The following is a 114,147-nucleotide window of genomic DNA, read 5'->3' on the forward strand; positions in this document are numbered from 1 at the left end:
GCCCGGACCCACCGCGGCCGCGCCAGGGCCGGCTGGCGCCGCCTCGAACGCGAGCCGGGTTTCCGCGCCCCGCACAGCTGGCGCTGACCTCACACGCGAAGAGGCCCCTCCTTCCTCAAGAAGGAGGGGCCTCTTCGCGTGGCACCACCGGGACAGCCGACTGTGCGGGGCACGGCACACAACAGCCCCCGGCAGCCCAGTGGCCGCAGGGGGCAGTGCGCAACCCGGCGCTGAGTGGCTACCGCAGCCGCGCCATCAGCGCGTGCTCGACCAGGGTGATCAGCGCGCTCTTGGCGTCCGAGCGGTGCCGGGCGTCGGTGGTGATGATCGGGGCGTCGGGACCGATCTGCAGCGCCTCCCGCACCTCGTCCGGGTTGTACGGCTGGTTGCCGTCGAAGCCGTTCAGCGCGATGACGAACGGCAGGCCGCTGTTCTCGAAGTAGTCGACCGCGGGGAAGCAGTCGGCGAGCCTCCGCGTGTCGACGAGAACGATCGCGCCGATCGCGCCGCGGACGAGGTCGTCCCACATGAACCAGAAGCGGTCCTGGCCGGGTGTACCGAAGAGGTACAGGATCAGGTCCTGGTCCAGGGTGATGCGGCCGAAGTCCATGGCCACCGTGGTGGTGGTCTTGTCCCCGGTGTGGGTCAGGTCGTCGATGCCCGCCGAAGCAGACGTCATGACGGCCTCGGTGCGCAGGGGATTGATCTCCGAGACAGCGCCGACGAACGTGGTCTTGCCCACGCCGAAACCGCCCGCCACCACGATCTTCGCGGAAGTGGTGGAGCGGGAAGGACCGCCGCTAGAGCTTGCGAAGTCCACTGAGCACCCTTTCGAGCAGTGTCACGTCTGGCTGGCCGCCGGCGCTCTCGTCGCCGCCGGGCTGATGGATGGCGACCAGTCCTGCCTCCGCCAAGTCGGCGACGAGAATCCTGGCCACACCGAGAGGGATGGTCAGCAGGGCCGAGATCTCGGCCACCGACTTGATCTCCCGGCAGAGGTGGCAGATCCGCTGATGCTCGGGCAGCTGGCCCTGCATCTGGTGCGGCTGCGCGGTGGTGTGCACCAGCGCCTCGATGGCGAGCTGGTACCGCGGCCTGGTGCGGCCGCCCGTCATCGCGTACGGGCGCACCAGGGGATTGTTCGACGCCCCGGAGGGCGTCGGCTCGGGGGCACGGCGCTGCGGCTGCACGGGCTGGATGTGCGGCGCGTGCGGCTGGTCGTACGGCGAAGGGCCGGGGCCCTGCGGCGCGTACGGCTGCCGGTGGTCCGGTGGGGAGGGGTAGCCGTACCGGTTCTGGGAACCGTCGTTGTGACCCTGCGCAGGGTCGTACGACCAGTTGCCCGAAGACGATCCGTCTGGTGGTGTTACCACTTTCTCCTCCTCCGACTGTGCCTGGCACCCATCGTGTGGTAGCCGCGTCCCGAAACCTTATGGCCACGGGACGCCAAACCGCACCGTCCGTCCGTCAGTTGAGCAGGCTCCCTTGGAGCTCCGCACGAAGGTCCGGAGTCAGGACCGTACCGGCTCGGTCGACCAGAAGGGCCATCTCGTACCCGATGAGACCGATGTCCGCATCGGGATGTGCGAGAACCGCGAGGGAGGAACCATCGGAAATGGACATGATGAACAGGAATCCCCGCTCCATCTCCACAACCGTCTGGTTCACGCTGCCACCCTCGAAGATGCGGGAGGCGCCTGCCGTCAGCGACGTCAGCCCGGAGGCCACGGCCGCGAGCTGGTCCGCGCGGTCGCGGGGGAATCCTTCGGACATCGCCAGAAGGAGGCCGTCGGCGGAGACCACCACCGTGTGGGACACCCCCGGGGTGTTGTCCACGAAGTTGGTGATCAACCAGTTCAGGTTCTGTGCCGCCTGGCTCATCGGGCTCACACTAACGCTCCTGGTTGTAGGTGCTGTCAGGACCACTGCGGTGATTCCCAGTGGCCTGGCCGTTCGTTTCACTGCCTGCGTTGCGGCCTTGCTGGACGCCGCGCCGCAGGTTGCTCAGCCTGCCCCGGATGTCTTCCGGGGCGCGGGAGACCTGGGGGCCTCCCTGAGGGGTGGTCTCGGCGGCGCCCTCGACCAGGTTGGCCTTGGGCACCCGCCGCGGCAGACCGGATGAGGTCACCCCGCCCGCCTTGGGCTTCCGCAGCGAGGACGCCTGCTGCCAGCGCTCGTCGTTCGCCGAACGCCAGTTGTCGCCGTCGCCCTGCGGAGCCGCAGCGGAAGCCGGTGCCGGGAGCGTCGGCTCCTGGTTCGCCCGCCGCGCTCCGCCGGTGCCGCTCGCGGTGGACCCGCGGCGCGGAAGTCCGGCGTCGGTGAGTTCGTGGGCGGCGGAGGGGGCCGGTCCCGGACGGTCGAAGCCTACGCTGTCCTGCGTGCTCGCGTCAGCGGCCGGGGAGGGCTCCGGCTCCGGGGCGATCGCGGGGTACTGCGCCGGGTAGCCGTTCTGGTAACCGTCCTGCTGCGGCCAGTCGTCCTGGGCCGGCTCGGCGTAGGAGGGGTCCGGGTAGCCACCGTTCGGCTGGTAGTACGACTCGTCGTACGCCGGCTGCTGCTGTCCCTCGTACGCGGACTGCTGCCCGTCGCCGTACGCCTGCTGGTCGTATCCGGCGGGCTGCCGCTGGTCCGGGTAACCGGCCGGACCGCCGTCGAAGCCCTGTCCGTCGCCGTCGTACCCCTGGCCGTTGTCGTAGCCCTGCGGGGCGGGGAACTCGTCGGTGCCGGGCTGCTCCGGTCCGGACAGCGCGGGCTGCGGGCCCTGCGGCTCCAGGGCCGCCCGCCGCTCCTCGCGCATCCGGGAACGGCCGACCGGGTCCAGGCCGCGGATGTCGTCCGGGACCTCGTAGCGGCTGTCGTCGAAGCCGAGTTCCGCCGCGGTGCGCATCGGCTGCTGCTGGCTGAAGTCCTCGCCCGGGTAGTTCTGCTCCGGGATGATCTGGGAGACGGTGAACTCGTCGGGGCCGGTCTGCGCCTCGCCACCACCACCGTGGGTGATCGCGTCCGGCAGCATGACCAGCGAGGTCGTACCGGCCTGCTCGCCCGAGGGGCGCAGCTGGACGCGGATGCCGTGCCGGTCGGACAGCCGGCCGACCACGAACAGCCCCATGCGCTGCGAGATCGCGGCGTCCACGGTCGGCGGGTTGGCCAGCTTGTGGTTGATGTCCGCGAAGTCCTCGGCGGTCAGGCCGATGCCCTTGTCGTGGATCTCGATCATCACGCGGCCGTCGGGGAGACGGGTCGCGGTGACACGGACCTTGGTCTGCGGGGAGGAGAACGTCGTGGCGTTCTCCAGGAGCTCGGCCAGCAGGTGCACGAGGTCGGTCACCGCGCGGCCGTGGATCTCGGCCTCGGGGACACCGGACAGCTCGACCCGCTCGTACTGCTCCACCTCGGAGGAGGCGGCGCGGATCACGTCGACCAGCGGCACCGGCTGGTCCCAGCGGCGGCCGGGCTCCTCGCCGGCGAGGACGAGGAGGTTCTCGCCGTTGCGGCGCATACGGGTGGCCAGGTGGTCCAGCTTGAAGAGGTTCTCCAGCTGGTCCGGGTCGGCCTCGTTGTTCTCCAGGCCGGTGAGCAGGGTCAGCTGACCCTCGATCAGCGACTGGTTGCGGCGCGAGAGGTTGGTGAAGATCGCGTTGATGTTGCCCCGCAGCAGCGCCTGCTCGGCGGCGAGCCGGACGGCCTCGCGGTGGACCTGGTCGAAGGCGCGGGCGACCTCGCCGATCTCGTCCGTGGAGGTGATCGGGATCGGGGCGACCCGGGTGTCGACCCGGCCGGGGTCGGTGCGGGAGAGCTGGTCGACCAGCGTCGGCAGCCGCTGCTCGGCGATGCCGAAGGCTGCGTGGCGCAGCTTGCGCATGGAGCGGCTCATCTGGCGGGCCACCATGCCGGCCAGGATGAACGCGGCGAGCAGGGCGACCACGACGACGCTGCCGGTGACGAAGGCGTCGCGCTGCGCGTCGCCGGCGATGGTGGCCGCCTCGTCCACCGCGGTCTCGGCGAGGTCCGACTCGATCTGGCGGTAGCCGTCGAACTTGAGGGTGTTGAGCGCCCACCAGTTCTCGGCGGTGATGCCGCGGCCGGCTATCTCGGCGCGGGCGGCCGGGTCGGTGGAGTCGAGGCGTGCGACCTCGGCGACCATCGTGGGCGCGTCGGAGGGCGGCGGGACGTAGTCCGGATCCTGGGCCGCGGCCTCCTTGGCCTGCTCCGCCCCGTCCGCCTTGATCTCCTGCTCGAGCTGGGTCAGCTTGGTCTTGTCGGACTCGGTGCCACCGCCGATGTACTCCTGGACGGCGATGCCCTCGAGGTAGGCGTAGGAGGAGAGCGCGACGCGCTGGCTGGCGAGCTGGCTGTCGGTGGGTCCGGGCTTCACCAGCAGGTGCGTACCGATGGACCGCTGCAGCGACACCGCCGCCTTGGTCAGTGAGATCGCGTAGACCGTACGGCCGTAGCTGGTGATGTTGCCGGTGCCCAGACCGAGTTCGTTGGCGAACTGCATCAGAGGGTTGGCCACCTGGACGTAGCCCTCTTCGGTCTCCACGCCCTTGAGCTTGGAGGTGTACGCGGCGGCGCGCAGCGCCGTGAGCTTGGGCTCGGCCTCGCGCAGCACGTCCAGCCGGCGCTGCAGGCCCGGCTTGGACGGCATGTTCTGCGCGGCCGCGTCGAACGCGTCGGCCGCCTCGTCCGTGGCGGCACGGGCCTTGACGACGACCGGGTCGTCCTCGCCCTTGCCCTGCAGCAACGGGGCCGCGGTGAGGTCCCGCTCGCGGTAGAGGGCGTCGGCGTAGGTGAGGGAGGCCTGCACCAGACGCGCGGTGTTCTCCGCGTCCTCGGCCTCCTGCCAGGTGTCGATCGAGCCCTTCACCTGGAAGCCGCCCATGACCAGGCCGACCAGCACGGGTACGAGCAGGATCGCGTTCAGTCTGGTCGCCACCCGCCAGTTGCGCGGGGAGAAGCGGCCGCCGCTCGGAGCGGGCGGGGCAGTCGGTTCCGCGTCGTGCACGGGGGTGGGCGCCGCTGCGCGCGGCGGCGGGGTGAAGTTGCCCCGGGCCGATGGCTCGGGACTGCTCGTGCTTCGCCTCACTCGACCAACAACCTCTCGGCGGTCGGCACCAACGTTGTGCCGCAGTGTCTCAGAGCCCAGCATGCCAACGACTACTGAGTGCGTCTTTGACCAATGGGCAGTTCAGGCATTCCAGCATGCCGACCAGTGCTCCTCCAAACAGCGGACGGAGGGGTTCCGGCGTGATGCAAGCCGCAGATAAAACGGTCAAACGGAGCGAGCCCCGCCAAAAGGCGGGGCCTTCGTGCGCATAGGGGAACGGGCCGAACGCGTCGAGTGTCGGCATGACCCGATTCCTCTGCCGAAACGTTATGAACACCGGGGCCGGCCGTGTCCAAGGACACAGCCGGCGCCGGAACGTCTACGGCAACTGCCGTATGTAGTTGTGGCGTTGACTATCGGAGACGCGCCATGAGGGCGTGCTCGACCAGGGTGATCAGCGCGCTCTTGGCGTCCGAGCGGTGCCGGGCGTCGGTGGTGATGATCGGGGTGTCGGGACCGATCTGCAGCGCTTCGCGTACTTCCTCCGGCTGGTACGGCTGCTGTCCGTCGAAGCCGTTGAGGGCGACCACGAACGGCAGGCCGCTGTTCTCGAAGTAGTCGACCGCGGGGAAGCAGTCGGCCAGCCGGCGGGTGTCCACCAGCACGACCGCGCCGATGGCGCCGCGGACGAGGTCGTCCCACATGAACCAGAAGCGGTCCTGGCCGGGTGTGCCGAAGAGGTACAGGATCAGGTCCTGGTCCAGGGTGATGCGGCCGAAGTCCATGGCCACCGTGGTGGTGGTCTTGTCCCCGGTGTGGGTCAGGTCGTCGATGCCCGCCGAAGCGGACGTCATGACGGCCTCGGTGCGCAGCGGGTTGATCTCCGAGACGGCGCCGACGAACGTGGTCTTGCCCACGCCGAAACCGCCCGCCACCACGATCTTCGCGGAAGTGGTGGCGCGGCTCTCGGAGACCGCCTCGCCGCTAGAGGTTGCGAAGTCCACTGAGCACCCTTTCGAGCAGTGTCACGTCCGGTGCGCCGGTGTTCTCGTCGCCGCCCGGCTGGTGGACGGCGACGAGACCCGCCTCCGCGAGGTCCGCCACCAGGATCCGGGCCACGCCCAGCGGCATGTTCAAAAGCGCCGACACCTCGGCGACCGACTTCACCTCACGGCACAGATGGCAGATGCGCTGGTGCTCCGGGAGGAGCCCCATGAGCGCTGCCGGGTCGGCCGTCGTACTGATCAGTGCCTCGATGGCCAGCTGATAGCGGGGCCTGGTCCGGCCACCGGTCATCGCATACGGACGTACCAGTGGCTGGTCGCCCTCGTCCTCGTACGGCTCCGCGTACGGATCATGAGAGGCGGTGGGCGGGGTCATGGGTCCTCCGGACGGGACAGCAAGTCGGTCAGTCAAGCCGTCTGACGAGGCCGGTGGGGGGATTGTGGCGGCCGGACGGTGATTTGGTGAGACGGGTGGTGTCGGGGCCGGTCAGTGGAGCAGACTTCCCTGTAGTTCGGCGCGCAGGTCCGGGGTGAGGACCGCTCCCGCACGGTCGACCAGGAGCGCCATCTCGTAGCCGACGAGGCCGATGTCGCACTCGGGGTGCGCGAGGACGGCCAGCGACGAGCCGTCCGAGACGGACATGAGGAAGAGGAAGCCCCGCTCCATCTCGACGACCGTCTGTGCGATGTTGCCGCCTTCGAAGATGCGGGAGGCGCCGGCCGTCAGGGAGGTCAGTCCCGAGGCCACGGCCGCGAGCTGGTCCGCGCGATCGCGCGGGAAGCCCTCGGAGAGCGCCAGGAGGAGGCCGTCGGCGGACACGACGACGGTGTGGGACACCCCGGGGGTGTTGTCCACGAAGTTGGTGATCAACCAGTTGAGGTTCTGTGCCGCCTGGCTCATCGGGCTCAACTAACGCTCCTGCTGGTGAGTGGGTCGAGGGAAGCTGCCGGTCTGGGTGGAGCCGGCCTGACGACCCTGTGCGATACCCCGACGGAGATTGGTCAGCCGTCCACGCACGTCGTCGGGCGCGCGTGAGACCTGCGGACCACTCTGGTGGGTCTGCTCCTGAGCCGTGCCCGGGACGAGGTTCGCCTTGGGCACCCGGCGCGGAAGGCCGGAGGTGGTGACGCCGCCCGCGGCCGGTTGCCGGACGCGTTCGGCCTGCCGGACCAGCTCGTCGTTGGGCGAGCTGCGCCAGGTGGAGGTGACGGCCCGCTGCGGGCCGGTGGGCCCCTGCGGCTGCTGAGGTTGCTGCTGCGGCTGCTGCTGTTGCGGCCGCTGGGCCGGAGCCGGGGGATTGCCCTGCTCCTGTTCCCGGGCACCGTGGAACCAGTTGGTCTCCAGGGTGTCGTAGAGGGGGGTGCGTCCGTCACCGGGGCCGGACGCCGGCGGCAGTGCCCAGGCGTCGCCCGGCGCGCGGCCGTCGCCGGGCCGCTGAGGGCCGGGTCGCTGCGGCGCGGGCCCGCGGCCCGGCTGCTGCTGCGGAGCCGCGGGACGCTGGGCGCCGAAGTCGGGGCCCACCCCTCCACGCGGTCCGTTCGGCTGCGGACGCTCGAACTGGCCGGTGGAGGCCGGGTCCGCGAGGTTCGGGCGCTCCGGGAGAGCGTGCCGCGCGGGAGCGCCGCCGTTCCGCTCCGGAGCCGGGTACCGGTCGGCGGAGCCGTTGTCGTAGCCCTGCGGGGCGGCGAACTGGCCGGTGTCGGACGGGTTCTGTCCGTTGTACCGGTCCGAGGGAGCGCCGTAGATGTCGCCGCGGACGAACTGGGCGTTGTTCGCGTCGGGCCGGCCGTACTGGCCGGTGTTCTGCGGAGCGCCGGCACCGGAGGCGCCGTAGGAGGCGGGGGAGCCGGGGTTCTGCCGGTCGTCGAAGCGGGGCATCTCGGCCGTCGCGCCGGGGCCCTGGCGGTCGTCGAACCGCGGCATGGAGCTCGTCCGGGAGACGTCCGGCTCCTCGTGCCCGCGCGGGGCGTCCAGCGGGGCCCGGGGCACCGGCGGCTGGGCGTTCTCGTCGCTCCAGCTGGGCACCCGCGGCTGCTGGTCGCCGCCGGGCAGCTCGGCGCGCGGACCACCACGCGGCGGCAGCTGCGGACGACGGCCGCGCTCGGCGTTGCCGGTGCCCCGCTGCGGCGGCACGGAACCCCGGCCGCCGAACAGGTCCTGGCCCTGCGATCCGCCTTGACCCTGTGCTCCGCCCTGCCCCGGGGACTGCAGCCCCTGCGGGGCGCCCGGAGCCTGACCGCCGTAGCCGGCACCCGCGCCTGCGGGGGCCGGACGGCCCTGGCCCTGCGCGGAGGGAGGACCGCCCTGCTCGAACAGCGACGGCGCCGAAGACCTGCCCGGCTGACCCTGCGGGCCACGTGCCCCGCCCGGGGCACCCGGCCGGCCCTGGCCGTCCCGTCCGGGCAGCGCGGCCCGCGGACCCTGGCCGGCGGCGAGCCTGCCACCACCGGGCGCGCCGCCACCGAGGGCACCGGCGCCGGACTGACCGCCACCGGCGGACCGCCGCGCCGCCGCCGCACCGGCCGCGGCCTGCGCGGCGGCGGGACCGCCGGCACCCGGCTGACCGGGCTTGCCCTGGGGCTTCTTGCCCCCCTGGGCGACATCGACGGGCAGCATGACCAGCGCGGTCGTACCACCGGAGTCGGACGGGCGCAGCTGGATGCGGATGCCGTGCCGCTGCGACAGCCGGCCGACCACGAACAGACCCATGCGGCGGGAGACGGAGACGTCCACGGTGGGCGGCGAGGCGAGCCGCTCGTTGATCGCCGCCAGGTCCTCCGGCGACAGACCGATACCGGTGTCGTGGATCTCGATCAGCACCCGGCCGTCGGGCAGCGCGTGACCGGTGACCTTGACCTTGGTCTGCGGGGAGGAGAACGAGGTCGCGTTCTCCAGCAGCTCGGCGAGCAGGTGCACGAGGTCGTTGACGACGCGGCCGGCCACTTCGGTGGTCGGCACGGCGGTCAGCTCGATGCGCTCGTACTGCTCCACCTCGGACGCGGCGGCACGCAGCACGTCGACCAGCGGGACCGGGCGGGTCCACCGGCGGCCGGGCTCCTCGCCGGCGAGGACGAGCAGGTTCTCACCGTTCCGGCGCATACGCGTGGCCAGGTGGTCCAGCTTGAACAGCGAGGACAGCTGGTCCGGGTCGGCCTCGCGGGACTCCAGTTCGGAGATCAGCGACAGCTGGCGCTGGATCAGGCCCTGGGAGCGGCGCGAGAGGTTGGTGAACATCGCGTTGACGTTGCCCCGCAGCAGGGCCTGCTCGGCGGCGAGTCGGACCGCCTCGCGGTGCACGTCGTCGAAGGCCGCGGCCACCCGGCCGATCTCGTCCCGGGAGTGCACACCGACCGACTCCACGAACGTGTCGACGTCCTGCGGGTCGGACTCGGACAGCTGCTTGACCAGCTCGGGCAGGCGTTCCTGGGCGACCTTGGTCGCGGTGTCCTCGAGCCGGCGCAGCGAGCGGATCATGGAGCGGGCCACGACGAAGGCGCCGACCAGCGACACACCGAGCACGATCAGGATCAGCGCACCGGAGATGATCGCGTCGCGCTCGGTGGCGCTGCGCAGCTCACGGGCCTTCTGTTCCATCTCCTCGAGCAGCGTGTGCTCGACGTTCTTCATCTGCTGGATCTTGGTGGAGCTGTCGTCCAGCCAGTCCCGGTAGGACCGCTTGGCCATCGACTCCAGGCCGTCGGCCGACACCAGGGCACGGCCCGCGTACTTGTCGGTGGCCTTGATGGTGGCGTTGCCGTCCTCGATGGGCAGCAGCAGCTCGGTGGCCTTGTCCTCGCCGTAGATGCTCTTGAAGCTGCGCAGCTCGGACTTCTGGCTCTCCAGCGCCGACTCGGCGTAGAGCCGGTCGTTCTCGGAGAGCTTGCCGAAGGTGGTGTTGCCGGCGGGCAGCGCCGCGGCGAGGACCGCGCGCTGGATCGACGCGTACTCCTTGGCGGCGGAGAAGGAGGCCAGGGCGCGGGTGCGCTGGATCATCTCGGGGTTGCTGGTCGCCTCGGCCATGTCCTGGGAGAGGTCGATCAGGTTCTCGATCAGACGGTGGTACCCCTCGACGGTCTGGGTGGAGTTGTCCTCCGACACATAGGCCGTGTTGCGGATCTTCTCGAGGTCGCCCAGGTCGCCGGCGAGCTGGACCAGGTTGTCGCGGATGCCCTTGAGGCTGCCGTCCCGGCTGGCGTTGTTGATCTCCTCGGAACTGTCGAGGAAGTTCTTCCGAGCGCGGTCGGTCTTCTCGCGGTGGCCCTTGACCCCGAAGTCGGTGGCCTTGCCGCCGTGCGCCAGCGGGCCGGCCGACTGGTCGCGCTCCTCCTGGAGCGCGGCGGCGAGCTCGGTGGCCTCCTGGGTGATGTCCGTCAGCAGCTTCATGTTGTCGAGCTGCTGGATGTCGTCCATCGACTGGTTGATGCGCAGGGCGCCCAGCGAGGTGGCCGCGACCACCGGGAGTGCGAGCAGTGACACCAGACGGGTGGAGATGCGCCAGTTGCGCAGGGCCACGCGCGGTCCCGGGCCGTCGGGCCCCTTCGGGGGCTTCGGCGGGACGAGGGGAGTGCCCGCCGGTCCCGCGGGTGTGGCTCCGGGGCGGCCGGGTCGTTCGCCGCCTTCACCGTTCGCGGCCTGGCTCTGGTTCTGGGCGTGCTGGGGCGAGGAGCCGACGGCCCTGGGACCAGTCCCGCCGTGCTGCTCCGGCTCCGCCGAAGCGCTGCCATCCCTCTTGAAACGTCCCTGCACTAGCGTCGCAACCTCTGGACCAGGCGCCCCTCCGCGCGAACGGCGGGACACGGTGTCGGCGTCATAGGGGCGCCCTGAATGCGCCCCCGTGGTGGTCGTGAGTGACCGGCGTGGGTTCCCCTTGCTCACCGCCACAATGGCGCGTTTGTGCGCCCCCTGTGCGCCGGATCGATAACTGCGGCGGTCCGGGGAATTCCAGCACAGTGCGGGATGCCCCAACAAGGCCCGCGGGTCATGCCGCGACTTGTGTGACGCCGTGTGAGGGGCGGGTCACCGGGTGTAGAAAGTGATCTCACGCAAAGGGGGTGAATGGGGTTGATTCGAGGGAGTCGGGAGGGTGTCCCAGTCGCGATGATCAGGAGCGGAATGGTGCATTCAGGGGGTCAATGTCCGTTTCGACGGAGCGGTGCGCCGGTCCGGATTGACCCATTTGGCTGTCGATTCGTGAGCAAACTCACACGGTGATCGTGGCCCCTCGCGACGGTCGGCGGGGAATCAGATGTTTAGCCTGACGCTTTACAGGGATGGCAAAACAGACAACCCGCGTCCGACGGACGGTCCCCGGACCCCGTCGGACGCCCCGTGAACAGGACAGGTTCGAGTAAACAGTGAAGACGACGACGATGTTCCACAAGATCGCCAATCCGCGACGCACGACGCTGGCGCACCTCGACGGCGCCGCCGAGCTGCAGACGCCGGTCCACCAGGAGCACACCGTCGAACTCCCGGCCCAGACCGCCAACCCCAGGCGTACCATCCTCATGGAGATCCCGGTCGCGGCCGCCGTCGCGAACTAGCACTTTCCTCAGCCTTTCCCGGTACCGCCACCGACCAGTACGCGCGTCGGCCCCGGAACGCTCAGGGCGCACGGGCCCCGGCCGGTCCTGTGCCGGCCCACGCTCACAGGCGGCGCCCCCCTCTTCCAGGGGGGCGCCGCCTGTCATGCGCGAGGCGTGAGCGGCCTGCCGCGTTAGCCTGGAGCGTCAGACTCCAGCCAGCTCAGTCAAGGTCAAGGGGCCAAGAATCCCGTGCGCATCGCCAGATTCTCCATCGACGGGAACGTCGCCTTCGGCGCGGTCGAGGGCGACCAGCAGGACGAGCTCGTCCTGGACATCATCAAGGGCATCCCGTTCACGGACTTCGAACTCTCCGGCACCAAGGTCCCGGTGAACAAGGTCAGGCTGCTGCCCCCGGTGCTCCCCAACAAGGTGGTGGCCTTCGGCCGCAACTACGCCGAACACGCGAGGGAGATGGGCAACGAGGTGCCCGACGCCCCGTTCGCCTTCTTCAAGCCCGCCACCTCGGTGATCGGCCCCGGCGACGACATCCAGTACCCCTCCTTCTCCCAGGAGGTGCACCACGAGGCCGAACTGGCCGTGGTGATCGGCAGGATGTGCCGTGAGGTCCCGCGCGACCGGGTCAAGGACGTGATCTTCGGCTACACCTGCGCCAACGACGTCACCGCCCGCGACGTCCAGCGGCGGGAGAAGCAGTGGGCGCGGGCCAAGGGCTTCGACACCTCCTGCCCGCTCGGCCCCTGGGTGGAGACGGACCTGGACATCGCCGCCGCCGGCGACCTCACCGTCCAGCTCACGGTCAACGGAGAGCAGCGCCAACTCGCCCGTACCAGCGAGATGATCCACTCCATCGAGGACCTGATCGTCAACATCTCCGAGGCGATGACGCTGCTCCCCGGCGACGTGATCCTCACGGGCACCCCGGCCGGCGTCGGCCCCCTCAACGTCGGCGACGAGGTCGCCGTCACCATCGAAGGCATCGGCACTCTCACCAACAAGGTTGTCAAGCGTGGCTAGCGCAGCAGGTTCCCCAGTACGCGTCCGTTTCTGTCCGTCGCCCACCGGCAACCCCCACGTGGGCCTGGTCCGCACCGCCCTGTTCAACTGGGCGTTCGCCAAGCACCACCAGGGCACGCTGGTCTTCCGCATCGAGGACACCGACGCGGCCCGCGACTCCGAGGAGTCCTACGCCCAGCTCCTCGACTCGATGCGCTGGCTCGGCTTCGACTGGGACGAGGGCCCCGAGATCGGCGGCCCCCACGCCCCCTACCGCCAGTCGCAGCGCATGGACGTCTACGCCGACGTCGCCGCCAAGCTCCTCGAGGCCGGCCACGCCTACCGCTGCTACTGCTCCCAGGAGGAGCTGGACACCCGCCGCGAGGCCGCCCGCGCCGCCGGCAGGCCCTCCGGCTACGACGGCCACTGCCGCGACCTCACCGACGCCCGGGTCGAGGAGTACAAGGCCCAGGGCCGCGAGCCGATCGTCCGCTTCCGCATGCCCGACGAGACGATCACCTTCACCGACCTGGTCCGCGGCGAGCTGACCTTCACCCCGGAGAACGTCCCGGACTACGGCATCGTCCGCGCCAACGGCGCCCCGCTGTACACGCTGGTCAACCCGGTCGACGACGCCCTGATGGAGATCACCCACGTCCTGCGCGGCGAGGACCTGCTCTCCTCCACCCCGCGCCAGATCGCCCTGTACAAGGCGCTGACCGAACTCGGCATCGCGAAGCAGATCCCGGCCTTCGGCCACCTGCCCTACGTGATGGGCGAGGGCAACAAGAAGCTCTCCAAGCGCGACCCCCAGTCCTCGCTCAACCTCTACCGCGAGCGCGGCTTCCTCCCCGAGGGACTGCTCAACTACCTCTCCCTGCTGGGCTGGTCGCTCTCCGCGGACCAGGACATCTTCACGATGGAGGAGATGGTCGCGGCCTTCGACGTCGCGGACGTGCAGCCGAACCCGGCCCGCTTCGACCTGAAGAAGTGCGAGGCGATCAACGCCGACCACATCCGCCTGCTGGAGGTGAAGGACTTCACCGAGCGCTGCCGCCCCTGGCTGAAGGCGCCCGTCGCCCCCTGGGCCCCGGAGGCCTTCGACGAGGCCAAGTGGCAGGCCATCGCCCCGCACGCGCAGACCCGCCTGAAGGTGCTGTCGGAGATCACCGACAACGTCGACTTCCTGTTCCTGCCGGAGCCGGTCTTCGACGAGGCCTCCTGGACCAAGGCGATGAAGGAGGGCTCCGACGCCCTGCTGCGCACCGCCCGCGAGAAGCTGGACGCGGCCGACTGGACCTCCCCCGAGTCCCTGAAGGAGGCCGTCCTGGCCGCCGGCGAGGCCCACGGCCTCAAGCTCGGCAAGGCCCAGGCCCCGGTCCGCGTCGCCGTCACCGGCCGTACGGTCGGCCTGCCCCTCTTCGAGTCCCTCGAGGTCCTGGGCAAGGAGCAGACCCTGACCCGCATCGACGCGGCCCTGGCGAAGCTCGCCGGGTAGCCCGGTCCGACCGCGGGTGAGGGGCGGCGTCCGGAGCATCCGGGCGCCGCCCCTCACCGTTCTTGGGTACGGTCGGTCCCATGGCGATCCGAGCCGTCGTCTGGGACGTGGACGACACACTCTTCGACTACACCTCCGCCGACCGCGAGGGGATGCGGGCACACCTGCTGGCCGAGGAGCTGCTGGCCGGGTACGCCTCCGTGGAGGAGGCGCTGGCGCGGTGGCGGGAGGTGACCGATCTCCAGTGGGCCCGGTTCGCCGCCGGCGAGGTCGACTTCGAGACGCAGCGGCGCGACCGCACCCGGGTCTTCCTGGGGCGTGAGCTGACCGACGACGAGGCCGATGACTGGTTCGGGCGCTACGTCGTGCACTACGAGGCGGCCTGGGCCCTGTTCCCGGACGTCCTGCCGGTCCTCGACGCGCTCGCCGCCAGCCACCGGCACGCGGTGCTGTCCAACTCCAGCCTCCACGTCCAGGACCGCAAGCTGCGCGTCCTCGGTGTCCACGACCGCTTCGAGGCCGTCCTGTGCGCCGCCGAGCTGGGCGTCTCCAAACCCGAGCCCCGCGCCTTCCTGGCGGCCTGCGAGGCCCTGGCACTGCCTCCCGACCAGGTCGCGTACGTGGGCGACCACCCGGAGATCGACGGCCGGGGCGCGGCGGAGGCCGGTCTGCTGTCGGTGTGGATCGACCGGGGCGGTGCGTACGCGGCCCTGGAGCCGCCCGTCGGGCCGCGCAGGATCGCCTCCCTCGACGAACTCCCCGCGCTCCTCGGCACGGATACTCGTTTTGGAGCCGGGTCCGGCATCGGGTAATGTTCTTCCTGCGCCGCGGGGGACCGGGCCGGAAGGCCACCAACCTCAAGCGCACTGCTAGAACGAGAACCCTCCGGGGCTTGCGTTCCAGTGGCCTATGGTGTAATTGGCAGCACGACTGATTCTGGTTCAGTTAGTCTTGGTTCGAGTCCAGGTAGGCCAGCTCGCAGAGCTCATCTGCACCTGCGGATCTCATCCGCGAAGCCCCCGTTGTGTAGCGGCCTAGCACGCTGCCCTCTCAAGGCAGTAGCGCCGGTTCGAATCCGGTCGGGGGTACAGATCCATCCCGCGAGGGCGGCCGGGTAGCGCCCACTGTCCTCACGGTGAAACCATCCGGCTCCGGCCGGGTGAGGATCGCCAGGGCCCCCGTTGTGTAGCGGCCTAGCACGCCGCCCTCTCAAGGCGGTAGCGCCGGTTCGAATCCGGTCGGGGGTACTGAACTGGTCTAAACCATCATTGGTCTATGGTGTAATTGGCAGCACGACTGATTCTGGTTCAGTTAGTCTTGGTTCGAGTCCAGGTAGACCAGCTCGGACCTGCGGAAACGCAGAGTCCACGCCCCCGTTGTGTAGCGGCCTAGCACGCCGCCCTCTCAAGGCGGTAGCGCCGGTTCGAATCCGGTCGGGGGTACACGGGAAGACAGAAGGAAAGCCCTCCACCTCGGTGGGGGGCTTCTTCGTGTCCGCGTACCGAGGTGCGGCGGGACACGAGCCCGGGGGAGGGCCTGCCGCGGCGTTGAGGCGGGCCCGTTCCCGAGGGGGCGGGTGGGGTCAGGAGCGGCGCAGCGCCTCGGAGAGGCGGGCCGCGGAGTCGATGACGGCCTGGGCGTGCATACGGCCCGGGTGGCGGGTCAGGCGCTCGATGGGTCCCGACACCGAGACGGCGGCCACCACGCGGTTCGAGGGGCCGCGCACCGGCGCGGAGACGGAGGCGACGCCGGGCTCCCGCTCCCCGATCGACTGCGCCCAGCCGCGGCGCCTGACGCCCGACAGGGCCGTCGCCGTGAAGCGGGCGCCCTGCAGGCCGCGGTGCAGGCGCTCCGGCTCCTCCCAGGCCATCAGGATCTGTGCGGAGGAGCCGGCCTTCATCGTGAGCGTGGAACCCACCGGGACCGTGTCCCGCAGGCCCGACAGGCGCTCCGCCGCGGCGACGCAGATGCGCATGTCGCCCTGCCGGCGATAGAGCTGGGCGCTCTCGCCGGTCACGTCGCGGAGATGGGTGAGCACCGGCCCCGCCGTGGCGAGCAGCCGGTCCTCGCCCGCCGCCGCGGCCAGTTCGGCCATGCGCGGGCCGAGGATGAACCGGCCCTGCATGTCGCGCGCCACCAGGCGGTGGTGTTCCAGTGCCACGGCCAGGCGGTGGGCCGTGGGTCGTGCCAGTCCGGTCGCACCGACCAACCCCGCGAGGGTGGCCGGGCCGGACTCCAGAGCGCTCAGGACGAGGGCCGCCTTGTCCAGAACGCCGACGCCGCTACTGTTGTCCATGCAACGATACTTGCGTCTCACTCTGTGAAACGCAAGTTCAATTTTCGGTGGAACGCGCCACTCTTGACGTACGAGGCAATCGGCACGACGCATTCCGCACGACGCGATCGGTGCTGTGCGCCGATCAGCAGGAAGCACCGTGGCCCGTGGATCACCGGGCCTGGCGGCGACGCCCGGGACCAGGGGCGGGGGCGCCGTCTCCTCACAGATCTCTAGTTGGGCCGGCGCGTGTGTGCCGGCCGGAGGGAAAGCGATGGGTAGGACACTCGCGGAGAAGGTCTGGGACGACCATGTCGTCCGGCGCGCCGAGGGCGAGCCCGACCTCCTCTTCATCGATCTGCACCTGCTGCACGAGGTGACCAGCCCGCAGGCCTTCGACGGTCTCCGTAAGAGCGGCCGCGGGGTGCGCCGGCTCGATCTGACCATCGCGACCGAGGACCACAACACCCCGACCCTGGACATCGACAAGCCCATCGCCGACCCGGTCTCCCGCGTCCAGCTGGAGACGCTGCGGGCGAACTGCGCGGAGTTCGGTGTCCGGCTGCACTCGCTGGGCGACGTGGAGCAGGGCGTCGTGCACGTGGTGGGGCCGCAGCTGGGACTGACCCAGCCCGGCATGACCGTGGTCTGCGGGGACTCGCACACCTCCACGCACGGCGCGTTCGGCGGCCTGGCCTTCGGCATCGGCACCTCCCAGGTCGAGCACGTGCTGGCCACCCAGACCCTGCCGATGACCCGCCCCAAGACCATGGCGATCACCGTCGAGGGCGAACTGCCCGACGGGGTCACGGCCAAGGACCTGATCCTGGCGGTCATCGCGCGGATCGGCACCGGCGGCGGCCAGGGCTACGTCCTGGAGTACCGCGGCGAGGCCATCGAGAAGCTCTCGATGGAGGCCCGGATGACCATCTGCAACATGTCGATCGAGGCCGGCGCCCGCGCGGGCATGATCGCCCCCGACGAGACCACGTTCGCCTACCTCGAGGGCCGTCCGCACGCCCCCCGGGGCGAGGACTGGGACGCGGCCGTGGCCTACTGGAAGACGCTGCGCACCGACCAGGACGCCGAGTTCGACGCCGAGGTCGTCATCGACGCCGCCGAACTGTCGCCGTTCGTCACCTGGGGCACCAACCCCGGCCAGGGCGCGCCGCTGTCGGCCGCCGTGCCCGACCCCGCCTCGTACGAAGACGCCTCGGAGCGCCTGGCCGCCGAAAAGGCCCTGGAATACATGGGGTTGACAGCCGGCCAGCCGCTGCGTTCCATCAACGTGGACACCGTCTTCGTAGGCTCCTGCACCAACGGCCGGATCGAGGACCTGCGCGCCGCCGCCGACATCGTCAGGGGCCGCAAAGTCGCCGACGGCGTACGGATGCTGGTCGTCCCCGGCTCCGCCCGGGTGGGCCTGCAGGCCGTCTCCGAGGGCCTGGACGTGGTCTTCAAGGAGGCGGGCGCCGAATGGCGGCACGCGGGCTGTTCGATGTGCCTGGGCATGAACCCCGACCAGCTCGCCCCCGGTGAGCGCTCCGCCTCCACCTCCAACCGCAACTTCGAGGGCCGGCAGGGCAAGGGCGGCCGCACCCACCTGGTCTCCCCCCAGGTCGCCGCCGCCACCGCGGTCCTCGGCCACCTGGCCTCCCCCGCCGACCTCGCCGCCGACACCCCCGCGCCCGCTGGAGTCTGATCAGTCATGGAAGCCTTCACCACCCACACCGGCCGGGCCGTCCCGCTGCGTCGCAGCAACGTCGACACCGACCAGATCATCCCCGCCCACTGGCTCAAGAAGGTGACCCGGGACGGGTTCGAGGACGGGCTGTTCGAGGCCTGGCGCAAGGACCCCGAGTTCGTCCTCAACAGCCCCGAGCGCCAGGGCGCCACCGTGCTGGTCGCCGGCCCCGACTTCGGCACCGGCTCCTCCCGCGAGCACGCGGTCTGGGCCCTGCAGAACTACGGCTTCAAAACCGTGATCTCCTCCCGCTTCGCCGACATCTTCCGCGGCAACTCGCTGAAGAACGGCCTGCTCACCGTGGTCCTGGACCAGCAGACCGTGGACGCGCTGTGGGAGCTGACGGAAGCGGACCCCACCGCCGAGATCACCGTCGACCTCCGGGCCCGCGAGGTGCGCGCCGAGGGCGTCACCGCCGCCTTCGAGCTCGACGAGAACTCCCGCTGGCGGCTGCTGAACGGGCTCGACGACATCTCCATCACGCTGCAGAGCGAGGCGGACATCGCCGCGTACGAGGCGAAGCGCCCGGCGCACAAGCCGCAGACGATCACGTCGCCGGCCGCCTGACGCGAAGTCCTCGCGGCAGGTCGACTTTCGGCCACCCCAACCCCCCTCCGTACCCCCGATCGGACCGATCGGGGGTACGGCCGTGTCTGCACCCGTTCGGACCCGCGCGTCCTCTTGAGGCCTTGCAACTTCCCACGTTATGAAGGTGGTTGCCGGGGTACACGTGTCACGTGTGCGTGATCTCCGAGCGTGCTCGGACTGCCGTCCGAGGCGGCAGTTGCCCCCTGCGCAGGCGACAACTCGCCCCAGATGGCACAATCTGTGCATGGAACGCGACGGCCAACTCGAGCTCTACACGCTGGTCGCGGCCCGGCTCAAAGAAGCGCATGCAAGAGTGCGCGCACTGCAAGTACCGGAGGGCGTACGGATGGCGCTGACCCGGAAGCTGCTGGTCATTACGGCCGCGGCCAAGCACGATCTCGCCAACGCGGCAAGGCGGCTGGAACTGTTCATCACGGACCTCGACGAGGGTCGATTCCCCGAAGAGGAACGCTGAATCAGTCAAGGCAGCCGAGTTCATTGCGGCACAAGGGTGATAAGCCCGTTTCGTGTTTGATTTGCGGTATATATCTGCCTAACGTGCGAAAACGCTTGAACGGATTCGTTCGGGCGATGTCTCCGAAGGGGAAGACGTGAACAAGGCGCAGCTCGTAGAAGCGATTGCCGACAAGATGGGCGGTCGACAGCAGGCCGCCGACGCCGTCGACGCGGTCCTCGATGCCATCGTCCGCGCCGTGGTCGCGGGGGACCGGGTATCCGTCACCGGTTTCGGTTCGTTCGAGAAGGTCGACCGTCCGGCCCGCTACGCCCGCAACCCCCAGACCGGCGAGCGGGTCCGGGTCAAGAAGACGTCGGTGCCGCGCTTCCGCGCGGGACAGGGGTTCAAGGACCTGGTGAGCGGCTCGAAGAAGCTGCCGCGCGGTGGCGAGGTCGCCGTCAAGAAGGCGCCCAAGGGCAGCCTGTCCGGCGGGGCTTCGGCGACGGTGAAGAAGGCCGCCGCCAAGAAGACCGCGAAGACGGCCGCCGCGAAGAAGGCCGCCGTCAAGAAGACGACGGCGAAGGAGACGGCAGCCAAGAAGGCTCCGGCGAAGAAGACCACCACCAAGCAGGCCGCGCCGGCCGCCAAGACCGCCGCGGCGAAGAAGACGGCAGCCAAGAAGGCCCCGGCGAAGAAGGCCACGGCCACCAAGGCGCCCGCCAAGAAGTCGACCGCACGCAAGACCACCGCCAAGAAGACCACCGCCCGCAAGAAGTAACGGCGGCCGAGCGGTACTCACGCGCCGGGCCGGACTCCGTCACGGAGCCCGGCCCGCGGTGTGTCCGGCATCCCGCCGTACGCCGCGGCGGGTCAGAACGTGTGGAGCGTCACCAGCGTGATCCGCCGGGCCCCGCCCTCGCCCTCGGTCTCGACGCGCACCCGCTGCCCGGGTCGCAGCAGCCTGAGGCCCCCGGCGTCGAAGGCCCGCGCGTCGAAGGGCACCGGTGTGCCGTCGTCCAGCAGCACCTGGCCGCTGCGGCTTTCCGGATCGTAGGTGTACGCGGTCGCCTGCATGTCGGCAGCCTACTGCTCCGCGACCAGCAACCGTGCGGTGGCGGCCGCCGTGCGCGGCCCCACGCCCAGCGCCAGCGCCGCCCGCAGATCGTCGCCCGTGTCCACGTCCTGCCGTACGGAATCCACCGCGTCGAGGCAGAGTTCGACGGCTCCGAACGCCCGGTGCCGGGCCCGGGAACCGGGGCCGAAGGAGGGACTCAATTCCTCGTTCGGTGCCGCGGAGAGCAGCGTGGTGCCGACGGCCGCGGCATCGGAGAGGAATGCGCGCGGGAAGGCGGCGGCCCGGTCGAGGACGCGGGCCAATTCGGCCGGGCGCAGCGCCGGGAGATCGGCGTTGAGGGCCGCCACGGGCCCCGCGTCCCGGAAGGCGCGCACGGCGACGGCCGCGTGCGCGAGTGCCGCGTTCAGGCCGCCGCCCGGTTCGTCGGAGACGATGTGGGCGCCGAGCGCGGCCAGCTCACGGCCGGCCAGGGCGTCGCCCGTGACGACCACCACTTCGCGCACGGCGCGGCAGGCCAGCGCGGCCGCGACCGTGTCCTGAGCGAAGGCCAGGGCCAGCCCCGGACGCACCGCGTCGTCCGCGGTGTCCGCGAGCCTGCTCTTGGCCTCGGCCAGTGGTTTCAGGGGTACCACCAAGGTCCACTGCACGCGTGTTACGTCCCTCTCTCGTCGTCGCCATTGTCCCCCGTGGCACCCGGTGGCCAGGGGGTCGGGGCGTACGGTGTTCTCGACAGACCGGCGGCCCGGGGCGACACTTGTGCGGCCCGCCTGGCCCCCGGTTCCAGGACTTAGAGGAAGGTGTCCCTGTGCCGCGCCGCAGAATCGGCTTTTGGTACCGCTTCGCCGCGGTTCTCTGTAAACCGCCGCTGGTGGTTCTGCTCAAGCGGGACTGGCGCGGAATGGAGAACATTCCGGCTGAGGACGGATTTATCACCGCGGTAAACCACAATTCGCACATCGATCCCTTCGCCTATGCGCACTTCCAGTACAACACCGGGCGCGTTCCGCGATTCCTGGCGAAGAGCGGTCTTTTCAAGAAGGGATTCGTCGGTGCCGCAATGCGGGGCACCGGGCAGATTCCCGTCTACCGGGAAAGCACGGACGCGCTCAGCGCCTTCCGGGCCGCGATCGACGCCGTGGAGCGCGGTGAGTGCGTCGCCTTCTACCCCGAGGGCACCCTCACCCGTGATCCGCACGGCTGGCCCATGACCGGCAAGACCGGTGCCGCGCGGGTGGCCCTGCAGACCAAGTGCCCCGTCATCCCGGTCGCGCAGTGGGGCGCCAACGAGGTGCTGCCGCCGTACGCCACCAAGCCCCGCTTCTTCCCGCGCAAGACCCACCGCGTGCTGGCCGGACCGCCCGTGGACCTGGACCGCTTCTACGACCGGGAGATGACTCCGGAGCTGCTCAAGGAGGCAACCGAGGCCATCATGGCGGCGGTGACCCGTCTGCTGGAGGAGATCCGCGGGGAGAAGGCCCCCGAGGTGCCCTACGACCCGCGCCGCGAGCGCTCGGAGCAGGGTCGCAAGACCCGGGCCCAGACCCGGCCGAGGCGGCAGGAGGGGGCGCCTGAGCACGGATCGCCGGAGGACCGGCGGCAGGAGGAGCACAGGCCCGGAGAACGGGCCGTCGCGCGGGAAGAGGGGCTGGGCAAGTGAGCAAACCGGTCAAGGCCGCCGTGTTCGGCACCGGATCGTGGGGCACGGCCTTCGGCATGGTGCTCGCCGACGCGGGATGCGACGTCGTGCTGTGGGCACGGCGTCCCGAACTCGTGGAAGCGGTCAACTCCACCCGCACCAACCCCGACTACCTGCCCGGTGTCGAACTCCCGGAGAACCTGCGGGCCACCACCGACGCCGCCGAGGCCGCGCGCGACGCCGACTTCACCGTTCTCGCGGTCCCCTCGCAGACGCTGCGCGGCAACCTCACCGGATGGAAACCGCTGCTCGCCCCGGACACGGTCCTGGTGTCGCTGATGAAGGGCGTCGAACTCGGCTCCGCCATGCGGATGAGCGAGGTGATCGAGGACGTCGCCGGAGCCGGCGCCGACCGGATCGCCGTGGTCACCGGACCCAACCTCGCCCGTGAGATCGCCGCCCGGATGCCGGCCGCCGCAGTCGTCGCCTGCACCGACGGGGCCGTGGCCCAGCGGCTCCAGGCCGCCTGCCACACGCCGTACTTCCGCCCGTACACCAACACCGACGTCGTCGGCTGCGAACTGGGCGGCGCGGTGAAGAACGTGATCGGGCTGGCCGTCGGCATCGCGGACGGCATGGGGCTCGGCGACAACGCCAAGGGCTCGCTCATCACCCGCGGGCTCGCCGAGACCACCCGGCTCGGCGTGGCGCTCGGCGCGGACCCGCTGACCTTCGCCGGACTCGCCGGCCTGGGCGACCTGGTGGCCACCTGCTCCTCACCGCTCTCGCGCAACCACACCTTCGGCACCAACCTCGGCAAGGGCATGACCCTCGAGGAGACCGTCGCGGTCACCAAGCAGACCGCCGAGGGCGTCAAGTCCTGCGAGTCGGTGCTGGACCTGGCCCGCCGGCACGGCGTCGACATGCCGCTCACCGAGACGGTCGTCGGCATCGTGCACGAGGGCAAGTCGCCGGTGGTCGCCCTCAAGGAGCTGATGTCGCGCAGCGCGAAACCCGAGCGACGCTGAGCGACGCCGAGCGGCGCCGAGCGACCACGGGCGGCGTCCGTACGACGGCGGCGCGGGCGACCCTCCGTTTGCCACGTCGCGGGCGCTTCATCGTGGCTGTACCACCGGGTACTCTCATCGCCATATGAGCACCGAGAACCTTCCCCAGAGCCCCGAGCAGCCGCCTCGCAAGCCGCGTGTGGCCGTTGTGTTCGGCGGGCGCAGCTCCGAGCACGGGATCTCCGTGGTCACCGCCGGCGCCGTCCTCAAGGCCATCGACCGGACCAAGTACGAGGTCCTGCCGATCGGCATCACCCAGGACGGCCGGTGGGCGCTCACCGCCGACGAGCCGGACCGCATGGCCATCGTCGACCGGCGGCAGCCCAGCGTGGACCAGCTCGCCGACTCGACCGAGGGCGCGGTGGTGCTCCCCCTCGATCCCGGCAACCGTGAAGTCGTCTACAACGAGCCCGGTTCGGTGCCCAAGGCGCTCGGCGAGGTCGACGTCGTCTTCCCGGTGCTGCACGGCCCCTACGGGGAGGACGGCACCCTGCAGGGACTCCTGGAGCTCTCCGGCGTCCCCTACGTGGGCTCCGGGGTGCTCGCCTCGGCCGTCGGCCAGGACAAGGAGTACATGAAGCGGGTGTTCACCTCCTTCGGGCTGAGGGTCGGCCCGTACGTGGTGATCCGGCCGCGCGAATGGGAGCGCGACGAGTCCGCCGCCCGCAAGAAGATCATCGATTTCGCCGGCGAGCACGGCTGGCCGCTGTTCGTGAAGCCCGCACGGGCGGGCTCCTCGATCGGCATCACCAAGGTCGACGACCTCTCCGGCCTGGACGAGGCGATCGCCGAGGCCCAGCGGCACGACCCGAAGATCCTGGTGGAGGCGGCCCTGCGCGGCCGTGAGATCGAGTGCGGTGTGCTGGAGTTCGAGGACGGCCCGCGCGCCTCGGTCCCCGCCGAGATCCCGCCGCCGGACGCGCACGCCTACTACGACTTCGACGCCAAGTACATCGACTCCACGCCCGGACTGGTGCCCGCACCGCTGACCGGCGAGGAGACGGCCGAGGTACGCGGGCTGGCGGTGGAGGCGTTCGAGGCGGCCGGCTGCGAGGGGCTGGTGCGCGCGGACTTCTTCCTCACCGAGGACGGCGAGTTCGTGATCAACGAGATCAACACGATGCCCGGCTTCACGCCCATCTCGATGTACCCGAAGATGTGGCAGGCCACCGGCGTCGAATACCCGGAGCTGGTGGACCGACTGGTGCAGGCGGCGCTCCGCCGCCCGACCGGACTGCGCTGAGCCCACAGCCGGTACCCGGGCGGCGGGACAGGTTCTAGGAGGCGATCCCCTCGGGGATCGCCTCCTTGACGGCCGGGGCGAGATCGATCAGTACGCCCGTGCTGTCCCGCCTGTCGGTCACCCGCACCTCGACATAGGCTTCACGGTTGGCGGTCGTGAAGCGGTACGTCTCGTCGTCCTGCTGTTCCATCAGCCAGTCGACGCCGTTCACGCCCCCCGCCATCGCGTCCGGGTCGTTGCCGTTCGCCACCTTGGGGTCGATCATCTTCGGCGGCTGCCCGACACCGCACCGCAGTATGATCGCCACGCCGCCCCAGCCCGCGGTCAGTTCGGACGCGGGTTCGGGATCGTCGCGATTCTCACCGTCCACCGTCGCCGGCAGGGCCTTGTCCAGGTTCCGGCACAGCTCGGTGACCTTCGCGTCCGGGCTGGGAACCGCCGTCGACGTGCTGTCGTCTGCCGAGGAGCAGCCCGCGGTGGTGATCAGCACGACGGCGGCGAGTGCGGGCAGGACTGCGTGACGGTGACGGAAGGAGCTCACCGGCACAGGGTAGACGGGGGCTACAGATGGACGACCGGGCAGGTCAGGGTACGGGTGATGCCGTCCACCTGCTGGACTTTCGCGACCACCATGCGCCCCAGGTCGTCGACGGTGTCGGCTTGGGCGCGCACGATGACGTCATAGGGTCCGGTCACGTCCTCGGCCTGGACGACTCCGGGGATCTCGCCGATCAGATCGGCGACGGTCGACGCCTTGCCGACCTCCGTCTGGATCAGGATGTACGCCTGTACCACGAAACCTCCAGAGCGGACACGAGGATCATGTGGGGAAAAGGAACGCCACGGTATCGCGTCGCCGCTCTTCGCGGGGAGACCTGCGGGGCCCGGACTCCGCGCGCCGGGGTCCGGACTGGACAGAAGGTGACGGTCACTTCGACCGTAGCGAGGACACAGACGACTCGCGACCGGGAACGGGACCGGGAACGGACAGGGAAAGAAGGGGAGCTGGGGAAATGAAGGGCACTGTTGGTGAGCTCGGGGAGTTCGGGCTCATCAGGGAGCTCACCTCCCGCCTCACCACCACGCCGGCGGTCCGGGTCGGCCCCGGCGACGACGCCGCGGTGGTCGCCGCACCCGACCGCAGGGTCGTGGCCAGCACCGACATCCTGTTGGAGGGCCGTCACTTCCGCCGCGACTGGTCCACGGCCTACGACGTCGGCCGCAAGGCCGCCGCCCAGAACCTCGCCGACATCGCCGCCATGGGCGCCGTGCCGACCGCGCTGCTGCTCGGCCTGGTCGTCCCCGCGGAACTGCCGGTGACCTGGCCCTCGGAGCTGATGGACGGCCTGCGCGACGAATGCCAGGTCGCGGGTGCCGCAGTGGTCGGCGGAGACGTCGTCCGCGGTGACACGATCATGGTCTCGATCACCGCGCTCGGTGACCTGCGCAACCAGGAGGCGGTGACCCGGAGCGGCGCACAGCCCGGCGACCTCGTCGCGGTGACCGGCTGGCTCGGCTGGTCCGCGGCCGGGCACGCGGTGCTCTCGCGCGGCTTCCGCTCGCCGCGCGCCTTCGTGGAGGCGCACCGCCGCCCCGAGCCGCCGTACCACGCGGGTCCCGCGGCCGCGGGGCTGGGCGCGACGGCGATGTGCGACGTGAGCGACGGACTGATCGCCGACCTCGGTCACATCGCCGAGGCCAGCAAGGTGCGCATCGACATCCGTTCCGGAGCGATCGACATCCCCTCCCAGATGAACGACATCGGACAGGCCGTCGGTGTCGACCCCATGCAGTGGGTGCTGACCGGGGGAGAGGACCACGCGATCGTGGCCACCTTCCCGCCGGACGTGAAACTGCCCGCCCGATGGAAGGTGATAGGCGAGGTGCTCAACCCTTCGGCGCTGCCCCAGGTGACGGTCGACGGGGCCCCCTGGACCGTTCAGGCCGGGTGGGACCACTTCGGGGACATCGAGTCATGAGCGCCGGGGTCGCTCCACCGAGGGTGCTGACCGTGGCCGGCTCGGACTCCGGCGGGGGCGCGGGAATCCAGGCCGACCTGAAGACGATGCTCGCGCTGGGCACGCACGGCATGAGCGTGGTCACCGCGGTGACCGCGCAGAACTCCCTGGGTGTGCAGGGCGCCTGGCCGCTGCCGGTGGAGGCGGTACGGGCCCAGTACCGCAGCGTCGTCGACGACATCGGCGTCCAGGCGGTCAAGACCGGCATGCTGGCCTCCGCCGAACTCGTCGAGGCGGTGGCCGATCTGATCTCCGGGACCCGGGCGCCGGTGGTCGTCGACCCGGTCGGAGTCTCCAAGCACGGGGACGCGCTGCTGGCGTCCTCCGCGCTGGACTCCGTACGGACGAAGCTGCTGCCGGTCGCGACCGTGGCCACGCCGAACCTGGACGAAGTGGCACAACTCACCGGTGTGCGGGTGGAGTCGGAGAAGGGCTTCCGCCGGGCCGCGGAGGCGCTGCTGGAGTTCGGGCCGCGGTGGGTCGTGATCAAGGGCGGTCACCTCGCCGGGGACACGAGCGAGGCCGTCGACCTGCTGACGGACGGTTCACAGGAACACTGGCTGCGCGCTCCGAGGTACGACAACCGGCACACCCACGGCACGGGCTGCACCCTCGCCTCGGCGATCGCCGCGCACCTGGCGAAGGGCCGGCCGGTGCCGGCGGCGGTGACGGCCGCCAAGGAGTACGTCACGGGGGCGATCGCGGCCGGATTCGCGCTGGGTGGCGGAATCGGGCCGGTGGATCACGGATGGGCGCTGACGGGAGCCGACACGGGCTGAGAGCGCCCGCCCGGCAGACGTACGTACGGGAGCCGACCCGTGCGGGCACGGCAAAAAGCCGGTCCACTTCGGGTGGACCGGCTCAGTGCGGTGGACCAGCTGTGGCCGCGCGCTCAGTGAGAGCGTCAGCGCGAGACCTTGCCGGCCTTGATGCACGAGGTGCAAGCGTTCACGCGCTTCGGCGTCCCGCCCACCACGGTACGCACGCGCTGGATGTTCGGGTTCCAGCGACGGGGCGTACGGCGGTGCGAGTGCGAGATGTTGTTGCCGAAGCCCGGCCCCTTGCCGCAGACGTCGCAGTTGGCAGCCACGGGTCACTCCAAAGACTTCAGATGCACTTACGGTTGATCCCGGCACGGCCGGGATCAGGATGCCGGAGCTCCAGGAGCCCTTGGGAATCTGAGTGGCTTTGCCAGGGAGAGGCCCGATTCGGATCGGGCAACCGGAGCAGCATACAACGGCTGCACCAGTAGAACGAAACTACCATGGCAGCTCAGGGGCCCGTCCCGGCCCGCTTCCGCCGCCCGGCACCCCAAGGTCTACGCTGCGAGCCACGGCCGGCAGCTCAGGGAGGCGCAGGTGGCGCAGGTGCCGCAGACATTCTTCGATGCTCTCGCGGTGCGTGCCTGGTGCGGACTCGCGCTCGACGCCCTCGGCCGGGCGCGTGAGGAGATCGACGCGATCAACGTCTACCCCGTGGCGGACGGCGACACCGGTACGAATCTCTACCTGACGGTCGAGTCCGCCGCCACGGCGGTCGAGGCGGTGTTCGCGGGGCACGAGGCCGAGCGGACCGACCGGGCTCATGACCCCGACGGGCCCGAGGGGCCCACGCTGGCCGAGGCGGCGCGGGCGATGGCGCACGGTGCGTTGATCGGTGCCCGCGGGAACTCCGGGACGATCCTGGCCCAGTTGCTGCGGGGGATGGCACAGGTGCTGGCCGGGTACGAGACGGAGACCCACGCCGACGGGCAGGGGCTGCGGCAGGCCCTGCGCAACGCGGCCGACTCCGCGCGCCAGGCCGTGGCCCACCCCGTCGAGGGCACCGTGCTCACCGTCGCCTCGGCCGCCGCCGACGCGGCCGGCGGAGCGGAGGGCGACTGCGGGGCGGTCGCGCGGGCGGCCTACGAGGGAGCCGGCGCGGCCCTCGCCGCGACACCGGGCCAGCTGGCCGTGCTCCAGCGGGCGGGAGTGGTGGACGCGGGCGGCAGGGGGCTGGTGGCGGTGCTCGGGGCGCTGGTGGAGACGTTCACGGGGGAGACACCGAGAAGCCCGGCGCCCGATTCCGTGCGCCACGCGCGCGTGGCGCACGGCGCGTCCGCCGGGTCCGCGCAGTGCGCCGACGGTGAGGGGGCGACGGGGCTCACCGGGCCCGCCTTCGAGGTGATCTACCTCCTGGAGGCCTCGGACGCGGCCGTGGAGCGGCTGCGGCAGCGGCTCGACGGTCTCGGGGACTCGCTCGTCGTGGTCGGCGGCGACGGACTGTGGAACGTCCACGTCCACGTCGACGACGCCGGCGCCGCCGTGGAGGCGGGGGTCGAGGCCGGACGCCCGCACCGTATCCGGATCACGCACTTCGGCGCCGGTGACGCACACACCTCCGGTGCCGGGCGTCCGCTCCAGGAACGTGTCCAGCGGGCCGTGGTGGCCGTGGTGCCCGGAGAGGGGCTCGCCGGCCTGTACACCGAGGCCGGTGCGACCACGGTGCTCGCCCGGCCCGGTGAGCCGCCGGCGAGCGGTGAGCTCGTCGAGGCCGTGCGGCGGGCGCACGCGCGTGAGGTGGTGCTGCTGCCCAACGACGAGGAGCTGCGTCACACCGCCGCCGCGGCGGCCGAACAGGCCCGTGCCGAAGGGCTCCGGGTGGCGCTCATCCCGACCCGTTCCGCGGTCCAGGGCATCGCGGCGCTCGCGGTGCACGAGCCGGAGCGCCGCTTCGACGAGGATGTGGTGGCGATGACCTCGGCGGCCGGCGCGACCCGGTACGCCGAGGTCACCGTCGCCGAACGGCAGTCCTGGACCATGGCCGGGATCTGCCAGGCCGGCGACGTCCTCGGCCTCATCGACGGTGATGTGGCCGTGATCGGCGACGACGTCACGGCCACCGCCGCGGCCGTCCTGGACCGGATGCTCGCCGCGGGCGGGGAGATGGTCACCCTGGTCCTCGGCGACGAGACCCCGCACACCCTCGCCGCCCACCTGGAGGCCAGGGTCCGTGAGGGCTACCTGGCGGTCGACACGGTGCTCTACCACGGCGGCAGACAGGGCGCCCTGCTCCTCATCGGCGTGGAGTGAACACCGGGGCCCTCCCGTCGTGAGCGCGGTCGCTCTGGACCGGCCCGTAGGACCGGCGCGTGCCGGAGCGCGTCCTCCTGAAACCCCGGTGACTGGCCTGACCAGGGATTTCCCGAGACGTTCAGGGGCGTTCCGGCTCCCGCGTTCCCGCTTTGTCAGTGCCTTGGTGTGCAATGGATCTCGTGCCCGCACTGCGAGAACCACTGGAACAGCCACTGAAGTCGGTGCTCGGCCCTCCCACCGCGAAGGTGATGGCCGAGCACCTCGGCCTGCACACGGTCGGCGACCTCCTCCACCACTACCCCCGCAGGTACGAGGAGCGCGGTCAGCTCACGCACCTCGTCGACCTCCCCATGGACGAGCACGTCACCGTGGTCGCCCAGGTCGCCGACGCCCGCCTGCACACCTTCGCCTCCTCCAAGGCCCCGCGCGGCAAGGGCCAACGCCTGGAGGTCACCATCACGGACGGCAGCGGCCGGCTCCAACTGGTCTTCTTCGGCAACGGCGTCCACAAACCGCACAAGGAACTCCTGCCCGGCACCCGCGCGATGTTCGCCGGCAAGGTCTCCGTCTTCAATCGTCGACTCCAACTCGCCCACCCTGCTTACGAGTTGCTACGAGGTGACTCAGAGGAGAGCGTGGAGACCTGGGCCGGCGCACTGATCCCGATCTATCCCGCCACCGCCAAGCTGGAGTCCTGGAAGATCGGCAAGGCGCTCCAGACCGTCCTGCCCAGTGCCCGGGACGCCGTGGACCCCCTCCCCGGCGCACTGCGTGAGGGGCGCGGCATGGTCCCGCTGCCCGAGGCCCTGCTGAAGATCCACCGCCCGCAGACCAGGGCCGACATCGAGGACGCCCGCGCCCGCCTCAAATGGGACGAGGCCTTCGTCCTCCAGGTCGCCCTCGCCCGCCGCCGCCATGCCGACGCCCTGCTTCCCGCCGTCGCCCGCAGACCGAGGCCGGACGGCCTGCTCGCGGCCTTCGACGACCGCCTCCCCTTCACGCTCACCGAGGGCCAGCAGAAGGTCTCGAAGGAGATCTTCGACGACCTGGCGACGGAGCACCCGATGCACCGGCTGCTCCAGGGCGAGGTGGGCAGCGGAAAGACCCTGGTCGCCCTGCGCGCCATGCTCGCCGTCGTCGACGCAGGGGGACAGGCGGCCATGCTCGCGCCCACCGAGGTGCTCGCCCAGCAGCACCACCGGTCGGTCACCGAGATGATGGGCGAGCTGGCCGAGGGAGGAATGCTGGGCGGGGCGGAGAACGCCACCAAAGTGGTGCTGCTCACCGGCTCCATGGGCGCGGCGGCCCGCCGCCAGGCCCTGCTCGACCTGGCCACCGGTGAGGCCGGCGTCGTGATCGGCACCCACGCGCTGATCGAGGACAAGGTCCAGTTCCACGACCTGGGCCTGGTCGTCGTCGACGAGCAGCATCGGTTCGGCGTGGAACAGCGCGACGCCCTGCGCGGCAAGGGCAAGCAGCCCCCGCACCTGCTCGTCATGACCGCCACCCCCATTCCGCGCACGGTCGCGATGACCGTCTTCGGTGACCTGGAGACCTCCGTCCTAGACCAGCTCCCGGCCGGCCGCTCGCCCATCGCCAGCCATGTCGTCCCCGCCGCCGACAAGCCCCACTTCCTGGCCCGCGCCTGGGAGCGGGTGCGCGAGGAGGTCGAGGGCGGCCATCAGGCGTACGTGGTCTGCCCGCGCATCGGCGACGAGGAGGACGAGCCGAAGGCAGGGAAGAAGAAACCCCCCGCGGCCGCGGGGGAGACCGATGCCGAGAGGCGTCCGCCGCTCGCCGTCCTCGACGTCGCCGACCACCTTGCGAAGGGGCCGCTGCAGGGTCTCCGCGTGGAGGTCCTGCACGGCAGGATGCAGCCCGACGACAAGGACGCCGTCATGCGCCGCTTCGCCGCGGGCGAGACCGACGTCCTGGTCGCCACCACCGTCATCGAGGTCGGGGTCAACGTCCCCAACGCGACCGCGATGGTGATCATGGACGCGGACCGCTTCGGCGTCTCCCAGCTCCACCAGCTGCGCGGCCGGGTCGGACGCGGCTCGGCCCCCGGCCTGTGCCTGCTGGTCACCGAGATGCCCGAGGCGAGCCCGGCCCGGCAGCGGCTGGGCGCGGTCGCCGCCACCCTCGACGGCTTCGAGCTCTCCCGCATCGACCTCGAACAGCGCCGCGAGGGCGACGTCCTGGGCCAGGCCCAGTCCGGCACCCGCTCCAGCCTGCGCATGCTCGCCGTCATCGACGACGAGGAGATCATCGTCGAGGCCCGTGAGGAGGCGGCCGCGGTCGTCGCCGCAGACCCCGACCTGGAGCGTCTGCCGGGGCTGCGCACGGCACTGGCCGCCCTGCTGGACGACGAGCGGGAGCAGTACCTGGAGAAGGGCTGACAGACTGGAACCATCCTTCGGGCCCGCGGCACCCAGCCACGTACGCGAACGCATCCCGAACGCACCGACACGCATCCCGAACACATTCCGAGCGCACCGACAAGGACGAGGACCAGGACATGACCCGCGTGATCGCCGGCCGGGCCGGCGGGCGCCGCCTGGGCGTACCGCCGGGCAACGGCACCCGACCCACCTCCGACCGTGCGCGCGAAGGCCTGTTCTCCACCTGGCAGGCCCTCCTCGGCGGCCCGCTGGAGGGCGAGCGCGTCCTCGACCTGTACGCCGGCTCCGGCGCCGTGGGCCTGGAGGCCCTGTCCCGGGGAGCGGGGCACACCCTCCTCGTCGAGGCCGACGCCAGGGCCGTCCGCACGGTCCGGGACAACATCAGGGCGCTGGGACTGCCCGGCGCCGAAGTCAGACCGGGCAAGGCGGAACAGGTCATCCGCACGCCCCCGCCGACGGCCGGGCCGTACGACATCGTCTTCCTCGACCCCCCGTACAGCGTCTCCGACGACGATCTTCGCGAGATCTTGCTCACACTCCGTTCCGGGGGGTGGCTCGCCGAGGAAGCCGTCGTCACCGTGGAGCGCAGCACCAGAGGCGGAGAGTTCGGGTGGCCGCCCGGTTTCGACGCGATCAGGGCCCGTCGCTACGGCGAGGGAACGTTTTGGTACGGTCGCGCCGCCTCTACGTGCGAAGACGCACGATGACCGGACCGGAGAGCGAGGGATCGCAAGTGCGCCGCGCCGTATGCCCCGGGTCGTTCGACCCGATCACCAACGGACATCTCGACATCATCGGCCGCGCCTCCAGCCTCTACGACGAGGTCTACGTCGCGGTGATGATCAACCAGTCCAAGAAGGGCCTGTTCGAGGTCGAGGAACGCATCGACCTGATCGGCCGGGTCACCGCCGAGTACGGAAACGTACGGGTCGAAGCCTTCCACGGTCTCCTCGTCGACTTCTGCAAGCAGCGCGACATCCCCGCGATCGTCAAGGGCCTGCGCGCGGTCAGCGACTTCGACTACGAGCTGCAGATGGCCCAGATGAACAACGGCCTCTCGGGTGTGGAGACCCTCTTCATCCCCACCAACCCCACCTACAGCTTCCTGTCGTCCTCCCTGGTCAAAGAGGTCGCCACCTGGGGCGGCGACGTCTCGCACCTGGTGCCCCCGGAAGTCCTCTCCGCTCTCTCCGAGCGGCTGCGCAGGGACTGAGCGCCGCCGGGGCGGCCGCCCGGGGCGGCGGGGCCCCGGCAATCCGACGGCCGGTGTTCCCCGCCAGGCCCGGGGCCGTACAGTCGTTGCGTCCGTCTCCAACACAGCTGTAGAGAGTGGCGAGCACACGGTGGACGTGCAGAAGAAGCTGGACGAGATCGTCGCCGCGGTCTCCGGTGCCCGGTCGATGCCCATGTCGGCCTCGTGCGTGGTCAACCGCGCAGAGCTGCTCTCGATGCTCGAAGAGGTGCGCGCGGCGCTGCCCGACTCCCTCGCCCAGGCCCAGGAACTCATCGGCGACCGCGAGCAGATGGTCGAGCAGGCCCGCCAGGAGGCCGAGCGGATCATCGAGGGCGCGCACGCCGAGCGCGGCTCCCTGATCTCCGGCACGGAGGTCGCCCGCCGCTCCCAGTCCGAGGCCGACCGGATCCTCGCCGAGGCCCGCAGGGAGGCCGAAGAGGTCCGCGCGGAGGCCGACGACTACGTCGACTCCAAGCTCGCCAACTTCGAGGTCGTCCTCACCAAGACACTCGGCTCCGTCGGCCGCGGCCGCGAGAAGCTGCTCGGCACCGGACCCGGTCTCGACGAGCAGGGCTATGTGGACCCCGAGGAAGACGACGCCCCCGAGCGCAGTCACGACCCGGAGACCCTGCGCCGCAGCGCCGACGAGTACGTCGACGTCAAGCTCGGTGCCTTCGAGGCGGTCCTCGCCAAGACCCTGGAGGCGGTGGGCCGGGGCCGTCAGACCCTGCACGGCCGGATCGCCAGCGACGACCTCGGTGCCCTCGCCGAGGACTCCACCACGATCCAGCACTCCAGCGACGCCGACTACCTCGCCGACCTCGCGGCCATGCCGGACATCCCGGCCCAGCGGGCCCCGCAGCAGCCGCAGGAAGCGCCGCAGGCACCCCAGCAGGCGCCGCACATCCCCCAGCAGGACCCGCAGCAGCAGGACTACGCCCAGCAGCAGGCGGCGTACGACTACCAGCAGCCCGACCCGTACGGCGGCTACCAGCAGCAGTACGGCGGCGGGCAGGATCCGTACGGCTACCAGCAGCAGGCCGCCCAGCAGGACCCGTACGCCGCCTACCAGGGCTACGAGACCCCGCAGCAGCCGGCGTACGACCCGGGCCAGGCCCAGCAGGGCTACGTCCCGCAGCAGCAACAGACCCCGGCCGTCCTCGACGAGACCAGCCTCTTCGACACCAGCATGATCAGTGCCGAACAGCTGCGGGCCTACGAACAGGGCCGCGGCAACGGCTGACCGGCCCGTCGCCGGTTGCCACGGGGCCGGATTGGGCGGAGAGCCGAAGGTCCAGTATCCTGGCTCCTCGGTCGTGTGCACATCCGCGATCCACGCTGCCCGGGAACCCCACGGGTCGGCGTTCCCCAAGCTCGAAGATCGAAAGCAGGAATGGCTCTGAACGCCCGCCTCGACCACCGTAATCCCCTCGTGTTCGACACGCACGAGCTGGGACGGAGGCCGGGCGCGCTGCAGCGGCTGACCCGCTCGGTCGAGGCGCCCAGGGACTTCGGTATCCAGGGAGTCGTCGGAGTGCCGGAAGGCGCCCCGGTGGAGCTTGAACTCCGGCTCGAGTCGGTCATGGAAGGGGTGCTCGTCACGGGCACCGCCCGTGCGACGGCCGAGGGGGAGTGCGTAAGGTGTCTGGAGCCGCTCGAGCTGGAGCTCGTGGCGGATTTCCAGGAGATGTTCTCGTACCCTGACGCCGACGACCGGGGCCGTGCGATCGCGGAGCCGGGCGACGACGCCGAGGACGACGAGGACAGGCTCTTCCTCGAGGACGGCATGCTCGACCTCGAGACCGTGCTGCGTGACGCGGTGGTGCTCGCACTGCCGATGCAGCCGGTGTGCCAGGACGACTGCCCCGGCCTGTGCTCCGAATGCGGAGCCCGGCTCGCGGACGACCCGGACCACCACCACGACGCCGTCGACATCCGTTGGGCGGCACTGCAGGGACTCGCCGGTTCACTCGAAGATGGCGAGAAGGACGAGATGAGCGGCGACGGGCCAGGATCCGCGGACGCCGCCGAGAAGCAGGAGAAGTAGCCGTGGCTGTTCCGAAGCGGAAGATGTCGCGCAGCAACACGCGCCACCGCCGGTCGCAGTGGAAGGCTGCGGTCCCCACCCTGGTTGCGTGCGAGCGCTGCCACGAGCCCAAGCAGCAGCACATCGCGTGCCCGTCTTGCGGCACCTACAACAAGCGCCAGGTCCTCGAGGTCTGAGCGGCTGGTGAGAGGCACTGTGTCCACGTCCAAGAAGCAGGCGTCCCGCGTGAGCGGGAGCGGATCGGCGGACGACAACCAGGCCTCGTCCCACACGCTTCTGGAAGGGCGGCTCGGCTACCGGCTCGAGTCCGCCCTTCTGGTGCGTGCGCTGACCCACCGCTCCTACGCGTACGAGAACGGCGGCCTGCCGACGAACGAGCGGCTGGAGTTCCTCGGGGACTCCGTGCTCGGCCTCGTCGTCACGGACACGCTGTACCGCACCCACCCCGACCTGCCCGAGGGCCAGCTGGCCAAGTTGCGGGCCGCGGTGGTCAACTCGCGTGCGCTGGCGGAGGTGGGCCGCGGGCTCGATCTCGGTTCCTTCATCCGGCTCGGCCGCGGTGAAGAGGGCACAGGTGGCCGGGACAAGGCGTCCATCCTCGCCGACACCCTCGAAGCGGTGATCGGCGCGGTCTATCTCGACCAGGGCCTTGAGGCGGCCTCCGAACTGGTGCACCGCCTGTTCGATCCGCTGATCGAGAAGTCCTCGAACCTCGGTGCCGGCCTGGACTGGAAGACCAGTCTCCAGGAGCTCACCGCGACCGAAGGGCTCGGCGTGCCCGAGTACCTGGTCACGGAGACCGGCCCCGACCATGAGAAGACCTTCACTGCTGCCGCCCGCGTCGGAGGCGTCTCGTACGGCACCGGCACCGGCCGCAGCAAGAAGGAGGCGGAGCAGCAGGCCGCCGAGTCCGCCTGGCGGTCCATCCGGACCGCGGCCGACGAGCGTGCCGCGGCGGCCGCCAGGGCCGAGACGGACGAGCCGGCCGCCGACGTCGACGCGGGTGCCGAACCGGCCGCCGGCGCACCGTCGGCCTCCGCCTGACACCACACACGCCGAGCGCGCCCCGAGCGCCCGCCCTGACGGGGCGGGCGCTCGGGGCGCGCTCGTGGACCGATCCTCGAAGGGGGAACGATGCCCGAGTTGCCCGAGGTCGAGGTCGTACGGCGGGGACTGGAGCGGTGGGTCGCCCACCGGACCGTCGCCGAGGCCGAGGTGCTGCACCCGCGTGCGGTACGCCGCCACGTCGCCGGCGCCGAGGACTTCACGCACCGTCTGAAGGGGCGTCGTGTCGGTGTCCCCAGCCGCCGCGGCAAGTACCTGTGGCTGCCCCTGGAGGGCACGGGCCAGTCCGTCCTGGCCCACCTCGGCATGAGCGGCCAGCTGCTGGTCCAGCCGCACACGGCGGTGGACGAGAAGCATCTGCGGGTCCGGGTCCGCTTCACGGACGCGCTGGACACCGAACTCCGCTTCGTCGACCAACGCACCTTCGGCGGGCTGTCGTTGCACGAGAACACTCCCGAGGGCCTGCCCGACGTCATCGCGCACATCGCCCGCGACCCGCTCGACCCGCTCTTCGACGACGACGCCTTCCACCGGGCACTGCGCCGCAAGCGCACCACCATCAAACGGGCCCTGCTGGACCAGTCGCTGATCAGCGGCGTCGGCAACATCTACGCGGACGAGGCGCTGTGGCGGGCCCGCATCCACTACGAGCGTCCGACGGAGACCTTCACCCGCCCGCGCTCCCAGCTCCTCCTGGGCCATGTGCGGGACGTGATGAACGCCGCCCTCGCGGTGGGCGGCACCAGCTTCGACAGCCTCTACGTCGACGTCAACGGCGAGTCGGGCTACTTCGACCGGTCCCTCGATGCCTACGGGCGGGAGGACCTGCCCTGCCGTCGCTGCGGTACGCCGATACGCCGACGGCCCTGGATGAACCGGTCCAGCTACTTCTGCCCGAGGTGTCAGCGGGCTCCGCGCGCGTCGTAACTCTCCCGCGCCAGGAGCACGTCGTCCATGCTGTCTTCCAGGAAGTGGATGAGGGACAGCACGCGTCGCGCGGCCTCGTGGCCCAGCGGGGTGAGTTCGTAGTCCACCCGGGGCGGGTTGGTCGGCTGTGCCTCGCGGTGCACCAGGCCGTCGCGTTCCAGCGCGTGCAGCGTCTGGGACAGCATCTTCTCGCTCACACCGTCCACGCGGCGGCGCAGCTCGTTGAAGCGCAGCGAGCCCTCGGACAGCGCCCCGAGCGTCAGCGCGCCCCAGCGCCCCGTCACGTGTTCCAGCGTGCCGCGTGAGGGGCACTCCTTGGCGAACGCGTTGTAGGGGAGCCCCGGACCCCCCGGGTACCGCCGCGTGGTCGTCATGCGATCAGCGTACTTCAGCGCAGCGCTTACCAGCAGAATGCACTAACTGGGAGTCAGTACCGAGAAACACGGGCGGCGGCCCGGGAAGCCCCGAACCGCCGTCCGCGCACCACGCGTACCGCTGATGTCCGGCTAGTAGCCGAAGTTCTGGGTCCACCACGGGCCGCCCGACCCGAAGTGCACGCCCACGCCCAGCGTCTTGAAGTCGCAGTTCAGTATGTTCGCCTTGTGGCCGGGGCTGTCCATCCAGGCTTCCATCACGGCCGCGGCGGTCGCCTGGCCGCGGGCTATGTTCTCCCCGCCGAGGTCGGCTATCCCGGCCGCCTTCGCCCTGTCCCACGGGGTGTCGCCGTCGGGGTCGGTGTGGTCGAAGAAGCCGCGCTCGGCCATGTCCTGGCTGAACGCCGTGGCCAGGCCCGTCAGCGCGCTGTTCGCGGCGACCGGGCTGCAGCCCACCTTGGCCCGCTCCTGGTTGACCAGCTGGAGCACCTGGGCTCCGGCGGCGGCCTCCTCGGAGACGGTCACCGGGCTGCTCGGCGCCTGCTTCTCCGGCTCCGGAGTGGCCTTGCGAGGCGGCGTCGTCTCGGGCTTCTCGCTCGGCGTCACCGCCGGCTTCTGCTGCTCCGGAGCCTTCTCCGGTGCCTTCGTCTCCGGCGTCCTCGACTGCTCGGCCGAGGGGGCCGACGGCGAGGGCTTCGGCGAGGCGGAGCGCTCGGAGTCACGGCTGGCGGGGGTGCCGGCCTCCCGGCTCGGACTCTCGAGACTGCCCGAGGTGCCGCCCTGCTCGCCGGGTGTGTTGGTCGGGGTGCCCGCGGCTTCCACCGTCTCGCCGGGGGAGCTGTCGCCGCCGAGCTTGTAGTTCTCGAGGCCCGGCACCGCGCCCGTGGCCACCGCGACCGTGCCGAGGGCCACCGCGGCGGAGACCCCGAGCAGTCCGGTGCGCACCGGCGTCGCGGCCTTCTTCTTCCGGCGCCGCCCGCCCGAGCCGCCCGAGTGCCGGTCGCCGTCGCCGGGCGTGAAACCGTCGTCGGGGAAACCGCCCCGCGGGGCGTCCCCGGGCGGGAGGCCGTCGCTCGCGAAGACAGCCGTCTCGGCGGCGGCCGCGGAACGGTCGGGCCTGACCGGGAAGCCGCCCGGGTGGTCGTTCCCGTGGTCTGCCTGGAAGGAGGTTCCGGAGCGGTCGCCGTACGCGAAGCCGTTCTGCGCGAAGCCGCCGGCGGCGTGACCGTCGCCGGGGCCGTCCTCCGTCGCGAAGAGGTAGGCCTCGCTCCTCGCGGACGTCTCGGCGTACGCCTCCGGATTCAGGTAGGGGGCGATGCCCATCGTCGGGGCGTCCGCCGCGTGTGCGCTCAGCGGGTCGTGGCTCCCGTCGTACCGGCCGTCGTGCTGAGTGACCTCCGTAGCGGCGCGGCCCGTGGCGGCGCGGCCGGCGGCGGAGCGTCGGTGGCGTCCCATGCCCTGGCCTTCCTGGTCCTTGCGGTCGACCCGTCCTCGCGATCAACATGAAACTCACACGATCGTGTGAGTTTCATATGAGATTCGTTCGATCGGGACGGTACCGCATGGCACAAGGGGAGGGAGTGCCCCGAGTGACATTGTCCGGTTAGGTTGCAGTCATGAGCGAGGATGTGCGGCTGGTCGCCTGGGTGCGAGGACGGGTCCAAGGTGTGGGTTTCCGCTGGTTCACGCGGGCCAAGGCGCTGGAGATCGGCGGCCTGAGTGGCTTTGCTCTCAATTTGGGTGACGGACGGGTCCAAGTGGTCGCGGAGGGCTCCCGGGAGCGCTGCGAGCACCTGCTCGACTGGCTCCAGGACGGCGACACGCCCGGACATGTGGACGGAGTCACCGAGATATGGGACACACCTCGCGGCGGCTACGAGGGCTTCGCCATCCGCTGATCCCGCCATCCTCCCGGAGCCCCCGAGGTTCGGAGAGGGGGTCCCGGTCGGCCCGAAAGCGCGGAAAGTTCCTGGTGATTGCCAAGAACGCCCCTGTCGTGGGAAGCTCGCCCGCACATCCGATCCACCGCGCCCCGGGGGCCGGCACGAGCGGCGCCGCCACCGCCCGACAGCCGTGCACGCTCGGCCATCCGCCGATACGGGGCGTGATCGTGTTGACCGTCAAACTTTTTGGTGAGACGCTGAAAGCCCCGCGCACCTTAGCTGTTTGGCATGGCTGAACGGCAGCACAACTCCAGGTCTGCCAAGCACCGCGGGTGCTCATCCCTCACGACCCACACCGCACAGGTCGGTCACGCATTGTGGAGGACCATCCATCATGGCAAAGGCGCTTCTCGGTTACGTCGGCGGCTCCGACCCTCGACTCCTCGCCGAGATGCGACGGCTCCAGCGGCGCGTCCAGGACCTGGAATCCGAACTCGTACGGATCCAGGCGGAGAACGACGAGCTCGCAGCTGCCGCTTCTCGCGACAGGATCATGGAGAGCGTTGACGCACACCAGGCGGAGCCTGCGCTGACCTGATCGCTGCACCGCCCCACCCCGGCAAGGCAGCGGTCGGCTCACCCGTCACCACCGCCACGTTGTCAGAAGTGCAAGGGACGCCCCGGCGTCCCTTCTTTCCTGCCTCCGTACCCCCCAGGCGCCCCCTGCGCCGTCCGGTTTCCCCAGTTCCCCGGTTTCTTGACTCGCGCATCCTTTCACCGTCTTTAACGTTTGGTGTGCCCTGCGCGTTCACCCGTGAAACCGCCGGTTCATGGAGTGGGACATCCCGGGCGGGTAAAGTCCGGCCACGTGCACCTCAAGGCCCTGACCCTCCGAGGCTTCAAGTCGTTCGCCTCGGCGACCACGCTCCGGTTCGAACCGGGCATCACGTGCGTCGTCGGTCCGAACGGCTCGGGCAAGTCCAACGTCGTGGACGCGCTCAGCTGGGTCATGGGCGAGCAGGGCGCCAAGTCGCTGCGCGGCGGCAAGATGGAGGACGTCATCTTCGCCGGCACCACCGGCCGCCCGCCGCTCGGGCGAGCCGAGGTGTCGCTGACCATCGACAACGCCGACGGGGCCCTGCCCATCGAGTACGCCGAGGTCACCATCACGCGGATCATGTTCCGTAACGGCGGCAGCGAGTACCAGATCAACGGCGACACCTGCCGCCTCCTCGACATCCAGGAACTGCTCTCCGACTCCGGCATCGGCCGTGAGATGCACGTCATCGTCGGCCAGGGCCAACTGGACTCCGTGCTGCACGCCGACCCGATGGGCCGCCGCGCCTTCATCGAGGAGGCAGCCGGTGTCCTCAAACACCGCAAGCGCAAGGAGAAGGCGCTGCGCAAGCTGGACGCGATGCAGGCCAATCTCGCGCGCGTACAGGACCTCACCGACGAACTGCGCCGCCAGCTCAAGCCCCTCGGCCGCCAGGCCGCGGTCGCCAGAAGGGCCGCCGTCATCCAGGCAGACCTGCGCGACGTCCGCCTGCGTCTCCTCGCCGACGACCTCGTGCGGCTGCGCGACGCGGTCGCGGCGGAGATCGCCGACGAGGCCGCCCTCAAGGAGCGCAAGGACGCCGCCGAACAGGAACTGCGCAAGGCGCTCCAGCGGGAGGCGGCCCTCGAGGACGAGGTGCGCCGGCTCACTCCGCGCCTGCACAGCGCCCAGCAGACCTGGTACGAGCTCTCCCAGCTCGCCGAGCGGGTGCGCGGGACCATCTCGCTGGCCGAAGCGCGCGTGAAGAGCGCCACCTCCGAACCGCCTGAGGAGCGCCGCGGGCGCGACCCGGAGTCCCCCGAGAACATGGAGCGCGAGGCCGCCCGCATCCGCGAGCAGGAGGCCGAGCTGGAGGCCGCCCTCGAGGCCGCCGAACACGCCCTGGAGAACACGGTCGCCCACCGCACGGAGCTGGAACGTGACCTCGCCCTGGAGGAAAGGCGGCTGAAGGACGCCGCGCGCGCCCTCGCCGACCGGCGCGAGGGGCTCGCCCGGCTCACGGGCCAGGTGGGCGCGGCCCGTTCGCGTGCCGCGGCGGCCCAGGCCGAGATCGAGCGCCTGGCCGCGGCCCGCGACGAGGCTCAGCAACGGGCCGTCGCCGCCCAGGAGGAGTACGAGGCCCTGCAGGCCGAGGTCGACGGCCTCGACGCCGACGACGCGGAACTCGCCGGGCGTCACACGGAGGCCAAACAGCGGCTCGCCGAGGCCGAGGCCGCCCTCACCGCCGCCCGTGAGGCGGTCACCGCCGTCGAACGCGAGCGCGCCGCGATCCGGGCCCGCCACGAGGCCCTCGCTCTCGGCCTGCGCCGCAAGGACGGCACCGGCGCGCTGCTCGCGGCGCAGGACCGGCTGGCCGGGCTGCTCGGCCCCGCCGCCGAACTGCTCACCGTGACCCCGGGCCACGAGGTCGCCCTCGCCGCCGCCTTCGGGGCCGCCGCCGACGCCCTCGCCGTCACCGGCCCCGCCACCGCCGCCGACGCGATCCGCCTGCTGCGCAAACAGGAAGCGGGCCGCGCCACCCTGCTGCTCACCGGCGCCGTTGACGGCGGACCGCGGGAAGTGCCCGCCGACGCACCGCACGAGCCGCGCGCGGATGCTCCCGGCAGTCCCCCGTACGCCGTCGACCTGGTGCGCGGCCCTGCCGAACTCCTGCCCGCCGTAAGCCGGTTGCTGCACAGCATCGTTGTCGTCGGCACCCTGGAGGACGCCGAGGAACTGGTGTACGCGCGGCCCGAGCTGACCGCCGTGACCGCCGAGGGCGACCTGCTGGGCGCGCACTTCGCGCACGGCGGCTCGGCGGGAGCCCCGAGCCTGCTCGAGGTGCGGGCGTCCGTGGACGAGGCCGCCGCCGAGCTGGAAGAGCTCGGTGTGCGGTGCGAGGAACTGACCCTGGCACAGCACACGGCGGCCGAGGAACGCGGCCGGTGCGCGGCCCTCGTCGAGGAACTGGGGGAGCGGCGCCGGGCCGCCGACCGGGAGAAGTCCTCCGTCGCCCAGCAGTTGGGCCGGCTCGCCGGGCAGGCACGTGGTGCGGCCGGGGAGGCCGAGCGCTCCGCCGCCGCGGCCGCCAGGGCGCAGGAAGCCCTCGACAAGGCGCTCACCGATGTGGAGGAACTCGCCGAACGGCTCGCCGTCGCCGAGGAGAGCGCCCCTTTCGGGGAGGGAGAGGAGCCCGACTCCTCCGTGCGCGACCGGCTCGCCGCCGACGGGGCCAACGCCCGCCAGACCGAGATGGAGGCCCGGCTCCAGGTGCGTACGCACGAGGAACGGGTCAAGGGGCTCGCCGGGCGGGCCGACTCCCTCGACCGGGCCGCCCGAGCGGAACGCGAGGCACGCGCGCGTGCCGAGCAGCGGCGGGCCCGGCTGCGGCACGAGGCAACCGTCGCCGAGGCCGTCGCGGGCGGTGCCCGTCAGTTGCTCGCGCACATCGAGGTGTCCCTCGCGCGCGCCGGGGAGGAGCGCACCGCCGCCGAGGCCGCGAAGACCCGCAGCGAACAGGAGCTCGCCCGGGCACGCACCGAGGGACGCGATCTCAAGGCGGAACTCGACAAGTTGACGGATTCAGTTCACCGGGGCGAGGTACTCGGCGCCGAGAAGCGGCTGCGGATGGAGCAGTTGGAGACCAAGGCGCTGGAGGAACTGGGTGTCGAACCGGCCGGACTGGTGGCGGAGTACGGACCGCACCAACTGGTGCCGCCCTCGCCCCCCGCCGACGGGGAGGACCTCCCGGACGACCCCGAGCACCCGCGCAACACGCCCCGCCCCTTCGTGCGGGCGGAGCAGGAGAAGCGGATGAAGGCCGCCGAGCGGGCCTACCAGCAGCTCGGCAAGGTGAACCCGCTCGCGCTGGAGGAGTTCGCGGCTCTGGAGGAACGCCATCAGTTCCTCGGCGAGCAACTGGAGGACCTGAAGAAGACCCGTGCGGATCTGCTCCAGGTCGTCAAGGAGGTCGACGAGCGCGTCGAGCAGGTCTTCAGCGAGGCCTACCGGGACACGGCCCGGGAGTTCGAGGGCGTCTTCTCCCGGCTGTTCCCGGGCGGCGAGGGGCGGCTGGTGCTGACCGACCCCGACCACATGCTCACCACGGGCGTGGACGTCGAGGCGCGTCCGCCGGGCAAGAAGGTCAAGCGGCTGTCGCTGCTCTCGGGCGGTGAGCGGTCACTGACCGCCGTGGCGCTGCTGGTGTCGATCTTCAAGGCGCGGCCGAGTCCGTTCTACGTCATGGACGAGGTCGAGGCCGCCCTCGACGACACCAACCTCCAGCGGCTGATCCGCATCATGCAGGAGCTGCAGGAGGCCTCGCAGCTGATCGTGATCACCCACCAGAAGCGCACGATGGAGGTCGCCGACGCGCTCTACGGCGTCTCCATGCAGGGCGACGGTGTCTCCAAGGTCATCAGCCAGCGCCTCCGCCAGGTAAGCGCAGCCTGCATGCATCCATGATCACCCATCCCGCGTCTCGTACGCTTGGCTTCGACTCTTGAATCCAGCTTCGCGAGATCTTCGGGTATCCGTTCCATAACCCCCTATTGACTTCAAAACTTGAACGCATAGTCTTCGCCATGTTGCTTTCACCTTCAGGTACCTTCAGGTGGACCTCGAAGGGCTGACCCCCACCCGGCGATGTTGCCGGTGGCCCGAGGAGTTACACGTGACCAGCTCAGCGCAGGCACAGAAGTCAGGAGCCGGGACGGCTCAACCCGAGCATCTCGGGCACGTCATCTTCATCACGGCGGCAGCTGCCATGGGCGGCTTCCTCTTCGGCTACGACAGCTCCGTGATCAACGGCGCCGTCGAGGCCATCCGGGACCGCTACGACATCGGCTCGGCCGCGCTCGCCCAGGTCATCGCCGTCGCGCTGATCGGCTGCGCCCTCGGTGCCGCGACCGCCGGCCGCATAGCCGACCGCATCGGCCGCATCCGGGTCATGCAGATCGCCGCGCTCCTGTTCACCGTCAGCGCCATCGGTTCCGCCGTCCCCTTCTCCCTCTACGACCTCGCCTTCTGGCGGATCGTCGGCGGCGTCGCCATCGGCATGGCCTCGGTGATCGGCCCGGCCTACATCGCCGAGGTCGCCCCGCCCGCCTACCGCGGCCGGCTCGGCTCCTTCCAGCAGGCCGCGATCGTCGTCGGCATCGCCGTGTCGCAGCTGGTCAACTGGGGCATCCTGAACGCCGCCGGCGGCGATCAGCGCGGCACGCTGCTGGGTCTGGAGGCATGGCAGCTGATGCTCGGCGTCATGGTCGTCCCGGCCGTGCTGTACGGACTGCTCTCCTTCGCCATCCCCGAGTCCCCCCGCTACCTGATCTCCGTCGGCAAGCACGAGCGCGCCCGGAAGATCCTCGAAGAGGTCGAGGGCAAGAACGTCGACCTGGACGCCCGCGTCAGCGAGATCGAGACGGCGATGCACAGCGAGGAGAAGTCCCGCTTCAAGGACCTGCTCGGCGGCAGCTTCTTCTTCAAGCCGATCGTCTGGATCGGTATCGGCCTGTCGGTCTTCCAGCAGTTCGTCGGCATCAACGTCGCGTTCTACTACTCGGCGACGCTGTGGCAGTCGGTCGGCGTCAACCCGGCGGACTCGTTCTTCTACTCCTTCACCACGTCGATCATCAACATCGTCGGCACCGTCATCGCGATGATCTTCGTCGACCGCATCGGCCGCAGGCCGCTCGCGATCATCGGCTCCGTCGGCATGGTGATCGGCCTCGCACTGGAGGCCTGGGCGTTCTCCTTCGACCTCGTCGACGGCAAGCTGCCCGCCACCCAGGGCTGGGTCGCGCTGGTCGCCGCCCACATGTTCGTCCTCTTCTTCGCCCTGTCGTGGGGTGTGGTCGTCTGGGTCATGCTCGGCGAGATGTTCCCGAACCGGATCCGCGCCGCCGCGCTGGGCGTGGCCGCCGCCGCGCAGTGGATCGCCAACTGGGCCATCACCGCGAGCTTCCCGTCGCTGGCCGAGTGGAACCTGTCGACCACCTACGTGATCTACACGTTCTTCGCGGCGCTCTCCATCCCGTTCGTCCTGAAGTTCGTCAAGGAGACGAAGGGCAAGGCCCTGGAGGAGATGGGCTGACCGCGCCCGCGGGACCGGACGGTCCACGGACCCGTCCCGCACAAGCCCGAGGAGAGGGGTTCAAGTCCCCGCTGCCCCTCTCCTCGTACCCTGCCGCCCCGCTCCGGACACCGTCCGGGCCGGGGCGGCGGTGTGTCCGTGCCGTGTGCCGCACGTCCTGCCCCGTGCGTCGTCGGCCGCCGGCCACCAGGTCGCCGGCCCGGGACGGCACGGGCCGTTCCACGGGGGCCGACCTCGGCTCGACCGGGCCGCCCATGGCTGATACTGGACCCGTTATGGACATCGTCATCCTTGCTGTAGTCATCGCCGTGGTCGTGTTCGGTGTGCTCGGCGGGCTCATCGTCGGCAGCCGCCGCAAGAAGCAGCCGCCCCCGCCGCCGCCCGCCGCGCCCGACATCACCGCCCCTCCGGCCGAGCCGCACGTCGGCGACGAGGCCGAGACGCCGCGGGAGGAACCGCGGCGCACCATCGAGGAGGTTGATCTTCCGGACGGCTCCGCCCCGGTCGTCGTCGAGGAGCCGCCCGCCGAGGCTCCCGCGATCGAGATCCCGGAGCCCACCGCCGGCCGGCTCGTCCGGCTGCGAACCCGTCTCTCCCGTTCACAGAACGCCCTGGGCAAGGGCCTGCTCATCCTGCTCTCCCGCGAGCACCTCGACGAGGACACCTGGGAGGAGGTCGAGGACACCCTGCTCACCGCCGATGTCGGCGTGCAGCCCACCCAGGAACTGGTCGAGCGGCTGCGCGAGCGCGTGAAGGTGCTCGGCACCCGCACCCCCGCCGAACTGCGCGGGCTGCTCCGCGAGGAGCTGATCACCCTGGTCGATCCCACGATGGACCGCACCGTGCGCACCGAGACCGGGACCGGTGGTCCGGGCGTCGTGATGGTCGTGGGGGTCAACGGCACGGGCAAGACCACCACCACCGGCAAGCTCGCCCGGGTCCTGGTAGCTGACGGCAACACCGTCGTCCTCGGCGCCGCCGACACGTTCCGCGCCGCCGCCGCCGACCAGCTCCAGACCTGGGGCGAGCGCGTCGGTGCCCACACCGTGCGCGGTCCGGAGGGCGGCGACCCGGCCTCCGTCGCGTTCGACGCGGTCAAGGAGGGCAAGGAGATGAGCGCGGGCGTCGTGCTCATCGACACCGCCGGCCGACTGCACACCAAGACGGGCCTGATGGACGAGCTCGGCAAGGTCAAGCGGGTCGTGGAGAAGCAGGCCCCGCTGGACGAGGTGCTGCTCGTGCTCGACGCCACCACCGGTCAGAACGGTCTGGTCCAGGCCCGGGTCTTCGCCGAGGTTGTCGACATCACCGGCATCGTGCTCACCAAGCTGGACGGCACGGCCAAGGGCGGCATCGTGATCGCCGTCCAGCGCGAACTGGGCGTCCCGGTCAAGCTGATCGGTCTCGGTGAGGGCGCGGACGACCTGGCACCGTTCGAGCCCGACGCGTTCGTGGACGCGCTCATCGGGGAGTGACCCCGGGGCGACCCGCCGGACGGCACCCGCACCGATGCGAAGAAGCGCCCGCTTCCGGAAACCCGGAAACGGGCGCTTCGCCGTGCTGCCCCGTGTACGGCTCCGGGGCCGACGCCCGCGGCCTTCGGGGCCTGTGCCTACGCCTGCGACCGGTGTACGACGTACGCCAGCGTGCCCAGGACCAGACGGGCCTCGGGCGGGCGGGGAGCCGAATCGAGGGCGGGAGGGCGCAGCCAGCGCACCGGACCGAGGCCGCCCCGGTCCGAGGCCGGTGCCGTGATGTGCGTACCGGGACCGAGGCCGCGCAGGTCGAGGGCGGCCGGGTCGTCCCAGCCCATGCGGTAGAGCAGTTCGGGGAGCGCGGCGGCGGCGCCGGGGGCGACGAAGAACTGGGCCCGGCCGTCCGGGGTGGCGGCGACCGGGCCGACGGGCAGGCCCATGCGCTCCAACCGGGCCAGGGCGCGGCACCCGGCGGGTTCGGCCACCTCGATCACGTCGAACGCCCGCCCGACCGGCAGCATCATCGCCGCGCCCGGGTACCCGGCCCAGATCTCCGTCACGTCGTCCAGCGGAGCCCCGGCGGGGATCTCCGGGGCGAGGTCCAGCGGATGCGCCCCCGGTGCCCGGCATCCCGCCCGGCCGCAGGAGCAGACGCCGGCCGCGGCGCGGGCACCCGGCACCACGTCCCAGCCCCACAGCCCGGTGTACTCCGCCACTCCGGTGCCGTCCGGCGCGCGGCCCCGACGGCGTGGGCCGGACCGGATGTCGCGGATGCCCCGGCTGATGCCGATCGTGAAGCCCATGCCCCCTCCAACGGGTCCGACGCACCGGCGGTTACGCAGCGGGCGCGACACGTGACTCTCTGTCTTCGACTTCCCCGTACCGATCGGCTCATTCGGCGCCCGGAGGCGCCCGAGGTGGTGCACAGGGCGGCTTGCGCCCCCGAGCGCCTCGCCGCATCCACTGTGGCTGCCCTGTGTCAAGTGAATCGTGAGTCGGCCACCGTGAGTTCATTCGATGGGGTGGCGAATGGTGGCGATTACCGGTTCGCCATGGCTGGACGGGTGATCGTAGCGCTACGTTGTGTGCACGGTTTCTTGGGGCACATGCACGCACGGGTATGCCGGAGGCAACTCGGCTTTCCGTTCGGTGGGTGGCATCCGTCGGACGGCGGCCCCGGCAACCGGCATTCTGATAGGGCTCGGCGCACTCAGCGGCGAGTGGTTCCAGGGATGGGGGCGTTCCAGTGAGCGGCAACGGCGGTGGCGGGACGAGCGCTGCGGGTACGGAGAAGCGTCCGAACGAGCTGCTCGCCTCGTGGTTCATCCGCAGCGGCTGGTCCAAGGGTGAACTCGCCCGCCAGGTCAACCGCAGAGCCCGCCAACTGGGCGCCAACCACATCTCCACCGACACCTCGCGCGTGCGCCGCTGGCTGGACGGCGAGAACCCGCGCGAGCCCATCCCGCGCATCCTGTCCGAGCTGTTCTCCGAACGCTTCGGCGTCGTCGTGTCCGTCGAGGACCTGGGCCTGCGCGCCACCCGGCCCGCGCCCTCCGCGACCGGCGTCGACCTGCCCTGGACGGGCCCGCAGACCGTGGCCCTGCTCAGCGAGTTCTCGCGCAGCGACCTCATGCTCGCGCGACGCGGCTTCCTCGGGAGCTCGCTGGCCCTCTCCGCGGGCCCGTCCCTCATCGAGCCCATGCAGCGCTGGCTCGTCCCCGCGCCGTCCGCCGCCCAGTCCCGCCCGGAGTCCGAGCCCGCCGTCCTGGGGCACACCCGCGGCCGGCTGTCCCAGCCGGAGCTGGACCTGCTGGAGGCCACCACCGTGATGTTCCGGCAATGGGACGCCCAGTGCGGCGGCGGCCTGCGCCGCAAGGCGGTCGTCGGCCAGCTGCACGAGGTGACGGACCTGCTCCAGGAACCCCAGCCCGACCCGATCCGGCGGCGGCTGTTCAAGGTCGCCGCCGAGCTCGCCGAACTGGCCGGCTGGATGTCGTACGACGTGGGGCTCCAGCCCACCGCGCAGAAGTACCTCGTGCTCGCCCTGCACGCGGCCAAGGAGGCGGGGGACCGGCCACTGGGTTCGTACATCCTGTCGAACCTGAGTCGTCAGATGATCCACCTCGGCCGGCCCGAGGACGCCCTGGAACTCATCCATCTCGCGCAGTACGGCAGCCGTGACTGCGCGAGCCCGCGCACCCAGTCGATGCTGTACGCGATGGAGGCCCGCGCCTACGCCAACATGGGCCAGCCCGGCCGGTGCAAGCGCGCGGTCAGGATGGCCGAGGACACCTTCGCCGAGGTCGGCGAGTGGGACGAACCGGATCCCGACTGGATCCGCTTCTTCTCCGAGGCCGAGCTGTACGGCGAGAACTCCCACTCCTTCCGCGACCTCGCCTACGTCGCAGGCCGCAGTCCCACGTACGCCTCCCTCGCCGAGCCGCTGATGGAGCGGGCCGTGGAGCTGTTCGCCCAGGAGCGCGCCGACTACCAGCGGTCGTACGCGCTCAACCTGATCGGCATGGCCACCGTGCATCTCCTCCAGCGTGAGCCCGAGATGGGCGCGGTCCTCGCCACCGAGGCCATCAGGACGGCCAAGAAGGTCCGCTCCGAGCGGGTCAACACACGTATCCGAAAGACGGTCGACACAGCCGTCCGTGACTTCGGCGACCTCGCCGAGGTCGTCGACCTCACCGAGCGGCTCGCCACCGAGTTGCCGGAGACCGCCGAAGCGGTCTGACTCCCGAAGCGGCCCGATCCCCGAAGCTCGACAGGAACCCCCGAAGGACCGCAGGAACCTCCGGGAAAACCCCAGGCACCGGCCGCGGCCGGCCCTCCCGAACTGCCCGACTCGGCTCCCCCGTGCCAGGTCATCGGAAGGCCCGCCGCGGCCGGTTTTCTGCGCCCGAGCCGACGCCGCTTTCGCGGACCTGGTGCTCGCCGTCGTGGGTGCTCCGTCGACGGCCGCGGTGGCACGGGCAGAGGCCGCGCGGATCCGGCAGTTCATCGACGCGTAACACACCAAGTGCCTTCGTCACGGCGGCGAAACAGCGAGGGGCTCCCACCGAAACGGCGCTGCGCGAATCTCTTGGCGCAGAACCGGCCCACCCCTCACGACCCGCTCGGGTTCCGCCCGCACGGGGCCGTACCGACGACGAGGAGATGCCGATGGCAGCGGCCATCACCCTTGCCGCGGAGACGCCCACGCTCTCTGCCGCCAACACAGGGTTCATGCTCATCTGTTCCGCCCTGGTGATGCTCATGACCCCGGGCCTGGCCTTCTTCTACGGAGGCATGGTCCGCGTCAAGAGCACCCTGAACATGCTGATGATGAGCTTCATCAGCCTGGGAATCGTCACCGTCCTGTGGGTGCTGTACGGCTTCTCCCTGGCGTTCGGCACCGACTCCGGCGGCCTGGTCGGATGGAACTCCCACTGGGCCGGGCTCGGCGACATCGGCCTGACCGAGCTGTGGGACGGCCACACCATCCCCGTCTTCGTCTTCCTGGTCTTCCAGCTGATGTTCGCCGTCCTCACCCCCGCCCTGATCAGCGGCGCGCTCGCGGACCGCGTGAAGTTCACCGCGTGGGCGCTGTTCATCGCCCTGTGGGCCACCGTCGTCTACTTCCCGGTCGCCCACTGGGTCTGGGGCGCCGGCGGCTGGGCCTTCGAGCTGGGCGTCATCGACTTCGCCGGCGGGACAGCCGTCCACATCAACGCCGGTGCCGCCGCGCTCGGCGTGATCCTGGTGATCGGCAAGCGGGTCGGCTTCAAGAAGGACCCGATGCGCCCGCACAGCCTGCCGCTGGTCATGCTCGGCGCCGCGCTGCTGTGGTTCGGCTGGTTCGGCTTCAACGCCGGCTCCTGGCTCGGCAACGACGACGGCGTCGGCGCGCTGATGTTCGTCAACACCCAGGTCGCCACCGCCGCCGCCGTACTCGGCTGGCTCGCCTACGAGAAGATCCGGCACGGCGCGTTCACCACGCTGGGCGCCGCCTCCGGCGCGGTCTCGGGCCTGGTCGCCATCACACCGGCCGGCGGCGCGGTCTCCCCGCTCGGCGCGATCGCCGTCGGCGCCGTCGCCGGTGTGCTGTGCGCCATGGCCGTCGGCCTGAAGTACCGGTTCGGCTACGACGACTCCCTGGACGTCGTCGGCGTCCACCTGGTCGGCGGCATCATCGGCTCCCTGCTCGTCGGCTTCTTCGCCAGCGGCAAGGGCCAGTCGGACGTCCGGGGACTCTTCTACGGCGGCGGCCTCGACCAGTTCTGGAAGCAGTGCGCCGGAGTCTTCGGCGTCCTCGCCTACTCCCTGGTCGTCTCCGCGGTCCTCGCCTTCCTCCTGGACCGGACGATCGGCATGCGCGTCTCCGAGGACGACGAGGTGGCCGGCATCGACCGGGCCGAGCACGCCGAGACCGCGTACGACTTCAGCGGCGTCGGCGGCGGTGCCGCCCGCGACGCCGCCCAGGCGCCCCTCGCCCCGGCCGAGAGGAAGAAGGTGGACGTATGAAACTCATCACCGCCGTCGTCAAGCCGCACCGGCTCGACGAGATCAAGGAGGCCCTGCAGACCTTCGGGGTGCACGGCCTGACCGTTACCGAGGCCAGCGGGTACGGCCGCCAACGCGGCCACACCGAGGTCTACCGCGGTGCCGAGTACACCGTCGACCTGGTGCCCAAGATCCGCATCGAGGTGCTGGTGGAGGACGAGGACGCCGAACAGCTCATCGACGTGATCGTCAAGGCGGCCCGCACCGGCAAGATCGGCGACGGCAAGGTCTGGTCGATTCCGGTCGGGACCGCCGTACGGGTCCGCACCGGTGAACGCGGCCCGGACGCGCTCTGAGCCGGGCGAACGGAACAGGAGCCACCGGATGACGGGGACGGGCAGGCACGACGAGACGAAGGGCTCGGGGCCCGGCGGCTACACGGCGGCCCGGCTGCACCTCCTCACCGAGGAGGCGCGGCCCGGGCCGCCGCGCCGCGCCGCCCTCGCGAACCTCACGGACGGCTGGCTCGCCGGGCTCTTCGCGGCGGGTGCCGAGGGGGTGCGCGGGGTGTCCCTGGTCGCCGTGGGCGGCTACGGGCGCGCGGAGCTGTCCCCGCGCAGCGACCTCGACCTGCTCCTGCTGCACGAGGGTGGCGACCCCGAGGCGGTCGCCACCCTCGCCGACCGCCTCTGGTACCCCGTCTGGGACCTGGGCCTCGCCCTCGACCACTCCGTCCGCACCCCGGCCGAGGCGCGCAGGACCGCGGGCGAGGACCTGAAGGTCCAGCTCGGTCTGCTGGACGCCCGGCACATCGCCGGAGACCTCGGTCTCACCGCCGCACTGCGCACGGCGGTGCTCGCCGACTGGCGCGACCAGGCACCGAAGCGGCTCCCCGAACTCCAGGAGCTGTGCGCCGAACGGGCCGAACGCCGGGGCGAGCTCCAGCACCTCCTCGAACCCGACCTCAAGGAGGCCCACGGCGGGCTCCGCGACGCCACCGCCCTGCGCGCCGTCGCCGCCTCCTGGCTCGCCGACGCCCCGCGCGAAGGCCTGGCCGACGCCCGCCGCCGACTCCTCGACGTACGGGACGCACTGCACCTGGCCACCGGGCGCGCCACCGAGCGGCTCGCGCTCCAGGAGCAGGACCGGGTCGCGGCCGAGCTGGGCATGCTCGACGCGGACGTGCTGCTGCGGCAGGTCTACGAGGCGGCCCGCGTCATCGCCTACGCCGGTGACGTCACCTGGCGCGAAGTGGGACGAGTCCTGCGCTCCCGCGCGGTGCGGCCCAGAGCGCGCGCCATGTTGGGCGGTGGGAAACCGACCCCCGAGCGCTCTCCGCTGGCCGAAGGGGTGGTGGAGCAGGACGGCGAAGTGGTGCTCGCCCGCGCCGCGCGCCCCGAACGCGACCCCGTGCTCCCACTGCGCGCCGCGGCTACCGCCGCCCAGGCCGGGCTCCCGCTCTCCCTGCACGCCGTACGGCGCATGGCGGCCACCGCGCGCCCCCTGCCCACGCCGTGGCCCGCAGAGGCGCGGGAACAGCTGGTGACCCTGCTGGGCTCCGGCCGGCCCACGGTCCAGGTCTGGGCGGCGCTGGAGGCGGAGGGCCTGGTCAACAGCCTGTTTCCGGACTGGGAGCGGATCCGCTGCCGCCCCCAGCGCAACGCCGTGCACCTGTGGACCGTGGACCGGCATCTCATCGAGACCGCCGTTCGCGCCTCCGAGTTCACCCGGCGCGTGCACCGGCCCGACCTGCTGCTGGTCGCCGCGCTGCTGCACGACATCGGCAAGGGCCTGCCCGGTGACCACTCGGTGGCCGGCGAGGTCATCGCCAGGGGCGTGGCCGCCCGCATCGGCTTCGACCGGCACGACGTCACGGTGATCGCCGCCCTCGTACGCCACCACCTTCTGCTCGTCGAGACCGCCACCCGGCGCGACCTGGACGACCCGGCCACCGTGCGCCCGGTCGCCGACGCAGTCGGCGATCGGGGCACCCTCGAACTGCTGCACGCGCTCACCGAGGCGGACGCCCTCGCCACCGGACCGGCCGCCTGGTCGTCGTGGCGCGCCTCGCTCGTCGCCGACCTGGTCGAACGGGTCGCCGCCGTGCTGTCCGGGAACCTCCCGGCGGGCCCCGAGGGAACCGCGCCCACCGCGGAACAGGAACGCCTCGCCATCGAGGCGGTCGCCACGGGCGCGCCGGTGCTGTCCCTGCGGGCCCGGACCGAACCGCTCACCGAGCCCTCCGGCGACCCCGAGCCGCTGGGCGTGGAACTGCGCGTCGCCGTACCCGACCAGGAGGGCGTGCTGCCCGCGGTGGCCGGGGTGCTCGCCCTGCACCGGCTGACCGTGCGGACCGCGGAGCTGCGGGCGCTGGACCTCCCGGCCGGCGTCGGCGGCTCCGTGCTGCTGCTGGACTGGCGGGTCGCCGCCGAATACGGCTCCCTGCCCCGGACCACCCGGCTCCGCACCGACCTCGTACGGGCCCTGGACGGCGGCCTCGACATCGCGGGCCGGCTCGCCGAACGGGACGCCGCGTACCCGAGGCGGCGGGGCGTGGGCGCGCCCCCACCGCGCGTGACGGTCGCCCCGGCCGCGTCCCGGCACGCCACGGTGATCGAGGTCCGGGCGCAGGACGCACCGGGGCTGTTGTTCCGCATCGGGCGGGCGCTGGAGGACGCGGGGGTGCGGGTGCGCAGCGCGCATGTCGGCACGCTGGGTGCGAACGCCGTGGACGCCTTCTACGTGACCGGCTCCGGGGGCACGCCCCTGCCCGCCGAGGAGGCGGTGGCGGTGGCCCGGAAGCTGGAGGAGGCGTTGCGGGCGTGACCTTCTGATCAGGCCATGCGTTCACCTGGTGTGCTTGCGCCGACGCGGGGATGGTCCGGTGGGCAGCATCTCCGAGCTGCTGGGGATTCTCTGCTCCCCGCCGATGCGGGGACTTCGTCCCTGACCGCTCTCTGCAGCGGGCAGGGACGATTTGCTTGCCGGGCCGGATACCCTGGAGGGCAGCCCAGTTCCGCCCCCGACCCCGAGGACCGACGCCGCCGTGTTCGATACTCTCTCCGACCGCCTCAGCGCGACCTTCAAAAACCTCCGCGGAAAAGGCCGGCTGAGCGAAGCGGACATCGACGCCACGGCGCGTGAGATCCGCATCGCTCTGCTGGAAGCGGACGTGGCCCTCCCCGTCGTCCGGGCATTCATCAAGAATGTCAAGGACAGGGCTCTGGGCGCCGAGGTCTCCAAGGCGCTCAACCCGGCGCAGCAGATCATCAAGATCGTCAATGACGAACTGATCACCATCCTCGGCGGCGAGACCCGCCGGCTGCGCTTCGCCAAGCAGCCGCCGACCGTGATCATGCTGGCCGGTCTGCAGGGTGCCGGTAAGACCACGCTCGCGGGCAAGCTCGGCAAGTGGCTCAAGGACCAGGGGCACTCCCCGGTGCTGGTCGCCGCCGACCTCCAGCGCCCGAACGCGGTCAACCAGCTCAGCGTCGTCGCCGAGCGCGCGGGCGTCGCCGTCTACGCGCCCGAGCCGGGCAACGGCGTGGGCGACCCGGTGAAGGTCGCCAAGGACTCCATCGAGTTCGCGCGGACCAAGGTCCACGACATCGTGATCGTGGACACCGCCGGCCGCCTGGGCATCGACCAGGAGATGATGCAGCAGGCCGCGGACATCCGCGACGCCGTCCGGCCCGACGAGATCCTTTTCGTCGTCGACGCCATGATCGGTCAGGACGCGGTCAACACCGCCGAGGCCTTCCGCGACGGCGTCGGCTTCGACGGCGTGGTGCTCTCCAAGCTCGACGGTGACGCCCGCGGTGGTGCGGCGCTGTCGATCCGTCAGGTCACCGGCAAGCCGATCATGTTCGCGTCGAACGGTGAGAAGCTCGACGACTTCGACGCCTTCCACCCGGACCGGATGGCCTCCCGCATCCTCGACATGGGTGACCTGCTCACCCTGATCGAGCAGGCGGAGAAGACCTTCAGCCAGGAAGAGGCCGCTCAGATGGCCTCCAAGCTGGCGTCCAAGAAGGGCCAGGACTTCACCCTGGACGACTTCCTGGCCCAGATGGAGCAGGTCAGGAAAATGGGCTCGATCTCCAAGCTGCTCGGCATGCTGCCCGGGATGGGGCAGATCAAGGACCAGATCAACAACCTCGACGAGCGGGACGTCGACCGCACCGCCGCGATCATCAAGTCGATGACCCCGGCCGAGCGCCAGGACGCGACCATCATCAACGGCTCCCGCCGCGCCCGTATCGCCAAGGGCGCCGGTGTCGAGGTCAGTGCCGTGAAGTCCCTGGTGGAGCGGTTCTTCGAGGCCCGCAAGATGATGTCCCGCATGGCCCAGGGCGGTGGCATGCCGGGGATGCCCGGGATGCCGGGCATGGGCGGCGGCCCCGGCCGGCAGAAGAAGAAGCAGAAGCAGGCCAAGGGCAAGCAGCGCTCCGGCAACCCGATGAAGCGCAAGCAGCAGGAGCAGGAGGAGGCCGCGCGCCGCGCGGCGGCCGCGGAGGGCGGCAACGCCTTCGGGCTGCCGCAGCAGGGCGGCCAGGACTTCGAGCTGCCCGACGAGTTCAAGAAGTTCATGGGCTGAGAAGTCCGGGACTGACGGCCCCGTCCGTACGGCACGGGGCCCACCCCTTTTCCAAGGGGCCCACGGGTTTTCCAAGGGGCCCACGGGGGCCAGGGGGTGCCCCGTGACGGCGTCAGGGTGTCCGTGCGATCAGGTACCGGAACACGTTCGGCATCCACACGGTGCCGTCCTGCCGCTGGTACGGGTGCAGCGCCTCGGCCAGTTCCTTGTTCACCTGCGCCTGGTCCGTCGCGGCGATCGCCGGGTCGAACAGTCCCGTCGAGAGCAGTCCCCGTACGGCGCTGTCCACGTCGGCGTAGCCGAAGGGGCAGGCCACCCTTCCCGAGCCGTCCGGCCGGAGGCCCGCGCGCCGAGCGACCTCCTCCAGATCGTCGCGGTGCGCGGGGCGCCAGTCGCCCGTGCCGCGCACCGGTTCCGCCAGCCTGGTGGCCACCCGGAGCACGGACGCCGTAGCGCAGCGTTCCGGCGGGCCCCAGCCGGTGAGCACCACGGCCGCTCCGCGTCCGGTGAGGGGCGTCGCCTCGGCGAGCAGTCCCCCCAGTTCTTCCGCGTCGCCCGCGAGGCATCCGATCGGTTCGAAGGCGGTCACCACGGTGTACCCGGCGGTGTCCGTTCGGGCCGCCCCGGGCGAGCCGTCCACGATCCGGGTGTCCGCACGCCCCCGCGCGCGTGGGCCCCGCCCGGGGGGCAGCAACCGCTCGCGTGCGTGGGCCAGTCGGGCGGACGAGGTGTCGACACCGGTGACCGCGGCGCCCCGGGAGGCCGCCATCAGCAAGGCGAGCCCCGAACCGCAGCCGAGGCCGAGCAGCCGTGTCGCGGGCCCCACGTCCAGTCGCTCGTAGACGGCCTCGTAGAGCGGTACGAGCATCCTCTCCTGTATCTCGGACCAGTCACGCGCGCGTGCCCGCCGGTCCACGCGAGGGCCGTGCCCCGTAGGACCGTGCTCCGTACCAGGAAGGTGCTGCCCCACGAGCGTAGGTGTCATAGGTAAGCGCCCCAATCAGCCGAGAGTTGCCGCCGTGCCCGATCACTTGACCCCCGTGCAGTGCGCTCGCACTCCCCCGTATGCCAGGAAACTCCGCCCGCGACCCGGCGTCCAGTGGAACGGGGCGGCGGGTTGGGAGTCGCTCGTGCCAGTGGCAAGAATTCACATTCCGGCAATCGCGGGACGATGAGCCGGTTCCGGCCAAGGTCCGCAAACCCCTGATCGAGGTCGTGTCCGGTCGTGTCCGGTCGCGTCCCCTCATAAGGGCCGGGCCGGTGCCGGGTGCCGTCGGCGGACCCGGTAACGTCGCGGTCGTGGCATTCGCCCACAGGGCCGGGGCGCTCCGTCGCGAGAGAGCGGCCGAAACGCCTCTTGCGTACCCGTGGATCGCAGACGTACCGGCGCACGGGCCCCGCGTACGCGCCGGGCCGGGGGAGGGTGTACGTCAGCCTACGCACCACCTTGAGGTGAGCTGCGAGGCTTCTCCGCAGATCAGCGCACCCGCCCGTCGTCGGAACGCATGAGCGGGTACTGACGGGTAAGGGCAAATTATTTGGGATGCCCCGGAATCGGAACACAGAGGCACCCCGGCTCGTTGTCATTACGTGAGCACGACACAGACACCACCTGTACTCGCCGCAGAACTGGCGCAGGCGTGGGCCGACATTCAGCGGTACCACCCCGAGCTGCCCGATCTTGCCGCGCCCGAGTCTCTGATCGGGGAGTCGTCGTCCGCGTGCGGTCACGAACTCTCCTTCGAGCGACTGCTGCATGAGGCAGTCCACGGCGTCGCCGCCGCGCGCGGCGTACGCGACACCTCCCGCGCCGGCCGCTACCACAACCGCCGATTCCTCGCGATCGCCGAGGAACTGGGCCTGGACCATCCCGACGAACCGCATCCCAGCAGCGGCTTCTCGCTGGTCGCACTCACCCCGGAGGCGAAGCGCCGCTACCGCCCGACGACCGAGCGTCTCCAGCGCGCCCTGAAGGCGCATTCCGCCGCGACCGCGGGTGACACCGCCCGCAGCTTCCGAGGTCCGGCGGCACGGCACGGTTCGTCCGGCGGTGGTGTGCGCGTCAAGGCCGTCTGTGACTGCGGTCGCAATGTGCGCGTCGTCCCGTCGGTGCTGGCCCAGGCCCCCATCGTCTGCGGCGGCTGCGGCAAGCCGTTCAGGATCCCTGAGACGGTGGCCTCGGCGGCGAGCTGACCGCGACCCGGCATCTCGTGGGTGCCGGACGCGTCGGGACGGGCCCCGGAGGCGTGCGGGGCCCGTCCCGCATGCCGCTCCGGGGCCGGTCGTGCCGCAGGGCGGACCCGCTCGGCGCGGTGGCACCACCGCGCCGGGCGGGTCCGAGCCCTGCCCGCGTGCGGGCCCGCGGTCCCGAGTGCCCCGCGGTGTGTGGCACAATGACTAGCTGTACTCGACAGCCGCACAGGAACCCTCTCGCCTCCGGCTGACGCGTCCATCGGGCAATCGGGTACCGCAACCCCACGCGGCCGTCCCGCCGTGCCCAACCACGTCAAATCCAGGAGAACTCACTCCCGTGGCAGTCAAGATCAAGCTGAAGCGTCTGGGCAAGATCCGTTCGCCTCACTACCGCATCATCGTCGCCGACTCCCGCACCCGCCGTGACGGCCGGGCCATCGAGGAGATCGGCAAGTACCACCCGACGTACAACCCGTCGGTGATCGAGGTCGACGGTGAGCGCGTGGCGTACTGGCTCGGTGTCGGCGCCCAGCCGACCGAGCCCGTGCTCGCCATCCTCAAGAAGACCGGCGACTGGCAGAAGTTCAAGGGCGAGCCCGCCCCGGCCCCGCTGCTGCAGCAGGCCGAGAAGGCCGCGCGCCCGTCGTTCGACGCGCTCGGCGGCGAGGACGAGGGCAAGGGTGAGGCGATCACCCAGAAGAAGAAGACCGAGAAGAAGGACGAGGCCGCTGCTGAGTCCTCCTCGTCTGCGTCGACCGAGGCCTGAGCATGCTCGAGGAGGCTCTCGAGCACCTCGTGAAGGGCATCGTCGACAATCCTGACGATGTGCGGGTCGCCTCGCGCGACCTGCGCCGCGGGCGGGTGCTCGAGGTCCGGGTCCACCCGGACGACCTCGGCAAGGTGATCGGCCGCAACGGCCGCACCGCACGCGCTCTGCGGACCGTCGTGGGCGCCATCGGCGGCCGCGGTGTCCGTGTCGACCTCGTCGACGTGGACCACGTCCGCTGACGCTCAGCGCAACCGGCTCGGGCCGGGGAGGGCCTCAGGGCCGTCCCCGGCCCGTCGTCGTACGACAGGAGATCAAGCACAGTGCAGCTGGTAGTCGCTCGCATCGGCCGTGCCCACGGCATCAAGGGCGAGGTCACCGTGGAGGTCCGCACCGATGAGCCGGAGCTGAGGCTCGGGCCCGGCGCCGTCCTGGCCACCGATCCCGCCACCGCCGGTCCGCTCACCATCGAGACCGGCCGGGTGCACAGTGGCCGCCTCCTGCTGCGTTTCGAGGGCGTCCGCGACCGCACCGGCGCCGAGGCGCTGCGCAACACCCTGCTCATCGCCGAGGTCGATCCGAACGAGCGGCCCGAGGACGAGGACGAGTACTACGACCACCAGCTGATCGACCTGGACGTCGTCACCGAGGACGGGCAGCACGTCGGCCGGATCACCGAGATCTCCCACCTGCCGACGCAGGACCTGTTCGTGGTGGAACGCCCCGACGGCAGCGAGGTGTTCGTGCCGTTCGTGGAGCAGATCGTCACCGGGATCGATCTCGAGGAGCAGCGCGCGGTCATCGACCCGCCGCCGGGCCTGATCGACGACCGGGGCGCCGACGACGAAGTCGCTGACGGACGCGGTGCTTCCTCGCGGGACGAGGCATGATGCGGCTCGACGTCGTCACCATCTTCCCCGAGTACCTCGAACCGCTGAACGTCTCCCTCGTGGGCAAGGCACGCGCGCGTGGACAACTGAACGTCCAGGTGCACGACCTCCGTTCGTGGACCCACGACCGGCACAACACCGTCGACGACACCCCGTACGGCGGCGGCCCCGGCATGGTCATGAAGACCGAACCGTGGGGTGAGGCACTCGACGAGGTCCTGGCGGACGGCTACGAGACCGGCTCGCACGCGCCCGTCCTGGTCGTCCCCACCCCCAGCGGCCGCCCCTTCACCCAGGAGCTCGCCGTCCGGCTCTCCGAGTGTCCCTGGCTGATCTTCGCCCCGGCCCGTTACGAGGGCATCGACCGGCGCGTCGTCGACGAGTACGCGACCCGTATGCCCGTCCACGAGGTGTCCATCGGCGACTACGTGCTGGCCGGCGGCGAGGCGGCCGTCCTCGTGGTCACCGAGGCTGTGGCCCGGCTGCTGCCCGGCGTCCTGGGCAACGCCGAGTCCCACCGGGACGACTCCTTCGCCCCGGGCGCGATGGCGAGCCTCCTGGAAGGGCCCGTCCACACCAAGCCGCCCGTCTGGCGGGACCGGGGGATTCCCGAGGTGCTGCTCAGCGGGCACCACGGGAAGATCGCCCGCTGGCGGCGCGACGAGGCGCTCAAGCGCACCACCGCGAACCGGCCCGACCTCATCGAACGCTGTGAGCCGGGGGCCTTCGACAAGAAGGACCGCGAGATGCTCTCCATCCTGGGCTGGGAACCGGACCCGGAGGGGGAGCCGCACGGACGATTTTGGCGCAGGACCGGCGGCGTGGAAGAATAGGCCGCTGTTGTGCACCGTCCGGCGTGCGCCCCTGCCGCAGGGGGACACGACGCCCGCCTCGAAGCGCACACCCTGGATCCGAATCCCTAGTTGCCGTTGATGACCTGCGGCATCAGCGAAGAAAGCAGACGAAATGTCTCACCTGCTCGACTCCGTCGACTCCGCGTCGCTGCGCAGCGACATCCCGGCCTTCCGTCCCGGTGACACCGTCAACGTCCACGTGCGCGTCATCGAGGGCAACCGCACTCGTGTGCAGCAGTTCAAGGGCGTGGTGATCCGCCGCCAGGGTGCCGGCGTGCGCGAGACCTTCACGGTCCGCAAGGTCTCCTTCTCCGTCGGCGTCGAGCGCACCTTCCCGGTGCACACCCCGATCGTGGAGAAGATCGAGCTCGTCACCAAGGGTGACGTCCGTCGCGCCAAGCTGTACTACCTGCGTGACCTGCGCGGCAAGGCGGCGAAGATCAAGGAGAAGCGCGAGAACTGAGCGCTTTTCCGAGGTGAGCCCGAGGCCGGATAACATCTGGCCTCGATGGACACCGAAGCACAGTCGACGGAGCGCGACCGCTCCTCCCACCCGGTCGGACCCGAGGAGACCTCGGAGGCCCCGGGTCCGGAGGAACGGTCGCGCTCCTCGTTGGTGCCGCGTCTCGTGGGCGGGCTCCCCGGAGGATGGATCACCGCGACCCTGCTGTCGGTGCTGCTGCTCCTGTTCGCGCTCAGCACGTTCGTGGCACGGCCGTTCCAGATCCCCAGCGGATCGATGGAGCCCTCGTTGAGGGCCGGGGACCGCGTTCTCGTACTGAAGTCGGCATACCGTTTCGGAGCCGGGCCGCAACGTGGCGACGTGGTTGTGTTCGACGGCACCGGGTATTTCGGGGACACCGACTACATCAAGCGCGTTGTCGGTGTGGGTGGGGACCACGTGGTCTGCTGCGACAGGGAGGGGAGGATCCTGGTGAACGGTCGGTCGGTCGACGAGTCGGGCTTCCTGTTCCCCGGCGAGAGCGCCTCCACCGTCCCCTTCGACGTGGTCGTGCCCGAGGGGCGCCTGTTCGTCCTCGGTGATCACCGCAGCGACTCCAGCGACTCCCGCGACCACCTCGGATCGCCCGGCGGCGGCATGATCCCGGTGAGCGCGGTGATCGGCCGCGCCGACTGGATCGTCTCGCCCTTCGACCGCACCACCCGGCTGCACCGTCCCGACGCCTACGCGCGCGTGCCGGCACCGGGGACGAACGCGGCGCACCCCGGGGAGGGGGCCCATGGGTAACCGCGGCAAACCCCGCGGCGTCCCGGTGAGCGCCGCGGAGAACCTGCTGCCCACCGGCGCTCGCCGCGCGGTCAGCGCGGCCGACGGGAGGAGCCGGGCCGACCGGCGCAAGCTCCAGCGGAAGGTCAAACGGCGGCGCAGGCGCGGCGCGGTCAAGGAGATACCGCTCCTGATCGGGGTCGCCGTCGTGATAGCGCTGGTGCTGAAGACGTTCCTCGTCCAGGCCTTCGTCATCCCGTCCGGCTCCATGGAGCAGACGATCCAGGTCGGCGACCGCGTCCTGGTCGACAAGCTCACCCCGTGGTTCGGCTCCAAGCCGCAGCGCGGGGACGTCGTCGTGTTCAAGGACCCCGGCGGCTGGCTGCAGGACGAGCAGACCACTCCCACGAGGGACGATCCGGTCGGCGTCAAGCAGGTCAAGGACGGGCTCACCTTCATCGGGCTGCTGCCGTCGGAGAACGAGAAGGACCTCATCAAGCGGGTCGTCGGAGTCGGCGGCGACCAGGTCAAGTGCTGTGACACACAGGGCCGGGTCACCGTCAACGGCGTACCCCTGGAGGAGGGCGACTACCTCTACCCGGGCAACGCCCCCTCCACGACGCCGTTCGAGGTCACCGTGCCCGAGGGGCGCCTGTGGGTGATGGGCGACCACCGGTCCAACTCCGCCGATTCCCGTTCCCACCAGGACACCGACTACGGCGGCACCGTCTCCGAGGAGGAGGTGGTGGGCCGGGCCATGGTCATCGCCTGGCCGTTCGCTCACTGGAACACTCTGGACGAACCAGAAACCTATGCGTCCGTGGCGGACCCGACACGCGGGTCGAGCGTTGCCGCCCCGCTGTCGCATAGGGTTGCCCAGAACCATTCGAACGGAATGGTTCAGCTCCCGAGCCCTGCGGAACTCCCGCTCGTTATGGGAGTGGTGGGCCTGCGCCGCGCATGGGGCAGGCGGCGGCACAGAGTGAGGAGCTGGCGTGGGGGATGTGGCGGTTGGCGCACGATCCGGAGCCGACGGCGAGGAGCACCGCGATCGGCCCGCGGAACCGGAGGGCCCGGCCGGGGACAGCGCCGCGACCTCCGGGAATGACTCCCCGGCGGTCGAGGAGGGCAGCGTGAGCGACGACCGGACGAGGACCGGGGACCAGGGGTCGGGCGATTCGCCCCGCCAGGAGAAGAAGCCGCGCTCCTTCTGGAAGGAACTGCCCATCCTGGTCGGTATCGCGCTGGTGCTGGCGCTGCTGATCAAGACATTCCTGCTGCAGGCGTTCTCGATCCCGTCGGACTCGATGCAGAACACCCTCCAGCAGGGTGACCGCGTCCTGGTCGACAAGCTCACCCCCTGGTTCGGTTCCGAGCCCGAGCGCGGCGAGGTCGTGGTCTTCCACGACCCCGACAACTGGTTGGCGGGCGAGCCGACGCCGGAGGCCAACGCGTTGCAGAAGATCCTCAGCTGGATCGGCCTGATGCCGTCCGTGGAGGAGAAGGACCTGATCAAGCGGGTCGTCGGGGTCGGCGGAGACGTCGTCGAGTGCAAGGGCACCGGGCCGCTGACGGTCAACGGCGTCGCCCTGAACGAGGCGTCGTACGTCTATCCGGGCAACACACCGTGCAGCCAGGACGACCAGGGCGGCCAGTTCAGGGTCGTGGTGCCCGCGGGGCACATCTGGGTCATGGGCGACCACCGGCAGAACTCCCGGGACTCCCGGTACAACCAGGCCGACGAGAACCACGGCATGGTCCCGGTGCAGGAAGTCGTCGGCCGTGCCGTCGTCATCGGCTGGCCGGTCAGCCGCTGGGACTACCTCGAGGTCCCGGCCACCTTCGACCAGCCCGGGCTGAACAACGAGGCGTCGGTCGGGGCGGCCCTGTCGGTGGCGCCCCAGGGGCTCGCGCTGATGGGCGTCGTGCCGCTGGTGCTGTGGCGGCGCAGGCCCGGTGGGGGCGGCGAGCGCTGAGCGCCGCCGAGGAGGGGCTGACCCGGTTCGGTACCGCCGGGTAGGGTGCCGTCCATGACTGGTCGGAGCACGACGCGTACGGCTTCGCGGGGCGACGGTGCGGGCCGGGGCCCGGCGGGCGGTCGGACCGGGCAGCGCCTGTCCTCACTGGCCGTGGCGCTGGGCATGGTGCTCTTCCTCGGCGGGTTCGCCTGGGGAGCGCTCGTGTACCGGCCTTACACCGTGCCCACCACCTCGATGGCGCCGACGATCGGCGCCGGTGACCGGGTGCTGGCCCAGCGCATCGACAGCGGTGACGTCCGCCGCGGTGACGTCGTGGTCTTCGAGGACGTGAACTGGGCGAACGTACCGGTCCTCAAGCGGGTGGTCGCCGTCGGCGGCGACACCGTCTCCTGCTGCGAGGACGGCCGGCTGGAGGTCAACGGTACGAAGATCGACGAACCCTATCTCTCCGAGGACGAGGTGGCCGGGTTCAGCGGCTTCCCGGAAGTGACCGTGCCGACGGGCCGACTGTTTCTGCTCGGTGACGAGCGCGCCGGTTCCGTGGACTCCACCTCCCATCTCACCGACGCCGCGAACGGCACCGTCTCCCGCAAAGCCGTCCAGGCCCGGGTCGACGCCGTGGTCTGGCCGATGGAGGGCATGCTGAGGGCCCCCACCGGCTTCGAGGAACTCGGTGCCCTCTCTTCGCCGGGGCCGCTGCGGGCGGTCGTCGCCCTGGTGATCGCCGGCGCGGTACTCATCTTCGGCGGCGCCGCGTACGGTCCCCTCGCCGAGCGGGCCGGATCCTCCCGGGCGCGGAAGGCGGCCGTGGGGGCGTCCGGTGGCCGCTGAGCCGGTCCGCCCGGCCGAGGACTCCTACGACGGCGGGCTGCGCAGGGTCGCCCGCGTGGTGCTGCTCGACCCGCGGGACCGCATCCTGCTGCTGCACGGTCATGAACCGGACGACCCGACCGACGACTGGTGGTTCACACCCGGCGGCGGCGTGGAGGGCGACGAGACCCGGAAGCAGGCCGCGCTGCGGGAACTCGCGGAGGAGACCGGCATCACCGAGGTGGAGCTGGGGCCCGTGCTGTGGCGGAGGCAGTGCTCCTTCCCGTTCGCGGGCCGCCGCTGGGACCAGGACGAGTGGTACTACCTCGCCCGCACCACCCGAACGGCCACCAAAGCCACGGCGCTGACCGAACTGGAGCAGCGCAGTGTCGCCGGAGCGCGCTGGTGGACGTGCCCGGAACTGGCGCGGGCGCATGAGACGGTGTACCCGACCAGACTCGCCGAACTGCTGCGCACGCTGCTCGAGGAGGGCCCTCCGGCCGGACCCGTGACCCTCGACACCGAGATCGTCCAGTGAAAGGTCCCGGGAACTGTCCGGCAGGGCAGACCGGCTTCAGAGAACGGAGGCCCCTGGGACTGGCGCACAATGGTGGGATCGCACGGGTGAAGGGGAACATGCCATGAGCGCCGAGGACCTCGAGAAGTACGAGACCGAGATGGAGCTCAAGCTCTACCGGGAGTACCGCGACGTCGTCGGTCTGTTCAAATACGTGATCGAGACCGAGCGCCGCTTCTACCTGACCAACGACTACGAGATGCAGGTGCACTCGGTCCAGGGCGAGGTGTTCTTCGAGGTGTCCATGGCGGACGCCTGGGTCTGGGACATGTACCGGCCGGCCAGGTTCGTGAAACAGGTGCGCGTCCTCACGTTCAAGGACGTGAACATCGAGGAGCTCAACAAGAGCGACCTGGAGCTCCCCGGCGGATGACAGGAGCCCCCGGCGGGTGACGGAGTTGTCCACAACCGCCGGTTTGTCCACCAAGATCCACTTCGGGCGGCCGACTGCGTGACGGTTGGTGCCGGAGGTGGTGCCGACATGAACACCCAGCAGGCACGCAGCGCACTCGGCAGGTACGGCGAGGCGCTGGCCGCGCGGCGGCTGGCGCAGGCCGGAATGACGGTCCTGGAGCGCAACTGGCGCTGCGGCAGAACCGGCGAGATCGACATCGTGGCCAGGGACGGGGACGTCCTCGTCGTCTGCGAGGTGAAGACCCGCAGGGCCGCGTCCTTCCAGCACCCCATGGCGGCCGTCGATCCGGCCAAGGCGAGCCGCCTGCGGGACCTGGCGCAGCGCTGGCTCCAGGCGCACGGGGGAGCACCGCCCGGTGGCGTCCGCATCGACCTGATCGGCGTCCTGCTGCCGGAGCGGGGCGCGCCCCGGGTCGAGCACGTCCGGGGGGTGGCCTGAGATGGGGTTCGCCCGTACCTGCTCGGTGGCGCTGGTGGGCGTCGAGGGCGTGGTCGTGGAGGTCCAGGCCGACCTGGAACCGGGAGTGGCGGCGTTCACCCTGGTGGGGCTGCCGGACAAGAGCCTGACGGAGAGCCGGGACCGGGTCAGGGCCGCCGTGGTCAACTCCGGTGCGGAGTGGCCGCAGAAGAAGCTCACCGTGGGACTCAGCCCGGCATCGGTGCCGAAGGCCGGCAGTGGCTTCGACCTGGCCGTCGCCAGTGCCGTCCTGGGCGCCGCCGAGCGGATCGACCCGCGGGTGCTCGCCGACCTCGTGATGATCGGTGAGCTGGGACTGGACGGCAGAGTGCGACCGGTCCGGGGCACGCTGCCCGCGGTCATCGCGGCGGCCGACGCGGGGTACGAACAGGTGGTGGTGCCCGAGTGCGCCGCCGCCGAGGCCTCGCTGGTGCCGGGTGTGTCGGTGCTGGGCATCCGCAGCCTGCGCCAGCTGATCGCCGTACTCACCGACGAACCCGTACCCGAGGAGGAACCCGGTGGCCAGGGGCGGCCCGATCCGCTCCTGGCCGGGCTACGGGTCCCCGGCACCGGCGCGGCCACCGGCATGCACAGCGCCGGCGCGGCCCACTACGACCCCGGCTGCGACCTTGCCGATCTCGCCGACGTCGTCGGCCAGCTTCCGGCGCGGACCGGGGTGGAGGTGGCGGCGGCCGGCGGGCACCACCTGTTCCTCGAAGGACCGCCGGGCGCGGGCAAGACCATGCTCGCGGAGCGGCTGCCCTCGCTCCTGCCCCCGCTCGACCGGCAGGAGTCGCTGGAGGTCACGGCGGTGCACTCGGTGGCCGGCCTGCTGCCCCCGGGCAAGCCCCTGATCGACACCGCCCCCTACTGCGCCCCGCACCACTCGGCCACGATGCAGGCGCTCGTCGGCGGCGGCCCCGGAATCGCCCGGCCCGGAGCGGTGTCCCTCGCGCACCGGGGTGTGCTCTTCCTGGACGAGACCCCCGAGTTCGGCGGCCGTGCCCTGGACGCCCTGCGTCAGCCGCTGGAGGCCGGGCACGTCGTCCTCGCGCGCAGTTCCGGCGTGGTGCGCTTCCCGGCGAGGTTCCTGATGGTGCTCGCCGCCAACCCCTGTCCCTGCGGCCGCTTCTCGCCGAAGGAGGCCCTGTGCGAGTGCCCGCCCTCGTTGATCCGCCGCTACCAGGCCCGGCTGTCCGGCCCGCTGCTCGACCGGGTCGACCTGCGGGTCGAGGCCGAGCGCGTCACACGTGCCGAACTGACCGCCGACGGGGCCCGCGGTGAATCCACCGCCACGGTCGCCGACCGGGTGCGCGCGGCCCGCGAGCGCGCCGCCGCGCGGCTCGCCGGCACCCCGTGGCGCACCAACGGCGACATCCCCGGACGGGAGCTGCGCCGCCGCTGGCACGCGGCGCCCGGCGCGTTGGAGGACGCCGAGCGGAGCCTGGAGCGCGGTGTGCTCAGCGCCCGCGGACTCGACCGGGTGCTGCGGGTCGCCTGGACCGTCGCCGACCTGGTCGGCCACGACCGGCCCGACGTCACGGACGTCGCCCTCGCGCTGCAACTGCGCACCGGTGTCCCCCGCGGCGTGCCCATGGCCATCGGAGCGCTGACATGAGCCGCGCCGACGAGCCCGCGGGCGGGCGGCCCGGCCATGAACCGGCCGACGGCCGCGGTGACGAGTTCCTCGCCCGGATCTTCCTCACCCGTGTCCTCGAACCCGGCGACGAGACCGGTGGGCGGTGGGTGCGGGAACTGGGCGCGCGGGAAGTGGTGTCACGGCTGCGGGAGGGAGCCGAGCCGCTGCCGGGGGTGAGCGGCCGGCGGTGGGTCGGACTGCTGGCGCGGAGCGCGCGGGCCGAACCGGACCGGGATCTCGCCGTCGCGCGGGACGCCGGGACACGGTTCGTGTGCCCCGGGACGGCCGAGTGGCCCCGGCAGCTCGACGACCTGGGGGACGGCCGGCCCCTCGGGCTGTGGGTGCGCGGCCCGGCCGACCTGCGGATGTGGGCGCTGCGCTCGGTCGCCGTCGTCGGCGCCCGCGCCTGCACCGAGTACGGCGCCCACATGGCTGCCACTCTCTCCGCCGAACTCGCCGAACGCGGCTGGGTCGTGGTCTCCGGCGGCGCCTACGGGGTCGACGGCGCCGCCCACCGCGGTGCGCTCGGCTCGGGCGGCGCCACCGTCGCCGTACTCGCCTGCGGAGTCGACCGGCCCTACCCGCGCGGACACACCGGACTGATCACCAGGATTGCGGAACAGGGGCTGGTGATCGGCGAGCTGCCGCCCGGTGAGCACCCGACGCCGAGCAGATTCATCCTCCGCAACCGGGTCATCGCCGCGCTCACCCGGGGCACCGTGGTCGTCGAGGCCGCCCACCGCAGCGGCTCCCTGGTGACCGCCAGGGCGGCCCGGCGCCTGGGACGCCACACGATGGGGGTGCCCGGGCCGGCCACCAGTGGGCGCTCCGCCGGGGTGCACGAACTGCTGCGGCAGGAGGCGGTGCTGGTCACCGACGCCGCGGAGGTCATCGAGCTGGTCGGAGACATGGGCGAACTGGCCCCGGACCGGCGCGGCCCGGTACTGCCCCGCGACCTGCTGGATCCGGCCACCCGCCAGGTCCTCGACGCGCTGCCGGCGCGGGTGGCGTCCGGGGTGGACGGGATCGCGCGCGGTGCGCGCACCACCCGCGACGACGCGATCGCGAGACTGTACGAACTGCGAGCACTTGGATACGTCGAACGACACGGCGACGACTGGAAGTTGACACGCCAGGCGGTGATCCCGGTCGGGGACGGCTCCGATGATCACTGACGGAGTGTGTTCGGCCGTCCGGGGGAACGTCCACGTCCCTTGGAAAATACGTCAGTTGGGACACCCGGGTGAACACGCAGAGCGACGAGTGCGGCCCGGTGGGGCCGGGGTCGGGACACCTCCACGCGCGCCCCGACCTCACTTCTTCGCGCACCGCGACTCCACAGTCACGCTACGCTCACAAGCGTCCCGATACGGAAAGACAGCACGGAAGGGCACCACGGCAGGCGATCCGGGCAGGCACAGACGGGCGGCTCGGTATCGGACAGACAGCTCACGCAGACGGCGACGGTCCGCTGCAGAACGGCACAAGGCGACGAATGCCCCAGCACACCTCCGGGTCCGACCGGGCGGCGATCCCCCCAGCCGCCCGTGACGGTGGCAGCGTGCGACCGCCCGCTCCCTCGACGCTCGACGAGCTGTGGCGGTCGTACAAGGCGACGGGGGACGAGCGACTGCGGGAGCAGCTGATCCTGCACTACTCGCCGTTGGTGAAGTACGTCGCGGGCCGGGTCAGCGTGGGGCTGCCGCCCAATGTGGACCAGGCGGACTTCGTCTCCTCCGGGGTGTTCGGACTGATCGACGCGATCGAGAAGTTCGACGTCGACCGGGAGATCAAGTTCGAGACCTACGCGATCACCCGCATCAGGGGCGCGATGATCGACGAGCTGCGGGCCCTGGACTGGATTCCGCGCTCGGTGCGGCAGAAGGCGCGCAACGTCGAGCGGGCTTACGCGACGCTGGAGGCCCGGCTCAGGCGCACGCCGACGGAGAGCGAGGTCGCCGGCGAGATGGGTATCGCCGTGGAGGAGCTGCACGCGGTTTTCAGCCAGCTGTCCCTCGCGAACGTCGTCGCCCTGGAGGAGCTGCTGCACGCAGGGGGCGACAGCGGCGACCGGCTCAGCCTGATGGACACCCTGGAGGACACCGCCGCCGACAACCCGGTGGAGGTGGCCGAGGGCCGGGAGCTGCGAAGGTTCCTCGCACGGGCGATCAACACGCTCCCGGAGCGGGAGAAGACCGTGGTCACGCTGTACTACTACGAGGGGCTCACCCTGGCCGAGATCGGCCATGTGCTGGGGGTCACGGAGAGCAGGGTCAGCCAGATCCACACCAAGTCCGTACTCCAGCTGAGGGCGAAACTGGCGAGCTTCAGCGGCTGAACCGGCCGCTCGGCAGGCTGCAGGGGCACCCGTCCCACCTGCGGTTTCGGTCTGGGGACTCCCCCCTCGTGCGGGGCGTCCGTAAAGTGGTGGGCGTGCCAAGGATTCGAGCGGCCTCCGTGGCCGAGCACCGGTCGATGCAGCGAGCCGCCCTGCTGGACGCGGCACGCTCCCTGCTGTCCGAGGGCGGTACGGAGGCGCTGACCTTCCCTGCCCTCGCCGAGCGCACCGGCCTGGCGCGCTCCTCCGTGTACGAGTACTTCCGCTCCCGCGCGGCCGTCGTCGAGGAGCTGTGCGAGGTCGACTTCCCGGTCTGGGCGGCCGAGGTCGAGTTCGCGATGGCCGCGGTCGAGGGCGCCGAGGCCAAGGTCGAGGCGTACGTCCGCAAGCAGCTGGAACTGGTCGGGGACCGGCGTCACCGGGCCGTGGTGGCCATCTCCGCGAGCGAACTCGACGCGGGTGCCCGGGAGAAGATCCGCGCGGCGCACGGCGGACTCGTCGCGATGATCGTCGAGGCGCTGGGTGAACTGGGCCACGAACAGCCCCGGCTCGCGGCGATGCTGCTCCAGGGCGTGGTCGACGCCGCCGTGCGCCGGATCGAACTGGGCGCCGCGGAGAACCCCGAGACGATCACAGAGGCGGCGGTCGCCATGACCCTCCGGGGCGTCCGGCCCTGATCCGTCCGGCCCTGGCCCCGCTTCTCCGGTGCCCCGGTCACTCCGGCAGCGGTACGCCGAGGACCGGGAGGAGCCTTGAGGGGCCGCCGAGCAGGTGGGGCGGGAGCAGGGCGAGCGGGTTGAGGTAGACGTCCGCTCTCAGCAGGCCCCAGTGCAGGCAGGGAGCCGTGCAGTGGGAGCCCGTGGCCGCCACCGTGCCGATCACCTCGCCCGGTGCCACCTCGGCCCCTTCCTCCACCGACGGCAGGACCGGCTCGTAGGTCGTACGCAGAGGTGGGGCCCCCGTGCCGGACAGCTCCACCGAGACGACGCCCCGGCCGGCCACCGGGCCGGCGTAGGAGACCCGGCCCGCCGCCACCGCCCGTACCGGGGTCCCCGGCGCCGCCGCCAGGTCCACACCGCGGTGCCCGCGTCCGTACCTGGTCTCCGGCGGTTCCCAGCCGCGCAGCACCCGGGGCCGCACCCCCACGGGCCAGGCCCGCCCGACGGCCGGCACCCCGGACCCGGGATCCGCCGCCCCGGCACCGGAACCGGTGTCGGCGGTATCAGCAGTATCAGCGGTATCAGTGCCGGCATCCGGCGGAGCCGTGCCACCCGTCCGAGCCACGAGCAACGGCAGCGAAGGCGGCGGTGGTGACAGCAGCGCCGTCGGAGTCAGGACCAGCAGGACGGCCATGCGCGCACACGTCCTCAGAAATCGGCTCACTCGCATGCGGGGAGCCTCCCCGAGATCCGTGATCACCGCCGGGACCTGTGGACCACCGGCCGGTTGTGGACAACGACGTCACCCGGCGCCCCGTGGGTCCCGTACACTTCTGGGTGGCGATCCGGGTCACCGGGTCGACTTCGCACGCCCCGACATCAGGTCCGGTCACGACCGCACGGTTACGACCGCTCCCGGTGTCAGCGCCCCTCGGTCCTCTGTGGCAACGGCGCGTCGTGGGCGTCAGGCGCGGGAACCGCCGGCTCCCGCGGCACAACCGAGAAACCCAAGGAGATACGGCCATGGCCGTCGTCACGATGCGGGAGCTGCTGGAAAGCGGCGTCCACTTCGGTCACCAGACCCGCCGTTGGAACCCGAAGATGAAGCGCTTCATCTTCACCGAGCGCAACGGCATCTACATCATCGACCTACTCCAGTCGCTGTCGTACATCGACCGCGCCTACGAGTTCGTCAAGGAGACGGTCGCCCACGGCGGCACGGTCATGTTCGTCGGTACGAAGAAGCAGGCGCAGGAGGCCATCGCCGAGCAGGCCACCCGCGTCGGCATGCCCTACGTCAACCAGCGCTGGCTGGGCGGCATGCTCACCAACTTCTCGACCGTCTACAAGCGTCTGCAGCGCCTCAAGGAGCTCGAGCAGATCGACTTCGAGGACGTGGCCGCCTCCGGCCTCACCAAGAAGGAGCTGCTGGTCCTCTCCCGCGAGAAGGCCAAGCTGGAGAAGACCCTCGGCGGTATCCGCGAGATGCAGAAGGTGCCCAGCGCCGTCTGGATCGTGGACACCAAGAAGGAGCACATCGCGGTCGGTGAGGCCCGGAAGCTCAACATCCCGGTCGTCGCCATCCTCGACACCAACTGCGACCCCGACGAGGTCGACTACAAGATCCCGGGCAACGACGACGCGATCCGCTCGGTCACCCTGCTCACCCGCGTGATCGCCGACGCGGTCGCCGAGGGCCTCATCGCCCGCTCCGGTGTCGCCACCGAGGGCAAGGGCGAGAAGGCCGCCGGCGAGCCCCTCGCCGAGTGGGAGCGCGACCTGCTCGAGGGCGAGAAGAAGGCCGACGAGACCCCGGCCGCCGCCGAGGCCGAGAAGCCGGCCGAAGCCCCCGCGGCTGAGGCCCCCGCGACCGAGGCCCCCGCGACCGAGGCCCCCGCGACCGAGGCCCCCGCGGCCGACGCCGCCCCGGCCGCCGAGGCCGAGCAGGCCTGACCGGCCCGTCCGTGCGGATACGGCGGGAGCGGGCCACATGAAGTCTGCTCCCGCCGTTCACCCGTAGGTCAGCGGTGAGTCCGCGCTCTGCGTCTACACGTAGATCGCGGACCCGCAGATCTCCGAACCTCCAGACTTCGAGAAAGACTCACAGACTCATGGCGAACTACACCGCCGCCGACGTCAAGAAGCTCCGGGAGCTCACCGGCGCCGGCATGATGGACTGCAAGAAGGCGCTGGACGAGGCCGAGGGCAACGTCGAGAAGGCCGTCGAGGCGCTCCGTATCAAGGGCCAGAAGGGCGTCGCCAAGCGCGAGGGCCGCTCCGCCGAGAACGGCGCCGTGGTCTCGATCATCGCCGACGACAACGCCTCCGGCGTCCTCGTGGAGCTGAAGTGCGAGACGGACTTCGTCGCCAAGGGCGAGAAGTTCCAGGGCGTGGCCACCGCCATCGCCGAGCACGTCGCCAAGACCTCCCCGGCCGACATCGAGGCCCTGCTCGCCTCCGAGATCGAGGCCGGCAAGACCGTCCAGGCGTTCGTCGACGAGGCCAACGCCAACCTGGGCGAGAAGATCGTCCTGGACCGCTTCGCCCAGTTCACCGACGGCTACGTGGCGGCGTACATGCACCGCACGATGCCCGACCTGCCCCCGCAGATCGGTGTCCTCGTCGAATTCGACAAGCCGAATGCCGAGGTCGCCAAGGGCGTCGCCCAGCACATCGCCGCGTTCGCGCCGAACTACCTCTCCAAGGAGGACGTGCCGGCCGAGGTCATCGAGACCGAGCGCCGCGTCGCCGAGGAGACCACCCGCGCCGAGGGCAAGCCCGAGGCCGCCCTGCCGAAGATCGTCGAGGGTCGCCTCAACGGCTTCTTCAAGGACGCCACGCTGCTCGGCCAGCCCTACGCGCTGGACAACAAGAAGTCCGTCCAGCAGGTCCTGGACGAGGCCGGTGTCACCCTGAAGCGCTTCACGCGCATCAAGGTCGGCATCTGAGTCCGTACCGCGACGGGCGCGCGACCCCGATAGGGTCGTCAGCAGTCGTTCGGACACGCCGTCACGCACGTGCGCGTGCCGGGTGACAGCAGATCTGACGAGGAGGCCATTGCCGCATGGGATGCGAAGCACACCCCGCCGGCAGTGGCCTCCTTCGCATGTGCAACACGTGAAAGAGGCGGGATCCCCATGACCACCAAGGCCGAGAAGAGCGACGACGGCAAAGTACGCGGCCGGTTTCTGCTGAAGCTGTCCGGAGAGGCATTCTCCGGTGGCGGCGGCCTGGGCGTCGATCCCGACGTGGTGCACGCTGTGGCACGCGAGATCGCGGCGGTCGTCCGTGACGGCGCGCAGATCGCCGCCGTCATCGGCGGCGGCAACTTCTTCCGCGGCGCGGAACTGCAGCAGCGCGGCATGGACCGGGCCCGCTCCGACTACATGGGCATGCTGGGCACCGTGATGAACTGCCTGGCGCTCCAGGACTTCCTGGAGAAGGAAGGCGTGGACTGCAGGGTGCAGACCGCCATCACCATGGGCCAGGTCGCGGAGCCCTACATCCCCCTGCGAGCCGTACGGCACCTGGAGAAGGGCCGAGTGGTCATCTTCGGCGCCGGTATGGGCATGCCGTACTTCTCCACCGACACCACCGCCGCCCAGCGCGCCCTGGAGATCGACGCCGAGGCGCTGCTGATGGGCAAGAACGGTGTGGACGGGGTCTACGACTCCGACCCGAAGACCAACCCCGACGCGGTGAAGTTCGACCACCTCGGGTACGGGGAGGTCATCACGCGTGACCTGAAGGTCGCCGACGCCACGGCCATCACCCTGTGCCGCGACAACAAGCTCCCGATCGTCGTCTTCGAACTGCTGACGGAGGGCAATATCGCGCGCGCCGTCAAGGGTGAGAAGATCGGCACACTTGTGGGTGACCAGACGGACCGGAACTGACCGGACCAGAACCACCCGTCCGAGTCAGGACACTCCTGGGAGCGGACGGACCGGGCCGGGCCGGGGGATGGACAACGTCCCGCCGGTCGGGAACCGTGCAGGAAGAAGACGCGACGCAGCCGGCCGCCGCCCCGCCAGGGAACCGCTGCCGGGCCTACTCAAGACACGCAGGAGCAAGTGGTGATCGAAGAGACCCTCCTCGAGGCCGAGGAGAAAATGGAGAAGGCCGTCGTGGTCGCCAAGGAGGACTTCGCCGCGATCCGCACCGGTCGTGCGCACCCGGCGATGTTCAACAAGATCGTGGCTGACTACTACGGCGCACTGACGCCGATCAACCAGCTGGCCTCGTTCTCCGTGCCCGAGCCGCGCATGGCCGTGGTGACGCCGTTCGACAAGAGCGCCCTGCGCAACATCGAACAGGCCATCCGCGACTCCGACCTGGGCGTCAACCCGAGCAACGACGGCAATATCATCCGCGTGGTGTTCCCCGAGCTCACCGAGGAGCGCCGCCGCGAGTTCATCAAGGTCGCCAAGGCCAAGGGAGAGGACGCCAAGGTCTCCATCCGTGCCGTGCGCCGCAAGGCCAAGGACGGCATCGACAAGATGATCAAGGACGGCGAGGTCGGCGAGGACGAGGGCCGCCGTGCGGAGAAGGAGCTCGACGACACCACCGCGAAGTACGTCGCGCAGGTGGACGAGCTCCTGAAGCACAAGGAAGCGGAACTGCTCGAAGTCTGATGAACGACTCTTCCTGGGGGGCGCCGCCGCAGGCCGGGTACTGGGGGCCGCCCGAGCAGGGGTCCGCCCAGGGAGCTGTCCCGGCGGCTCCCACGTACGATGCGCACTACGCGCAGCAGACTCGCCCCATGCCCATCGTGCCCGACCTGCCCGAACACGGTGCCGATCAGGACATGGGCCGGGGGACCGCTCGGCTGGGCGGCCCTCTGTTCCCAGACGAGACGACGCGGGCGCGCCCCCATCCGGGGGAGATGCCGCAGAATCCGGAGCCCATGCCCGACGCCCCGCAGCCGGCGCCCCCGCCGCAGAAGAAGAGCGCGGGACGCGACCTGGGCGCCGCCATAGGGGTCGGTGTCGGGCTCGGCGCTGTGATCGTCGTGTCGCTGTTCGTCGTCAAGGCGGTCTTCGTCGGCGTCGTCGCGGCCGCAGTCGTGGTGGGCCTGTGGGAGCTGACCAAGCGGCTGGAGGAGCGCAAGGGGATCCGGGCGCCGCTCGTGCCGCTCGCGCTCGGCGGCGCCGCCATGGTCGTCGCCGGGTACGTCCGGGGCGCCGAGGGCGCGTGGGTCGCCATGGCGTTCACCGCGCTGGCGGTGCTGGTCTGGCGGATGGCCCAACCGCCCGAGAACTACCTCAGGGACGTCACTGCGGGGATCTTCGCCGCGTTCTACGTGCCGTTCCTGGCGACCTTCGTCACGATGATGCTGGCCGCGGACGACGGGCACTGGCGGGTCCTGGTGTTCCTGCTGCTCACTGTCATAAGTGACACCGGTGCGTACGCCGTCGGCTGGCGCTTCGGCACGCACAAGCTCGCCCCGCGCATCAGCCCCGGCAAGACCCGCGAGGGCCTGCTGGGCGCGGTCGGGTTCGCGATGGCGGCGGGCGCGCTGTGCATGCAGTTCCTGATCGACGACGGCACCTGGTGGCAGGGGCTGCTGCTCGGCCTCGCGGTCGCCGTCAGCGCCACTCTCGGCGACCTGGGCGAGTCCATGATCAAGCGGGACCTGGGCATCAAGGACATGGGCACCCTGCTCCCCGGCCACGGCGGCATCATGGACCGCCTGGACTCCCTGCTGCCCACGGCCCCGGTGGTGTGGTTGCTGCTGGTCGTGTTCGTCGGCAGCTGACCCCGTCGGCCCCGGACCTCTTCGAGCCCCCGCGTCCCGCCGGACGCGGGGGCTCGCCCCGTCGGAGGAGGGCCCGACCGCCCCGAGCACGTCCGCCGCCGTTCCCCGCCGCCCTGTCCGGCGCGTGCACCCGTGGGTAGGGCTCCGCCACGGTGCAGGCACGGCTGGGGGACGACGGCAGGTACCGGGGTGAGCTGCCGTGCCGATGGTGTGACACCCTGATCGACCAGGGCGGGCGGCGCGGACCGCGTCCGTACTGCCGGATGTCCCACCGCTGGAAGAGCTACGGCTCCTGGGCCGTGGCTCTGGTCGATGGGTTGTTCCGAGAGCTCCAGGGAGCCCTCGGACGACTCGCGCGGTCACCCGTTTGGATCTGCGGCACCGGTACCGCCATGCCTGAGCCCGCGAGCCGAGGAGAAGACTGCGGTTCAGTACCAGAAGGCCTTGACGACGGCGTGCCCCGTGGGGACGGTCCGGGTGTAGAAGGCCTGCAGGTCGGTGTGGTGGGTGGGAACCAGCCCTTGACCTCAGCCTCGTCGAAGGCAGAGAAGGGGGGCAGGACCTTCGGCCGGGCCGCGTCCCAAAGAGCATCGAAGGAAACCGCAGCCAGGAAGTCCGCTACTTCGCGCACCTGGGCGGGGCGGAGTATCAGAAACGGCGGCTGGTCGTGGGTGGCGTGGTACACAGGACTGCCCCCGAAGACCGGAAGCTCCCAGTCAGGAGAGCCCTGCAGGGTGTACGCCGCTTCGTAGACCTCATGGAGGGCGGGAAAGTGGTACTCCACGACTTCGGCTGTTCCGGCCCGGCGCTCGGCCTGGAAGCGGTCGAAGTCCCCGGCGGCCCCCATGAACTCCTCCAGCCAAGCCCAGTCCTCTCGGATCTCGGACTCCGGCATGGCGCGCAGCTGCATTTTGATGCTCATGCCGCGCATTCTGGCCGAGGCAACCGACAACGCTGAGTCGGTCGGCTGACATCAACGGCTGACACCAACAGGTACGGGCAGCGCCGACCAACGCCGAATCACAACGGACGATCAGCCAAGGACACCGGCCGGCCGGCCGACGTTGCCGATGCCCCATGATCGACCTGACAAGGATGAGGCCAAACCTCAAAACCTGAGTACCGCACGGGGCTGTCCTCCACCGATGGACGGCCCCGTGGGCTTGACTTGGTCCGCCGACCGCGTGGTCAACGTCCAGCGTCGATGTCGCCGGGCCCAGAAGGCACGGCGGATGAATCCCTCGCGCCTCGCCGAACTCCCACGAGCCCGCCCAGCGCAGGACCACACCACAGCGCGACCAAACCAGGGAGCGACACACCGATGCCCCCGCCCATCACCACAGCAAGGAACACGCACAGCAGCAGGGCTTGCGAGATCAGGTAGACCGTGACCTTCCGCCGCACGCTCCAGTTCCACGTGCGCTCAAGGAGCCACCGACGCATAGTTCCCCCTGCCCGAGCCGTCCCAGCCGACCCGGAGCCTACGGCGCCCGATGGTGCACGCCCAGCCCATCTCGCCGCTCCACTGACAGTGTGGGGCGCCAACTGCGCTCAGCCGGACGGGAAGGCACTGGCGACCCGCAAGGGCCGGAGAAGGCCACCTGTGCCCCTTGCGTGCCCGACCCGGCAGCGACCGGCGGGGAACAACGGGGAACCTCGGCGAACAGCCCGAGAACACGCACGTCAGCGTCTCGCCAGCTCAGCCCCGGTCCGCATACGCGATCTCCCGAACTAGTCTCCGATGCTTCCCGAAACTCTTGGTTCCGGGCGCAAGCTCCGCACGAAGAGCGGCACCGACAACAGGAGCAGGGCTCCTTCGACGGCCAGGCTGACCAGCCCAAGCGGCTCTGTCCAATTGCCGATGTCATCGCTGTAGTCGGGCAGTCCTGGCCCTCGGGAGAGGATGTAGCCCACCAGGGGGCCGAGGGCGACTCCGACCGCCAGCAGCCATCCCAGTCGTACGAGGCCGAGGAGAAGCAGTACCGCCGCGACCACAGCCGCGATCTCCAGGACGTGGTAAGCGATGCCTATGTAGGAGGGGTCCCTCGTTGCCGTGATGCCGCCTTGGTCCACAACGTGGACACCGGCCACCACAAGGCACAGCAGAGATCCCGCCCACCGGGCCACCCAGGTGGCTTCCGGCACTATGGCAGTGCGGTGTGACATGCGAAGGCACCTTCTCCTTCCTTCAGGGCCGGGGAACCCGTCGCGCCACAGTCACCTCTGGCCGGCTCCTGAACAGGCAACGGGACGGCCCCGTGACTCCCAGCCTCAGCGGGCAATCGTTCGCTGTCGCTCCCCGCAGTGCAGACGAGTGATGCGGGCTGCCGTCGATCAACCGGCCGGTCCCTCGTGATCAGCTCTGGGCCGTCCCTGGGCCGTCCGAGGCCGCTCAGTGGCGACCGGTGACGACTGCCAACGACAGTCGTAGCGAGCGTCAGCCCCAGGTCACCCGTTTGGATCTGCCACACTGGTACCGCCATGCCTAAGCCCGGAGAACTCACTTTTGTCGCGCCGCGCGGAGCCAAGAAGCCGCCGCGGCACCTTGCCGACCTCACGCCCGCCGAGCGCAAGGAGGCGGTCGCGGCGGCCGGTGAGAAGCCGTTCCGCGCCAAGCAGCTCTCGCAGCACTACTTCGCGCGGTACGCGCACGACCCTGAGCAGTGGACCGACATTCCCGCCGGTTCCCGCGCCAAGCTCCAGGAAGCGCTGCTCCCCGAGCTGATGACGGTCGTCCGGCATCTGTCGACCGACCAGGGCACCACCCGCAAGACGCTGTGGAAGCTGTTCGACGGAACCCTCGTCGAGTCGGTGCTCATGCGGTACCCGGACCGGGTGACGATGTGCATCAGCTCGCAGGCGGGCTGCGGCATGAACTGCCCCTTCTGCGCGACCGGGCAGGCCGGGCTCGACCGGAACCTGTCCACCGCGGAGATCGTGCACCAGATCGTGGACGGCATGCGGGCGCTGCGGGACGGCGAGGTCCCCGGGGGGCCGGCCCGGCTGAGCAACATCGTCTTCATGGGGATGGGCGAGCCGCTCGCCAACTACAACCGGGTGGTGGGTTCGATCCGCCGCCTGACCGACCCCGAGCCCGACGGGCTCGGGCTGTCGCAGCGCGGGATCACCGTCTCGACCGTCGGTCTGGTGCCGGCGATCAACCGGTTCTCCGACGAGGGCTTCAAGTGCCGCCTCGCCATCTCCCTGCACGCGCCCGACGACGAACTGCGCGACACCCTCGTCCCCGTGAACACGCGGTGGAAGGTGCGCGAGGTCCTCGACGCCGGTTTCGAGTACGCGGCCAAGTCGGGGCGCCGGCTGTCCATCGAGTACGCGCTGATCCGGGACATCAACGACCAGGCGTGGCGCGGCGACCGGCTCGGGCGGCTGCTGAAGGGCAGGCCCGTGCACGTCAACCTCATCCCGCTCAACCCGACGCCCGGCTCCCAGTGGACCGCCTCGCGGCCCGAGGACGAGAAGGCGTTCGTGGAGGCGATCGCCGCGCACGGCGTGCCGGTGACGATCCGGGACACCCGCGGACAGGAGATCGACGGGGCCTGTGGCCAGCTCGCCGCGAGCGAGAGGTAGCCTGGCCGGCGTAGAAGACGTTGCAAGGACAACAACTTCATATCGGGTAAACACACGTTCATATTCCGACAGGGGAGCGCCACAGCGCTGAGAGTGCGGCATCGGCCGCAGACCCTCCGAACCTCGCCCAGGTCATTCTGGGTAGGGAGATCGGTCATCACTCGAGCTGTTGTGCCCTGCCCGGGGCACCCGTGAGGGGTCCCGGACAGGGCCGCGTCTCTTCCTGGTCACTCCCAGGAGGAATCCGGTGAATCCGGTGAGCATCACCAAGAAGGTCACGATCCTGGCCGTCGGGCTGGGCCTGGTCACCCTGTCCGCCTGCGGCTCGTCCGGCGGCGACGACCAGGAGTCCGGGTCCGGCGGGTCCGGGACCGTGACCCTCGTCAGCCACAACTCGTGGGCCGCGTCGAAGGACGTCATCGCCGCCTTCGAGAAGAAGTCCGGCTACAAGGTCAAGGTCCTGGAGGACGGCGACGCCGGATCGGCCGTGAACAAGGCGATCCTGACCAAGGACAACCCCCAGGGCGACGTCTTCTTCGGCGTCGACAACACCTTGCTGTCCCGCGCTCTCGACAACGGGCTGTTCCAGTCGTACGAGGCCGAGGGCTCCGACCTGATCCTTCCCGAGTACCGCGTCGACGAGGACAAGCACCGGGTCACGCCGGTCGACACCGGCGACGTCTGCGTCAACTACGACAAGGAGTGGTTCAGCGAGCGCGACCTGACCCCGCCGAAGACCTTCGACGACCTGATCAAGCCCGAGTACAAGGACCTCCTCGTCGTCGAGAACGCCTCCACCTCCTCGCCCGGCCTCGGCTTCCTCCTCGGTACGGCCGCGAAGTACGGGGACGAAGGCTGGACGGACTACTGGAAGAAGCTCAAGGCCAACGGCGTGAAGGTGGTCGACGGCTGGGAGCAGGCCTACAACGAGGAGTTCTCCGGCTCGGCCGGCGGCAAGCAGGCGGGGGGCGACCGGCCGCTGGTGGTGTCCTACGCCTCCTCCCCGCCCGCCGAGGTGATCTACGCCGACCCGCAGCCGACGACTGCTCCCACCGGTGTCGCCGACGGCACCTGCTTCCGTCAGGTCGAGTACGCGGGGCTGCTCAGCAACGCGAAGAACCCCGAGGGCGGCAAGGCGCTGCTCGACTTCCTGCTCACCGAGGAGTTCCAGGAGGACATGCCGCTCAACATGTTCGTCTACCCGGTGCGGGAGGGTGCCCAGGTGCCCGAGGAGTTCACGAAGTACGGGCCGCAGGCGAAGGACCCGGAGACGATGGACCCGGCGAGGATCGCCGACAACCGTGACCAGTGGGTCAGGTCGTGGACCTCGCTCGTACTGAAGTGAGCCGTACCGCCGCCGTGCGAGAGCGCGGGCGAAGGCGGCGGCGCGGGACCGCGGCGCGGCTCGGCCTGATGGCCGTGCCCGTCGCGTTCTTCGCCGTCTTCTTCGCCTACCCCGTCACCGCGATCGTCGCGCGCGGTCTGAAGGTCGACGGGGTCTGGCAGTTCGGGCGGATCGGGGACGTCCTGGCGCAGTCCGACATCCGGCAGGTGCTGTGGTTCACCACCTGGCAGGCGCTGGTCTCCACCGCCCTCACCCTGTTGATCGCCCTGCCCGGCGCGTATGTCCTCGCCCGCTTCGACTTCCCCGGCAGACAACTGCTGAGGGCGGTGGTCACCGTCCCCTTCGTGCTGCCGACGGTCGTCGTCGGTACGGCGTTCATGGCGCTCGTCGGGCGCGGCGGCCTCCTCGACGAGTGGTGGGGTCTGCGGCTGGACACCACCGTGTGGGCGATCCTGCTCGCGCACGTGTTCTTCAACTACGCCGTCGTCGTGCGGACCGTGGGCGGACTCTGGGGGCAGCTGGATCCGCGGCAGGAGGAGGCCGCGCGGATGCTCGGTGCCTCACGGTTCACCGCCTGGCGGACCGTCACCCTGCCCGCGCTCGCGCCGGCCGTGGCCGCCGCGGCGCTGATGGTCTTCCTGTTCACCTTCACCTCCTTCGGCGTGGTGCAGATCCTCGGCGGGCCCACCTTCGCCACCCTCGAAGTGGAGATCTACCGGCAGACCTCGGAGATCTTCGACCTGTCCACCGCCGCCGTCCTGACGATGATCCAGTTCGTCGCGGTGGGCGCGATCCTCGCCCTGCACGCCTGGACCGTACGGCGGCGGGAGACCGCGCTGCGACTGGTGGACGCCTCCGTGACCGCGCGCCGGCCGCGCGGTGCCGGGCAGTGGGCGCTGCTCGCCGGGGTCGTCGCCACCGTCGCCGTCCTGCTGCTCCTGCCTCTCGCGGTGCTGGTGGAACGGTCCTTCGGCGACGTCGGGTCCGGCTACTACCGGGCGCTGACCCGTGACGACGGAGGAGTGTTCCTGGTCGCGCCGATCGAGGCGGTCGGCAACTCCCTGCAGTACGCGGCCCTGGCCACCGTCATCGCCGTGGTGATCGGCTCCCTGGCGTCCGTCGCGCTCACCCGGCGGGACGCGGGGCGGCTGGTGCGCGGCTTCGACGCCCTGCTGATGCTGCCGCTCGGGGTGTCCGCCGTGACCGTCGGCTTCGGGTTCCTGATCGCTCTCGACGAGCCGCCACTGGACCTGAGATCCTCCTGGATCCTGGTGCCGCTCGCACAGGCACTGGTCGGTGTCCCGTTCGTCGTGCGGACCATGCTGCCCGTGCTGCGGGCCGTGGACGTGCGGCTGCGGGAGGCGGCGGCGGTGCTCGGGGCGTCACCGTGGCGGGCCTGGCGCGAGGTGGACCTGCCGATGGTGCGGCGGGCGATGCTCATCGCGGCCGGGTTCGCCTTCGCGGTGTCGCTGGGCGAGTTCGGCGCGACGGTGTTCATCGCGCGGCCGGACCACCCGACCCTGCCGGTGGCCGTGGCCCGGCTGCTCAGCCGGCCGGGGGACCTCAACTACGGCCAGGCGATGGCCCTGTCGACGATTCTGATGATCGTGTGCGCGGTGGCGCTGCTGGCGCTGGAGCGGCTGCGGACCGATCGATCCGGGGAGTTCTAGATGCTGTTGAGCCTCGAGACCGCCACCGTCCGGTTCGGCGGACGGGCGGTGCTGGACGCCGTCGACCTGGGGGTCGCCGAGCACGAGATCGTGTGCGTGCTCGGGCCCAGCGGCAGCGGCAAGTCCACGCTGCTGCGGGCGGTGGCAGGGCTGCAGCCCCTCGACGCGGGGCGGATCTCGCTCGCCGGGCGCGACCAGGCGGGCGTGCCCGCGCACCGGCGTGGGGTCGGGCTGATGTTCCAGGACCACCAGTTGTTCCCGCAGCGGGACGTGGGCGGAAACGTGGCCTTCGGGCTGCGGATGCGCGGCACGTCACGGACCGAACAGGCGGACCGTGTGGAGGAGTTGCTGAACCTCGTCGGACTCCCCGGAGCAGCCGGGCGGGCGGTGGCGGCGCTCTCCGGTGGAGAGCAGCAACGTGTCGCCCTGGCCCGCGCCCTGGCACCCAGCCCCAGGCTGCTGATGCTCGACGAACCGCTCGGCCAGCTCGACCGGACGCTCAGGGAGCGGCTGGTCGTCGAACTGCGTGAGCTGTTCGGCCGGTTGGGCACCACCGTGCTCGCCGTGACGCATGACCAGGGTGAGGCGTTCGCGCTGGCCGACCGGGTCGTGGTGATGCGGGACGGGCGAATCGCCCAGTCCGGTACGCCCCTTGAGGTGTGGCAGCGTCCGGCCGACGCGTTCGTGGCGCGCTTCCTGGGTTTCGAGAACGTGGTCGAGGCGACGGTCGGCGCGGACGTCGCGGTGACGCCGTGGGGCAAGGTCCCGGTGCCGGCGGGCACCCCGCAGGGCACGCGGACGCTGCTTGTCCGGCCCGCCGGGGTCCGGCTGGCCCCGGCCGAGACGGGGCTGCGCTGCACGGTGACCGCGCGCACCTTCCGGGGCACCCATGTCGCGGTCCGCCTCCAGCCCGAGGAGGCGCCCCGGCTGGAGGCCGCCTGCGCGCTCCGAGCGGCACCCGATGTCGGGGACGAGGTCGGGGTGGAGTTCGACGCGGCCGAGGTCGTCGTACTGGACTGACCTGCGGCGGACGCGCGATGGCCCGCCCCCGGCGGGGACGGGCCATCCTGCGGTGCGTGAGACGTCAGCTGTCGCTGCCCGTCCCGCGACGGCGCATGCCGAAGAAGACCGCACCGCCACCGACGGCGACCAGGACCGCTGCGATACCGGCGATCAGACCGGTGTTGGAGTCCGCGCCGGTCTCGGCGAGGTTCGAGTCACCGACGGCGGGCGACGGAGCGTTGTCCGAGGTGTCCGCCGGGGCGGGGGCGGTGGTCTCGGGCTCCGACTCCGACGGGGTCGGCGTGCCGGGCTCGGCGGACTCCTCGGCCGGGGTCGAGGCGGAGGCCGACGGCGTGGGCTCCGGGGCCGGAGTCTCCGGAGCCGGGGTCTCCTTCTCTCCCTTGCAGGCCGTGGCCGGGGTGGTCAGGTTCGGCTTGATGTCCTCGTCCACGTAGGGCGCGGCCTTGATGTGGATGCGGTACTCGGCGTCGGGCTTCCAGTCCTCCTCGAAGGTGATGGTGACGCCCTCGCGGGAGCCCTTGACCACCTGCTCGCCGATCTTCTTCTCGTCGGCGCCGTTGTTCTCCAGGAACACGGTGACGGTGGCGGGAACGCCGGCCGGGTCCACGTCGGTGACGGTGATGACACCGTTGTCACCGACGCACTTGGCCTCGGCCGAGAACTCGTTGATGTTGCAGGCGGCCGCGCTGCCTGCGAGACCGACGGTGAGCGCGGCCGACGCGGAGACGACACCGAGGGCGCGCACGGTACGTGCGACGGTACGGCGCGAGGCCGTACGGCGTGTTACGGACAGAACTGCCACGTTTGTCCTTTACGGGATACGTAAGTGCGGGGGGTTGAGGGAGAGTTGACGGTACATCAGCACTCCCGTGAGGCTCCCAGGTCTATAAGCGGCGCATAAGTAGTGTCAACGCATATGCCGATAGCAGGACATGGCTTTACCTTCTTATTGCCCATCCGGGCGTTTCAACGTCTCCGAAGCCGCCTCGATCCGCTCCGGGGGCGCCGGGAGGAGGGCGGCGTGAGTGGGGAGCGTCTCCACCCGCTCATGCCGGACCGTGCCGTACGGGCTCCTCCTCAGCCCTTCACGACGGACGGGTCCATCCACACGATCTCCCAGGTGTGGCCGTCCGGGTCGTCGAAGGCGCGGCCGTACATGAAGCCCTGGTCCTGGGTCTCGCCGCTGACCGAGCCGCCCGCCGCGACGGCCTTCTCGACCAGCTCGTCGACCTGCTCGCGGCTCTCGGAGCTCAGGGCCAGCAGCACCTCACTGGTCTTGGCGGAGTCGGCGATCTCCTTCTTCGTGAACTCCGCGTAGCGCTGCTTGGTGTGCAGCATCGCCACGATGGCGTCGCTGATCACGACGGAGGCGGTGTTCTCGTCGCTGAACTGCGCGTTGATCGAGTAGCCGAGCTCGGTGAAGAACTTCTTCGAGGCGTCGAGGTCGTCGACGGCCAGGTTCACGAAGATCATCTGCTGGTACATGTCGGGTCTCTCCCTGAGGGTGCCGGGTTCCGTGGCGTTCGCCGGGGTAGACCGGGGGCCGGCCCGGAACTCATCGCCCGGTGGAGAGCCTCCTGGCGCGCCCCTGCCCTTCAGAGGGACAGGGGGAGAGCCGACAATCCCGCCACGGTCACGGTCAGCGGCCCGAACAGGGCGAGGAGCGCACCGGCCCTGAGGGCCGCGGCCCGGCGCGGGGTCGCGGCGGGAGCGCCCAGACGCAGCAGCGCGGCCGTGGTGCCGGCGTGCGCGTGCTTGGCCTCGACGGCGGCCGTCAGCAGGGTCGCCACGGCGCACCCCGTCACCACCAGCGCCCCGAGCAGGGCGAGCGGTCCTGCCGACAGGCCGTCGGCGTAGTAGTGCCGGCTCATGGCGTACGCGGCCGACAGCACGGCGCAGACCACACCCAGCGGACGGCCGATCCGGATGGCCTCCGTCATGAGGAGCCGACCGGCCAGCAGCCGCAGGGCACCCGGGCGGACCGACTGCAGCAGACGGCCGCACAGATGGGTGAGGCCGGGACCGACCAAGGTGAGGCCGACGACGGTCAGGGCCAGTCCGGCCAGGGCCCCGGGCCGGTCCCCGGGGGAGGCGGCGGCACCGCCACGGCTCGCGTAGGTCTCCACGGCCAGTCCCGCGGCCAGCGCGGCGATGCCCCAGGGCAGACCGGAAGGCGCCGAGCGGGCGCCGGTCGGGACGGCAGCCGACTTTCCGGCGACCGGGACGCCGGCCGGCTCCCCGGCTGTCGGCTCCCCGGCGGTCGACTCCCCGGCGGTCGGCGTGGGGCCGTCGCTCGTACCGTCCGGCCCGGGCGACCGCACCCGCGTCTCCTCCGGGACGGCTTCCGGTTCCTGTTGCCGCCGGGCCGCGGTCGGCCGTCGGCCGTGGGGCGCCGCTGCCAGATGCCTGCCGAAGCGTCCGTACGCCCCGAACGTCTCCCGCTCCGCGGTACTCCGGTACGCGCCGAAGCGGCCGTACCTCCGCCCCGCAGGAGACGCGCCCGTGGCCTGCCCCGCAGGGGACGCGCTCGTGGCCTGCACCACGCGGGACGCGCCCGTGGCCCGCTCGTGCGGACGCAGTGCCACCGCCACCGCCGCCGACGCGTTCACCGGCGGCAGCGCCAGCAGCATCAGGGCCGCCGGGAGCGGCAGGGGCCTGCCCGTGGCCAGGAACTCGGCGGCGGCCCCGTCGACGGGCATCCCGGTGAGGTCGCCGCGCAGATGGAGGAAGACGAGGAGGGCGACCACCGACCCCAGGGTGCAGGCCAGGGCCGTGGTCGTCGCGGAGACGGCCATCAGCCGGACGGGACCGAGGCCGACCGCCGAGAGTCCGGGCCGGGGTCTGGTCCCCGGGTCGGTCCGGGCCACCGCGACGGCGAAGTACACCGTGGCCGCCAGCGGGGCCGCGCACCAGGCCAGCCGGAGCAGTGAGGCGGACGGCGTGCCCGGGTGGCCGAGCGCGTGGCCGAGAGCGCACAGGAGCAGAAAGCCCGTGCCCGCGGAGGCGACGGCGACCAGAAGGCGGCGCAACTGGACGGCGGGGCGGGCGCCTTGGGTCAGACGGAGAGCGAGCACGTGGCCCGGCCCTTTGTCTCGACGGTCTCGGAGACCGGAGGCAGATGTACGGTGCGCACCTGGCGCCCGTCGAGCAGCGAGACGGTGCGGTCGGCGAGGGCCGCGATGTCCGTGTCGGAGGTCGCGAGGAGCACCGTGATGCCGTGCGAACGGGCCGCCGTGGTGAGCGTGCGCAGGACGTGCCGGCGGTCGGTGCGGTGCAGCGGCGCGGTCGGCTCGTCGGCGAACAGCACCGAGGGGGCCGGGGCGAGCGCGCGGGCGATGCAGACCCGCTGGCGCTCCGCGTGCACCAGGTCCGCGGGGTGCTTGCGGGCCTTGTCGCCGATGTCGAGGCGCTTCAGCCACTCCATGGCCGTCGACTTGGCCCGGCGCCGGGCGGTGCCGCGCAGCATCAGGGGGAGGGCGGTGTTCTCCCAGACGTTCAGCTCGGGGACGAGCACCGGTGCAGGATCGATCCAGCCGAAGCGTTCCCGGCGCAGCCGCTCGCGGGCGGCGGGGGTCATCGTGTGCACGGGCACGCTGTTGAACCAGACCTCGCCGCTGCGCACGGGCACCAGTCCGGAGAGACACCGCAGCAGGGTCGTTTTTCCGCTGCCGTGCGGGCCCCCGACGGCGAGGATCTCCCCCTCCCCGACGCCGAGCGAGACCCCGCTCAGCCCGGGAGAGCCGTCCTTGTGCCGGAAGTGCAGGGCGCGTGTCCAGAGCACGTCGTTGTCCGGTGGGGCCACCATGGCGTACACCTCGGTTCGGATCAGAAATGCCGTGCGAGATCTGTGGAATCCCCCATGCGGGGGAACGAAGGCAAGGCCGATCGGTCACTGGGCACGCTAGGCAGGACGCGGCGGGAGGCCGGACAGCACGCGGCCCCGGACCGCCGTTTCTCACTCGAACGGGCGGCACCGGGGCCGTAAATGATCATTCCAACCGAAGATCACAGTGGTGGATCACAGCTTCGTCCATGCCTCCGACAGCGTGGCGCGCAGGATCTGTTCGATCTCGTCGAAGGTCTCCTGGTCGGAGATCAGCGGCGGGGCGAGCTGGACGACCGGGTCGCCGCGGTCGTCGGCACGGCAGTACAGGCCGTTCTCGTACAGCTTCTTGGACAGGAAGCCGTACAGGACGCGCTCGGTCTCCTCGTCGTCGAAGGTCTCCTTGGTGTGCTTGTCCTTGACCAGCTCGATGCCGTAGAAGAAGCCGTTGCCGCGGACGTCGCCGACGATCGGCAGGTCGTACAGCTTCTCCAGCGTCGAGCGGAAGGCGCCCTCGTTGTCCAGGACGTGCTGGTTGAGGCCCTCGCGCGCGAACAGGTCGAGGTTGGCCACGGCCACCGCGGCCGAGACGGGGTGGCCGCCGAAGGTGTAGCCGTGCAGGAAGACGTTGTCGCCCCGGTAGAACGGCTCGGCGAGGCGGTCCGAGACGATGCACGCGCCGATGGGCGAGTAGCCCGAGGTCATGCCCTTGGCGCAGGTGATCATGTCCGGGACGTAGCCGAACTTGTCGCAGGCGAACGTCGTGCCCAGGCGGCCGAAGGCGCAGATGACCTCGTCGGAGACGAGGAGCACGTCGTACTGGTCGCAGATCTCCCGGACCCGCTGGAAGTATCCGGGCGGCGGCGGGAAGCAGCCGCCCGCGTTCTGCACCGGTTCCAGGAAGACCGCGGCGACCGTGTCCGGGCCCTCGAAGAGGATCTGCTGCTCGATCTGGTCGGCGGCCCAGCGGCCGAACGCCTCCGGGTCGTCGCCGTGGAGCGGAGCCCGGTAGATGTTGGTGTTCGGCACCTTGTGCGCGCCCGGCACCAGCGGCTCGAACGGGGCCTTGAGGCCCGGCAGTCCGGTGATCGACAGGGCGCCCTGCGGGGTGCCGTGGTAGGCCACCGCGCGGGAGATGACCTTGTACTTGGTCGGCTTGCCGGTCAGCTTGAAGTACTGCTTGGCGAGCTTCCAGGCGGTCTCCACCGCCTCACCGCCGCCCGTGGTGAAGAAGACCTTGTTCAGGTCGCCCGGGGCCTCGTCGGCGAGCCGCTCGGCCAGTTCCACGGCCTTGGGGTGGGCGTAGGACCAGACGGGGAAGAAGGACAGTTCCTGTGCCTGCTTGAAGGCGGTCTCGGCGAGTTCGACGCGGCCGTGCCCCGCCTGGACCACGAACAGGCCGGCGAGACCGTCGAGGTACCGCTTGCCCTTGTCGTCGTAGATGTGGGTGCCCTCGCCGCGGACGATGGTGGGGACGGGGGAGTTCTCGTACGAGGACATGCGGGTGAAGTGCATCCACAGGTGGTCGTACGCGGACCTGCTGAGGTCGCTGGGATCCTTGGGGCTGTCGGTGCTCACGATCATCGGGTTCCCCACATGTAGGTCTGCTTCTTGAGCTTGAGGTAGACGAAACTCTCGGTGGAGCGGACACCGGGCACGGCCCTGATGCGTCGGTTGATGACCTCCAGAAGGTGGTCGTCGTCCTCGCAGACGATCTCGACCATGAGGTCGAAGGAGCCCGCGGTCATCACCACGTACTCGCACTCGTCCATGGCGCTCAGCGCGTCGGCGACGGACTCCACGTCCCCCTCGACGTTGACACCGACCATCGCCTGCCGGCGGAAGCCCACGGTGAGCGGGTCCGTGACGGCGACGATCTGCATCACGCCGTGGTCGAGCAGTTTCTGGACGCGCTGGCGCACGGCCGCCTCCGACAGACCGACGGCCTTGCCGATCGCGGCGTACGGCCGCCGGCCGTCCTCCTGGAGCTGCTCGATGATGGCGAGGGAGACGGCGTCCAGGTGGGGACCGCCGCCGTTCTTGGACTCGCGGGAGTCCCTCGGTTCTGCGCTTCGACTGGCCACATGGTCACTGTGCACGACGTCTCGACTGTTTCGCAAGGCGCATTCGATGAAATTCGTTGTCCTGAGGGTTTCAGTTTGCGGATTTCGCAGGTGCGGGGTGGGTGGGGGTGTTGAAAACGTCAGCGGTCCGTCTAGGGTGGGTGTCTCAGAGGTTGGACACCTCGGACACCCGCGAGGAGCACCAGGAGGGCTTGCAGTGAGTACCGAGCTGCGTCGTCTGCGCAACTACATCGGCGGTGAGTTCCGTGACGCCGCCGACGGACGGACCACCGAGGTGGTCAACCCCGTGACCGGTGAGGCGTATGCGACCGCGCCGCTGTCCGGGCAGGCGGATGTGGACGCCGCGATGGCCGCCGCCGCCGAGGCCTTTCCCGGCTGGCGCGACACCACGCCGGCCGAGCGGCAGAAGGCCCTGCTGAAGGTCGCGGACGCCTTCGAGGAGCGGGCCGAGGAACTGATCGCGGCCGAGGTGGAGAACACGGGCAAGCCCATCGGGCTGACCCGCACCGAGGAGATCCCGCCGATGGTCGACCAGATCCGCTTCTTCGCGGGCGCGGCGCGGATGCTCGAGGGCAGGGGCGCCGGCGAGTACATGGAGGGGCTGACCTCCTTCGTGCGCCGTGAACCGGTCGGCGTCTGTGCCCAGGTCGCCCCCTGGAACTACCCGATGATGATGGCCGTGTGGAAGTTCGCCCCGGCGATCGCGGCGGGCAACACGGTCGTCCTGAAGCCGTCCGACACCACGCCGGCCTCCACCGTCCTGCTCGCCGAGATCCTCGGCTCGGTCCTGCCCAAGGGCGTCTTCAACGTCATCTGCGGCGACCGCGACACCGGCCGCATGATGGTCGAGCACGAGACCCCGGCGATGGCGTCCATCACCGGTTCGGTGCGCGCCGGCATGCAGGTCGCCGAGGCCGCGTCCAAGGACCTCAAGCGCGTCCACCTGGAACTGGGCGGCAAGGCTCCGGTGGTGGTCTTCGAGGACACCGACATCGCCAAGGCCGTCGAGGACATCTCCGTCGCGGGCTTCTTCAACGCCGGTCAGGACTGCACGGCCGCCACCCGCGTCCTCGTCCACGAGTCGATCCACGACGAGTTCGTCTCCGCGCTCGCCAAGGCGGCGGCCGACACCAAGACCGGCATGCCGGACGACGAGGACGTGCTGTTCGGCCCGCTCAACAACCCCAACCAGCTCAAGCAGGTCGAGGGCTTCATCGAGCGGCTGCCCGCGCACGCGCGCGTGGAGGCGGGCGGCAAGCGCGTCGGCGAACAGGGCTTCTTCTACGCGCCGACCGTCGTCTCGGGCCTGAAGCAGGACGACGAGATCATCCAGAAGGAGGTCTTCGGCCCGGTCATCACCGTCCAGACCTTCGCCGACGAGGACCAGGCCGTGGAGTACGCCAACGGCGTCGAGTACGCGCTGGCCTCCTCGGTGTGGACCAAGGACCACTCCCGCGCGATGCGGATGTCCAAGAAGCTCGACTTCGGCTGCGTGTGGATCAACACCCACATCCCGCTGGTCGCGGAGATGCCGCACGGCGGCTTCAAGAAGTCGGGCTACGGCAAGGACCTCTCGGGGTACGGCTTCGAGGACTACACGCGCATCAAGCACGTGATGACGTCGCTGGACGCGTAGCGCTCCGCCGGGGGGAGCCGGACGAACTGCCTCTTGGGCGCCGTTCGGGTTCCGCTGACCGGAGGCTGCGGGCCGTCCGTGGCTGGTCGCGCGGTCCCCCGCGCCCCTTCGGGGGCGCGGGGGACTGTCATGGTCGGGCGTTCGTGTCGCGCAGGGTGTGCAGGATGTCGATGCGGTTGGTCGTGATCGAGTCGGCGCCCAGCGCCAGCAGGCGGCGCATGGAGCGGCGGGTGTCCGGGGTCCACACGGACAGCAGGTAGCCGTCGCGGTGGACGCGGTCGGCCAGGGCCCGGTCGACCAGGCTGAAGCGGTAGTTCAGCCAGCGCGGGCGGATCGCCTCCAGGAGACCGGCCCGCGGCGGGGCCAGCGTCGTGAGGGTGAGGGCGATCTCGGCGGACGGGTCCGCCGCGCGCACGGCGAGCATGGTGGCGGCGCCCGCGCAGTAGTACACGCGCTCTTGGGCCCCGTGCTCCCGCACGGCGTCCACGATCCGGCGCACCGCCCGCGGGTGCGGGGCGCCCGGCAGGTCCAGCATGACCCTGCTGCCCTCGGTCACCGACAGCGCGTCCGGCAGGGCCGGCACGCCGCCGTCGGTCAGGCCGCGCACCTCCTCCCAGGACAGCGACCGCAGCGGGCGGTCGTGCGCCCAGAGCCGCTTCAGCGTCTCGTCGTGCAGCAGGACCGGCACGCCGTCCCGGGTGAGGCGCACGTCGAACTCGACCGCGTCCGCGCCCCGGTGGAGCGCGGAACGCAGCGAGGCGAGCGTGTTCTCGCGGATGCGGTAGGGGTCGCCGCGGTGGGCCACGGCGGTCACGTCGTGCATGGCAGCCCTTCGCAAGGTCGGTTCGTCACGGGGTGGCCGGTTCGCCGGGGCGCTCAGCGGGCGAGCCAGGACGTGGTGTAGGAGTCGATCTCGGCGGCCAGCCGCGCCTTGGCGGGCCGGTCCAGGAAGGACGCCTCCACCGCGTTCTTCGCCAGCTCGGCCAGGCCCCGTTCGTCGAGGTCCAGCAGCCGCGCGGCGATCAGGTACTCGTGGTTGAGGTCGGTGCCGAACATCGGCGGGTCGTCGGAGTTGACGGTCACCAGGACACCGGCCCGGACGAACTCCTTGATGGGGTGTTCGTCGAGGGTGCGGACCGCGCGGGTGGCGATGTTGGAGGTGGGGCACACCTCCAGCGCGATGCGCCGCTCGGCGAGATGCGCGAGCAGCTCGGGGTCCCGGGCGGCGCTGGTGCCGTGCCCGATCCGCTCGGCGCGCAGGTCGCGCAGGGCGTCCCACACCGTCTCCGGGCCGGTGGTCTCACCGGCGTGCGGCACCGAGCGCAGGCCCGCGGCGATGGCGCGGTCGAAGTACGGCTTGAACTTCGGCCTGGGCACCCCGATCTCGGGTCCGCCCAGGCCGAAGGAGACCAGGCCCTCCGGGCGCAGCCGGTCGTCGGTGGCGAGCCGCACCGTCTCCTCGGCGGACTCCAGGCCCGCCTCGCCGGGGATGTCGAAGCACCAGCGCAGTACCGTCCCGAACTCGGCCTCGACCGCCTTGCGGGCGTCCTCGATCGCGTCCATGAAGGCACGCGCGTCGATCCCGCGGCGGGTCGACGAGAACGGGGTGAGGGTCAGCTCGGCGTACCGCACCTGCTGCCGGGCCAGCTCACGCCCCACCTCGAAGGTCAGCAACCGGACGTCCTCGGGCGTGCGGATCAGGTCGACGACGGACAGGTACACGTCGATGAAGTGGGCGAAGTCCGTGAAGGTGAAGTAGTCGGCGAGCGCCTCGGGGTCGGTGGGGACCCTGGAGTCGGGGTGGCGGGCGGCCAGCTCCGAGACGATGCGGGGGGAGGCGGAGCCGACGTGGTGCACGTGCAGTTCGGCCTTGGGCAGTCCGGCGACGAAGGCACGCGGGTCGTGGCCCGGTGCTCCGGCGGCCGTGACGAGACGGTCGGTCATGGTTCCTCCCCCAAGCGGCGTCCTCGGCCGGGGTGCGGCGGGACGCGGGTGATCGGTGGATCGGTGGATCGGTGGATCGGGGATCATCGTAGGACGGGTGCGCCCGGCGGGGCACCGGGGCCGTAACATGGCGGGACGTTCGACGGAGGGGGTCCAGCGCATGTCCGACGACGCGCAGGCGCCGGAGGCGCGGGGGAGTACGACGGGCGGTACACCGCCCCGGAGCCCGCACGACCATGACGATGTGTGGGCGGCGCCGGCCGACAGCGGGGCCGCTCGGGCGCAGCCGCCCCAGGCCCCGCCCCGGGACGTGGCGCCCCCGGTGACGCAGATCGATCTGGGCGGGCAGGTCGCACCCGACCCGCTGGACTCCACCGGATCCGTCGACCCGTGGGCGCTGCCGGAGTTCGACCCGCCGACCCCCGGCGCGGGTACGACCGGTGCGTCGGCCGGTCCCCCGGCCCCCGGCGCCTCCTCCGTGCACGATCAGCAGACGATGACGTCCTTCCCCGCGATGGAGGACCCCGCCCCGCCGCCCGCCCGGCCCTGGGCGGGCCCCGCCGCCCCGCAGGCACCGACACCGCCCGTCGGCCCCGGCGCGGCGGCCCCCAACCCCTTCGCGCCCCCGGTCGCCGACCCGCTCCCGCCACCGCCCGTCGCCCCCGACGGGCCCGGCCGTGTTCCGTACGGCTACCCGGGCGGCCCGCAGAGCGGTTACGGCTACCCGGCCCCGCAGCCGCCCGGTTACGGCGGCTCACCCGGTTACGGCGGCGCGCCCGCCCCGGGCTACCACGGCTGGACCGGCATGGCGCCCATGCCGAGCAACGGCATGGGCGTCACCGGACTCGTGCTCGGCATCATCTCGGCCGTGTTCTTCTGCCTCTGGCCGCTGGCCATCGTGCTCGGCGTCATGGCCGTGATCTTCAGCGCACTGGGCCGGGGCAAGGCGGCCCGCGGCGAGGCCACGAACCCGGGATACGCCCTGGCCGGCCTCATCTGCGGTGCGGTCGGCATCGTCCTGAGCGTCGGCTTCGGCGCGCTCGTCCTGTTCACGTCCTCCTACTGACCCCGGACACCACCTCAGAGCCCCGGCCCGTCCCGGTCCTTCCGGAGGCGGGCGCGGGCCCGCATCAGGGCGAAGCCCAGGAGGTTCGGGCCGCGCCACTGCTCGGGGTCCGCCGCCCTTTCGTCGGTGGCCGCGAGTCCGATGCCCCACACCCGGTCCACCGGGCTCGCCTCGACCAGAATCCTCCCCCGGCCTTCGGCCGGGGGGACCCCCCATCTCGCTTCGCTCGCCCGTGCCCAGCAGGAAGGCGCGCAGGTCGGGGTGGGCCGCGAACTTGTGCACGCTGCCCTCGACGACGACGCGGAACCGCTCCCGCCGCCACGTCTCCTCGTCGAAGCCCCGCACCAGCCGCCCCGCCTCCTTCGCCTGCGCCGGGTGCTTCGCGGCCAGCACCCGCCGCTCCCCCTCCAAGTCCGCGAACAGCCGGGCCTTGGCCGCCATCATCCAGTGCTCGGCGGTCGCGTAGGTCACGCCGTCCACCGTGAACGGGGAGGGCCACCACTGGCTCAGACAGCTCGCCCCGACCCGGCCGTCGGGCAGCGGCCGGTGCCCCCAGAAGTACAGGTACTTGACCCGTCGGCCGACCCGCAGTGCCTCGACCAGAGTCTCCCTGGAACCGATGGTCCCCGCCGTCCCGCTCATCGCCACCCCCGTGAACCCTTCCCTGCCCGCGCGAGTCTGGCACGCACCACCGACACCCCGTCCCGCCTTTTCTCCGCCCCTCGACACCCGGTCGACAGATTCCGTCGCGTAACCAAAAGGCAACAACGGAATCACTTGTTGGAGTCCCGTCGCTCTGTCAGGATCGGCACTCAAATCGAGCTGGAGCCACGCCGCCCCCTCAGGGAGACGGAGGAGAGCGACATGCACAACCCGGGCAACGCCACCCCGGAACGATTCCCGGCCCAGGGCCGGTTCGCGGACGGGGCGCAGTTCATCGCGGGACGTTCGAGGAAGGGCACCTCGGGCCGTACGCACGCGGTCGTCGACCCCGCCACCGGGCAGGAGGTCCACACCTACGCGCTCGCCGGCACCGACGACGTGGACGCGGCCGTCGCCGCGGCGCGCGAGGCGTTCCCGGCATGGGCCGGCGCCACCCCCGGTGAGCGCTCCGACGCCCTGCACCGGTTCGCGGCCGTCGTCGCCGAGCGCGCCGAGGACTTCGCCCGTGCCGAGTCCCTGCAGTGCGGCAAGCCGCTCAAGCTGAGCCGTGAGTTCGACGTCCCGGGGACGATCGACAACATCGCCTTCTTCGCCGGCGCCGCCCGCCATCTGCAGGGCCAGTCCGCCGGCGAGTACTCCGGCGACCACACCTCCTACGTCCGCCGCGAACCCATCGGCGTCGTCGGCTCGATCGCGCCCTGGAACTACCCCCTCCAGATGGCCGCGTGGAAGATCCTCCCGGCGATAGCCGCGGGCAACACCGTCGTTCTCAAGCCGGCCGAACTCACCCCGCTGACCTCCCTCCTGTTCGCGCGGGCCGCCACCGACGCGGGCATCCCGGACGGCGTGATCAACATCGTCACCGGCACCGGCAAGGAGGCGGGCGAACACCTCGTCGGCCATCCCGACGTCGCCATGACCTCCTTCACCGGCTCCACCGCCGTGGGCAGGCGGGTCGCCGAGATCGCCACCGCCACCGTCAAGCGCATCCACCTCGAACTCGGCGGCAAGGCCCCCTTCGTCGTCTTCGACGACGCCGACCTCGACGCCGCCGTCAACGGAGCGGTCGCGGGCGCGCTCATCAACACCGGCCAGGACTGCACGGCCGCCACCCGCGCGTACGTGCAACGGCCCCTCTACGAGGCGTTCGTCGAGCGCACGGCCGCCCTGATGGAGACCGTGCGGCTCGGCGACCCCTTCGCTCCCGGCACCGACCTCGGCCCGCTGATCTCGCACGCCCAGCGCGACCGCGTGGCCGGATTCGTCGACCGGGCACGTGCTTGTGCGCGGGTGGTGACCGGCGGTGAGGCACCGGAGGGCGAGCTGAAGCACGGCGCGTACTACCGCCCCACCCTGATCGCCGACGCGCCGCAGGACAGCGAGGTCGTGCAGTCCGAGATCTTCGGACCGGTGCTCGTCGTCCTGCCCTTCGACACCGACGACGAGGGCATCGCCCTGGCCAACGACACGCCGTACGGGCTCGCCGCCTCCGCGTGGAGCCGCGACGTGTACCGGACGGGTCGTGCCACCCGCGAGATCAAGGCGGGCTGTGTGTGGATCAACGACCACATCCCGATCATCAGCGAGATGCCGCACGGCGGCTCCAAGGCGTCCGGCTTCGGCAAGGACATGTCCGCGTACTCGTTCGAGGAGTACACCCAGATCAAGCACGTCATGTTCGACAACACGGCGGTGGTCCGCAAGGACTGGCACCGCACGATCTTCGGGGACCGACAGCAGCCGGGCCGCCCGACCCACGGCCACTGACCCGAAAGGGCACCACGCGCATGGAGCAGTACGAGCCCGACCGCCTCTCTCCGGCCCGGACGGCCGCTATGCGGCGCAACTTCCGCAACGGCAGGGCAGCCCTGACCCGCCGTTCCCTGCTGCGCGCCTCCACCGGGGGTGCGCTCGCGGTCGGCGGTCTCGGGGCGCTGAGCGGGTGCGGCATCCCCCCGGCCGGCCGGACCCAGGGCGGCACCTCCGCCGAGGACCATTCGGCCGAGGAGAAGACCGTCAACTTCTCCAACTGGCCCGTCTACATCGATGTCGACGAGAGCGGCAAGCAACGTCCCACGCTCGACACGTTCACCCGGCAGACCGGCGTCAAGGTCAAGTACACCGAGGACGTCAACGACAACACCGAGTTCTTCGGCAAGATCAAACCGCAGCTCGCCGCCGGGCAGGACACCGGCCGAGACCTGATCGTCCTCACCGACTGGCTGGCCGCGCGGATGATCCGCCTGGGCTGGGTCCAGAAACTGGACCCGGCGAACCTGCCGCACGCCTTCGCCAACCTCTCCGGGCAGTTCCGCAGCCCGGACTGGGACCCGGGGCGCGCTTACTCCTACCCCTGGCAGGGTGTCTCGGCCGTCGTCGCCTACAACAAGAAGGCGCTCGACGGCATCGAGGTGAAGTCGGTCTCCGACCTGCTGGACAACCCCAAGCTCAAGGGCCGGGTCTCCTTCCTGTCCGAGATGCGCGACAGCATCGGCATGACCCTGCTCGACATGGGCAAGGACCCGGCCAAGGTCACCGACGACGACTACGACGCGGCGATCGACCGCCTGCAGAAGGCCGTCGAGAAGGGGCAGATCCGCCGCTTCACCGGCAACGACTACACGTCCGACCTGACCAAGGGGGACATCGCCGCCTGTGTCGCCTGGGGCGGTGACATCGTCCAGCTCCAGGCGGACAGCGACGACGTCGGGTACGTCATCCCGGACGCCGGTTTCGTGACGGCCACCGACAACCTGCTCATCCCCAACAAGGCCCGCCACAAGGCCAACGCCGAGCGGCTGATCGACTTCTACTACCAGCCGCCGCAGGCGGCCCGGCTCTCCGCCTACGTCGCCTTCGTGAGTCCCGTCGACGGCGCGCAGGAGGAACTCGCCAAGATCGACAAGTCGGCGGCGGAGAACCCGCTGATCATCCCGACCAAGGACGTAGCGGCCCGAACCCACTCCTTCCGTGCCCTGAGTGACAAGGAAGAGGCGGCCTACGAAGCGAAGTTCGCGAAGCTCACAGGGGCGTGACGACGATGAAGACGACGACACAGACCAACGGCGACGTCCGCCTGACGCAGATCGGCAAAACCTACGGGAACTTCACCGCCGTACACCCGCTGGACCTGACCGTGCCCCAGGGCTCCTTCTTCGCCCTGCTCGGCGCGTCCGGCTGCGGTAAGACCACCACCCTGCGGATGATCGCCGGCCTGGAGGAACCCACCGCAGGCACCGTCCACCTCGGCGACCAGGACGTCACCGCGCTCCCGCCGTACAAGCGGCCGGTGAACACCGTCTTCCAGTCCTATGCCCTCTTCCCGCACCTCGACATCTTCGAGAACGTCGCCTTCGGTCTGCGCCGGCGCGGCATCAAGAGCGTGAAGAAGCAGGTCGAGGAGATGCTGGAGCTGGTGCAGCTCGGCGAGCAGGCGCGCAAGAAGCCGCACCAGCTCTCCGGTGGCCAGCAGCAGCGCGTCGCGGTGGCCCGCGCCCTGATCAACCACCCCAGGGTGCTGCTGCTCGACGAGCCGCTCGGCGCCCTCGACCTCAAACTGCGCCGCCAGATGCAGTTGGAGCTCAAGCGCATCCAGACCGAGGTCGGCATCACCTTCGTGCACGTCACGCACGACCAGGAGGAGGCCATGACCATGGCCGACACGGTCGCCGTGATGAACGCCGGCCGGGTCGAGCAACTCGGCCCGCCCACCGACCTGTACGAGAACCCGCGCACCACCTTCGTCGCCAACTTCCTGGGCACGTCCAACTTCATCGAGGCCGACGTCGACTCCAGGTCCGGCGACGACCTCGTGCTGAAAGCGGGCGGCGGCAAACTCGTCCTGCCCTCGGCGCGCAACAGCGGCCCCGCCACGACCGGCGGCAAGGTGCTGCTGGGGGTGCGCCCGGAGAAGATCTCCCTCGCCCACGCGGACGACGCCGGGCGGATACCCGAGGGCCGCAACCAAATCACCGGCCGGATCGCCGACTCCAGCTTCATCGGCGTCTCCACGCAGTTCGTCGTCGACAGCCCGGTCTGCACCGCGTTCGAGGTCTACGTCCAGAACATCGACCGCGACGACCGCCTGGTGCCCGGCGCGGAGGTCGTCCTGCACTGGAACCCGGCGCACACCTTCGGCCTGGACGCCGCGCAGGATGCGGACGCGGGCGTCGAGACCGTCGAGCCCGTCGAGGGTGAGGTCGCCTGATGGCCACGGCCACCGAGGCGCCGCCCCTGGCGCCCGCCCCGGAGACGAAGGAGAAGAGACCGCCGCGCAGGCGGGGCCGCTGGACGCCGTACCTGCTCCTGCTGCCCGGCCTGCTGTGGCTGGTCGTCTTCTTCGCGTTGCCGGTGATCTACCAGGCCTCCACCTCCGTCCAGACGGGGTCCTTGGAGGAGGGCTACCGGGTCACCTGGAACTTCGCCGTCTACTGGGACGCACTGTCCACGTACTGGCCGCAGTTCGTCCGCTCGGTGCTCTACGCGGCCTCCGCGACCGTGCTGTGCCTGCTGCTCGGCTATCCGCTGGCGTATCTGATCGCCTTCCGCGCGGGACGCTGGCGGAACCTGATCATGATCCTGGTGATCGCGCCGTTCTTCACCAGCTTCCTGATCCGCACCCTCGCCTGGAAGACGATCCTCGCCGACGGCGGCCCGGTGGTCGACGCCCTGAACACCCTGCACGTCCTGGACGTCACCGCCTGGCTCGGCTGGACGGCGGGCGACCGCGTGCTGGCCACGCCGCTCGCCGTCGTCTGCGGTCTGACGTACAACTTCCTGCCGTTCATGATCCTGCCGCTCTACACCTCGCTGGAGCGCATCGACCCGCGGCTGCACGAGGCGGCGAACGACCTGTACGCCAGGCCCTCGACCACCTTCCGCAGGGTCACCTTCCCGCTGTCGATGCCGGGTGTCGTCTCCGGCACGCTGCTGACCTTCATCCCGGCCACCGGCGACTACATCAACGCGGACCTGCTCGGCTCCACCGACACCCGCATGGTCGGCAACGTGATCCAGATGCAGTTCCTGCGCGTCCTCGACTACCCGACGGCCGCCGCGCTCTCGTTCATCCTGATGGCCGCGATCCTCATCATGGTCACGCTCTACATCCGTAGGTCCGGCACGGAGGATCTGGTGTAAATGACCTTCGTCAACTGGCTCAAGAGCCGTCTCGTCGTCATCGCGGGACTGCTGACGCTCGCGTACCTCCTGCTGCCGAACGTCGTCGTCACCGTGTTCTCCTTCAACAACCCGAAGGGCCGCTTCAACTACCAGTGGCAGGAGTTCTCCACGGACGCCTGGAGGGACCCGTGCGGGGTCGCCGGCCTGTGCGGGTCCCTGGCGCTCAGCCTCCAGATCGCCCTGTGGGCGACCCTCGGCGCCACCCTGCTCGGCACGCTGATCGCGTTCGCGCTGGTCCGCTACCGGTTCCGTGCCCGCGGCGCCGTGAACTCGCTGATCTTCCTGCCGATGGCGATGCCCGAGGTGGTGATGGCGGCGTCCCTGCTGACCCTGTTCCTCAACATGGGTGCTCAGCTGGGCTTCTGGACGATCCTGATCGCCCACGTCATGTTCTGCCTCAGCTTCGTCGTGGTCGCCGTCAAGGCCCGGGTGATGTCCATGGACCCGCGCCTCGAGCAGGCCGCCCAGGACCTGTACGCCGGCCCGTTCCAGACGTTCTGGCGGGTCACCCTGCCGATCGCCGCACCCGGCATCGCGGCGGGCGCGCTGCTCGCCTTCGCGCTCTCCTTCGACGACTTCATCATCACCAACTTCAACGCGGGCTCCACCGTCACCTTCCCGATGTTCGTCTGGGGCTCCGCCCAGCGCGGAACCCCCGTGCAGATCAATGTCATCGGTACGGCCATGTTCGTCGTCGCCGTGCTGCTGGTACTGGTCTCCATGGCCTTCACCCAGCACAGCAAGCGCCGCGACCGGCAGAAGGCGTAGGTCACCATGAGTCGTTGGACGGCATCCCTCGCCGAGGCCCGGCCCCTCGCGTACTGGCTGGACGACTCCGGCAGGCCGCGGCCCGAGCCCGCCCTCACCGGCGCAGAGACCTGCGACCTGCTGGTCGTGGGCGGCGGCTACAGCGGACTGTGGACGGCACTGATCGCCAAGGAGCGGGATCCCGGCCGGGACGTCGTCCTGGTCGAGGGGCGGGAGGTGGGCTGGGCCGCCTCGGGCCGCAACGGCGGATTCTGCGACGCCTCGCTCACCCACGGCCGGGCCAACGGCCTGGCCCGCTGGCCCGACGAGATCCACCGGCTGGAGCGGCTGGGCGCCCGCAACCTCGACGCCATCGAGGAGACGGTCGCCCGCCACGCCATCGACTGCGACTTCGAACGCACCGGTGAGATCGACGTCGCCACCGAGCCCCACCAGGAACGGGAACTGCGGGACTGGTACCAGGAGATGGAGCGCCGGGGGCTCTGTGAGGGGGTGGATTTCCTGGACGCCGACGCGGTCCGCGCCCAGGTCGACTCGCCCACCTTCCGGGCCGGCCTGTGGGACCGCCGGGGCGTGGCCATGCTCCACCCGGCGAAACTCGCCTGGGGGCTGAAACGGGCCTGCCTCGGCCTCGGCGTCCGCGTGTACGAGCACACCCCCGCCCTCGGCCTGCGCACGGACGGGGCCGGACTGGCCGTACGCACCCCCCACGGGCAGATCCGCGCCCGGACCGCGGCGCTCGGCACCAACGTCTTCCCCAGCCTGGTCCGACGGGCCCGCGCCTACACCGTCCCGGTCTACGACTACGCCCTGATGACCGAGCCGCTCACCGCCGACCGGCTGGCGTCCGTCGGCTGGCGGAACCGGCAGGGCCTCGCGGACACCGCCAACCGGTTCCACTACTTCCGGCTGACCGCCGACAACCGCATCCTGTGGGGCGGCTACGACGCGGTCTACCCGTACGGCGGCCGGGTGCGCGCCGAGTACGACGACCGACCTCGGACCCATGCGAAGCTCGCGGACCACTTCTTCACCTGCTTTCCGCAACTGGAGGGCGTCCGCTTCACCCACGCCTGGGGCGGCGCCATCGACACCTGCACCCGCTTCTCGGCCTTCTTCGGCACCGCCCACCGGGGCAAGGTCGCCTACACGGCCGGCTACACGGGCCTGGGCGTCGGTGCCACCCGCTTCGGCGCCGAGGTGATGCTGGACCTGCTGGCGGGGGAGCGCACGGAACGGACCGAACTGGAGATGGTCCGCAAGAAGCCCCTGCCCTTCCCGCCCGAGCCGTTCGCCTGGACAGGCATCGCCCTCACCCAGTGGTCCCTGGCGCGTGCCGACACGCACGGCGGCCACCGCAACCTGTGGCTGCGCACACTGGACCAGCTGGGGCTGGGCTTCGACAGCTGAGGCCCGTCAGCGGGGGCCGGGTCCGGCGTCGGGAACTCCGGCGGACCGCGGCCGGCTGTCCCCGCCGACCGGACGGCCGACCAGCAGTGACAGGCAGATCAACAGGACCGCGCCCAGGCACCAGCCGGCCGCCACGTCCAGCGGCCAGTGGTAGCCCCGGCGCACCAGACCGAAGGAGACGGCGGCGACGAGGGCGGCACAGAGCAGCACGAGCGCGCGACGGACCGCCGCCGAGCGCAGCAGCGGAAGGAGGAGCAGGGTCGCCGCGCCGTACGCCACGACCGCGGTGACGGTGTGTCCGGAGGGGTAGTAGCCGACCGCCGGGGGCACGGCCGGGGTGCCGGGGCGGTCGGTCCACGCCTTCAGGGGCACGACGAGCACCGGCACCAGGACCATCGCCACGCCTCCGGCGGAGGGTGCCAGCCACCAGCGGTCCGTACCCGCGGCACGCCCGTGCCACGCGGCGTACCCCAGGGCGATCACCAGGGCGGGCCCGGCCACCCCGACGTTGCCGAGGTCGGCGAGCACCTCGGAGGCCCGGTCCGGATGGACGAGGGCCCCGCTCAGCCGCTCGTCCAGGCCCACCAGGGGACCGTCGACGACGACCTGCCAGGTGAACAGCGCGAAGAGGAGAACGGGCGGTCCGAGCAGCAGCATGGTGCACAGCTTTGCAGGCGGGGCCGGTGCGGGCCGAAGGACGGTGTGTCGTGACAGGCCGAAGGGCCAGTGCAGGGGGGGTGAGCACTGGCCCTTCGGGAACGGCCTGCCGTCCGTGATGCGCGGGCGGCCGTCCGGACCGGAACGTCGCACGCCCCGGGGGGTGTGGGGCGGGCGACCGTCCGATCGGTGAGGAGACCCGGAACCCGGAGGATCCGGTGGTGTGCGCGAGGGCACGACCAGGTCGAAGCTGGGGAGGCCTCGGCCCGAACCGTTCACAGTCCCCTGTGAGCGGGTGTGTCTCTCATCTCGGTAGAACCTACGGCAGGGGGTGGGCCCGCGACAGGGCCAACGGGCACCTGTCATCCACCCCGCACACGTTCTTCACACGCTCTGCCGCCGACCGCCCCGGTGGGGGGAATCCGGGGCGGCCCACCCGCTCCCGCGACGGACCGGATGTGCGCGAACGCCTGATCAGACGCGTGCGAACGCCTGCTCGATGATGTCCAGGCCCTCGTTCAGCAGGTCCTCGCCGATGACCAGCGGCGGCAGGAAGCGCAGCACGTTGCCGTAGGTGCCACAGGTCAGGACCAGCAGGCCCTCGGCGTGGCAGGCCTTGGCGAGCGCGGCGGTCGCCTCCGGGTTCGGCTCCTTGGTCGTACGGTCCTTGACCAACTCGATGGCGATCATCGCGCCGCGGCCGCGGACGTCGCCGATGATGTCGAACTTCTCGGCCATGGCGTTGAGGCGGGCCTTCATGACCGCCTCGATGTTCTTCGCCTTGGCGTTGAGGTCCAGCTCCTTCATCGTCTCGATGGAGCCGAGCGCGCCCGCGCAGGCCACCGGGTTGCCGCCGTAGGTGCCGCCGAGGCCGCCCGCGTGCGCGGCGTCCATGATCTCGGCGCGGCCGGTGACGGCGGCCAGCGGGAGGCCGCCGGCGATGCCCTTCGCCGTGGTGATCAGGTCCGGGACGATGCCCTCGTCCTCGCAGGCGAACCACTGGCCGGTGCGGCAGAAGCCGGACTGGATCTCGTCGGCGACGAAGACGATGCCGTTGTCGGCGGCGAACTTGCTGATCGCGGGCAGGAAGCCCTTGGCCGGCTCGATGAAGCCGCCCTCGCCGAGCACCGGCTCGATGATGATCGCGGCCACGTTCTCCGCGCCGACCTGCTTGGAGATCTGGTCGATCGCCTGCGCGGCGGCCTCCGGACCCGCGTTCTCGGCGCCCGTCGGCCAGCGGTAGCCGTAGGCCACCGGGACGCGGTACACCTCGGGGGCGAACGGGCCGAAGCCGTGCTTGTACGGCATGTTCTTCGAGGTCAGCGCCATGGTGAGGTTGGTGCGGCCGTGGTAGCCGTGGTCGAACACGACGACCGCCTGCCGCTTGGTGTAGGCGCGCGCGATCTTGACGGCGTTCTCGACGGCCTCGGCACCGCTGTTGAACAGCGCCGACTTCTTGGCATGGTCGCCGGGCGTCAGCTCGGCGAGCGCCTCGGCCACGGCCACGTACCCCTCGTACGGCGTGACCATGAAACAGGTGTGCGTGAAGTCGGCGAGCTGGGCGGAGGCACGGCGGACGACGGCCTCGGCGGAGGCGCCGACGGAGGTCACCGCGATGCCCGAGCCGAAGTCGATCAGCCGGTTGCCGTCGACGTCCTCGATGATCCCGCCGTCCGCCCGCGCGGCGAACACGGGCAGCACCGAGCCCACGCCCTGCGCGACCGCGGCGGTACGACGGGCCTGCAGCTCCTGCGACTTCGGGCCGGGGATGGCGGTGACGACGCGGCGCTCCTGCGGAAGTGCGGTCATGCGGGGCTCCTGGGGGGTGCGACGGACATGTGGTTCTTTTCTCGCAGGCTAGGACGGGGAGCGGGAGCTGGGCATGCTCCATGTGGGCGTTGTTCCGGGGGGCGGGTTGTCCGTGGTGGACATAGCGCCGGTGCGGGACACGGCGGGGGCTCGGCGCGATCGGGCCTTCCACCGTGGCGTGACCCGGCCGGTGAAACGGTGAACTCGCCCTGCGGGCGCGTTAGATTGACTCGCTGACGGTGAACGGCGCGGCTGGTCAGGGGGCAAGGGCGATGGACAGCGACGGGACGCAGGACGCTCGGAGCACGCACGCGAACCCCGTGCCGCGCCCTGCGGGGCCGCCGGAGGCGCCCTCGGTGCCCCCGAGGCCGACCAGGGCGCCGGGCATGCCGCCACCGCCGGACGGGTCGGCGTTCCTGACCTGGCTGCGCACGCCCCGCCCGGAGGCACTGCCCGGGGTGTGGCGGTTCGGACACCGGCCGCGCCCGGAGGAGGAACCGGAGCGGATCCCGGGACGGCAGCTGCTGAGCGGGGCCCTGATCGCGTTCCTCGTGGGCTGGCTGATCTGGTCGCTGCTGTGGAACGGGTACCTCGGCGGCTGGTGGCTGCTGCCGCTCTACGCGATGATCCCCGACTCCTGGGCCGAACCCCACAGCTTCGGCGCCGTCGTGGTCGTCTACGCCTACTACCTGCTGATCGCGGGCGCCCTCATGATCGGCGTGGGGCGGCTCGGCCGCTGGGGCGAGGTCTGGCGCCGCTACGGACCGCCCGCATGGCGCCGCACGCCCCCGGAGAGCGGGCGCCCACCCGCTCCCGAGGCCGACCCCGCCACCTGGCCCGCCCTGCGCGCCGCGGGCGCGGCGGACGCCGCGGAGCGGCTCGCCGCCGACGCGCGCGCGGGGCTGATGCGGGACGTCGACCACGCCCGCATCGCCCGCGCCTGGCAGGGCGTACGCACCGGCCGGCACCCCCTCGCCACCTTCACGAGCACGGTGCTCAGCCACGGCGCCGCCGCCTGCCCGCACCCGTCCGGCGCGCGCGACCTGCCCGCCCGGCAGGCCCGGCACGACCTGGTCACCGGGCAGGTGCGGATCGGCACCGCCGCCGACGACGTCCGCAACCCGTACGCCTACCGGGGCGCCGGCCTCGCGCTCGGCCCCGAACTGCTCGGCACCTCCCTGCTCGCGGTCGGACCGGCCGGCTCCGGCAAGACCGGCGGTGTCGTCCGGCCGCTCGCCGAATCGCTGTGCCTGCACGCACTCGCCGGACGGGCCGCCGTGGTCGTCGTCGGCGCCGCGGGAGCGGGGATCGGCCCGGCCGACGCGTACGACGTCGTGGTACGGATCGGCCACCCCGACTCCGCGTACGACCTCGACCTGTACGGCGGGACCACCGACCCCGACGAGGCCGCCGCGGTGCTCGCCGAGGCGCTGGCCGGTGACCTGACCGACCCGCACCCCGGCAGCGACAGCCGGCGCGCCACCACCGTCCTCGCCCAGCTCCTCGGCCCCTTCCACGCGGTGCACGGCCGCTTCCCCTCCGTTCCGGAACTGCGCGGGCTGCTCGACGGCTCGCCCGGCCCGCTGGCCGCGCTGCGCCAGGGCCTGACGGAGACGGGGCAGGAGTCGCTGCTGCGCGAACTCGACGCCCGGGAACGGCAGATGGCACACCCGGGCGATGTGGGCGGGGTCCTCGCCGACCGGGTGGCACTGCTGGACCGGCCGGCCTTCGCCACGTTTTTCAAAAGCGCGGCCTTCACAAGCGCAGCCTCCGGAGGCACGGCCGCCAAGAGCACAGCCACCGCCGGACAGTCCCGGCCGTTCAGCCTCAAGGCGCTGGACCACCCGGTGCGGGTCCGGGTCGACCTGCCCGAGCGGGGCCACGCCGACGCCTCGCGGGTGCTGGCGCGGCTGGTGCTGGCGCAGTTCACGGCGAGCGTGACGGTACGGGAGGACAGGTCCCTGTTCGCCTGCCTGGTGCTGGACGACGCGACCGGCGTGGTCACCCCCGAGGCCGTGCGCGGCATCCAGCGGCTGCGGTCGGCCAACGCCGGAGCGGTGCTCACCCTGCGCACCCTGGACGACGTGGCGAGGCCGCTGCGCGGACCGCTGCTCGGGACCGTCGGGTGCCGGATGGCGCTGGCCGGGCTCACCCCGTGGGACGGACAGGACTTCGCCGAGGTGTGGGGCAAGGAGTGGACCGAGGCCCGGGACGTCACCGACCGGCAGATCATCGCGGACAGCCCCGCGGGCAAGGCCTGGCACGCGGTGCGGCGGGCCATCACCGGCAAGGCGCCGACCGCGCGGGCCGTCACCGTGCGGCAGGTCGAGCGGGAGCGGTGGTCCGCGTCCGAACTGGCGCACGCGGTGCCGGCGGGGCACGCGGTGCTCTCCCTGACCGACGTCAAGGGCGAGCACGCGCCACCGCTGCTGGTGAACCTGCGGGGCTGAGCCGAGGCTGCCCGGCAGCCCGGCCCCGCGGGCCAGGAGTGAACGAGTCGGTGAGAGACCGGCGAGAGAACCGTTCCGGCATGCGGTGACGCCGTGACCGTACGGTGGGGCAGAATCGACATAGGTCGTTCATACGCGGCGGCCAAAAATCCACAACGCTCACCTGATGCCCTGATGCCCGTGTTATCTGCTTCCTCCGCGTCAACCGTCTCGTCAGCCCTCCCGGCCCCGACCACGCGCATGCCTGATCACCGAATATCGGCTCCTCCGATCGCCGGATCCGCCGATCTCCGCCGACCTGAAGGCCCCATGCCCCCGACGCTCGCTTCGCTCGTCCACCACTCCACGCTCAAGCTGACCGTGCGTGCGGGCGAGGACGGCCTCGATGTGCCGGTCCGGTGGGCGCATGCCAGTGAGTTGGCCGACCCCGTGCCCTACATGGAGGGCGGGGAACTGCTGCTGATCACCGCCCTGAAGCTGGACGCGGAGGATCCGGCGGCGATGCGCCGTTATGTGAAACGCCTGGTGGGGGCGGGTGTCGTCGGGCTCGGCTTCGCCGTCGGCGTCCACTACGAGGACATCCCCGAGGCGCTCGTGGACGCGGCGAGGAAGGAGGGGCTGCCGCTGCTGGAGGTGCCGCGCCGCACCCCCTTCCTGGCGATCAGCAAGGCCGTCTCCGCCGCCATCGCCGCCGACCAGTACCGCGCGGTGACCGCGGGGTTCGCGGCCCAACGGGAGCTGACCAAGCAGGGGCTGGCCGGCGGCCCCGAGGGGCTGCTGACCGCGCTCGCCTCCCAGGTCGAGGGATGGACCGCGCTGTACGACGCCTCGGGCGCCGTGGTCGCCGCGGCACCGGAGTGGGCGGGCAGGCGCGCGGCACGGCTCACGGAAGACGTGCGGCGGCTGCGGGAGCGGCCCGCGCCCGCCTCGTCGGTGGTGGCCGGGCCGGAGAACCCGGAGATCGACGACCGGGTCGAACTGCACTCCCTCGGCACCGGCCGGCGCCCCCGGGCCGCGCTCGCCGTGGGCACGGCCGCCGCGCTCGGCACCGCCCAGCGGTACGCCGTCCACTCCGCCGTCGCGCTGCTCACCCTGACCACGGAACGCTCCGGCTCCCTGCGCGCGGCCGAACAGCGGATCGGCGCCGCCGTACTGCGCATGCTGCTCGCCGGGGAGCCCGACCACGCCCGCGCGGTGGCCGGAGACCTGTACGGGGGCCTCCTGGACGCGCCTTTCCGGATCATCGTGGCCGAGACGGGAGCGGCACCCGCCGCCCGTGCCCAGGGCGACCCGAACGGCGACGCCCTCGGCGCCCTGGCGGAGGCCGTGGAATCGGCCGCCGCCCGCTTCGGCGAGGCGGTCCTGGTGGTGCCGGAGCGGGAGCGGCTGGTGGTGCTGGCCGCCGACGGCGGCGCGGCGGTGGCCGCGTGCTGCGATCACGCGGCCGGCCTGGAAACGGTACGGAGCGGTGGGGGAGCCCACGAGCCCCTGGTCGGCGCCGACGAGGACGAACTGGTCGTGGGCCTGTCCGCACCGGCCGGCCCCATCGCCGCGTCCGCCGCCTACAAGCAGGCCGGGCAGGCACTGTCGGTGGCGCGGCGGCGGGGGCGGGTGCTGGTGGAGCACGAGCAGATGGCCGCCGGGTCCGTGGTGCCGCTGCTCGCCGACGACGCGGTCCGGGCGTTCGCCGACGGGCTGCTGCGGCCCCTCCACGAACACGACGCGACCGGACGCGGCGACCTCGTCGCCTCGGTGCGTGCCTGGCTCTCCCGGCACGGGCAGTGGGACGCCGCGGCGGCCGATCTCGGCGTGCACCGCCACACCCTGCGTTACCGCATGCGCCGCGTAGAGGAGATCCTCGGCCGCTCCCTGGACGACCCGGACGTACGCATGGAACTGTGGCTGGCCCTGAAGGCGACCTCGCCCGACTGACGGCTGACAGCTGAGGACCGACGAGCGACGACCGACGAGGGGCCGGGAGGCAGGGCCGGTGCCGGGTGCGGCGGGCATGGCGAGGACCGATCTGCCAAAGCGGCGCGCGTCGGCGGCCGACTGCTACGACTCGGACAAACGACCCGCTGTCACCCCGGCCCTACCGTGGATCCAGCAAGCCAAGCAACCACCCCCAACGCGGAAGGGCCGGGACTCGCCATGCCAAAGGAAGAATCGGCAGCCACCCACGCCTTCTGGCTCGCCGGCCGTCAGGCCACCGGCGAGGCTGCCTTCGACGTCACCTCTCCGTGGGACGGCCGGGTCGTCGGCACCGTGAGCGTGCCGTCCGACGCCCAGGTCGAGGAGGCCGTGGCCGCCGCGTACGCCGTGCGGGACGAGTTCGCCGCCACCCCCGCCCACGTCCGCGCCGCCGCCCTCGACCACGTCGGTCGGCGGCTCGTGGAGCGCACCGAGGAGATCGCCCGGCTGATCTCCGCCGAGAACGGCAAGCCGATCAAGTGGGCGCGCGGCGAGGTCGGCCGGGCCGTGTCCGTGTTCCGGTTCGCCGCCGAGGAGGCCCGCCGGTTCAACGGCGGCGAAGCCCAGCGGCTCGACACCGACGCCGGTGGCCAGGGGCGGCTCGCCCTCACCCGGCGGTTCCCCAAGGGCGTCGTGCTGGGCATCGCACCGTTCAACTTCCCGCTGAACCTGTGTGCCCACAAGATCGCCCCGGCCGTCGCCGCCGGTACCCCCATCGTCCTCAAGCCCGCCCCGGCGACCCCGCTGTCCGGGTTGCTCATCGGTGAGCTGCTCGCCGAGACCGAGCTGCCGGCCGGTTCCTGGAGCATCCTCCCGGTCCCCAACGACCGCATGCCCGCCCTCGTCCAGGACGAGCGGCTGCCGGTGATCTCCTTCACCGGTTCCGAGCAGGTCGGCTACGCGATCATGGACTCGGTGCCGCGCAAGCACTGCACCCTGGAGCTCGGCGGCAACGGCGCGGCCGTCGTCCTCGCCGACTGGGCGAGCGACGAGGACCTGGACCGGGCGGCGAACCGCATCGCCACCTTCTCCAACTACCAGGGCGGCCAGTCCTGCATCTCCGTGCAGCGGGTCATCGCGGACGCCTCCGTCTACGACCGGCTGCTGCCGCGCATCGTCGCCGCCGTGGAGGCCCAGGTCACCGGCGACCCGGCCGACGACGCCACCGATGTCGGCCCGCTGGTCAGCCAGGCCGCCGCCGAGCGCGTCGAGGCGTGGGTGCAGGAGGCCGTCGACGCCGGTGCCACCCTGCTCACCGGGGGCAAGCGCGACGGCGCCTCCTACGCGCCGACCGTGCTCACCGACGTCCCGGCCGATGTGACGATCTCCTGCGAGGAGGTCTTCGGGCCCGTCCTGACCGTGCAGAAGGTGGACGGCGAGGCCGCGGCCTTCGCCGCCGTCAACGACTCCAAGTACGGCCTCCAGGCGGGGGTGTTCACCCACGACCTGCAGGCCGCCTTCCGGGCCCACCGCGCCCTGGAGGTCGGCGGCGTGGTCGTTGGCGACGTGCCCTCCTACCGTGCCGACCAGATGCCGTACGGCGGTGCCAAGCAGTCCGGTGTGGGCCGCGAGGGCGTGAAGTTCGCGATGGACGACTACACCTACGAGCGGGTGCTGGTGCTGACCGGCCTCGCCCTGTGAGGCGGACCGGCCCCCGGTTCTCGACCACCGTTCCCGGCTGACTCCGCGGGGACGCGCGCCCGTCGTCCGCAGGGGCCCGGCACCGATGTCCTCCGGTGCCGGGCCCCTCTTCGCGTCGGCCGTCCCCGGACCCTCAACCGGAGAGGAAGCCGACCCGCGCGAGCCGCAGCGGGCCGCGCAGTCCCAGGCGCAGGTCCTGTACGCCGTGCACGCCGTCGACGGCGACGGGCGCGCCGAGCGTGACGTAGTCGTACGGGCCGGACGTAGGGGTTCGCGGGGGCAGCGTGGCGAACACCGGGCCGCCGTCGAGGGACAGGTCGACGGTGCCCCCGCCGGCCACCTCGACGGTCACCTCCGTCACTCCGCTCCCGAAGTCGCAGCGGCGGAAGAGCAGCTCGCCCGACTGCCCGGCCACCGGTGTCACCGCGTCGCCCGACTCCCTGGTCCGGTCGACGATCTCGGTGCCGCTCTGCTCGTCGAAGTCCGCCGCGTCCAGGCCGTGTTCGAGGACCGCACGGGGGACGCCGGGCTCGCCGTCGAGGGTGAGGGCGGTCCGCTGCCGGACGTCCTCGCTGGAGGCACCGGCCAGCAGCTCGTACCGGCCCGGCTCCACCCGCCACCGGCCCACCGCGACGTCCCGGAACGCGAAGGGGGATGCGGAAGGCTCCGGGTGGTTACCGCAGCAGGCGGGAGTGGCATGCCAAGGCCCGCCGCCTGCACGTGCTGGAGGACCGGCTGGCGCGGGAGCGCGCCGACTGGGAGGCGGAGACCGTGCATGCCGTGCGGGGCGGCAAGCGCCTGGCCCGTGCCCGGCGTCATCTGCCCGCCGCGCGACTGACCGAGGGTGAGTGGCGCCAGCGGTGGGAGGCGGCGCGGTGGTTCCTTCAGGCGGACGGGGAGTCGGGGAAGCGGTTCGGGAACGAGACGATTCGTATAGGACCGGATGGTGAGGTGAGCATTCGGCTGCCCGTCCCGCTCGCCGGGCTGGCCAATGCTCCGCACGGCCGGTACGTTCTCACCGGCCGGGTGCGGTTTACGCACCGTGGGCCGGAGTGGGCCGACCGTGTCGCGGCGAACCGGGCGGTCGCCTACCGCATCCACCACGACGTACAGCGCGGGCGCTGGTATGTGACCGCCTCCTGGACCATCCCCGCAGCCCCGGAGCTCCCCCTGGCGGCCGCGCTGGCCGAGGGGGTGATCGGGGTGGACACCAACGCCGACCACCTCGCCGCCTGGCGCCTCGATGCCCACGGCAACCCGATCGGCGACCCGCGTCGCTTCTTCTACGACCTGACCGGCACCGCCGGCCACCGCGACGCCCAGGTCCGCCACGCCCTGACCCGTCTCCTGCACTGGGCAAAAGCCTGTGGTGTCAAGGCCATTGCGGTGGAGGACCTCGATTTCACCGCGGAGAAGACCCGGGAGGAACACGGCCGCAACAAGCGGTTCCGAAAGCTGGTCTCCGGCCTGCCCACCGGCCGGCTCCGCACCCGTCTGGTCTCGATGGCCGACCAGACGGGCACCGCGGTCATCGCCGTCGACCCCGCCTATACCTCCAAGTGGGGCGCCCAGCACTGGCAGAAGCCGCTGACCAGCACCATGCGTAACACCAGCCGCCACGACGCAGCAGCCGTGGCCATCGGACGACGCGCCCAAGGGCATTCGATCAGGCGTCGGACGGCACCGCCCCGCGCCCACCAGAGCGATGGATGCGGGCATCGGACCGTCCAGGCCCGACCGGAGGCCCCTGGGCGTGAGGGACCCCGCCCCCGCTTTGCCGGACCACGGACACGATCCGTGCCACCGGACCGCCGGGTGAACGTGGGCCACCAGAACGCCCAACACCGTTCGGGGCGTTCGGCTGAGCACGAGTCCTGGCAACAGGACTCCCTCCCGCTCGGCCTCCAGGAACGGTAGGCGGAGATCAGCGCCAGCACCGGGTTCTCGTTGGCGGCGCGGGCCACGCGCAGCAGCACCTTTTGCTGGGCGGGCAGCCGGAGCGTCGTACAGGCCTCGGTCTCACGGCCGTTGATGTGCGGGTCGTTGCCGCCACGACCATGTCGGCCCGTGCTACGGCCCGCGCCACGGCCTCCTCGCCGTGCTCGGTGACGATCCAGATGCAACGTCGCCGTCCCGTCCGCGGGTGCGTACAACACGTCGTACGACATCTGGGACACGGACCACGACTACGAGATCATGCTCTGGGTCAACCGGTACGGTCCCGTCGGCCCGCTCGGCAGTCCGCAGGGCACGGTCAGTCTCGGCGGCCACACCTGGAACGTCTACAAGGGCGACAACGGCGCCAACCAGGTCTTCGTTCCTGCGCACGTCCAACTCCACTTCCGGGACCGTCGACATCCTGCCGCTCCTCGACTGGATCAAGGACACCAAGGGCTGGATGGGCAACGAGACCCTCGGCGACGTGCAGTTCGGTTACGAGATCACCTCGTCGTCCGGCGGCCTGGACTTCCGCACCGACAACCTGACGGTCAGCAGCAGTCGACCACCGCCTCCGCCCTGTGGGCAGCCCGCTGCCCACAGGGCGGAGGAGCGGGAACGAGGCGGGGCGGGCTATGCGCGGGCGGGCGCGGGGCCCGAGCTCGCCCGTACCGTCAGCTCGGGCGCGAGCAGGACGACCTCGTCGTCACCCCGCCCGTCGAGCTTGGCGACCAGGTGTTCCACGGCGTACCGGCCCATCTCCTGCGCGGGGATGGCGACCGAGGTCAGCCGCACCGAGGCCTGGACGGCGACCTGTTCGGGGCAGATCGCGACCACCGAGACGTCCTCCGGCACGGCCCGCCCCTGCTGCCGCAGCAGGGCGAGCAACGGTTCGACCGCCGACTCGTTCTGCACGACGAACGCCGTGGTGCCCGGACGTTCGTCGAGGATCCGGGCGAGGGTCACGGCCATCGCGGCGTACCCGCCCTCGCACGGCCGGTGCAGCAGCCGCACCCCCGACTCCCGTGCCTG

At 71.2% G+C, this 114,147-nt stretch carries 102 protein-coding genes, 5 tRNA genes, 4 pseudogenes and 1 riboswitch (1 of these 112 only partly in view); of the genes and pseudogenes, 77 read left to right on the forward strand and 34 right to left on the reverse strand.

What is annotated here, in order from left to right; genetic code table 11:
* Nucleotides 1–87: pseudogene (locus AB0I73_RS12815) on the forward strand (acyl-CoA carboxylase subunit epsilon); the annotation flags it as partial.
* Nucleotides 88–238: 151 nt separating this feature from the next.
* Here the strand turns inward: AB0I73_RS12815 and AB0I73_RS12820 are convergent.
* The 8 genes from AB0I73_RS12820 to AB0I73_RS12855 form a co-directional block, all read right to left on the reverse strand.
* Nucleotides 239–820 carry an ATP/GTP-binding protein gene (locus AB0I73_RS12820; protein WP_109381174.1) on the reverse strand — a complete coding sequence of 194 codons (582 nt, stop codon included), beginning with the start codon at nt 818–820 and terminating at the stop codon, nt 239–241.
* Entirely contained in the window at nt 801–1,373 is a 573-nt protein-coding gene (locus AB0I73_RS12825; RefSeq protein ID WP_363036615.1) for a DUF742 domain-containing protein, read from the reverse strand. Before AB0I73_RS12825 ends, AB0I73_RS12820 begins: the two co-directional genes overlap by 20 nt.
* Before the next feature lie 94 nt (nt 1,374–1,467).
* Complete coding sequence (locus tag AB0I73_RS12830; RefSeq protein WP_055493648.1) at nt 1,468–1,881, reverse strand: roadblock/LC7 domain-containing protein; 414 nt, start codon at nt 1,879–1,881, stop codon at nt 1,468–1,470.
* Nucleotides 1,882–1,891: 10 nt separating this feature from the next.
* Nucleotides 1,892–5,086, reverse strand: coding sequence for a nitrate- and nitrite sensing domain-containing protein (locus AB0I73_RS12835; RefSeq protein ID WP_363036617.1), 3,195 nt, complete (start codon nt 5,084–5,086; stop codon nt 1,892–1,894).
* Between the two features lie 374 nt (nt 5,087–5,460).
* Nucleotides 5,461–6,051, reverse strand: coding sequence for an ATP/GTP-binding protein (locus AB0I73_RS12840; protein WP_109381171.1), 591 nt, complete (start codon nt 6,049–6,051; stop codon nt 5,461–5,463).
* Nucleotides 6,032–6,427 carry a DUF742 domain-containing protein gene (locus tag AB0I73_RS12845; protein WP_109381170.1) on the reverse strand — a complete coding sequence of 132 codons (396 nt, stop codon included), beginning with the start codon at nt 6,425–6,427 and terminating at the stop codon, nt 6,032–6,034. Before AB0I73_RS12845 ends, AB0I73_RS12840 begins: the two co-directional genes overlap by 20 nt.
* 111 nt (nt 6,428–6,538) lie before the next feature.
* A complete protein-coding gene (locus AB0I73_RS12850; RefSeq protein WP_363036776.1) occupies nt 6,539–6,952 on the reverse strand; it encodes a roadblock/LC7 domain-containing protein in 414 nt (137 codons plus the stop codon).
* A 9-nt stretch (nt 6,953–6,961) separates the two neighbouring features.
* Nucleotides 6,962–10,798 carry a nitrate- and nitrite sensing domain-containing protein gene (locus tag AB0I73_RS12855; protein WP_363036620.1) on the reverse strand — a complete coding sequence of 1,279 codons (3,837 nt, stop codon included), beginning with the start codon at nt 10,796–10,798 and terminating at the stop codon, nt 6,962–6,964.
* 608 nt (nt 10,799–11,406) lie between these two features.
* Here AB0I73_RS12855 and AB0I73_RS12860 point away from each other — a divergent pair.
* The 9 genes from AB0I73_RS12860 (at nt 11,407) to AB0I73_RS12900 (ending at nt 15,531) form a co-directional block, all read left to right on the forward strand.
* Nucleotides 11,407–11,595, forward strand: coding sequence for a hypothetical protein (locus AB0I73_RS12860; RefSeq protein ID WP_363036785.1), 189 nt, complete (start codon nt 11,407–11,409; stop codon nt 11,593–11,595).
* 231 nt (nt 11,596–11,826) lie between these two features.
* Complete coding sequence (locus AB0I73_RS12865) at nt 11,827–12,612, forward strand: fumarylacetoacetate hydrolase family protein (protein WP_363036622.1); 786 nt, start codon at nt 11,827–11,829, stop codon at nt 12,610–12,612.
* Nucleotides 12,605–14,089 carry a glutamate--tRNA ligase gene (gltX, locus tag AB0I73_RS12870; protein WP_363036624.1) on the forward strand — a complete coding sequence of 495 codons (1,485 nt, stop codon included), beginning with the start codon at nt 12,605–12,607 and terminating at the stop codon, nt 14,087–14,089. Before AB0I73_RS12865 ends, gltX begins: the two co-directional genes overlap by 8 nt.
* An 80-nt stretch (nt 14,090–14,169) precedes the next feature.
* Nucleotides 14,170–14,901 carry an HAD family hydrolase gene (locus AB0I73_RS12875; RefSeq protein ID WP_363036626.1) on the forward strand — a complete coding sequence of 244 codons (732 nt, stop codon included), beginning with the start codon at nt 14,170–14,172 and terminating at the stop codon, nt 14,899–14,901.
* Nucleotides 14,902–14,992: 91 nt separating this feature from the next.
* Nucleotides 14,993–15,064, forward strand: a tRNA-Gln gene (locus AB0I73_RS12880).
* A gap of 40 nt (nt 15,065–15,104) precedes the next feature.
* Nucleotides 15,105–15,177, forward strand: a tRNA-Glu gene (locus tag AB0I73_RS12885).
* 86 nt (nt 15,178–15,263) lie between these two features.
* Nucleotides 15,264–15,336: transfer RNA gene (locus tag AB0I73_RS12890), tRNA-Glu, on the forward strand.
* Nucleotides 15,337–15,358: 22 nt separating this feature from the next.
* Nucleotides 15,359–15,430, forward strand: a tRNA-Gln gene (locus AB0I73_RS12895).
* Nucleotides 15,431–15,458: 28 nt separating this feature from the next.
* Nucleotides 15,459–15,531, forward strand: a tRNA-Glu gene (locus AB0I73_RS12900).
* A 140-nt stretch (nt 15,532–15,671) separates the two neighbouring features.
* Here the strand turns inward: AB0I73_RS12900 and ndgR are convergent.
* Nucleotides 15,672–16,385, reverse strand: a complete 714-nt coding sequence (ndgR, locus tag AB0I73_RS12905; protein ID WP_109381164.1) for an IclR family transcriptional regulator NdgR — start codon at nt 16,383–16,385, stop codon at nt 15,672–15,674.
* Nucleotides 16,386–16,638: 253 nt separating this feature from the next.
* Here ndgR and leuC point away from each other — a divergent pair, with 253 nt between their 5' ends.
* The 4 genes from leuC (at nt 16,639) to AB0I73_RS12925 (ending at nt 19,931) form a co-directional block, all read left to right on the forward strand.
* Nucleotides 16,639–18,066: a 3-isopropylmalate dehydratase large subunit gene (gene leuC / locus AB0I73_RS12910; RefSeq protein ID WP_363036628.1), complete on the forward strand. Its 1,428-nt coding sequence runs from the start codon at nt 16,639–16,641 to the stop codon at nt 18,064–18,066.
* A gap of 6 nt (nt 18,067–18,072) precedes the next feature.
* A complete protein-coding gene (gene leuD, locus AB0I73_RS12915) occupies nt 18,073–18,675 on the forward strand; it encodes a 3-isopropylmalate dehydratase small subunit (protein ID WP_363036630.1) in 603 nt (200 codons plus the stop codon).
* 265 nt (nt 18,676–18,940) lie between these two features.
* On the forward strand, nt 18,941–19,171 hold the full coding sequence (locus tag AB0I73_RS12920; RefSeq protein ID WP_109383772.1) for a hypothetical protein: 231 nt from the start codon (nt 18,941–18,943) through the stop codon (nt 19,169–19,171).
* 136 nt (nt 19,172–19,307) lie between these two features.
* Nucleotides 19,308–19,931 carry an HU family DNA-binding protein gene (locus AB0I73_RS12925; RefSeq protein ID WP_363036633.1) on the forward strand — a complete coding sequence of 208 codons (624 nt, stop codon included), beginning with the start codon at nt 19,308–19,310 and terminating at the stop codon, nt 19,929–19,931.
* Nucleotides 19,932–20,023: 92 nt separating this feature from the next.
* Here AB0I73_RS12925 and AB0I73_RS12930 read toward each other — a convergent pair whose 3' ends face one another.
* The gene (locus tag AB0I73_RS12930) at nt 20,024–20,227 is read right to left on the reverse strand and encodes a hypothetical protein (protein WP_363036635.1); all 204 of its coding nucleotides are present in this window, start codon (nt 20,225–20,227) and stop codon (nt 20,024–20,026) included.
* 9 nt (nt 20,228–20,236) lie between these two features.
* Nucleotides 20,237–20,875, reverse strand: coding sequence for a 2-phospho-L-lactate guanylyltransferase (gene cofC, locus AB0I73_RS12935; RefSeq protein ID WP_363036637.1), 639 nt, complete (start codon nt 20,873–20,875; stop codon nt 20,237–20,239).
* Nucleotides 20,876–21,033: 158 nt separating this feature from the next.
* On the opposite strand from cofC, the gene AB0I73_RS12940 reads away from it, so the two are divergent.
* The 3 genes from AB0I73_RS12940 (at nt 21,034) to AB0I73_RS12950 (ending at nt 24,174) form a co-directional block, all read left to right on the forward strand.
* A complete protein-coding gene (locus AB0I73_RS12940) occupies nt 21,034–21,885 on the forward strand; it encodes a lysophospholipid acyltransferase family protein (protein WP_363036639.1) in 852 nt (283 codons plus the stop codon).
* Entirely contained in the window at nt 21,882–22,892 is a 1,011-nt protein-coding gene (locus AB0I73_RS12945; RefSeq protein WP_363036641.1) for an NAD(P)H-dependent glycerol-3-phosphate dehydrogenase, read from the forward strand. The genes AB0I73_RS12940 and AB0I73_RS12945 overlap by 4 nt, the downstream gene beginning before the upstream one ends.
* Before the next feature lie 124 nt (nt 22,893–23,016).
* Nucleotides 23,017–24,174, forward strand: a complete 1,158-nt coding sequence (locus AB0I73_RS12950; RefSeq protein ID WP_363036643.1) for a D-alanine--D-alanine ligase family protein — start codon at nt 23,017–23,019, stop codon at nt 24,172–24,174.
* Between the two features lie 34 nt (nt 24,175–24,208).
* Here the strand turns inward: AB0I73_RS12950 and AB0I73_RS12955 are convergent, their stop codons facing one another.
* Together AB0I73_RS12955 and AB0I73_RS12960 are read right to left on the reverse strand one after the other, a co-directional pair.
* Complete coding sequence (locus AB0I73_RS12955; RefSeq protein WP_363036644.1) at nt 24,209–24,715, reverse strand: DUF3515 domain-containing protein; 507 nt, start codon at nt 24,713–24,715, stop codon at nt 24,209–24,211.
* Nucleotides 24,716–24,735: 20 nt separating this feature from the next.
* A complete protein-coding gene (locus AB0I73_RS12960; protein WP_055572420.1) occupies nt 24,736–24,969 on the reverse strand; it encodes an Lrp/AsnC ligand binding domain-containing protein in 234 nt (77 codons plus the stop codon).
* A 218-nt stretch (nt 24,970–25,187) separates the two neighbouring features.
* On the opposite strand from AB0I73_RS12960, the gene AB0I73_RS12965 reads away from it, so the two are divergent.
* Together AB0I73_RS12965 and thiD are read left to right on the forward strand one after the other, a co-directional pair.
* Entirely contained in the window at nt 25,188–26,153 is a 966-nt protein-coding gene (locus tag AB0I73_RS12965; protein WP_363036646.1) for a thiamine-phosphate kinase, read from the forward strand.
* A complete protein-coding gene (gene thiD, locus AB0I73_RS12970; RefSeq protein WP_363036648.1) occupies nt 26,150–26,971 on the forward strand; it encodes a bifunctional hydroxymethylpyrimidine kinase/phosphomethylpyrimidine kinase in 822 nt (273 codons plus the stop codon). The genes AB0I73_RS12965 and thiD overlap by 4 nt, the downstream gene beginning before the upstream one ends.
* 125 nt (nt 26,972–27,096) lie before the next feature.
* On the opposite strand, the gene rpmB is transcribed toward thiD, so the two are convergent.
* A complete protein-coding gene (rpmB, locus tag AB0I73_RS12975) occupies nt 27,097–27,282 on the reverse strand; it encodes a 50S ribosomal protein L28 (RefSeq protein WP_004924906.1) in 186 nt (61 codons plus the stop codon).
* Between the two features lie 268 nt (nt 27,283–27,550).
* Here rpmB and AB0I73_RS12980 point away from each other — a divergent pair, with 268 nt between their 5' ends.
* The 9 genes from AB0I73_RS12980 (at nt 27,551) to mutM (ending at nt 36,941) form a co-directional block, all read left to right on the forward strand.
* On the forward strand, nt 27,551–29,263 hold the full coding sequence (locus tag AB0I73_RS12980) for a DAK2 domain-containing protein (RefSeq protein WP_363036650.1): 1,713 nt from the start codon (nt 27,551–27,553) through the stop codon (nt 29,261–29,263).
* A gap of 173 nt (nt 29,264–29,436) precedes the next feature.
* On the forward strand, nt 29,437–31,665 hold the full coding sequence (gene recG / locus AB0I73_RS12985) for an ATP-dependent DNA helicase RecG (protein WP_363036652.1): 2,229 nt from the start codon (nt 29,437–29,439) through the stop codon (nt 31,663–31,665).
* Between the two features lie 119 nt (nt 31,666–31,784).
* Nucleotides 31,785–32,375 (forward strand): 16S rRNA (guanine(966)-N(2))-methyltransferase RsmD, encoded by a 591-nt coding sequence (gene rsmD / locus AB0I73_RS12990; RefSeq protein WP_363036654.1) that lies wholly within the window; start codon nt 31,785–31,787, stop codon nt 32,373–32,375.
* Nucleotides 32,376–32,401: 26 nt separating this feature from the next.
* The gene (coaD, locus tag AB0I73_RS12995) at nt 32,402–32,881 is read left to right on the forward strand and encodes a pantetheine-phosphate adenylyltransferase (RefSeq protein ID WP_202276186.1); all 480 of its coding nucleotides are present in this window, start codon (nt 32,402–32,404) and stop codon (nt 32,879–32,881) included.
* Nucleotides 32,882–33,011: 130 nt separating this feature from the next.
* Entirely contained in the window at nt 33,012–34,145 is a 1,134-nt protein-coding gene (locus AB0I73_RS13000; protein WP_363036656.1) for an ATP synthase F0 subunit B, read from the forward strand.
* 150 nt (nt 34,146–34,295) lie between these two features.
* Nucleotides 34,296–34,949 carry a YceD family protein gene (locus AB0I73_RS13005; RefSeq protein WP_109381740.1) on the forward strand — a complete coding sequence of 218 codons (654 nt, stop codon included), beginning with the start codon at nt 34,296–34,298 and terminating at the stop codon, nt 34,947–34,949.
* Nucleotides 34,950–34,951: 2 nt separating this feature from the next.
* The gene (rpmF, locus tag AB0I73_RS13010; RefSeq protein ID WP_003951102.1) at nt 34,952–35,125 is read left to right on the forward strand and encodes a 50S ribosomal protein L32; all 174 of its coding nucleotides are present in this window, start codon (nt 34,952–34,954) and stop codon (nt 35,123–35,125) included.
* A 49-nt stretch (nt 35,126–35,174) separates the two neighbouring features.
* Nucleotides 35,175–35,993 (forward strand): ribonuclease III, encoded by an 819-nt coding sequence (rnc, locus tag AB0I73_RS13015; RefSeq protein WP_109381793.1) that lies wholly within the window; start codon nt 35,175–35,177, stop codon nt 35,991–35,993.
* A gap of 90 nt (nt 35,994–36,083) precedes the next feature.
* Complete coding sequence (gene mutM / locus AB0I73_RS13020; RefSeq protein WP_363036658.1) at nt 36,084–36,941, forward strand: bifunctional DNA-formamidopyrimidine glycosylase/DNA-(apurinic or apyrimidinic site) lyase; 858 nt, start codon at nt 36,084–36,086, stop codon at nt 36,939–36,941.
* On the opposite strand, the gene AB0I73_RS13025 is transcribed toward mutM, so the two are convergent.
* The gene (locus AB0I73_RS13025; RefSeq protein WP_363036660.1) at nt 36,917–37,315 is read right to left on the reverse strand and encodes a helix-turn-helix domain-containing protein; all 399 of its coding nucleotides are present in this window, start codon (nt 37,313–37,315) and stop codon (nt 36,917–36,919) included. The two genes, mutM and AB0I73_RS13025, sit on opposite strands and share 25 nt — an antisense overlap.
* A 132-nt stretch (nt 37,316–37,447) precedes the next feature.
* Nucleotides 37,448–38,770 carry a CAP domain-containing protein gene (locus AB0I73_RS13030; protein WP_363036662.1) on the reverse strand — a complete coding sequence of 441 codons (1,323 nt, stop codon included), beginning with the start codon at nt 38,768–38,770 and terminating at the stop codon, nt 37,448–37,450.
* Nucleotides 38,771–38,931: 161 nt separating this feature from the next.
* Here AB0I73_RS13030 and AB0I73_RS13035 point away from each other — a divergent pair, with 161 nt between their 5' ends.
* The 5 genes from AB0I73_RS13035 to ftsY all read left to right on the forward strand — a co-directional run bounded on the left by AB0I73_RS13035 (nt 38,932) and on the right by ftsY (nt 46,801).
* Nucleotides 38,932–39,213: an acylphosphatase gene (locus tag AB0I73_RS13035; protein WP_363036664.1), complete on the forward strand. Its 282-nt coding sequence runs from the start codon at nt 38,932–38,934 to the stop codon at nt 39,211–39,213.
* A gap of 379 nt (nt 39,214–39,592) precedes the next feature.
* The gene (locus AB0I73_RS13040; protein ID WP_363036666.1) at nt 39,593–39,796 is read left to right on the forward strand and encodes a hypothetical protein; all 204 of its coding nucleotides are present in this window, start codon (nt 39,593–39,595) and stop codon (nt 39,794–39,796) included.
* A gap of 270 nt (nt 39,797–40,066) precedes the next feature.
* On the forward strand, nt 40,067–43,699 hold the full coding sequence (gene smc / locus AB0I73_RS13045; RefSeq protein WP_363036668.1) for a chromosome segregation protein SMC: 3,633 nt from the start codon (nt 40,067–40,069) through the stop codon (nt 43,697–43,699).
* A 208-nt stretch (nt 43,700–43,907) separates the two neighbouring features.
* Nucleotides 43,908–45,326, forward strand: coding sequence for a sugar porter family MFS transporter (locus AB0I73_RS13050; protein ID WP_363036670.1), 1,419 nt, complete (start codon nt 43,908–43,910; stop codon nt 45,324–45,326).
* A gap of 275 nt (nt 45,327–45,601) precedes the next feature.
* The gene (gene ftsY / locus AB0I73_RS13055; RefSeq protein WP_363036672.1) at nt 45,602–46,801 is read left to right on the forward strand and encodes a signal recognition particle-docking protein FtsY; all 1,200 of its coding nucleotides are present in this window, start codon (nt 45,602–45,604) and stop codon (nt 46,799–46,801) included.
* A gap of 137 nt (nt 46,802–46,938) precedes the next feature.
* On the opposite strand, the gene AB0I73_RS13060 is transcribed toward ftsY, so the two are convergent.
* A complete protein-coding gene (locus tag AB0I73_RS13060) occupies nt 46,939–47,604 on the reverse strand; it encodes a bifunctional DNA primase/polymerase (protein WP_363036674.1) in 666 nt (221 codons plus the stop codon).
* Between the two features lie 443 nt (nt 47,605–48,047).
* On the opposite strand from AB0I73_RS13060, the gene AB0I73_RS13065 reads away from it, so the two are divergent.
* The 5 genes from AB0I73_RS13065 (at nt 48,048) to ffh (ending at nt 55,886) form a co-directional block, all read left to right on the forward strand.
* Nucleotides 48,048–49,541, forward strand: a complete 1,494-nt coding sequence (locus tag AB0I73_RS13065; RefSeq protein WP_363036676.1) for a hypothetical protein — start codon at nt 48,048–48,050, stop codon at nt 49,539–49,541.
* Between the two features lie 428 nt (nt 49,542–49,969).
* Complete coding sequence (locus AB0I73_RS13070; protein ID WP_363036678.1) at nt 49,970–51,310, forward strand: ammonium transporter; 1,341 nt, start codon at nt 49,970–49,972, stop codon at nt 51,308–51,310.
* The gene (locus AB0I73_RS13075) at nt 51,307–51,645 is read left to right on the forward strand and encodes a P-II family nitrogen regulator (protein WP_363036680.1); all 339 of its coding nucleotides are present in this window, start codon (nt 51,307–51,309) and stop codon (nt 51,643–51,645) included. The genes AB0I73_RS13070 and AB0I73_RS13075 overlap by 4 nt, the downstream gene beginning before the upstream one ends.
* Nucleotides 51,646–51,673: 28 nt before the next feature.
* Nucleotides 51,674–54,115: a [protein-PII] uridylyltransferase gene (locus AB0I73_RS13080; protein WP_363036682.1), complete on the forward strand. Its 2,442-nt coding sequence runs from the start codon at nt 51,674–51,676 to the stop codon at nt 54,113–54,115.
* A 220-nt stretch (nt 54,116–54,335) separates the two neighbouring features.
* Nucleotides 54,336–55,886 (forward strand): signal recognition particle protein, encoded by a 1,551-nt coding sequence (gene ffh / locus AB0I73_RS13085; RefSeq protein ID WP_363036684.1) that lies wholly within the window; start codon nt 54,336–54,338, stop codon nt 55,884–55,886.
* A gap of 112 nt (nt 55,887–55,998) precedes the next feature.
* Here the strand turns inward: ffh and AB0I73_RS13090 are convergent, their stop codons facing one another.
* Nucleotides 55,999–56,871: a methyltransferase domain-containing protein gene (locus AB0I73_RS13090; RefSeq protein WP_363036686.1), complete on the reverse strand. Its 873-nt coding sequence runs from the start codon at nt 56,869–56,871 to the stop codon at nt 55,999–56,001.
* Nucleotides 56,872–57,476: 605 nt separating this feature from the next.
* On the opposite strand from AB0I73_RS13090, the gene AB0I73_RS13095 reads away from it, so the two are divergent.
* From AB0I73_RS13095 to AB0I73_RS13175, 17 genes are all read left to right on the forward strand, one after another.
* Complete coding sequence (locus tag AB0I73_RS13095; protein ID WP_109381756.1) at nt 57,477–58,079, forward strand: hypothetical protein; 603 nt, start codon at nt 57,477–57,479, stop codon at nt 58,077–58,079.
* Between the two features lie 337 nt (nt 58,080–58,416).
* Nucleotides 58,417–58,845, forward strand: coding sequence for a 30S ribosomal protein S16 (gene rpsP / locus AB0I73_RS13100; protein WP_109381757.1), 429 nt, complete (start codon nt 58,417–58,419; stop codon nt 58,843–58,845).
* Between the two features lie 2 nt (nt 58,846–58,847).
* Nucleotides 58,848–59,087, forward strand: a complete 240-nt coding sequence (locus AB0I73_RS13105) for an RNA-binding protein (protein WP_109381758.1) — start codon at nt 58,848–58,850, stop codon at nt 59,085–59,087.
* A gap of 81 nt (nt 59,088–59,168) precedes the next feature.
* Entirely contained in the window at nt 59,169–59,735 is a 567-nt protein-coding gene (gene rimM / locus AB0I73_RS13110) for a ribosome maturation factor RimM (RefSeq protein ID WP_363036689.1), read from the forward strand.
* Nucleotides 59,735–60,568, forward strand: coding sequence for a tRNA (guanosine(37)-N1)-methyltransferase TrmD (gene trmD, locus AB0I73_RS13115; RefSeq protein ID WP_363036778.1), 834 nt, complete (start codon nt 59,735–59,737; stop codon nt 60,566–60,568). Before rimM ends, trmD begins: the two co-directional genes overlap by 1 nt.
* Before the next feature lie 133 nt (nt 60,569–60,701).
* Nucleotides 60,702–61,052: a 50S ribosomal protein L19 gene (gene rplS / locus AB0I73_RS13120; RefSeq protein WP_363036691.1), complete on the forward strand. Its 351-nt coding sequence runs from the start codon at nt 60,702–60,704 to the stop codon at nt 61,050–61,052.
* 45 nt (nt 61,053–61,097) lie between these two features.
* Nucleotides 61,098–61,838: a signal peptidase I gene (gene lepB, locus AB0I73_RS13125; protein ID WP_363036693.1), complete on the forward strand. Its 741-nt coding sequence runs from the start codon at nt 61,098–61,100 to the stop codon at nt 61,836–61,838.
* Complete coding sequence (gene lepB, locus AB0I73_RS13130) at nt 61,831–62,925, forward strand: signal peptidase I (RefSeq protein WP_363036695.1); 1,095 nt, start codon at nt 61,831–61,833, stop codon at nt 62,923–62,925. Before lepB (AB0I73_RS13125) ends, lepB (AB0I73_RS13130) begins: the two co-directional genes overlap by 8 nt.
* Nucleotides 62,813–63,793, forward strand: coding sequence for a signal peptidase I (lepB, locus tag AB0I73_RS13135; protein ID WP_363036697.1), 981 nt, complete (start codon nt 62,813–62,815; stop codon nt 63,791–63,793). The genes lepB (AB0I73_RS13130) and lepB (AB0I73_RS13135) overlap by 113 nt, the downstream gene beginning before the upstream one ends.
* Nucleotides 63,794–63,847: 54 nt before the next feature.
* Entirely contained in the window at nt 63,848–64,627 is a 780-nt protein-coding gene (lepB, locus tag AB0I73_RS13140; protein WP_363036699.1) for a signal peptidase I, read from the forward strand.
* On the forward strand, nt 64,617–65,144 hold the full coding sequence (locus AB0I73_RS13145) for an NUDIX hydrolase (RefSeq protein ID WP_363036701.1): 528 nt from the start codon (nt 64,617–64,619) through the stop codon (nt 65,142–65,144). Before lepB (AB0I73_RS13140) ends, AB0I73_RS13145 begins: the two co-directional genes overlap by 11 nt.
* 103 nt (nt 65,145–65,247) lie before the next feature.
* Nucleotides 65,248–65,556: a DUF2469 domain-containing protein gene (locus AB0I73_RS13150; RefSeq protein WP_003965949.1), complete on the forward strand. Its 309-nt coding sequence runs from the start codon at nt 65,248–65,250 to the stop codon at nt 65,554–65,556.
* Between the two features lie 78 nt (nt 65,557–65,634).
* On the forward strand, nt 65,635–66,036 hold the full coding sequence (locus AB0I73_RS13155; RefSeq protein WP_363036703.1) for a YraN family protein: 402 nt from the start codon (nt 65,635–65,637) through the stop codon (nt 66,034–66,036).
* Between the two features lies 1 nt (nt 66,037).
* Nucleotides 66,038–67,672, forward strand: coding sequence for a YifB family Mg chelatase-like AAA ATPase (locus AB0I73_RS13160; RefSeq protein WP_363036705.1), 1,635 nt, complete (start codon nt 66,038–66,040; stop codon nt 67,670–67,672).
* Complete coding sequence (dprA, locus tag AB0I73_RS13165) at nt 67,669–68,868, forward strand: DNA-processing protein DprA (protein WP_363036707.1); 1,200 nt, start codon at nt 67,669–67,671, stop codon at nt 68,866–68,868. Before AB0I73_RS13160 ends, dprA begins: the two co-directional genes overlap by 4 nt.
* Before the next feature lie 320 nt (nt 68,869–69,188).
* Nucleotides 69,189–70,031, forward strand: a complete 843-nt coding sequence (whiG, locus tag AB0I73_RS13170) for an RNA polymerase sigma factor WhiG (RefSeq protein ID WP_363036709.1) — start codon at nt 69,189–69,191, stop codon at nt 70,029–70,031.
* Between the two features lie 119 nt (nt 70,032–70,150).
* The gene (locus tag AB0I73_RS13175; protein ID WP_109381785.1) at nt 70,151–70,708 is read left to right on the forward strand and encodes a TetR/AcrR family transcriptional regulator; all 558 of its coding nucleotides are present in this window, start codon (nt 70,151–70,153) and stop codon (nt 70,706–70,708) included.
* 37 nt (nt 70,709–70,745) lie between these two features.
* On the opposite strand, the gene AB0I73_RS13180 is transcribed toward AB0I73_RS13175, so the two are convergent.
* Nucleotides 70,746–71,384, reverse strand: coding sequence for a M23 family metallopeptidase (locus tag AB0I73_RS13180; protein WP_363036711.1), 639 nt, complete (start codon nt 71,382–71,384; stop codon nt 70,746–70,748).
* A gap of 329 nt (nt 71,385–71,713) precedes the next feature.
* Here AB0I73_RS13180 and rpsB point away from each other — a divergent pair, with 329 nt between their 5' ends.
* The 5 genes from rpsB to AB0I73_RS13205 all read left to right on the forward strand — a co-directional run bounded on the left by rpsB (nt 71,714) and on the right by AB0I73_RS13205 (nt 76,448).
* Complete coding sequence (gene rpsB, locus AB0I73_RS13185; RefSeq protein ID WP_363036713.1) at nt 71,714–72,643, forward strand: 30S ribosomal protein S2; 930 nt, start codon at nt 71,714–71,716, stop codon at nt 72,641–72,643.
* A 158-nt stretch (nt 72,644–72,801) separates the two neighbouring features.
* Nucleotides 72,802–73,638: a translation elongation factor Ts gene (gene tsf, locus AB0I73_RS13190; protein WP_363036715.1), complete on the forward strand. Its 837-nt coding sequence runs from the start codon at nt 72,802–72,804 to the stop codon at nt 73,636–73,638.
* A 189-nt stretch (nt 73,639–73,827) separates the two neighbouring features.
* Complete coding sequence (pyrH, locus tag AB0I73_RS13195; protein WP_202276293.1) at nt 73,828–74,586, forward strand: UMP kinase; 759 nt, start codon at nt 73,828–73,830, stop codon at nt 74,584–74,586.
* Nucleotides 74,587–74,766: 180 nt separating this feature from the next.
* Nucleotides 74,767–75,324: a ribosome recycling factor gene (gene frr, locus AB0I73_RS13200; protein WP_109381790.1), complete on the forward strand. Its 558-nt coding sequence runs from the start codon at nt 74,767–74,769 to the stop codon at nt 75,322–75,324.
* Nucleotides 75,324–76,448, forward strand: coding sequence for a phosphatidate cytidylyltransferase (locus tag AB0I73_RS13205; protein WP_363036717.1), 1,125 nt, complete (start codon nt 75,324–75,326; stop codon nt 76,446–76,448). Before frr ends, AB0I73_RS13205 begins: the two co-directional genes overlap by 1 nt.
* 283 nt (nt 76,449–76,731) lie before the next feature.
* Here AB0I73_RS13205 and AB0I73_RS13210 read toward each other — a convergent pair whose 3' ends face one another.
* Together AB0I73_RS13210 and AB0I73_RS13215 are read right to left on the reverse strand one after the other, a co-directional pair.
* Nucleotides 76,732–77,370 (reverse strand): DUF1877 family protein, encoded by a 639-nt coding sequence (locus tag AB0I73_RS13210; protein ID WP_363036719.1) that lies wholly within the window; start codon nt 77,368–77,370, stop codon nt 76,732–76,734.
* An 809-nt stretch (nt 77,371–78,179) separates the two neighbouring features.
* Complete coding sequence (locus AB0I73_RS13215; protein ID WP_363036721.1) at nt 78,180–78,614, reverse strand: hypothetical protein; 435 nt, start codon at nt 78,612–78,614, stop codon at nt 78,180–78,182.
* A 315-nt stretch (nt 78,615–78,929) separates the two neighbouring features.
* Here AB0I73_RS13215 and rlmN point away from each other — a divergent pair, with 315 nt between their 5' ends.
* The 4 genes from rlmN (at nt 78,930) to AB0I73_RS13235 (ending at nt 84,071) form a co-directional block, all read left to right on the forward strand.
* Nucleotides 78,930–80,036 (forward strand): 23S rRNA (adenine(2503)-C(2))-methyltransferase RlmN, encoded by a 1,107-nt coding sequence (gene rlmN / locus AB0I73_RS13220; protein ID WP_363036723.1) that lies wholly within the window; start codon nt 78,930–78,932, stop codon nt 80,034–80,036.
* Nucleotides 80,037–80,096: 60 nt separating this feature from the next.
* A riboswitch (TPP riboswitch) is annotated at nt 80,097–80,202 on the forward strand.
* Between the two features lie 90 nt (nt 80,203–80,292).
* Nucleotides 80,293–81,381 (forward strand): thiamine ABC transporter substrate-binding protein, encoded by a 1,089-nt coding sequence (locus tag AB0I73_RS13225; RefSeq protein WP_363036725.1) that lies wholly within the window; start codon nt 80,293–80,295, stop codon nt 81,379–81,381.
* Nucleotides 81,382–81,449: 68 nt separating this feature from the next.
* Nucleotides 81,450–83,051: an iron ABC transporter permease gene (locus AB0I73_RS13230; protein ID WP_363036727.1), complete on the forward strand. Its 1,602-nt coding sequence runs from the start codon at nt 81,450–81,452 to the stop codon at nt 83,049–83,051.
* Nucleotides 83,052–84,071, forward strand: coding sequence for an ABC transporter ATP-binding protein (locus tag AB0I73_RS13235; RefSeq protein WP_363036729.1), 1,020 nt, complete (start codon nt 83,052–83,054; stop codon nt 84,069–84,071).
* Between the two features lie 64 nt (nt 84,072–84,135).
* On the opposite strand, the gene AB0I73_RS13240 is transcribed toward AB0I73_RS13235, so the two are convergent.
* The 6 genes from AB0I73_RS13240 to AB0I73_RS13265 all read right to left on the reverse strand — a co-directional run bounded on the left by AB0I73_RS13240 (nt 84,136) and on the right by AB0I73_RS13265 (nt 89,996).
* On the reverse strand, nt 84,136–84,819 hold the full coding sequence (locus AB0I73_RS13240) for an LAETG motif-containing sortase-dependent surface protein (RefSeq protein ID WP_363036731.1): 684 nt from the start codon (nt 84,817–84,819) through the stop codon (nt 84,136–84,138).
* Between the two features lie 332 nt (nt 84,820–85,151).
* Complete coding sequence (locus tag AB0I73_RS13245) at nt 85,152–85,559, reverse strand: VOC family protein (RefSeq protein WP_363036733.1); 408 nt, start codon at nt 85,557–85,559, stop codon at nt 85,152–85,154.
* Between the two features lie 110 nt (nt 85,560–85,669).
* The gene (locus AB0I73_RS13250; protein ID WP_363036735.1) at nt 85,670–87,148 is read right to left on the reverse strand and encodes a hypothetical protein; all 1,479 of its coding nucleotides are present in this window, start codon (nt 87,146–87,148) and stop codon (nt 85,670–85,672) included.
* Nucleotides 87,130–87,879 (reverse strand): ATP-binding cassette domain-containing protein, encoded by a 750-nt coding sequence (locus AB0I73_RS13255; protein WP_363036737.1) that lies wholly within the window; start codon nt 87,877–87,879, stop codon nt 87,130–87,132. The genes AB0I73_RS13250 and AB0I73_RS13255 overlap by 19 nt, the downstream gene beginning before the upstream one ends.
* Nucleotides 87,880–88,092: 213 nt before the next feature.
* Nucleotides 88,093–89,481, reverse strand: coding sequence for an aspartate aminotransferase family protein (locus tag AB0I73_RS13260; RefSeq protein WP_363036739.1), 1,389 nt, complete (start codon nt 89,479–89,481; stop codon nt 88,093–88,095).
* On the reverse strand, nt 89,478–89,996 hold the full coding sequence (locus tag AB0I73_RS13265; RefSeq protein WP_181383412.1) for an Lrp/AsnC family transcriptional regulator: 519 nt from the start codon (nt 89,994–89,996) through the stop codon (nt 89,478–89,480). Before AB0I73_RS13265 ends, AB0I73_RS13260 begins: the two co-directional genes overlap by 4 nt.
* Before the next feature lie 181 nt (nt 89,997–90,177).
* Between AB0I73_RS13265 and AB0I73_RS13270 the strand changes: the two genes are divergently transcribed.
* Nucleotides 90,178–91,617, forward strand: coding sequence for a gamma-aminobutyraldehyde dehydrogenase (locus tag AB0I73_RS13270; protein WP_363036741.1), 1,440 nt, complete (start codon nt 90,178–90,180; stop codon nt 91,615–91,617).
* 127 nt (nt 91,618–91,744) lie between these two features.
* Here AB0I73_RS13270 and AB0I73_RS13275 read toward each other — a convergent pair whose 3' ends face one another.
* Together AB0I73_RS13275 and AB0I73_RS13280 are read right to left on the reverse strand one after the other, a co-directional pair.
* On the reverse strand, nt 91,745–92,440 hold the full coding sequence (locus AB0I73_RS13275) for a glycerophosphodiester phosphodiesterase (protein ID WP_363036743.1): 696 nt from the start codon (nt 92,438–92,440) through the stop codon (nt 91,745–91,747).
* Between the two features lie 53 nt (nt 92,441–92,493).
* Nucleotides 92,494–93,676, reverse strand: a pseudogene (locus AB0I73_RS13280) (adenosine deaminase).
* A 45-nt stretch (nt 93,677–93,721) separates the two neighbouring features.
* Here AB0I73_RS13280 and AB0I73_RS13285 point away from each other — a divergent pair.
* On the forward strand, nt 93,722–94,627 hold the full coding sequence (locus AB0I73_RS13285) for a DUF4190 domain-containing protein (protein WP_363036745.1): 906 nt from the start codon (nt 93,722–93,724) through the stop codon (nt 94,625–94,627).
* 14 nt (nt 94,628–94,641) lie between these two features.
* Here AB0I73_RS13285 and AB0I73_RS13290 read toward each other — a convergent pair.
* A pseudogene (locus tag AB0I73_RS13290) lies at nt 94,642–95,269 on the reverse strand (NADAR family protein).
* A 222-nt stretch (nt 95,270–95,491) separates the two neighbouring features.
* Here AB0I73_RS13290 and AB0I73_RS13295 point away from each other — a divergent pair.
* Genes AB0I73_RS13295 through AB0I73_RS13320 form a run of 6 tightly spaced genes read left to right on the forward strand, consistent with a single transcriptional unit; the run spans nt 95,492 to nt 102,649 of the window.
* A complete protein-coding gene (locus AB0I73_RS13295) occupies nt 95,492–97,057 on the forward strand; it encodes a gamma-aminobutyraldehyde dehydrogenase (RefSeq protein WP_363036747.1) in 1,566 nt (521 codons plus the stop codon).
* Nucleotides 97,058–97,077: 20 nt separating this feature from the next.
* The gene (locus AB0I73_RS13300) at nt 97,078–98,325 is read left to right on the forward strand and encodes a spermidine/putrescine ABC transporter substrate-binding protein (RefSeq protein WP_363036749.1); all 1,248 of its coding nucleotides are present in this window, start codon (nt 97,078–97,080) and stop codon (nt 98,323–98,325) included.
* Nucleotides 98,326–98,330: 5 nt separating this feature from the next.
* Entirely contained in the window at nt 98,331–99,497 is a 1,167-nt protein-coding gene (locus tag AB0I73_RS13305) for an ABC transporter ATP-binding protein (RefSeq protein WP_363036751.1), read from the forward strand.
* Nucleotides 99,497–100,429: an ABC transporter permease gene (locus AB0I73_RS13310; protein WP_109377425.1), complete on the forward strand. Its 933-nt coding sequence runs from the start codon at nt 99,497–99,499 to the stop codon at nt 100,427–100,429. Before AB0I73_RS13305 ends, AB0I73_RS13310 begins: the two co-directional genes overlap by 1 nt.
* The gene (locus tag AB0I73_RS13315; RefSeq protein ID WP_363036753.1) at nt 100,430–101,239 is read left to right on the forward strand and encodes an ABC transporter permease; all 810 of its coding nucleotides are present in this window, start codon (nt 100,430–100,432) and stop codon (nt 101,237–101,239) included.
* Nucleotides 101,240–101,245: 6 nt separating this feature from the next.
* On the forward strand, nt 101,246–102,649 hold the full coding sequence (locus AB0I73_RS13320) for an FAD-dependent oxidoreductase (protein ID WP_363036755.1): 1,404 nt from the start codon (nt 101,246–101,248) through the stop codon (nt 102,647–102,649).
* Nucleotides 102,650–102,655: 6 nt separating this feature from the next.
* Here the strand turns inward: AB0I73_RS13320 and AB0I73_RS13325 are convergent, their stop codons facing one another.
* Nucleotides 102,656–103,306, reverse strand: a complete 651-nt coding sequence (locus AB0I73_RS13325) for a phosphatase PAP2 family protein (protein ID WP_363036757.1) — start codon at nt 103,304–103,306, stop codon at nt 102,656–102,658.
* 474 nt (nt 103,307–103,780) lie between these two features.
* The gene (gene gabT / locus AB0I73_RS13330) at nt 103,781–105,115 is read right to left on the reverse strand and encodes a 4-aminobutyrate--2-oxoglutarate transaminase (RefSeq protein ID WP_363036759.1); all 1,335 of its coding nucleotides are present in this window, start codon (nt 105,113–105,115) and stop codon (nt 103,781–103,783) included.
* 272 nt (nt 105,116–105,387) lie between these two features.
* On the opposite strand from gabT, the gene AB0I73_RS13335 reads away from it, so the two are divergent.
* The 3 genes from AB0I73_RS13335 (at nt 105,388) to AB0I73_RS13345 (ending at nt 111,177) form a co-directional block, all read left to right on the forward strand.
* On the forward strand, nt 105,388–107,565 hold the full coding sequence (locus tag AB0I73_RS13335) for an ATP-binding protein (RefSeq protein WP_363036761.1): 2,178 nt from the start codon (nt 105,388–105,390) through the stop codon (nt 107,563–107,565).
* Between the two features lie 309 nt (nt 107,566–107,874).
* A complete protein-coding gene (locus AB0I73_RS13340) occupies nt 107,875–109,497 on the forward strand; it encodes a PucR family transcriptional regulator (RefSeq protein WP_363036763.1) in 1,623 nt (540 codons plus the stop codon).
* Nucleotides 109,498–109,716: 219 nt separating this feature from the next.
* Nucleotides 109,717–111,177, forward strand: a complete 1,461-nt coding sequence (locus tag AB0I73_RS13345; RefSeq protein ID WP_363036765.1) for an aldehyde dehydrogenase family protein — start codon at nt 109,717–109,719, stop codon at nt 111,175–111,177.
* A gap of 133 nt (nt 111,178–111,310) precedes the next feature.
* On the opposite strand, the gene AB0I73_RS13350 is transcribed toward AB0I73_RS13345, so the two are convergent.
* On the reverse strand, nt 111,311–111,805 hold the full coding sequence (locus AB0I73_RS13350) for a carbohydrate-binding protein (RefSeq protein WP_363036767.1): 495 nt from the start codon (nt 111,803–111,805) through the stop codon (nt 111,311–111,313).
* Between the two features lie 26 nt (nt 111,806–111,831).
* Between AB0I73_RS13350 and AB0I73_RS13355 the strand changes: the two genes are divergently transcribed.
* Both AB0I73_RS13355 and AB0I73_RS13360 read left to right on the forward strand, forming a co-directional pair.
* Nucleotides 111,832–113,094: an IS200/IS605 family accessory protein TnpB-related protein gene (locus tag AB0I73_RS13355; protein ID WP_363036769.1), complete on the forward strand. Its 1,263-nt coding sequence runs from the start codon at nt 111,832–111,834 to the stop codon at nt 113,092–113,094.
* Between the two features lie 204 nt (nt 113,095–113,298).
* Nucleotides 113,299–113,677, forward strand: a pseudogene (locus AB0I73_RS13360) (hypothetical protein); the annotation flags it as partial.
* Between the two features lie 71 nt (nt 113,678–113,748).
* Here the strand turns inward: AB0I73_RS13360 and AB0I73_RS13365 are convergent.
* Nucleotides 113,749–114,147 carry the 3' portion of a LacI family DNA-binding transcriptional regulator gene (locus tag AB0I73_RS13365; RefSeq protein ID WP_363036771.1) on the reverse strand. 705 nt of this gene lie beyond the right edge of the window, so the window shows 399 of its 1,104 coding nt (coding positions 706–1,104); its start codon lies beyond the right edge, outside the window; it ends in the stop codon at nt 113,749–113,751.

This window comes from Streptomyces sp. NPDC050388 (assembly GCF_040655635.1).
In the GTDB taxonomy this organism is placed as follows: Bacteria; Actinomycetota; Actinomycetes; order Streptomycetales; family Streptomycetaceae; genus Streptomyces.

Bases quoted from the DNA above. Each gene is read 5' to 3' on its own strand.
- rplS (WP_363036691.1), top strand. From the start codon at position 60,702: ATGTCTCACCTGCTCGACTCCGTCGACTCCGCGTCGCTGCGCAGCGAC.
- rsmD (WP_363036654.1), top strand. From the start codon at position 31,785: ATGACCCGCGTGATCGCCGGCCGGGCCGGCGGGCGCCGCCTGGGCGTA.
- AB0I73_RS13340 (WP_363036763.1), top strand. From the start codon at position 107,875: ATGCCCCCGACGCTCGCTTCGCTCGTCCACCACTCCACGCTCAAGCTG.
- AB0I73_RS13260 (WP_363036739.1), bottom strand. From the start codon at position 89,481: ATGATCGTGAGCACCGACAGCCCCAAGGATCCCAGCGACCTCAGCAGG.
- AB0I73_RS13180 (WP_363036711.1), bottom strand. From the start codon at position 71,384: ATGGCCGTCCTGCTGGTCCTGACTCCGACGGCGCTGCTGTCACCACCG.
- AB0I73_RS13030 (WP_363036662.1), bottom strand. From the start codon at position 38,770: ATGGGACGCCACCGACGCTCCGCCGCCGGCCGCGCCGCCACGGGCCGC.
- AB0I73_RS13070 (WP_363036678.1), top strand. From the start codon at position 49,970: ATGGCAGCGGCCATCACCCTTGCCGCGGAGACGCCCACGCTCTCTGCC.
- AB0I73_RS13105 (WP_109381758.1), top strand. From the start codon at position 58,848: ATGCTCGAGGAGGCTCTCGAGCACCTCGTGAAGGGCATCGTCGACAAT.
- lepB (WP_363036699.1), top strand. From the start codon at position 63,848: ATGACTGGTCGGAGCACGACGCGTACGGCTTCGCGGGGCGACGGTGCG.
- AB0I73_RS13245 (WP_363036733.1), bottom strand. From the start codon at position 85,559: ATGTACCAGCAGATGATCTTCGTGAACCTGGCCGTCGACGACCTCGAC.
- AB0I73_RS13345 (WP_363036765.1), top strand. From the start codon at position 109,717: ATGCCAAAGGAAGAATCGGCAGCCACCCACGCCTTCTGGCTCGCCGGC.
- AB0I73_RS13080 (WP_363036682.1), top strand. From the start codon at position 51,674: ATGACGGGGACGGGCAGGCACGACGAGACGAAGGGCTCGGGGCCCGGC.
- AB0I73_RS13060 (WP_363036674.1), bottom strand. From the start codon at position 47,604: ATGGGCTTCACGATCGGCATCAGCCGGGGCATCCGCGACATCCGGTCC.
- AB0I73_RS12965 (WP_363036646.1), top strand. From the start codon at position 25,188: ATGAAGGGCACTGTTGGTGAGCTCGGGGAGTTCGGGCTCATCAGGGAG.
- AB0I73_RS13075 (WP_363036680.1), top strand. From the start codon at position 51,307: ATGAAACTCATCACCGCCGTCGTCAAGCCGCACCGGCTCGACGAGATC.
- AB0I73_RS12830 (WP_055493648.1), bottom strand. From the start codon at position 1,881: ATGAGCCAGGCGGCACAGAACCTGAACTGGTTGATCACCAACTTCGTG.
- leuD (WP_363036630.1), top strand. From the start codon at position 18,073: ATGGAAGCCTTCACCACCCACACCGGCCGGGCCGTCCCGCTGCGTCGC.
- AB0I73_RS13285 (WP_363036745.1), top strand. From the start codon at position 93,722: ATGTCCGACGACGCGCAGGCGCCGGAGGCGCGGGGGAGTACGACGGGC.
- whiG (WP_363036709.1), top strand. From the start codon at position 69,189: ATGCCCCAGCACACCTCCGGGTCCGACCGGGCGGCGATCCCCCCAGCC.
- AB0I73_RS13025 (WP_363036660.1), bottom strand. From the start codon at position 37,315: ATGACGACCACGCGGCGGTACCCGGGGGGTCCGGGGCTCCCCTACAAC.
- AB0I73_RS13040 (WP_363036666.1), top strand. From the start codon at position 39,593: ATGGCAAAGGCGCTTCTCGGTTACGTCGGCGGCTCCGACCCTCGACTC.
- leuC (WP_363036628.1), top strand. From the start codon at position 16,639: ATGGGTAGGACACTCGCGGAGAAGGTCTGGGACGACCATGTCGTCCGG.
- AB0I73_RS13310 (WP_109377425.1), top strand. From the start codon at position 99,497: ATGGCCACGGCCACCGAGGCGCCGCCCCTGGCGCCCGCCCCGGAGACG.
- AB0I73_RS13255 (WP_363036737.1), bottom strand. From the start codon at position 87,879: ATGGTGGCCCCACCGGACAACGACGTGCTCTGGACACGCGCCCTGCAC.
- AB0I73_RS12920 (WP_109383772.1), top strand. From the start codon at position 18,941: ATGGAACGCGACGGCCAACTCGAGCTCTACACGCTGGTCGCGGCCCGG.
- AB0I73_RS12875 (WP_363036626.1), top strand. From the start codon at position 14,170: ATGGCGATCCGAGCCGTCGTCTGGGACGTGGACGACACACTCTTCGAC.
- AB0I73_RS13150 (WP_003965949.1), top strand. From the start codon at position 65,248: ATGAGCGCCGAGGACCTCGAGAAGTACGAGACCGAGATGGAGCTCAAG.
- AB0I73_RS13275 (WP_363036743.1), bottom strand. From the start codon at position 92,440: ATGCACGACGTGACCGCCGTGGCCCACCGCGGCGACCCCTACCGCATC.
- trmD (WP_363036778.1), top strand. From the start codon at position 59,735: ATGCGGCTCGACGTCGTCACCATCTTCCCCGAGTACCTCGAACCGCTG.
- mutM (WP_363036658.1), top strand. From the start codon at position 36,084: ATGCCCGAGTTGCCCGAGGTCGAGGTCGTACGGCGGGGACTGGAGCGG.
- AB0I73_RS13335 (WP_363036761.1), top strand. From the start codon at position 105,388: ATGGACAGCGACGGGACGCAGGACGCTCGGAGCACGCACGCGAACCCC.
- AB0I73_RS13005 (WP_109381740.1), top strand. From the start codon at position 34,296: ATGGCTCTGAACGCCCGCCTCGACCACCGTAATCCCCTCGTGTTCGAC.
- AB0I73_RS13295 (WP_363036747.1), top strand. From the start codon at position 95,492: ATGCACAACCCGGGCAACGCCACCCCGGAACGATTCCCGGCCCAGGGC.
- gabT (WP_363036759.1), bottom strand. From the start codon at position 105,115: ATGACCGCACTTCCGCAGGAGCGCCGCGTCGTCACCGCCATCCCCGGC.
- AB0I73_RS13160 (WP_363036705.1), top strand. From the start codon at position 66,038: ATGGGGTTCGCCCGTACCTGCTCGGTGGCGCTGGTGGGCGTCGAGGGC.
- recG (WP_363036652.1), top strand. From the start codon at position 29,437: ATGGATCTCGTGCCCGCACTGCGAGAACCACTGGAACAGCCACTGAAG.
- AB0I73_RS13215 (WP_363036721.1), bottom strand. From the start codon at position 78,614: ATGTCACACCGCACTGCCATAGTGCCGGAAGCCACCTGGGTGGCCCGG.
- rpsB (WP_363036713.1), top strand. From the start codon at position 71,714: ATGGCCGTCGTCACGATGCGGGAGCTGCTGGAAAGCGGCGTCCACTTC.
- AB0I73_RS13325 (WP_363036757.1), bottom strand. From the start codon at position 103,306: ATGCTGCTGCTCGGACCGCCCGTTCTCCTCTTCGCGCTGTTCACCTGG.
- tsf (WP_363036715.1), top strand. From the start codon at position 72,802: ATGGCGAACTACACCGCCGCCGACGTCAAGAAGCTCCGGGAGCTCACC.
- AB0I73_RS13315 (WP_363036753.1), top strand. From the start codon at position 100,430: ATGACCTTCGTCAACTGGCTCAAGAGCCGTCTCGTCGTCATCGCGGGA.
- thiD (WP_363036648.1), top strand. From the start codon at position 26,150: ATGAGCGCCGGGGTCGCTCCACCGAGGGTGCTGACCGTGGCCGGCTCG.
- AB0I73_RS12950 (WP_363036643.1), top strand. From the start codon at position 23,017: ATGAGCACCGAGAACCTTCCCCAGAGCCCCGAGCAGCCGCCTCGCAAG.
- AB0I73_RS13355 (WP_363036769.1), top strand. From the start codon at position 111,832: ATGCGGAAGGCTCCGGGTGGTTACCGCAGCAGGCGGGAGTGGCATGCC.
- rlmN (WP_363036723.1), top strand. From the start codon at position 78,930: ATGCCTAAGCCCGGAGAACTCACTTTTGTCGCGCCGCGCGGAGCCAAG.
- AB0I73_RS13090 (WP_363036686.1), bottom strand. From the start codon at position 56,871: ATGACACCTACGCTCGTGGGGCAGCACCTTCCTGGTACGGAGCACGGT.
- lepB (WP_363036693.1), top strand. From the start codon at position 61,098: ATGGACACCGAAGCACAGTCGACGGAGCGCGACCGCTCCTCCCACCCG.
- AB0I73_RS13035 (WP_363036664.1), top strand. From the start codon at position 38,932: ATGAGCGAGGATGTGCGGCTGGTCGCCTGGGTGCGAGGACGGGTCCAA.
- AB0I73_RS13235 (WP_363036729.1), top strand. From the start codon at position 83,052: ATGCTGTTGAGCCTCGAGACCGCCACCGTCCGGTTCGGCGGACGGGCG.
- AB0I73_RS13230 (WP_363036727.1), top strand. From the start codon at position 81,450: ATGGCCGTGCCCGTCGCGTTCTTCGCCGTCTTCTTCGCCTACCCCGTC.
- pyrH (WP_202276293.1), top strand. From the start codon at position 73,828: ATGACCACCAAGGCCGAGAAGAGCGACGACGGCAAAGTACGCGGCCGG.
- ftsY (WP_363036672.1), top strand. From the start codon at position 45,602: ATGGACATCGTCATCCTTGCTGTAGTCATCGCCGTGGTCGTGTTCGGT.
- AB0I73_RS13300 (WP_363036749.1), top strand. From the start codon at position 97,078: ATGGAGCAGTACGAGCCCGACCGCCTCTCTCCGGCCCGGACGGCCGCT.
- AB0I73_RS13305 (WP_363036751.1), top strand. From the start codon at position 98,331: ATGAAGACGACGACACAGACCAACGGCGACGTCCGCCTGACGCAGATC.
- ndgR (WP_109381164.1), bottom strand. From the start codon at position 16,385: ATGGACAACAGTAGCGGCGTCGGCGTTCTGGACAAGGCGGCCCTCGTC.
- AB0I73_RS12845 (WP_109381170.1), bottom strand. From the start codon at position 6,427: ATGACCCCGCCCACCGCCTCTCATGATCCGTACGCGGAGCCGTACGAG.
- dprA (WP_363036707.1), top strand. From the start codon at position 67,669: ATGAGCCGCGCCGACGAGCCCGCGGGCGGGCGGCCCGGCCATGAACCG.
- AB0I73_RS12930 (WP_363036635.1), bottom strand. From the start codon at position 20,227: ATGCAGGCGACCGCGTACACCTACGATCCGGAAAGCCGCAGCGGCCAG.
- AB0I73_RS12850 (WP_363036776.1), bottom strand. From the start codon at position 6,952: ATGAGCCAGGCGGCACAGAACCTCAACTGGTTGATCACCAACTTCGTG.
- AB0I73_RS13205 (WP_363036717.1), top strand. From the start codon at position 75,324: ATGAACGACTCTTCCTGGGGGGCGCCGCCGCAGGCCGGGTACTGGGGG.
- AB0I73_RS13210 (WP_363036719.1), bottom strand. From the start codon at position 77,370: ATGAGCATCAAAATGCAGCTGCGCGCCATGCCGGAGTCCGAGATCCGA.
- lepB (WP_363036695.1), top strand. From the start codon at position 61,831: ATGGGTAACCGCGGCAAACCCCGCGGCGTCCCGGTGAGCGCCGCGGAG.
- AB0I73_RS13320 (WP_363036755.1), top strand. From the start codon at position 101,246: ATGAGTCGTTGGACGGCATCCCTCGCCGAGGCCCGGCCCCTCGCGTAC.